Below are 98,903 nucleotides of genomic sequence, written 5' to 3' on the forward strand. Positions count from 1 at the left end.
CTCACGTGGGTACTTGGTACCTAGCTCTGTACCAGTGAAACCAGCTTCTGCCATTTCACTTAGACACGTTTCCAATGGGATATCGCCGCCTAATTCAGGCATGTCATCGTTGGTCCAAGTCAGTGGGCTAATTCCATATTGCACGTTGCTCATTTTTATTCTCCGACAATGTTTGCGTTATTTAATAAATGTCGTGAAGTAAAAGCGTGGTTTTTATTGATGCTTTTCTTTCACCGATTTCGTTTCACTGGAAATTACATTAGCGAAAAAAAATTTAAATGAAAAATATTTTTCACCAGATGAAATCGATGTCATCAAATTGTTAAATCATGAAAAACCTCAGCAACCACGTGCCTTACAAGTAAGTTTGAGCTAGATCTCATTTTATTTTTATCCTTATATTTCAATAAGTTAAATACGAAAACTAAAATGAAAAATGTTTTTCATTTTTTGATTTGGGTAACACTTTAGGATAAAAAACGAACAGACAACTAGTCGAATGACAAAAGACTAAATATGATAAATGCAACCGACAAATGAAAAATAATTTTCATTCATCTAATAAACATTAAAAGTCGGCAATATAGATACCCAATACTCGTACCCTACAAAACAGAGTATTGGCCGCTACCCAACTTGATCTTATTCGATGGTTAAAGGAAAGCTTGGGGATCTAATAAAGGAAAAAACAATGGAAGCTACATCCAAGGCCGAAGCTCGAAAGCACAATCTTGCCTACATCGTTAGGATTTGTTGTATCGCTGCGCTCGGAGGCATCTTATTAGGTTACGACACTGCTGTTATCTCTGGCGCAATTGGTCCAATCCGCGAATACTTTGGATTGTCACCAGCTCAAACTGGCTGGGCTGTATCCAGCGTAGTATTAGGTAGTATCATCGGTGCGGTCAGCGCAGGCTGGGCTGCCCTAAAATACGGCCGACGCAACACCCTCTTTATCGCCGCCATCCTCTTCATTATTTCCGCTATCGGCTCCGCCCTCGCAACCGACTTCACCTTCTACACTGTTCTACGCATCGTCGGCGGGGTCGCCGTTGGCCTTGCTTGTGTGGTATCGCCAATGTACATGTCAGAAGTAGCGCCAAAAGATTATCGAGGTCGCGCGGTGAGCATGTTCCAGCAATCGGCAGTTATTGGCCAGACTGGTGTGTTCTACGTTAACTACCTCATCGCAAAAGGCATGTCAGAAGCTTGGCTAGTAGACATGGGCTGGCGTTGGATGCTCGGCTCAGAAGTGATTCCTGCCGCGCTTTTCGCAATGTTGTTGTTCCTCATCCCAGAATCCCCACGTTGGCTGGTATTAAAAGGCAAAGTCGCCGAAGCAAAAGCGACGCTCTCTCGAATTTCTAACCCGAAACACGCGGATCGTTTGATCAAAGAGATCCAAGAATCGTTAGTGGAAAGTCATGGTGCGAAGAAGAACAAGGTCAGCCTGCGCTCGCCATTGCTGTTCGCAATTTTGGTTATCGGTACGTTTGTCGCGGCAGCCCAGCAGCTAACCGGTATCAACGTGATCATGTACTACACTCCGGAGATCTTAAAACCAATCACAGGCTCTACTGAAAACGCGCTATTCCAAACGACATTCGTGGGTATCGTATTTATTGGTGGTAACGCCTTGGGTATGTACCTGATCGATAAAGTTGGCCGCTTGCCACTGATGAAATACGGCACCATTGGCTGTGCATTCGGTATGTTCATCGTTGGCTACGTGCTTTACCAGCAAACGGAAGGTTACGCGGCACTATTCGCACTGTGTCTGTACGTGGTGTCTTACGCAACATCTTGGGGCTGTGCATGTTGGACGATGATTTCAGAAATCTTCCCGAACAGTATCCGCTCTCGTGCCATGGCTATCGCAGTCGGTGCACAATGGTTTACTGGCTTTATCGTGACGCAGTCTTTCCCAATGCTCAATGAAAACGCCTACCTACAAGAGAACTTCAACGGTGCCTTTGCCTTCTGGTTGTTCGGTGTGTTGTCGCTGATTTGTATGTTCGTAGTCGTCAAGTATGTGCCTGAAACCAAAGGCGTCAGCTTGGAGAAAATGGAAGAAGCAATGGCGAAAAAACTGGGTAAAAAAGTATCTGGAACTGCGACTGAAGCACGTGCATAAGATAACTTAATGTTTTACAAAGGGAACAGGTGTTAGCACTTGTTCCCTTTTGCTTTTGGAGGCAAACCTCATGCTCGATAAAATGGCGTTCTTTGTCTACGTGATCCGCTCTGGGTCTATCTCCTCCGCCGCGCGTAAATTCAATATTTCGGTCTCCGCCGGAAGCCGCTGGCTGCAAGAACTGGAACAACACTTCGGTACTACACTATGCCGCCGCTCGAACCGATTATTGGAGGCCACTCAAGCAGGCCAAACCTTATATGAAGAGTTCTCTCCTCTTGTTGACAGTGCCGAGCGTATCAGCCGCAAATTAGAAGACTTCCAAGACAGCGAAAAAGGTCATATCAACATCGCGTGTACGCCCGTGTATGCCAATCACTACCTGATGGACAAAATCGCCGAGTATTCCAAGCTAAACCCAAAGGTGACCTTCAACATCAACGTCACTCCTTGGGCATTGGATCATGCCAGTACTTGTGACCTGATGATCAGCGCTAATGCTAGCTTTCAAGGCTACCGTGAAAAAGATTTATTACTGGTGAAACGCGAACTCATGCAGTGCCCGTTTATCGTCGTGGCTTCGCCGCAATACTTAGAAAAGCATGGCTTGCCTACGCATCCAGAAGCACTACGAGACCACGCTTGCTTGATTGCAACCACACTGACAGGCAGCAATGATTGGATCTTCCGCCAAGGAATGGAAAACATGGTGCTGAAAGTGCCAAAAACTATTGAAGTGAATGACAGTGACCTTTTACTAAGTGGCACCTTAAAGGGGGCAGGCGTCGCGTACTTACCACAATTTGTCACTACAGAAGCAGTAGATAAAGGCGAGTTAGTACCGCTATTGGAAGAGTATGAGACCAGTATTTGGAGTTTGAATCTGTATTACCATTCACCCAAAACTGCATCTCCAGTGGCAATAAAATTCAAAGAGTTTTTATTAGAAAAGCCTTGTTAGGACGGATTGGATCTAAAACCATAAAGTGCTAACGCCATCGAAAGTCAGCTTGGCGCCTGAAAGAAACAAGAACAGATAACAAAGCTGATAAATTCTTTCCTGACTGACGCGATGCAAAAGATACACACCCATCTTAACGCCAACAGGCGCGAGTGGAATCAACACTAGCGCAGTCATTAAGTTAGTCGAATCAAACTCACCAAGCCAAATGTAAGGCACGAGTTTCGCTACATTCACTATGCCGAACAATACCGCCATGGTCGCTATCAGGGTGATTTTAGGCAGCTTCAATGGGAGTAAATAAATACTCGCGGGACCACCACCAGCATGAATTGCTGTACTGGAAAAACCGCTCAGAGTGCTCCAAATCCAAGCACCTAACTTCCCTGATTGAGAGGGGGTTTCACCACTTAGCCAATACTGAAAACAGAACAGCAAAGACAGCACGCCAACGGTGATCTTCAACCCTGATTCTGGCGTGATACTCAGAAATAAGCCCGCTAATACCACGCCAAGCAAAGCCCCAGGCAACATGGTTTTAAGCACTCGAACATCGACATTTCGATAATGATGACGCACTGCAAAGGCATCCATTACCAGCAGAATGGGCAATAAAATCGCGGCGGCTTGTGTTGGCGGCACCACCAGCACCATCATAGGAACGGCCAAAATGCCCAGCGCCCCACCGAGCCCACCTTTACCAATGCCATAGATTAACACCGCAGGAATCGCCAAAAGATAGAACCAAGGATCGCTGAGCATCATCGTCACCTTTTTAGAATCGAATATCGAACTACGCCACAATCTGAGCGAGATAATCGCGACTGCGTTTTAAATCACGCGAAACCTGACTCACGTCTGCCGTACCGTGTTCATGCTCGACTACGATCCAACCTTGATAGTCGGCCGCTTTAAGTGCACTCATCACTTGTTGTAGCTTGATATCGCCATCCCCTAGTGGCGTAATCAGCCCTTTGCTGTAAGCATCGACCCACTCCAACTTATCGCGAATAGCTAACCTCAATTTATCCGTCGAGACATCTTTGACATGAATATGCTCGATGCGCGTTCCGTACTGACGGATAAGCCCCAGCGGATCCATTCCATCTAAAAACGCATGCCCGATATCGATGCAAAGTCCAAGCTTGTTCGCTGGAATCTGGCTCATGACAAAATCGATCTCGTCTTTATAACTGATGTAACCGCCGATGCCCGGATGAAGTAAACAGCGCAAACCATATTGGCTAGCTACGCTAATGATGCGTTCAAGGTTGCCAATCATGGTTCGTTTACTTTCCATTTTCAAACGCGGCGCAGTGACGCTTTGTCCGATATAGCCATAACGCTCTGCATGAATGCCTTCCATCACCAGCAAGTTCTTTACACCCAATGCATCCAAACGCTGACAAACGGTGTCGACTTCTTCCAAAATGGCTGGCATGTTTGCAGAATCGCAAAATGGCACTTGTACCTTGCCTGCGCACACCTGCAATCCACGTACGCGAAACGCACTTTTCAGCAGTTCAGGATCTTCAGGGAAGAAGCCATCCGGCCCCAATTCGATACCACGAAAGCCACTGTCACTCGCATCCATTAACACCTTTCCCCAGCTTGGGTTGGTCGCATGAGATGCCTCTTCCACTCCCCAGCAACATGGGGCGCAAGCAATACGATCAAGCATGTGTTTTTCTCCTAAGTTGATTTCCTTTCACCTTAAGATTGGTAAGGGTAAAAGTTCGTGATTTGCGCCTCGTTTGTACTTTGCATTTTCGCAAAGCGGCTTTGAATTCCTGGCTATATCGCGAGCACATCGCACTCCCTACACTGGTTGTGACAGAACGATTACGGAGTAAACAGCGGTATGGAACGAATCTTTATTGTGGCGGCAAAGCGCACCCCAATTGGCAGCTTTAATGGCTCGTTAGCGTCATTGTCCGGTGTGGAATTAGGCGCTCATGCCATCAAGGCAGCCTTGGAGCAAGTGGACATCGCCCCAGAACAGATCGACGAGGTGATTGTGGGCAACGTACTGACTGGAGGCGCAGGCATGGGACCGGGTCGCCAAGCCGCAATGAAGGCAGGCATTCCAGAATCCGTTCCGGCTTACACCCTCAATATGATTTGTGGCAGTGGTATGAAGGTCATCATGGACGGTGCAAGCCATATCAGAGCGGGCGATGCTGAGTTAGTGCTTACTTGCGGCATGGAGAGTATGTCTAACGCACCTTATGTCTCTTCTGGCCAGATTCGTCGCGGCTACCGCATGGGTCATCAACTCCAAGAAGACAGCATCATCAAAGATGGTTTGACGGATGCCTTCCACAACTACCACATGGGTGTTACGGCAGAAAACATCGCTAAGCAATTCCAAATCAGCCGAGAAGACCAAGATGCCTTTGCCTTACAAAGCCAACGTAAAGCCGTCAGCGCGATAGAAAATGGTCATTTTGAAGCGGAAATTGCGCCAATTACGATAGTGGATCGCAAACGCCAATTCGAAGTGAAGAACGACGAATATCCGAAAGCCGACAGCACCTTTGAGGGTCTACAAGCGCTGCGCCCTGCATTCGATAAAGAGGGCAGCGTTACCGCAGGCAATGCATCCGGTATTAACGATGGTGCATCCGCAATTTTGCTCGCTTCCGAAAGTGCAGTGAAACGCCATAACCTCAAGCCACTGGCGGAGCTCGTCGAATACGGACAAGGTGCTATCGCCCCAGAGGTGATGGGCTTAGGTCCGGTGTCTGCGATTGCCAATACCTTAGCCAAAGCCGAAATGGCGATTGAAGATATCGACGTGTTTGAGCTTAACGAAGCCTTTGCAGCGCAAGCGCTTGGCGTGGTTCGCTCCCTTACCGAGCAACACAATATCGATGAAGCATGGCTGCTAGAACGCAGTAACTTAAGTGGCGGTGCCATTGCACTGGGTCACCCAATCGGCGCATCCGGTAACCGCATTGTGACCACGTTGGTTTACCAACTGCAACGCACTCGCCGCGATTACGGTTTGGCATCACTTTGCATCGGCGGCGGCATGGGCACGGCGTTGATTTTAAAACGTTGCTAGAAGGAATCTCTCATGAACACGAAAAACATGAAAAAAGCAGCCACTACAGAGCAAATTGAAGACCTACTACACGATGGCATGACCATCATGATTGGTGGCTTTATGGCGACGGGAGCCCCAGAGCGTTTAATTGACTTGCTGATCAAAAAAGACATCAAAGACATTACCTTAATCAGTACCGACACAGGCTCACCCGGTCGTGGTTCTAGCCGACTTATCGCGGAAAAACGGGTGAAGAAACTGTATGCCTCACACATCGGCACCAACCCCGAGACTGGCAAGCAGATGAACGAAGGCACACTTGAAGTGGAGCTTGTTCCTCAAGGCACATTGGCAGAGCGCATTCGCAGTGCGGGCGCGGGTTTGGGTGGCGTACTAACACCAACCGGGCTTGGCACCATAGTCGCAGAAAACAAACGCGTGATTGAAGTCGATGGCAAACAATATCTCTTGGAAATGCCACTGAAAGCCGACTTAGCGCTGATTCGTGGCTCTAAAGTTGACCGTCGTGGCAACGTTTTCTACAGCAAAACCACCCAGAATTTTAACCCTTTAATGGCAACTGCGGCAGAAACCGTAGTGGTGGAGCCAGAGCAGATTGTGGAACTGGGCGACATTGAACCCGAAGCCGTGCATACCCCAAGTTTGTACGTCGATTACATCTTAGTGGAGGACAACTAATGACTGCACAATTAGATAAAGAAGTCGTTCGCCGCCGCATTGCATGGCGCGTTGCTCAAGAGATGCAAGATGGCGACATCGTTAACCTAGGGATCGGCCTACCAACGCTGGTTGCCAATGAAGTAGACAAAGACGTCGAGCTATTACTGCAAGCGGAAAATGGCTTAATTGGTATTGATAAACTCGCTTCTGAGGCAGAGGTCGACCCTGATCTGGTCAATGCCGGCGGACAGAACATCACAGCAATCGCGGGATCATGTTACTTTAACAGCGCCGACTCTTTTGCCATCATTCGCGGTGGCCACGTAGATTCAACCGTACTTGGTGCGCTGCAAGTGGATGAACGTGGCAATCTTGCCAACTGGATCATTCCGGGCAAAATGGTACCAGGAATGGGTGGTGCGATGGATCTTGTGGTCGGCGCAAAGAAAGTGATTGTTGCCATGGAACACACAGTGAAAGGCAACCCTAAACTGCTCAAGCATTGCACTTTACCGCTGACCGCCGTGGGTCAGGTGGATTTGATTGTTACCGAGATGGGCGTAATCGAAATTACCGAAAAAGGCATGATGCTAACCGAACTCGCACCGGAGTTTTCCGTTGAAGAGGTACAAGCAGCGACGGAAGCTCAACTGATTGTATCGCCTAACCTTATTCCAATGCCGACACCAAATTAACTCTAAATGCAAGAGGAGCAATATGCTCCTCTATTCATACTTTGATCATACTTCAAGTTTTTGTCAGGATTTTCTGAAACACATAATTTGCCCTTAAATTTTCGAAAATCGATGCGTAGAATCCCGCCCTGTTATGCGTATGGTTGAGTTGTACATAGGGTAAAAACCAATGAGATTGTTGTCTGGATTCTCGTCAAAAGAGTGGCTATTAACGGCTGTAATGCTCGGAGGCTTAACCGCGTATGCTGTTTATCACTCCAACCAACGAACTTCTGATGCCCGCACAGCCGCCATTCAAGTGATCTTCGCCGACATGCAGTATCACGTTTCTATTCTCAATCAGAATGCGAAAGCCTTTAAGCAAGACCACGGGGCCGACCAGTGCGTCTTAACCGCCGCTGGGTATCAAGAGTTTTACAATGGCTACCCAGAAACCCAAAGTGAATGCGGTGAGCAGGTCAGCTTCTTCGATAACCTAACCATTACCGATGAGATGAAACAGACAGATTTGGTCTTCATCGAGAACGACCAATACTCCATGGTTGGGTATGGCAACGACGAATCACCAGAAGCGCTGATGGCAGGCAAATGCTACGCCTACTACCGCATGGATGGCAAAGGCGCTGATGGACACAGCTTTAAGGTTGATACCTCTCGCTGTTAAGGCAGACTTAACGCTGTGTAGAACAGGTTATGGATATCAAAAAGGGAGCTAAGTGCTCCCTTTTTACGGCTTACAGCCTGAATTTACGCTTGGCTGAGTGTTACTTCTTCCAATGGGAAGTGCGCGCTAGGTTCAACGAACTCTTGCTGTGCTGCGATGGTTTGCAGTTCCCATTCGCCCGCTTGGTAAGTCGCGTTAAGTACGCCATAGCAAGCGTCGTGGCAGTGTTGGAACGCTTGTTTTGGCGTCCAACCTTTCAATAGACCAGCGGTAAAAATCGCCGAAATCAAATCGCCAGCGCCTACGGGTGCTTTAGCAAACTCAAAATGTGGACGCTTCGCTAGGTAAGTGCCTTCTGACGTCGCAAGTAGCATGTTGAAGCTGTCATCTGACAGGCAGTAAAGGTGCTTCACTAACACCACTTTAGGGCCTTTTGCTAGCGCACGCTGACAAGCGTTGATTGCGTCATCCAACGTGTGAATTTCCATCTCTGCAAATTGGCTTAGTTCGAACTGGTTAGGCACGATCACATCCGCCATTGGCATTAGACGATTCAACAAGTTTTCTGCGATACCCGGCGCAACAATACAGCCTTTGTCTGGCGCGCCCATCACTGGGTCACACACGTAAAGCGCTTCTGGATTCGCTTGTTTAACTTTAGTGACGGTATCTTCTACTGCCAGACATTGCTCAGCACTGCCTTGGTAGCCAGTCAGAACGGCTTGGCACTTCTCTAGCGCGCCAATATTGCCAAGACCACGAACTAATTCGCTGATGTCATCAGCCGAAAACGCACGACCCGTCCAGCCTTCTTGATACTGGGTGTGGTTAGAAAATTGAACCGTGTGAATAGGCCACACTTCGAAACCCATGCGTTGCATTGGGAAAACGGCACTGCTGTTACCAGCGTGACCAAAAGAAACATGAGATTGTATAGAGAGGATACCTTGCATAGTACCAGACCTCTTCTTGTTGTTATCAATAGTTCAAAGACAGCGGCGAGCGCCAGATTTGCGAAACCAGTAGTGTATCCGACAAACCAAGATTCTCTAACTCAATTCTAGCCTTCTTCACTGGAATCGCTTGGAGAGCTGGTTTTCAGTACCATTTTCTTAATTTCCATTTTGTCTTTATTGAGCGCAATTTCGAGGGTGTCCCCTTCCCTTATCCCGAGCTCGCTCAGGATCACGCTTGGAATGACTACGACGGTATCGTCACCGATCTTAACAGGTTGGCTAATCATCTTTCGTCCCCCAATTGTCGAAAATGAGTTTTCACGTTGTGAGTGGTGTTGTTTCCTTAACTTACTGAATGGATAAAAAGCAAAAGAGCCTTCCACACCGCGTATGGGAAGGCTCGATTGAAAAAACTAGTTCACGAGAGGTTCATGCTTAGAAGCAATCAGACCGTACGCACTCCAACCTAGGAAGGTAACGATTGAACCCCACATCATGGCTTCGTAGCCAGAGCCGTACAACGCATAGAAGCTGTAAAGAGAACCGACTAGCGCAATGATATTCGTTGTCTTCATTTCGCGCTCAGGCACGTGCGCCACTTGCTGCATGATGAAGATTGCGCCCATACATAGAATGTAAGGAATAACGTTCGTCACTACCGCAAGGTTAACCAGCGCTTCAAATTGCTCGTTCAATGTTGGCGAGATGGTCATCAAAGACAACACCGATTGGATAACCGTGATAGCCACCATACCTTTGATTGGTGTGCCGCGTTTATCAACTTGTGAGAACAGTTTCGGGAAGAAGCCTGCATCTGAAGATGATTTGAATACGGACGCGATAGTGAACTGCCAACCTAGTAATGAACCTGCACAAGCGAGAACGGCCATACCCGCAACCACTTTACCCGCCGTAGAACCTAGCATCACTGTCCATACTGTTGAGAATGGCGCTGTAGAAGCAGCAAGTTCAGAGTTCGCCACGATACCAGAACAGATGTTGGTTGAAACGATGTAAACCACTGCTGCAATCAGCGTACCGCCCAATACTGCGATTGGTACGTTCTTCTCTGGGTTTTCTACCGCTTCTGAGTTCGCACAAGCCGATTCAAGACCAAGGAACGCCCAAAGTGTCATTGCGATTGACGCACTTACTGCTTCACCAAATGGTAAGTGGTGTGGGTTCCACGCTTCTACGTACATAGTTGGGCTGAAGTAGAACCAACCAACAATACCCAAAGAACACACAGGAAGGATAACGCCCCAAACCGTAAACGAGCCGATTTGACCGGTGATCTTCGCACCACCAAAGTTAGCGAAGGTACAGATCCAAAGGATAGCGATGGTGTACAGACAGGTTTCGACTGGCGACAAGGTCACTTCGAAGAAAGCCGAGCCATAACCGACACAGGTAATCGCAATCGCAATGTTGGCAATCAACAATGACAAGCCGTAGGTCCAACCCGCCATAAACGCACCCGATTTACCAAACGCGTACGACGCATAACCGTTCATACCACCGTCACGTTTACTAAAGCGACCACATTTTGCGAACACATAAGCCAATGCCAATGAACCCGCCGCAGTAATCAGCCAAGATAGAATCGAAATCGTGCCCACTTGCGCCAGCTTACTTGGCAGCATAATGATGCCCGAGCCAGCCATGTTAATGAATGTCAGAATGGTGAGCTGCACCACCGACATTTTTTTGGTTTCAGTACTCATAAATTATTCTCCACGAATAAACGGTTCGCACCGCGACAACCAAGTCACGATGCGAACGGGGTAGATTAATCTTTAAGGGCGTAGCAATGGGCGGTAGTGCGGCCATTGACGTCTTCTAGGTACACACCTTGAATCTCTGGTGCGAAGCCTGGGAATCGGTTGATGCCTTCTTCTAGAGATAAGAAGTAATCGACCACTTGTTGAGTCCAGATTTCGCCCGTGATCACACAGATAATGCCTGGAGGGTAAGGAAGCGCACCTTCTGCTGCGACACGACCTACCGCTTCTTTCAGAGGTAAGTAATCACACTCGCCACGGAAGTATTTGCGTGTTGCCACATCTGGTTTGTGCACCATAGTTGGGAAGTATTCGCTACGGAACATCGCTTTTTGTAGCTGTTTCACATTCAGCTCTTTGTACATGTCATGCATTTCCTGACATAGCTGACGGATGGTGTAGCCGCGGTAGCGCTCTTTATTCGCCTCGTAAACGCGAGGAAGCACAATGTTTAGCGGCGCGTCATCACGAATGAATTTTTCGAAGCGGTTAATTTGCGCCACAAGATGACGGATCTTACCCATGTCCTCTGCTGGAGTGAGAAGGAACAAGATAGAGTTCAAGTCACACTTCTCAGGGATGATGCCGTTCTCACGTAGGAAGTTAGCCAATAACGTTGCAGGAATACCAAAGTCTGCGTAGCTACCATCTTCAGCAATTCCTGCTGTGGTGAGTAGCAATTTACATGGATCAACGAAGTACTGACCTTCGCCGTAACCTTCAAATTTATGCCAGCTTGCGTCTGGCTCGAACATGAAGAACTTCTTATTGGTTGCGATAAGATCGGTGTCGTAACTGCCCCATGGTTGACCATCCACTTGGTCAGGAATGAACGGACGAATCAACTCACAGCTTTTCAGGATTTCTTTACGTGCTTCGATACCCGTCTTAACCGCATCACGCCATAGGCGCAGACCCGCTTCACCATCGTGGATCTTCGCGTTCACATCCAATGCTGAGAACAGCGCGTAGAATGGCGAAGTGGACGCGTGCATCATAAACGCGTTGTTGAAGCGTTTATGGTTACAGTAACGAGCCTGACCTTTGATGTGGTGGTCTTTCTTGTGGATTTGCGAGGTTTGAGAGAAGCCAGCTTGTTGCTTGTGAACAGACTGAGTCACGATCACACCCGCATCTTCTGGTTTCAGATCCAGTAGCAGTGGAGAACAATCTTTCATCATAGGAATGAACTGCTCGTAACCCACCCATGCCGAGTCAAATAGGATGTAGTCACAAAGATGACCAATCTTATCCATCACGTAACGTGCGTTGTAGATGGTACCGTCGTAAGTACCCAATTGGATGATCGCAAGACGGAATGGACGTTCATCACGAGCACGCTCTGGTGACACTTTCGCGATTTGAGCACGGATGTATTCTTCATCAAAACAGTGCTCGTCCATACCACCGATAAAGCCCCAAGGGTTACGTGCCGTTTCTAGGTAAACTGGCATACCGCCCGCTTGGATCAATGCTCCGTGGTGGTTTGATTTGTGGTTGTTACGGTCAAACATCACCAAGTCACCTTCGGTCACTAACGCGTTACAAACCACTTTGTTTGAAGCCGAAGTACCGTTAAGTACGAAGTAGGTTTTGTCTGAGTTGAACACTTTTGCTGCGTGTGCTTGAGCTTGGTGAGCAGAACCTTCGTGGATCAGCAAGTCACCTAAATCAACGTCCGCGTTACACAAGTCACTACGGAATAGGTTTTCACCGAAGAAATCGTAGAACTGTTTACCTGCTGGGTGTTTTTTGAAGAACTGACCGCCTTGGTGTCCTGGACAGTCGAATGCAGAGTTGCCCATTTCCACGTAGTGAGTCAATTGTTTGAAGAAAGGTGGAAGTAGGCGACATTCGTATTTGGTGACAGCCTCATTGATTTGGCGACCGTAGTATTCGATTGACTGTCTTTCCAAATCGATAACGCCGGTTAACCATACGTAATCTTCTGCTGAAACTGGGTTTTCATCTGTGACTAAGAAAACCGGAATGCCATAACCCGTTTCAGAAATAATTTTGTGTAGACCAGCCTTAATATCTGCAGAAGTAATAATTGCAGCGCCAACGTCAGTTAATTCGACGTGCTCAAGTGGTTTTAAAGTTCGGTTAAATTGCTCATCCAAAGATTCAGACAATAAACTGAAGTCTTCTGGCATGTAATTACTAACACCGATAATTAAACGTTTCATTTGAAATATCTCTTATTTTTTCTGTAAAGACGACAAGCACAGATATTACAAGTGAAATTAATATTTAAAATTCAAAAAACAAATTTCGTGATTATTCGTTCATAATTAAAATTCTTATTTTCTCGAAATAAAATTTCGCGATCTTTATCACTTTCCTTTCGATAAGCCAATGATATTGAATTTTGGTTTAAATTGAATTCAGGTGAAGAATTATGTGACCTCACCAGTTATTATTAAAAAAGGAATCAAAAGAAAATAAAATTTTGCGATTTTCATCACTCTATATTTAATCACTTTGATTTAATAGATTAAATACAAACAATAACTACGCTTATATTTAACAATTTATAAACCATAAACAAAAAGCCATCAACATTTCTGCTAATGGCTTTTCACGTTATTGTTTTTTCTTTGGTGCTTTCTTCGATAAACGTAGAGAACCAATCTAATCAAACAAATGGCTATCGAGTTTAACGCCGTTATTTGACCACAATTGATACCGTTTCACCGCGTTACCTGACGAATACATGGTGTGCTTGCAGTCCATACATTCGACAAAATACAGGCCACTCATGCCAGCCATCACATGTAGCCTTCGGCTGTCACAGCGCTTACACGACAAGCGTTGCACCTTACTGTTTACATCGACACGGCGAGCAAAGTTAAGCGTTTCATGGGAACACAAGGCATCCATCGCACTGTCTTTAAACGGGTGCTCACTGAGCAAGTGATTGATGGCGTAATCGTACACCGGGGGAATCGATGTTTTGCCGTTCTCTATATTGGTTATCTTAGCAACGGAAACACCCAACAAAGATGCAAATTCCACTTTGCTGTATTCCAAGATAAACCTAGAAGAGATGAACTTATCTGCACTAATGATTCTCAACATACACAAATCTCTAATGGACATAAAAAGAGCATGACGTTGCCCCTTTATGTTGAAAAGGATAATAACAGGTTGCTTCTTACTGTATTTATACGCAGAGTGTGCGCTATTTTTATTTTTGGGTATATTGCGCTTAATTTAGTTAAAGATCAACAGACACTAATTGAAACCAAAAATAGAAATTAAGATTTAGTAATATAAAACTTAATACCAAATATTAGTTAAAGTAATGAGTATCATTATAAAAACAAAATTTAAGCTAACAAATTATTTTCATAGCTATAGTACGAGCTAATCAATAATAACGGATTGGAGCCTAATTCATGTATTAGCAGCAAGGGGGGATTTCCCTCTATTTATCGATTTATATAAGAATAGATTGGTGGCAAGTAAAATTCTGTTGAAGCTTTGCATAAAGATCACTCAACAATTATGCAAACGATAGAATAAATAAAAATTTGAGTGATAAAAAAGCCTCACGAATGAGGCTTGTTGAGATTCTGTGGCTGTAAAAAGTTTTGCGTAAAATCGAGCACTTCTTTGGAAGGTTGTTTCGGTGGAGGAGCAAACTCTTGTTGAACAGGCATCTCCGTTTCAAAGTTCAACTCTGGCGTATCACCGAGGAGGCTTGCTTCGTCATGATCTTCCTCACTGAGCAGCTCGTTTAGCTCCTCTTCACCAGGGAAGTAAACTTCACGCTTGTAGACCTTGTTCAATGCACGAATGATGGAATGCTTCTTCACAACACCAGACGCTAACTTTCTTTGTAGCGGCTTAGCAATTGATTGTAAGCCAACCACCACATCTACACCGATGTTGCTGGCAACCTCATCACGTACAACTCGCGCAGGCTCATAACCCATGTTCGCAGACAAGAACAACCAAACGTAAGCAATCGCGTTACCTGTTTTACCAGTGTCTTTCCAAGCTTCACCGGCATGATACATGGCCTCTGCACTGCCACATTCTGCTGCTCGTTCTAACCAGTAGCAGCCTTTTACCATGCTCTTTTCAGTACCAATGCCATTGAGGTAACAAAGGCCGACTTGGATTTTACCATCCGCACTGTCTTGTTCTGCGGCTTTCATAAACCAAAATAAGGCGTCTGCTCGCTGACCTGATGTATTTTCTGGTGATAACTGCCACTCACCCATATACAGCATGGCTGGAATGCAGCCTTCATCAGCAGCTTCTTCGATTAATTGGTGACCTTTGGGAATGTTTTTCTCTGTACCACGCCCAAATACGAGCGCTTTACCAGTGGCAAACTTTGCCTCAACATCCCCTTCTAAGCCCGCAATCGCCGTGCGCCAAAAGTTGGCTTGCTCTCTTAAGATCACGTCTTCACGCATGCGCTCTGCCAAACGAACGACACCGTACATGCCGGTAACGTTATCCAGTTTGGCGGCTTTGTCGTACCAATACAGAGCTTGCTTGATGTTTTCTCGTTCCGCTTCTTTTGCTAAATAAAGAATGGTCGGCACATGACCCGTTTCCGCCTTAAACGCACGTTCTTTACGTTCTTGCTCTCGCGCTTTTTGCATCGCCTTGCGATACGCCGCCTCGCGCGCTTTCCTCTCTGCCTCGAGACGTTGCTTTCGCATCGACAACGAGATCATCCAAACAAATATCAGGATGAGTGAAAGGCCAGTTGCTGCAATAGCAATGCCCATACTACTCATAAACCGCCTCTTTTAAATCGGGCCCATAAGGATTTCTCCTTCGACAGGAAAATCTTGTAAATTCGAATTTGGGTGTCAATACGTTCACGCAATGAAGCGCACACCGCCTCTATTATATAACGACCGTGTAAGTAAAATCTGAAGTTTACAAGTCATGAATGACGTCTTTTTATTCAATATCAACCAAACTTATTTTTAGTCGATAAATATCCCCCTTGTTTTTATAGAAATAAGTCACAGTTTTGGGGCTTAGACATTCTCATCCCCTATCATCCCCCCTTTCTCCTCCTATAAAAATTTACATCATTAGGCTGTGCTCGACATCTCACTATGCGACCGATTTATTATTTAATTTGTGAACAAAATCTACTGTGATAGAAAATTTTCACTTGTAAAAAACTTAACGGCCTGCTCTCACATTTTGCTGATAGTTCAGTGTATTAGCATCTAGTTGAACATTTCCTTTTCGGCATTTTGCCAATCTATTATCAATTCAATAACAATGGATTTGTAAACGTGGACAATAAAACATTTAAATTATCAGCGATCGCCAAAACCGTTCTGCCTTTGATTTCCGTAGCGGTTATCAGCGGTTGTGGCAGTGATAGCTCTAGCGATGACACAACGAACCCGGGCTCTGGCCTACACCCTGCGGGAGAGAACGAAGTTGTCATCTATTACAAACGTGACGTAGCATCAGCTTCAACAGCAAGCGACTACGAAGGTTGGGGTCTGCACCTTTGGAATGGTGAAGGCTGTACCAGTACTGACCTAGAAGCAATGGGTATTGCTGACGGTGGTACAGACTGGGCATCACCACTTCCATTCGATGGCATCAGCGACACTTACGGTGCGTACTACGTGCTTAAAGTCGATCCAGATGCGTCTGACCCACACAACTGTATGAACTTCATCCTGCACAAAGGTGACGAAAAAGCCTTCGGCAGCGCAAACTCTAAAGTGGAACTGACCAAGCTAGGTGAATCACAAGGTCTATTCGGCTTCCACGGCAGCAGCGAGCTTTACTACGAGCCAATCGAAGAACGTCCAGTAGACATCGATGGCCAAAAAGCCCATTGGTTAGACGCTGAAACCATCGCTTGGGAAGCGGCAGGTAGTGCTGACTCAATGAAGCTTTACTACAGCTTGACCAATGACATCAAGATGGATGAAGACAAGCAAATCACTGGCGGTACAGCGGTTGAGCTGACAAAAGCTGGCGACTTGTCTGATGAACTAAAAGAGCGTTTCCGTCACCTTGCTAGCCTTCAAGCTGCGGGTATCGACGTGAATGCAGAGACACTACGTACGATTTTGAAATCACAAATCGTAATGGTCGCTTACAATGCCGATGGCGATGTGACTTCAGCTACTGAAGTACAAAAACCAGGCGTGCTTGATGCCGTATTTGCAGATGAAGATGCAGGTAATGCAATCAGTGAAGAATTGGGCGCAATTGTTGAAGGTAGCGCGGCAACATTCAAACTTTGGGCACCAACAGCGCAAGACGTTGACCTAATCATCTACGATGCGAACTTTGCGGAAGAAGCGACAGTTGCAATGACTGAGAACCCAGAAACAGGTATCTGGGAATCGGAAGCGCAAGGCAACGTACTGAACAAGTTCTACCGTTACCAAGTGAAGGTTTACCACCCGACGACTGGTGTTGTTGAAACTCGCCTAGTGACTGACCCTTACTCGCTAAGTTTGTCGCAAAACTCAATATACTCACAAGTTGTCGATCTAGACAGCGCTGCGTTGAAACCAGCAGAGTGGGATAACTACGACCGCCCAACGGTTGCAAAAGATGAAGACCACGTTCTTTACGAATCACATCTTCGTGACTTCAGCTTTAGCGATACTAAAGGCACGCAATCTCTAAACGGTAAGTACCTTGCACTGACAGAGCCTGAGCGTGAGTCGGTTACTCACCTTCAAGCTCTGAAAGACGCAGGTCTAACGACACTTCACATTCTGCCAGCGTTCGATATTGCAACGGTTGACGAAAACGCAGCAAACCGCGTTGATATCACAGATACCGTAGGCAAGCTATGTGGCATCAAACCAGCGGCTTCAATCTGTGAAACAGAAGACGACGCTAAAATCATTGAAGATGTACTAAACAGCTACGATCCAGCAACGGGTGCTGCACAAGCACTGATGAACGATCTACGCATGCTAGACAGCTTCAACTGGGGTTACGACCCATTCCACTACACTGTGCCAGAAGGCAGCTACGCGACCGATCCAAACGGTTCTAAACGTATCCTTGAATTCCGTGAAATGGTTCAAGCGACACACAAAATGGATCTGAAGCTGGTTATGGACGTGGTGTACAACCACACTAACGCATCGGGCGTAAACGAAAAATCTGTCCTAGATAAGATCGTCCCAGGATACTACCACCGTCTGAATGTGAACACGGGTGGCGTTGAGAACTCAACTTGTTGTGACAACACAGCAACTGAGAACTTGATGATGGGTAAACTGATGGTTGACTCATTGCTTGTGTGGGCGGACGACTACAAAGTTGACGGCTTCCGTTTTGACTTGATGGCACACCAACCAAAAGACTTGATGGAATACGCTCTGAAGCGCGTTAAAGCAGTCGATGAAAACACGCTATTCTACGGTGAAGGTTGGGACTTCGGTGAAGTAGCAAACAACGCTCGCTTCGACCAAGCTACACAAATCAACATGGCGGGCACTGGCATCGGTACCTTCTCTGACCGTCTACGTGACGCGGTTCGTGGTGGTAGCCCATTCGATGGCGGTGTGGACTCTGAAGGTAAGCACCCACTTCGCTTTAACCAAGGTTTTGGTAACGCAGGTTACCCGAACGAAGAAACGAAGACAGACGCAGAAGCGGTAAACGGTCGTCTACACAACCAAGACTTAGTACGTCTAGGTATGGCAGGTAACCTAGCAGAATTCGTTCTTCTAGACTTCGAAGGTGAGACTAAACTTGGTAAGAACGTAGACTACAACGGTGCGCCAGCGGGTTACACTAAGATCCCTTCTGAGAACATCTCTTACGTATCTAAGCACGATAACCAAACGCTATGGGACAACAACGCGTACAAGATCGCGACTGGCACTTCATCTGCTGACCGCGCACGTATGCAAACTGTGTCTCTATCTACGGTAATGCTTGGTCAAGGTATCCCATTCATTCACATGGGTTCTGAGCTACTGCGTTCGAAATCAATGCAGCGTGACTCTTACGATTCAGGTGACTGGTTCAACCGCGTTTACTTCGACGGTAGCGACAACAACTGGAACGTCGGTCTACCTCGTGAAGACAAAGACGGCGCAAACTGGGAGTTGATCAAAACTATCGTTGCTGACAGCACTGCGATGCCAAACACTGACGATATCGAGCTAACTAAGCAACAATTCCTAGAACTACTGACTATTCGTAGCTCAAGCGAACTGTTCCGTTTAGATACTGCTCAAGAAGTCATGAACCGCGTTGACTTCCGCAACGTAGGCAAAGACCAAGTAGAAGGCTTGATCGTCATGTCTATTGATGACGGTGTATCAGCAGGTAAAGATCTCGACGCGAACTACGATGCAATCGTGGCTGTAGTGAACTCAACATCAGAAACGAAATCGTTCAAAGTTGAAGGTGCGACTGGCTTCGAACTGCATGAAGTTCAAAAAGACTCTGCAGATAGCCGTGTGAAAGGCGCAAGCTTCTCAGGCGAAACCTTTACGGTTCCAGCATTAACAACAGCTGTATTTGTTCAACCACAAAACGGCGCTCAAGGTGCAGGTCTACCAGTAAACACTGACAACAAAGACGTATCGAGCATTCCTCCTTACGGTGAAACCAAAGTTTATGTTCGTGGTGACATGAACGGTTGGAATCCATCAGAAGAATGGGAAATGTCATTCCTTGGCAACGGTATGTACTCGGTAACGGGTGTACTTGAAGCAGGTGATTACGGCTTTAAGTTTGCTGATGATAGCTGGGGTACACCAAACTTTGGCTGTGATTACGTAGAACAAGCTTCTGGATCTCTAGACTTGGGTACTGAGGGTAACTGTGCATTGTCCGTTACTGAAACAGGCAAATACACTTTCGTTCTAAATGCAATTCATGAGCAAAGCGATTCAGCTGACAAACCAGTTGTTTCTGTAACGAAAGCAGCAGACGCTCCAACGTTCGGTGAAACTTCACTGTTCCTACGCGGCACAATCACGACTTGGGATACTCCAGCTGAGACCTCAAGTGCGAAATTCACTTACGTAGCAGCAGATGTTTACTCGCTAGATATTGACCTAGCAGCAGGCAGCTACGAAATGAAGATCGCAAGTGCAGATTGGGCTGATGCAACCAACTTTGGTGGCGAAGGCAGTGTTGAGCTAGACACAGCCGTTACTATGGATGCAGGTGGTTCAAGTGCGAACCTTAAGATCACGATTGCAGAAGCAGGAAACTACAACTTCCACTTCAACGCAGCAGATAAAGCAGCGCCAATCGTGACAGTGACTAAGAACTAAAAACAGTAGGCGCAATCATGTGCTAGCTTGGGGAGGGTAAAACCTCCCCTTTTTTTTGTGCCTGTAAAACGGTATTAAAAAGCCGCTCGAACAGTGACGATGGCGGCTTTGTTGTTTCTAACGATTTGCTTTAGCTATGGGGTTAGTTGCCCCAAATGATCTCTACAAACTCAGGGTGATCCACAAACGGGTTGCGGTTACCTTGGAATTCAAACACCGCTTGGTTACGGCTGATCTCTTTCGCGCTGACAGGATCGTTTTTGTGCCAACGTTTCAACATGTTCAGCATCCATGGTTCAAAGACGGTCGTTTTCGTGCCGTTCAATACCGCGTCAGAGTTGCTAGAGTTGCTTTCCCAGTTGCCAATGACGTTTTCATAGCGCGTCGCCATGTAGAAATACGCACGAGCAAAATCACCTTTGAACTCATCAATAGGCTCAAATACCGTTCCTGAATAGCCCAAAGTAGAGCTTGCTGAACCAACTTTTGAGCCATTGCTAGATACGTAAGTGCTGTGACCCACTTCACCAAATGGCCAGTTGCTGCGCTTCGCATTCACATAGCCATCGGTTGCAAATAGGTGGTGACCATCCGAGTTCATCGGTTCAACCTTGCCACCAAACCAGCTCTTAGGGAATGAGTGTTCACGGTTGTAGCAATCGCCTTCCGTTTTGTATTGGCCACATTGGTCAGTGACCTTGGTAAAGCTCACCGTATCGCTGCCAGATGGTTTTTCAGAATACATATCGAGAATGGAGCCATCTTTCTCGTAGTAGTTATCTAAATCTGCGTCTTTCACTAAGGTCCAAATCGCTGAGTAGCCGCGTCCTGTGTGATCCTTGATGATGTTAAACAGCGCTGTTTTCAACTCAAAACCTGTTTTGCCTTCTGCGGCTTTATAGTACTCACCCACAACAGGCGGAGGCGTCGTTGAACCGCCAAGAGTAAAGCTTGTGGTTTGAGATTTCGTGAATTCACCACCAGACGCTAATGTGGTTTGGCCAAACATTAAGGCGTATGAGCCACTGCCGTTGCCGCAACAAATGCCATCACCATAACTGTCACTGATCGTAAACTGGTAATCGCCGTTCGCTAAGCACATGGTTTTCTCGTAAGTTTTCGAAGATTCAAAACCTTGGCCAGAAAACAACACTTGCGATTGGCTATCCTTCAGTTCCCAGCTGGTTTCTGAGCCATAGCTATCGGTGTTCAATGTCAGTAACACTTCGTTGTCATTACAGCTTTCTACCGGTGGCTGAGTACCACCATTTTGGTTTGGCTGAAAGTTATCGACATAAACGACTTCAGAGCCGTCAAAGCCCGATTCATCATAAAAGCGTAACCCGACATTGATCGTTTTGTTTGATGATGCAGTGTAACTGTGCGTGAGTTGTTGCCACTGATTGGTTTGCTGAGGGCTAGAGTAGCTGTGGTATCCATCAACCACCAAACGCGCTTTAACATTACCTTCTGTATGATAAACCGCGACAGAAAATGGGTAGGTTTTCCCTTGCTCCACATTAATGGTTTGCAAAAAGTCGGTGTTGCTTTGGGTACCTGTATTTAAGATAACTTGAGCCGCAAGACCACCAGATTGGTGCGGGTCACTGGTCGGTGAAACAGCAATACCGGAATCAATCACAGACCACTGCGTTGGTGCATTACCATTCCACTGTTCAAAGTCTCCATTCAAGACCTCAGCATAGGCGATCGGAGAGCAAATGAGAGGTAAGAGACAGAGGGGTTTCGTTATGGATTTCATTATAATTTTCCATTAGTTATATAAATCCCCAAAAAGATAAACATAACAATTACACATGAGTAAGTCATAAATCACAGTTTGACGTTGCATGAATGTGAATATTCTCATTATCGTGCAGCACATCTCACAAACTGCATACTGTTTCTTTCACCTGTTCAACGTCGGTTGTGCGATAAAAAACAAAGAGATGCAAAGAAACAAGGCGGGAGCTCAAAGTGGAATATCGCTACCTATGACTAAAAAGAGCGGCATCTTAGACAAAGCGATAAAAAAAGCCAAGTGCGTTTCTATTGGGGTAGAGAACAACACTTGGCTTGGTATGGGTTATCTTGATTGAGAATGACTTATTGAGTGTTTGCCGTCACTTTGAAGAAGCGCCCTTGTAATGATGACATCGGGATCTGGTATTGCCCGTTACTTGGTGTGATTTGTTGGTTAGTGATTAAATCCACCAGCGCTTGATTGCTGCCGAGTTGCGCTTCTGTCAGCACAATATTGCGGGCACTCTCAAGGGTATTCAAAGCAAATAAGACTTGGTCATCGCCAGATACTTTCAAGTCCACATAACTGCCATTGCTTGCTACCAAGTTAGTGCGACTGCCTTGATACAAAGCAGGATGATCAGCGCGCATCGTCATCAATGACTTAACATAGTTTTTAAGGTCAACTTGGTTAGCATCTAGGGTTGCCGTTACGCCTTCGATCTTGGCGCTGCTGCGAGCGACATGGTCATCACACACGCCACGAACCGCACACGTATTGTTGTCTTCTTTTGCGTCAAAACCATCAACTTGGTCACCGATTTCATCTCCATAATAGAGAGTGATTGGTCCGGTGTAAGCCGCTTGGAATGCAAACGCGGCTTTGTGACGTTGCCAGTATTCAGCATCGTTCACATCCGCTAATCCGCCTCGTTGCAACAAGTCACCAAAGCGAACTAAATCGTGATTGCCAATCATCAAGTTTGGCTGAGCATGAGATGGATATTGGTCGTGTGTTTGGTAGCCATTGTCTAACCAATCCACACCACGACCGCCGACACCGCTCTCATTGACAGCCAGTGTTTCCACCACGCGATAGCGCATTGGGAAATCGAATGCCGAGCACAGCGCAGGATCGTCAGCCGCGCCGTATGCGTCACTCGCGATTTCTGACTCGCCTTTCCAAATCTCAGCCACCATGTAACCCAGAGGATTCACTTGATCACCTTCTGCGTTGGTGTAAGTCACACTCTGTGAGGCTTCATCCACCGCTTTGCGGATTTGTGTCCATGCGTCGGTAGGAACTTGGTACGCTTGGTCTAAACGCCAACCATCAATTTTTAGCTCTTTGACCCAGTAAGTCGCGACTTCTTTATAGAAATCCAAGCTTGCTGGGTAGTCAACCGGATTGCTCGAACCAGAAGGTAATAAACCCGATGGAGACGGCTTAATCAGCCCTTCTTTGTGATGACCAAACACGCCATCAAAGAAAACATACAAGCCGCGTTTGTGTGCTTCATCAACTAAGGTTCTCGCCGTTTCTAAATCGCCAAAGCGAGGATCAATCTTAAAATAGTCCGTAGCAAAGTAGCCCGTTGCATCCAAACGGTCGGCCCAATGATCTTGTCCATCAATGGCTTCCGATTCAAAAACTGGCGTCAACCAAATCGCATTCATGCCCAAGTCTTGGATGTAATCGAGCGAATCAATAATCCCTTGAAGATCACCGTTATGATGGCTGGTGCCGTAACCTGTGCCATGGCCAATATTCGAATCGCCATCAACAAAGCTCTCAACCATGATTTGATAGGTGCGAAGTTGGTTGCTTTGCTCCATTACATTCGCTTGGCAAGCATAACTTGCATCAGGAAGTGGCGTGCTGCCATTATCGCTTCCACCAGAGGAATTACACGCGGATAAAACACCAACCACACTCAAGGCTAAAAGCGATTGGCCAAATAGTTTTTTATATCGTACGTTGCGCATTAAACTCTCCCAAATAAAATTAACCCCAACATGTTTCCCATGCAGGGGTTAATAAATAAAAAATAAATTTTAAATAACTGAATGGAATATTATTGGCACTTATTAACCATTATGTGAAGTGGCTTACCTTTTCCTTCAAATTGAAGGCTCCAAACGTATTTTCCATCTTCTTTAATATCAACCGCAGTATCTGTGCCGTAACCACCAAATGTTAATGGTGTTAATTCACCGACATTCATTCGATTACCTTTCGCGGTAAATTGTGGGAACCACAACTCAGTCGCGTACTGCATTTTGAAAGAGCCTGCTTTTTCTTGCGTCACAACTTGATAGAAGTTATTGCCTTTGTAAGTGTATTTACGTTGAGGTACATGTTTCCAATCTGAATCAGCAAACGTACCGACAACAAACAGAGGTTTAGAAATTGGGCCTTTCGCCGTGCTATCTGGGTTGTCACAAGCCGCCATGAAAGCAACGACTTCGTCTTGAGACAGATTAACAATAGGTTCAGCAGCACCTTCTGGTTCTGCTGTCGATTGACAACCAGCAAGAGCAACAAGTAAGGCAGCAGCAAGTGAAGTTTTCATCATGTTCATTTTCACGTTAATTCCTTTTTAATATTCCAAAGTAAATACAAACTCACCAATCTGGATAAAGTTAATATTTAAAAAGAACAAAATACCAAACTAGTGATAAAGAATATTATTCTCTATCTTGCTGAGCCAGATTACTTTGAGAGGTTTAATTATTTCCTAATCGATGACGAGTAAGGTTAGGAACACACTTTAATTATTGATCTGTTAAATATGAAAAACAAAGTAAAACAAATAAATTTGTGAATAAGCTAACTATATGTAGGGGTGAGTTTTATCGTTCTAAATGCAATTAAAAAGGCCAGCAAGTTGCTGGCCTTTTTTATTCGTTTATTTGGTATTTACTGCTTTAACAAATACTTCTTGTGCACCTTCGATGCCCAATTCTTTTGCTTCATCAAGCAGTGTTAGCGCTTTAGGAATATCGTCCGCGGCAACCGCTGCCTTGATAGAGCTGTGGTAGTAGCTGGTTAAATCCGTACCTTGAGGAATGTTGTCGTTTTTCGCAACAATCTTAGTATTCACGATGTCGTTCGCGGATACTGAAAAGCGGAACTGGCCAAGCGGGCTGTGTTTCGCTTGAGGGTCTGCAATATCTGGCGGCTGAGTGTGATTTGCCAGTGCGAAGGCTTTTGCAGGGTGAAGAACTTCAGAACTTCCTTTTAGATCAGCTGAAGTTGTGTAAACCAGTACATGCAAGTCATTACCTGTCATGTCTGGAATCACGTTCATTTCAAGTACGAATTTATCGTTGTCCAACAGTTTTGCTGGCTCGTACTTAAACTTTGAGAAATCTGCTTGGTAAATAGTTTCACCTGCCGTGTTCATGACAACGACGTTAGGTGCGTAAAACTCTAGATTTTTGTTTACGAAGGTCTCTAGTTTGATATCGAGACTGCCACGATTGCCTGGTAATGCGAACGCTGCAATTGCACCTGCACTATTACCATCTAGCAGCATCTGGCTTTTATCAGTCAAAGCGAACTCAGTAACCACAGGTACATCAACTGGTACCCATTGAATATCACCCGATTGCGTGATCACTTGTTGTTGACCTTTCGGGCTCATATCGACTTGTTCTACAGAAGTACATCCTGTAGCCAACATTCCCAACAGCACGGGAGCAAGCCATTTTTTCATTACCGTCTACCTCGACTCATTATTGTTTTTTGAAATAAATACAGCCAGATAAGTTTCTGGCTGTATCATTCTAGGACAATTTAGGACTTAGTGGCTAGATGATTACCACCAAGCTTCAGCTTGTACACCGAATTGGAATGTATCGTCTGAACGACCGCCGTCAAATGCGTTAGAGTTGTCGTCTTTATCTGCAGTTAGGTACGACGCGTAAACGCGGATTTCAGGACGAGCCCAGAAGCTAGAGCCAGCAGACCATGCTTGAGCAACAGTTAGTTTACCGAACTTGTTCTCTGCACCGTCGTTATCATCGATAGCGTAACCAGCTTCGAAGATAGTTTTGTGGTTGTCATCCCATTTGTACATTGGACGTACAACTACAGACATTGCTTCCCACTTGTCTTGGCCAGCCCACATGTCTTCACCAACACCGTATACTAACTGGTGACCCATTTCCCAGTTTTCGCCCATGCCGATTACACCCCAGTTGATTAGGCGGTAACCAGATGCGCCACTGTCAGCTTCTGCACCGTACCAGCTACCGTCGCCGTAGAATGCCATTGTTTTAGAGTAGCCTTCTGTACCGTACTGGAATACTGTTTTGTTGAAGCCTGAATCTAGACCTTGAGTCAATTCAGCAGTGAACATTACACCGTCTTCTGCATCTTTAGTGCTGTTTGGTGCGTCGTCAGTTTCGTTAACTAGAGCGTAGTTTAGACCTAGTTCTAGAGAGCCGTTTTCCCATACTGGAAGACCAGCGTAACGTACGTCTAGAGTGTTAACGTTTGCATCGCCGCCATCGTTACCTGGGTCAGCGATATCACCACGGTCGTTACGAACCCATGCAAAAGATACTTTACCTGGACCAGCTTCGATGCCTTCAACACCAGCGCCCGCGCCAGAGATGTTCCAGTAGTAGAAGTCAGAGATATGGATGTCGTGACGTTGGTAGTAACGCTTACCTGCCCATAGAGTTGCTTCTGGAGCAAAACCTAGAACGCCTTTAGCTTGAACGTTGAACTGACGTAGAGCGAATTGAGCGTCGTCAGTACAGCTTACTGCATCACCAGCGTCGTTTAGGCCACAGTTAGTTGCAGTGCTTTCCCAGTCGTTAGAACCGTTAGAAGTCATTGCAATCATAGAGTCTACGTAGAACGTTTTACCGTTGTTGTTGTAAACTTCTTTACCTAATTGGATTTCCCCGTAGATGTCGCCTTCGTTACCTAGACGACCAATTTTGTTCTTTTCGAACGTTAGTTGTTGGCCACCGTCAGCGCTTACGCCAACACCAGCACGCATGTAACCATGAAAGTCCACTGCGAAAGCAGAACCAGCAGCTAAAGTTGCAGCAACAGCAGCAGCAATTACACTTACTTTTTTCATTCTTAACTCCATTAAGGGTATTTATAATTCTGTCTTCCCTGCTCACTCTTTTAGATACATATAGGCAGTAAAAATGCACCTAAAGAAAGAGAGGTAAGATGGGAACAAGTCCCCGTTTGTTTCAACAGTCTGCAGATTACCCAAGGAGTACAAGGATGACTTCCTCCGCCCCAAACTAATTTAGGGGGGATGAGAAGGGATGAGAAAATATACCGAATGGTGTTTTTTCGAGTTAGATCACCAATCTAGGGAGGAATTAGTAAGTTTCTTCAGTTTATGGCCGCTACAAAGTGATAGCCATTTCATATTTTTGTCAAAAATAGGTCGTAGAAAGTAATTTAATTACAGTGATAATTTTCGATATAAGGTGGTTGACCTTAGTAAGACAAAGTTTTTTACTTATAGTTTCTTAAAGGTAGCAATAAAATTAAAAAAAGATTCGCTGATGACACAACTTCACTCTCGCCCATACCCACTCGGCGCAACTGTAAATAAAGAAGGTTGTAACTTCTCTATTCATGCTCCGAGTAGTAAAGACATTCAACTTGCGCTATTTGCGGAAGACGGTAGCTACAAGCTGCACGACTTACCAGGCGAATATGCAGGCATTCGCCATACTTTTATCCCTGACATCAAACCGGGGCAAAAGTATGGCTATGTAGTGACGCATAAAGACGAACCTTTGCTGATCTCCGATCCCTATGCAAAGTCGATTGATAAAGCCCTTCACTACCAGCCTCCATTTTCTCCTGCAAAAAGCTTCGATATGCCAAAGTGTGTCGTCATAGAAGACAACTTTGATTGGCAAGACACAGATCATCCTCGCATACCACGGGAAGAGATGGTGTTGTTTGAAACTCATGTTAAAGGGCTCACTCAGCAGAACCCTGAAGTTCCAAGCGATACAAAAGGCCGTTATTTAGGTTTGTCTTCACCTGAAATGTTGGCATTCTACAAACAGCAAAACATTAATACGTTGCAATTGCTACCTGTCGCAGCGTGTATGCATGAACCGCATTTGCTTAAGATGGATAAAGTGAACTACTGGGGTTACAACCCATACTTGTTCATGGTGCCGGACCCTCGCTATGCAGAAAAAGACGCGGTGACGGAACTCAAAACCACAATCCGCGAGCTGCATAAACACGGCATCGAAGTGATCCTTGATGTGGTGTATAACCACACGGCGGAAGGCGGCGAAGGCTCAACGATCTTCAACCTAAAAGCGCTCGACTCACGTTTCTACATCAAACACGGTCAGAACTTCGCGAACTTTACTGGTTGTGGCAACACAGTCGACTTAACTTACCAGCCAGCACTGAATCTCGTTATGGATACGCTGCGATACTGGGTGAGCGAATTTAAAGTCGATGGCTTCCGTTTTGACTTGGCAGCAACACTCGGTCGCCAAGGCGATGATTACAATCCAGAAGCAGCGTTCTTTAAAGCCGTCGCGCAAGACCCTATTCTTCGCGAAACCAAATTGATCGCTGAACCTTGGGATATCGGCCCTAACGGTTACCAAGTGGGTAACTTCCCATTTGGTTGGAACGAGTGTAACGATAAACTTCGCGACATCTCCCGCAGCTTCTGGCGCGGTGACCAAGGCTACCTAAAAGAATTTGCGACTCGTTTGATGGGCTCTCGTGATATCTACAGCGCAGCAAACTGGCCTTACAAACTCACGGTCAACTACATCACGTATCACGATGGTTTCACCTTGCAAGATTTGGTGTCTTACAAACAGAAGCACAATGAAGCGAACGGTGAAGAAAACCGCGACGGCCACGGCGATAACCGCTCTGAAAACTATGGCGTAGAAGGCGAAACCGAAAACCTGATGATCATCGCCACGCGTGAAAAACAAAAGCGCAACTTAATGGCGAGCTTGTTGTTTGCATTTGGTATCCCTCATATCCTAACCGCGGATGTGTTGTCGCACACGCAAGGCGGTAACAACAATGCTTACTGTCAGGATAACGAAACCAGCTGGCTAGATTGGTCGAGCACAGAACGCAAACAGCACTTCAAAGTGTGGATGTCACAAATGGTTGCTAATCGTAATCAGTATATGGTGCCATTCATTCGAGCGTTCAGTGGTGAGAATCGCAATAACAACCGTATCTTCTGGCGTCGTATTGATGGCAGCTTGATGGAGCACGATGATTGGAACCGTTTAAGCTCTGTAGCGCTACATTTAGGCATCGGCAAGGAAGGACAAGAGTTGGTGTACCTGATCAACCAAACCAACGCACCTGCGCGATTTAAGCTACCAAATGAGCGTGGTCAAGAGTGGGTGACCGTGTGTGATACCAATGTGCGTAATCTCAATCCTGGTCATGCGGAAGGCGAAGTGTTGCTTTCTCCTACGTCGATGGCAATTTTGCATTATCAACCAGAGTAAGAACCTTACCTGACAAAAGCGAAGCGTATTCCTACAAGAACTGACAACCCCAGCCATGCGCTGGGTTTGTTTTTCAACGTTTCGAATACATAAACAGCAATCAGCTCAAATAGCACACCATACGCATTGATGCACAGGTGAAACTAATCTAATATTGCTAGCCAAATCACATTTATAATATATACAACGTTATTTGGCATATGGCTTTACCTAAATTCTTAATCCGCATTCTGCGGCCTTACCTGCTTTTACTCGCAGGTTTCATGGTCTACCTGGCTTATGCTCAGTTAGTCGATTCCGAGTCGATGGTCTATCGGCAATCACAGACCAATATCATCACTGCAGAACGGTTGATCCACTCCCAAATCGAAGCGGCTTTCAGCAAATTCTATCTTCTAGAGACCGCATTAAAAGCAAGCAAACAAGACCTCAATGATCCTGACTTCCGTGAACTAAGCCAAGGCATCATCGACTATTCCCCGCAATACTCCAATATCCTCTATACCACATCCAACAACAGCGTCGCTTATGGCCTATCTGGTCAAATCAAACAAGCAGACACCAGCGCAATTCAATGGCATAAACTGGATACTGTCAGCGATAAATTCTCTATCTCTTCGCTGTACCAAAACCCGCAACAACGCTGGGTATTCGCCATCAAACACGTCAATCCAAATCTAAAATACCAACTTTGGCTTGAGTTCGATCTTCTTCATACCACTCAACAATTGCGTGGTCTGAAAACATTGAATAAAGGTTATGTGTTTGTCGTAGACAGAGATACAGAACGCTTGGTATTCCATCCAGATCCAAGCCGCATCGGTGACTCTTCAGTGAGTTATCATGGCGGTATCAGCGATAAAGTTGCATCGGGCTTACTGTTCGGTAAACACGAATACTATTACCAAGATAACTTTAAGATTTCAGTCTTCGATGCAGACAACGGCTTAAACTGGGTGTTTGTCGCAGGAACAGACCGTGCCGATATCCTCAACAGCAGTTATCCGTTCACGCTAACGGCCGGTGTCATCGCCTCTCTACTCGCACTCGCCATCGGAATCAATTACCTCACTTACCAACTGCATTTGTCTTTAGCACGCCTAAATGGCACGGAGAGCGTTGGTGAGTTCAAAACCCAACTCAAGCATGTCTTGGATCGCTTTTGCTACCACAGAGGCATACAGTTCTGTTTATACGACAGCTTGAATTACAGCTTTTACACCCTCGATTATCACGGCAATAAAAAGCTGGTGTTAACTGACGCGGAACTCGCGGCGCGTTTTTCTCATAGCGCTTTAACTTACAGAACGAAGAAGTACGGCGACGAGCTGACGAAAAAGCTCAAGATCAACAGTAACCACTACTGCATTCCATTGTTTGATGGACGGGAGCTGCTTGGAGTGACTTACGTCAGTTGCCGATTCCCAACCTACAAATGCGTGCTGAGCTTGATTCAGAACTACGCCCAAGTGGCGTTGTCAAACCTCAAATTGCATGACCGCTTGCGCCATCAAGATCCAATGACGCAACTCGAAAACAAAGCGTGTTTAGCAGCAAAAGTGTCGAGAGAGCTTCATTCTGAGAACCGTTTTATCGCGATGGTCGACATTGATAACTTCAAATACATCAACGATAAATACGGCCACCCAGTCGGTGATTTAGTCATCCAAAAAACCGCAGAAGTGATGCGAGATTACTTCCCTAAACCAAAAGGGATTTGTTTAGCACGTTATGGTGGTGAAGAGTTTGCCATCATGTTCCAAGCCAATGACGAGTTTGATGCTAAACATCAGCTTGATAACTTCCTAACCGCGCTGCAAAGAAGCCATCTCACGTTGGGTTGTGGCGATGTGCGATTTACGGCAAGTGTTGGGTTTACGCCATTAGAAACCAGCTATCACCATGTAGTGGAGCAAGCTGACAAAGCACTTTATCAAGCAAAAAGATTGGGCAAGAATCGCGTCTGCCACCTCAAAGCGGCATAGCGAATTTCTTACGAAAGAAGACAAAGCCAGAGCAGATATCACTCTGGCTTTTTTTATTTCTATTACAGTCAGTTAAGTCACAAGATCTGACACGACACTTCCCTCTTTCCCCGTCTTTTAAGCGACTCAAATTCTGCCCCCCACACCCTCTCGTTAATCAGTTCTGAACAGGTGTTTATTTTTCTTTGATTTAACTTAACGGCTCTCATCAATAACCTTAAATGCATCAGGGGATTGCACGAAGCCAATTGAAAATGAAAGAACTGGACGATTACGTAGAGCAGATAAATTTAGACCTGACTAGCGAGATGTTAGAAGAGCTAGGTTGGGTCAGCGATAACGTCCATCAGGTTCTTTATTGGGTTATTGCCGCCATCCTATTCGTTGTATTGATTTGGGGTATTTTCTCATGAAGGCATCCAATCCATCTTATGGTCAGGTTTATTTGGTTGGAGCAGGCACAGGCGATGCGTCGCTGCTTACCATTAAAGCATTTCGTCTGCTTAATCGCGTTGATGTCGTGCTTTATGACCATCTGGTTTCGGAAGAAGTCTTGGACGTCATCCCACGAAAAACCCTAAAAATCTGCGTGGGTAAACACTACGGTAAGTGTTCGCAAACGCAGGCAGAAATCAACGAAATGATGAAGGGCTACGCAATCACAGGTCTTACGGTATGTCGCTTAAAAGCGGGCGACCCGTTTGTATTTGGTCGAGGCGGTGAGGAAGCGACCTATTTAACACAGCAAGGCATCAACTATGAGGTTGTACCGGGTGTAACTGCGGCACTTGGATGCTGCGCTTACGCGGGGATACCGGTCACTCATAGACAAGTTTCGAGGGGTGTAACCTTGGTAACGGGACGAAACTGTAATGATGCTAGCGAACCGAATTGGAGCGCACTTGCCGCCATCGACCACACCCTAATTTTCTACATGGGGCTACACAAAGCAGAAGCGATCGCAGACAACCTCATTGCTCACGGTCTCGCGCCAGATGCACCTTGCGCCATCGTCAGCAATGGGACAAGAGAGAATCAAAACAAGATCGTCACTACCTTAGCCGGACTGTATGAAACCTGCAAAACGCAAAAACCACCACTGCCAGCAATCATAGTGGTTGGAGACGTGGTTTCCCTCTCGCAGTCACTGGAATGGTTTGAGTCCACCGCCGAGCCCTGTTTAGAACGCACGATTCATTAGTTTTTGAAAATAACGAGATAGAACAATGCCTAAGTTTTTAACTACTCAGCAAATGGGTTCGGCGATCGAAGCGTTACGTCAGAGCTATAAGGTGATGGCGCCCGTCTATGAAGAATACGCAGGTCGTTTTGCCCATACCCCAAATTTGGATTACCAAGAATTAGAACGTTACGACCAACTGGAGTGGAAAGAGAAAAGCCATTTCTCACCCAAAGAAATCGTCTTCCCAATTACCGAAACCCTGTTTTGGTTTAACGCCGACGAGTTGCGAGAATCCAGCGTCGATGCGCGTCCTGTGTTTCTGTTTCTCAGAGCTTGTGACATCAATGCGCTCAAAAGCCTTGATTACATGTTTTTAGAAAACGGCGGTCACGAAGACTTCTACTACAAACGTCTGCGCCAGAAACTCAAACTCGTACTGATTGAATGCAGCGAAAGTTTCGAAAACTGCTTTTGTGTCTCTATGGGGACCAACAAAACCGATAACTTCGCCGCTTCAGTGCAATTTAGTGATCACGGCGCCATTGTCACTATTAAAGATCCAGAGCTGACACCGTACTTTTCACAAGGCAAAGACGTTGAACACAGCGTCAGCTTCGTCAAGTCCAATCCAGTCAAAGTGCGTACGCCAGATTCAGTTTGCGATGACCCAACGAAAATACGTGAAGTGTTACTCGGTCATCCAGTGTGGTCAGAATACGATTCACGCTGCATTGGTTGCGGTCGCTGCACTTCCTCATGCCCGACTTGCGCCTGCTTCAACGTGTTTGATGTGGTTTATAACCAAGAAGCCAAAGTGGGTGAACGTCGCCGCCAACACGCCAGTTGCATGATTGATGGCTTCTCGGATATGGCTGGCGGTCACAGCTTTCGCCATAAAACCGGAGAGCGCTTACGTTATCGCGCCTTGCATAAGGTCAACGATTTTAAGTCTCGCCAAGGCGAACACCATATGTGTGTTGGATGCGGACGCTGCGACGACCGATGCCCTCACTACATCTCATTTAGCAACATCATCAACAAGATGACATCGATTGTAGAGGAGGCGCTCTAATGTGCGATTGTGAAAACAAAATGCTGCCGCAAAGCTACCCGATTATTCATATCGAAAAGCACACAGAACTGGAATGGAATTTTCGCGTTGCGTGTGACTTTCCAGTGCATTACGGACAATTTGTCGAAGTGGGTTTATCCCTTGTGGGCGAAGCACCTATTTCAGTCTCCGATTACGGCTTAGGTTACGTCGACTTGCTGATACGTAATGTAGGCAAGGTAACCAGCGAGCTGTTCCAATTAAACGCCAGTGATCGCGTGATGATGCGCGGCGCAATGGGCAATGGCTACCCGATGGAAGCATACCAAGATAAACACCTCATCGTGGTCGCGGGCGGCACTGGCGTTGCTCCGGTTAAAGGGCTGATTAACTACTTTCACAACAACCCAAGTGATGTGAAGAAGATGTCTTTGATCCTCGGATTCAAAAACCAAGATGCCGTGTTGTACAAAAACGACTTGCTGAATTGGTCTTACTCCAATCACGTCATCACCACCTTGGATGACGGTGGCGACGAACACTTCTATGAGAGCGGCTTAGTCACCGAGCACATCAGCAAGCTTGACCTCTCTGACAAAGAGAACATCCGCGTCATCGTTGTGGGCCCACCGATCATGATTAAGTTCGTCGTGCAGGACTTCTTATCCAGAGGCATTCAAGAAGATCAGATTTGGGTCGACTACGAACGCAGAATGGCCTGCTCAGTGGGTAAATGCGGTCACTGCCGAATTGGTGACAAATACGTGTGCTTGGATGGTCCGGTTTTCCGTTATGACCACGCCAGAACCATGATCGATTAGGAGGGAATCACAATGACGATGGACGTAGATATCATCAAAATGCGCGCCAATGGCGATTACCGCCTATCGAAAGTTCGCGGCGAGTGCATGATCAGCGTGCGCATTCCAGGTGGCATTATGCCCGCATACTTACTCGGTGCTGCGCAAGAGATCGCCGAAAAATGGGGCAATAGTGTCATTCACCTCACCACACGACAAAAACTGGCGATGCCCGGCATTCGTTATGAAGACATTCCAGAGGTCAACAAAGCACTTGAGCCTTTCATCAAAGACATCACCGTCGATACGTGCGGCATTGATGTCGAAGACACTCAAGCAGGTTATCAGTCAATTGGTGGACGTAATATCGTCGCGTGTCAGGGCAGTCGAATCTGCCAGAAAGCCAATACTGATACCACCGGCTTGGCACAACGAATGGAGCGTCACGTTTACCCAAGTAAATACCATTTAAAAATGGTCATGGCAGGCTGTCCGAACGATTGTGCCAAAGCCAATATGGCGGATTTCGGCATCTTAGGTATCGCCAAGATTAATTTCGAAAGCCATCGCTGTATTGGTTGTGGCGCCTGTGTCAAAGCTTGTGCGCACCACGCAGTAGATTGCTTGTCACTCAAAGACGGTAAAGCGGTGAAGGAAGAAAGCAAATGCATTGGCTGCGGTGAATGTGTGCTTGCTTGTCCGACACTTGCTTGGCGTCGAGATCCAAAACAATTCTATATGGTCAAACTGGGCGGTCGAACTTCGAAGAAGACCCCTCGCGTTGGCAAGATGTTCCTCAATTGGGTAACGGAAGACGTCCTACACCCTGTCATCGACAATCTGTTCGAATTTGAAAAAGAGATGTTGGGCGGTAAGCCGATTTACCTCCACATGGGACATCTGATTGATAAAGGCGGCTACTTGCGTTTTAGAGAGCGCGTCTTAGATGGCGTTAGCCTGAATCCGGAAGCCAAAGTCGCCGAACGTATGTATTGGGCAGAAGATGAATACGTAGCGAACATGCACGTGAAATAGGCATAGTATGAACAAACTAGAAGAAATGTTTAAAGAGGCGTTAGCCCCAGCAGGTATCACCATCAATGGTTCTAAACCGTGGGATATCCAAGTGTTTAACCCAAAAGTGTATGAGCTTGTGATGCAGTCAGGCTCCTTGGGTTTAGGGGAAGCGTACATGTCCAAGATGTGGGATTGCAGCCGCTTGGATCAGTTCTTTGAACGCGTACTTTTAAACGATATTGAAGGCAAACTAGGACTGGCTGAAAAGCTCAAGTTCGCCTCTTCCGCTGCGAAGTTAAAACTGAAAAGCTGGGTTAACCCACAAAGCATTGAGCGTTGTAAATTCGATGTACCGCACCATTACGACATCGGCAATAAGCTTTACCAAAAGATGCTCGATTCACGCATGACCTACACCTGCGGATATTGGAACCGAGCTGCGACGTTAGACGAAGCGCAAGAACATAAAATGGATTTGATTTGTCGTAAGCTCGACCTACAACCGGGAATGCGTATCCTCGATATTGGCTGTGGTTGGGGCAGCTTTATGATTTACGCAGCGAAGAAGTATGGCGTAATTTGCGATGGTCTGACTCTATCCAAAGAACAGAAGAAGCTCGGCAGCAAACTGGCAATAGAAAATGGCGTAGTCGCAAACTTCATTTTGAAGGACTACCGCGAGTTCAAGCCCACCGTGCAATACGATCGCCTAGTGTCGATTGGTATGATTGAACACGTGGGACCGAAGAACTACGCAGAATACTTCGAGTGCGCAGAGCGCTTCATGAAAGACGATGGCGTGTTCTTGCTACACACCATTGGTTCACACCACAGCACTACCGCATCGGACCCGTGGATCTCGAAATACATCTTCCCAAATGGCGTTATTCCATCGATGAAGAACCTCGCAGAGGCGATGGAAGATCGATTCAACATCGAAGATGTGCACAACTTCGGTGAAGACTACGACAAAACCCTGATGTGCTGGTTCTCCAACTTCCAAAACTCGTGGAATCAAATCAAAGGCGATTACAGTGAAGATTTCTACCGTATGTGGAAATACTACTTACTCAGCTGTGCTGGCGCCTTTCGCTCACGAGATTTGAGTTTATGGCAGCTCGCCCTAACTAAGATTGGCCGCCGCCGACCACTGACCGTACGTTCCATGTAAGCAATCTGCCTCCAGATTGTGTTTTGAGCACCTTCGTTTGGCTCCTAGCCAGAATGGGCGGTTTCATTCTGGCTTTTTTTATACCCAAGTGACTTCAATGTGAAAGATTCAAAACTTTGTCATTAGCGAGAGGTTACTTGGGTATATACCCAAGTGACTTCAAGATGCAGGATTCAGAGCGTTGTCATTGATTCGAGAACAAGGAAAACAACGCAGCGTAATAGCCAGCTCTTTCCAAGTTGTTTGACGCAGCAATCGAGTCAATGACACGCTCCCAAAGGGCGAGCTGCCTTGGCTTGTATACTTTGTTGCCGATTCTTGATTTAGACCCACTAGACCTTTAAATCGCCGCCGCGTCTACAAACCAAGTCATTCTCGCTGAACCTAGCATCTCGAGGTTACTTGGGTATATTACAAGAGTTTACGCTTTCATTCGTAAATACAATTCAATGTTTACTTAATTACACTTAATTTAACGAAAATATATTTTCTAGAAAGAAACAAAGAAAATAATTTTAGTTAACTTTTAATTTCTATTTTATTTAGGTCTTAAATAGATAATAAAAAAGCCGCTTACGCGACTTTTCGTAAAACAGAGTTTTGCTGATTAACCGCCTCGGCGACCACCCATGGCATAACACATATTGGGTTGCATCATGACAACCTTGCCATCAATCAGGCACGCCTCATACCTTGAAGAATCAGGCATATTGCGTTCACTGCTCGCAATAGACAAAGGCGCGATGAGCATAATCAGTACAGCCAATACAAACTTCTTCATATTACTCTCCTTCTATAATTACTCTAAAAACGTACTACTTGATATGTAAAATCCGCACGCAGTTATGATTTATTAGATATTGAATCTGAGACTATTAAAAAGTAATTTAATCCAACTCTCAATAGTTATTTTTATTTTAGATGCAATAAATCAAACTTGGTAATTTATTTTTGTCTTTATAATAAACCTCAATAATATGAGTATCTAAGCTAACTCGATTTATTTGTATAACATTCGATTTCTCATAACAATTCAAAGCAGCTCTGAATCACCACTTCGCTCTCCTACCCCATCGAGAGCTTCTAACTTATCGTTTTACTTATTTAAGTCTCAAAAGGCATGACTAAAGCATCAGGTTTAATGACTTTCATCGCAATTACTCATACTTAGTAACGCCTACTGTTACTTTCAGTCTTCTTAACTGTGACTTGTTCAGCATTGATGGCCGTACTGTGCACGCTCAGGCAATCTTCGTCTCAAGCAAGGCTCATACAGAAAGCCAAAACCAGAGCCAAAATAAAAACTTTGAGAGTAACCATTATGAAAGCCATCAAATCAATCATCATCGCACTGCTATTCACGTCAACACTTTCTGGTTGCGTGTCTACACCAGGTCATTATCGCCTCGCCCCCAATGTTCGCCCAACGTTGATGAACGCGAACATCAATGTTCAACCACTGGTTAACACGGCGGTTTCTGTTGGCAAGGTGGTATTGCCTTACGCGATTTCCGCAGGGCATGCTTACGTAAATACGCCTTATTTCTTGCTGCGATAAGCCTAAACGCTCGCCTGTCGCTCTTCGAAAGAAACCCAAAAATAAAGCCGATGCGTCTTCTCCACATCGGCTTTACGTTCAATTTCAATACATTTTCGGGAACGTTCTCTAAAGTATTCTTACGTTAGCAGCTTTCACGCTCAATGTTTTGGAAAGTCAGCACAACTTTACTCATCTCTTTTCCTCGACCTTCGATTCGTTCAATCAACATTTTCGCTGCGTTTTCGCCCGCTTTATCAAACGCATAGTTGAAGGTAGATAGGCTTGGAATACTAATGCTTGCCAGTTCATCGTTACCCACACCGAGTACGCGAACTTGCTCTCCCACTTTTACCCCCATCTCACGAAGTGCTTTAACCGCGCCTACGGCAATACGGTCGGTAGCACAGAAAAGTCCGTCCAAATGAGGATACGCTTCCATCTGTTCTTTCGCTTGCTGATAACCGGATTCAATCGAAAAATCACCGCGCGCGTGGAACAATAAAGCTTGCTGATGAAAGTCCAAAGATTGCTTTAACCCTTGCGAGCGCTGTACATCAACAGCGATGTCTTCACCTTGCACACCAATAAAACCAATCTGCTTGCAACCCGCGGCGACTAAGCGATTACCAGCTTCAAAGCCCACTCGAACGTCATCGTGCACCACGCTTGGTACGTTATGCAGTGACCCATCTTGCCCTACCAATACGACAGGAACATTGGATTGTTGAATGGCCTTGTTCAGCGCGGCATCAAAATGCGTGGCGTAAAGAATAATGCCCTCTACACGCTTTTGATTGAAGATCTGAATGTACTCGATTTCTTTTTCGTACACTTGGTGAGTATTCGCTAGCAGGACGTGTTTGCCTGCTTGCTCAATGATCGCGGTTAAACCATCCACACCCTGAGAAATCGCATGGGATGAAACACGAGGCACAATCACACCAATCAAATTGGTCTTTTGCGATTTTAGGTCTTTGGCGACTTGGTTGACGACATAGCCACACTCTTCCACCGCTTTGCGCACCTTGATTTTCGTCGCTTCTTTTACCCCGTATTCATTATTGATCACACGGGATACTGTAGATTTGGATACGCCAGCCAAACGCGCCACATCGTGCAAACTCGCCATATTGTCCCTATTCCATCTTTGCCATTGTTGATTATTGGGATTGTTTGCAGAAATCTGCCACTTCCCATGAAGGATTAACGTGATTTTACCCTCGTTAAGCGGATCATTGTCACCCAATATAACGATCATTCTCACATAATTCGGCCTTATCTTTTGACCCGTTGCCATTAATCATCAAAAATCCGCTTTGCAAACGTTCCCAAAAATAACCAAAACAATATTTATTTCAATTAAAGACAAGTAATACCAACCGGGGTGTGCAATGAACTATCCAGTCATAGCAAAACAACTACTTGAGCATTTAGGCGGTAAAGAAAACATTCAAGCCCTTGCTCACTGCGCAACACGTTTACGTTTAGCGCTAAAAGACGAAGAAAAGGTCAACGAAGAAGCGATCGGCAACCTTGATGGCGTAAAAGGCCAATTCAAAGTTGCAGGTCAATACCAAATCATTTTCGGCTCTGGCATCGTAAACCAAGTTTACGCAGAGATGGCGAAACAAACTGGATTGGCAGAGATGTCGACCAACGATGTTGCTTCTGCCGGAGCGGATAAACAAAACCTAATTCAACGCGCAGTTAAAGGGTTGTCGGATATTTTCGTTCCGATCATTCCAGCCATCGTTGCAGGTGGTTTGTTGATGGGTCTGTTCAATGTCTTAACGGCGCAAGGCCTATTCATTGAGGGTAAATCGATCATTGATGCCTACCCAGGGCTTACCGATTTAGCCAATATGATCAACACCTTCGCGAACGCACCATTTGTGTACCTTCCTGTTTTATTGGCGTTCTCAGCTTCGAAGAAGTTTGGCGGTAACCCATTCTTAGGAGCAGCGCTGGGTATGTTAATGGTTCATCCCGATCTGCTTAACGGTTGGGGTTTTGGTAGCGCTTCTGTATCCGGCACGGTACCGACTTGGAACATCATGGGTTTGGAAATCCAAAAGGTTGGCTACCAAGGTTCGGTGCTGCCTGTTCTGGTTTCTGCCTTCATTTTGGCTAAGGTTGAACTTGGTTTACGTAAAGTCATCCCATCCGTATTGGATAACTTGCTCACACCAATGCTGGCGATCTTCATTACGGGTTTCGTAACGTTTACTTTGGTTGGTCCGTTTACGCGTGACCTTGGCTTTATGCTGGGTGATGGCCTTAACTGGCTTTACGATTCAGCCGGCTTTGTGGGTGGCGCGCTGTTTGGCTTTATCTACGCACCGTTCGTTATCACTGGCATGCATCACAGCTTTATCGCGATTGAAACCCAACTATTGGCTGATATCGCAACCACAGGCGGCACATTCATCTTCCCTATCGCGGCAATGTCGAACGTTGCACAAGGTGCCGCAGCACTGGCGGTTGGTTTTACTACTAAAGATACCAAGATGAAAGGCATCGCGGTGCCATCGGGTGTGACTGGTCTACTTGGGATCACGGAACCAGCCATGTTTGGTGTGAACTTGAAGCTACGCTACCCATTTATCGCTGCGATCATCGGTTCAGCTGTCGCGAGTGCATTCATCACGCTATTTAACGTTAAAGCGCAAGCACTCGGAGCTGCAGGTCTGCCGGGCATTATTTCTATCGCACCAGATAAGATTGGCTACTACATTGTCGGCATGGTTATCGCGTTCGCAACCGCGTTTGTTCTGACCGTCGTATTGGGCATGCGTGATAAAGCAAAACAAGCAAAGACAGCGACAGCATAAGAAGTTTTAACTCCTTGCCCATTCAACACAGTCTCATCTTGCTTGTTCGATATCGGGGGCTCAGTAGTATCGAGCAGTAAGGTGGGGTTGTGGGGCATAATCCCCCTGCCACTCGCTTTGAGTAGCAAGCCAGCCAGAAGGTTTCTGACTGGCTTTTTTTGTGCTTATTCGCAAGGCGGCGCTAGGTGGATCAAAGCCAATCCACCCAGTGACGTCTCGCGGTATTTCTTGTTCATGTCTTTGCCCGTTTGGTACATGGTTTCAATCACCTTATCTAACGAGATCAAACATTTACTATTACGCTTTAATGCCATGCGAGAAGCATTGATCGCTTTCATTGCACCCATCGCATTACGCTCAATACACGGCACTTGCACTAAGCCACCAATCGGGTCACAAGTCATGCCTAGTGAGTGCTCCATGGCAATCTCAGCCGCAATGCAAATTTGCTCATTGCTGCCACCACGTAGCGCGGTCAAGCCAGCTGCCGCCATGGAAGAAGACACGCCAACTTCGCCCTGACAACCCACTTCGGCACCCGAAATAGACGCATTGGTTTTGTACAAAATGCCAATCGCACCGGACACAGCAAGGAAGTCTTTAAGCTGTTTAGTATCAAGCTCTTTGATGAAGCGATGGTAGTACATCAATACCGCCGGAATCACACCCGCCGCACCATTAGTTGGCGACGTTACGACTTGTCCACCAGCCGCGTTTTCTTCACTCACAGCAAAAGCAAACAGGTTAATCCAATCCATGATTTCCATTGGATCGTTTTCGATTGCTGCATTTGCTTCAAGCTTTTTCAGCAAGTTTGGCGCACGGCGGTTCACGTTCAAGCCGCCATCCAAGATGCCCTCTGTTTCGAAACCACGCTCCATGCAACGCGTCATCACACGCCAGATCTGTTCTGCGCGTTGATTGATGGCTTCCATTTCCTGAAACGCTTGTTCGTTTTTCAGAATCATGCCGCCGAGGCTCATGCCGTTCTTCTCAGCCTGTGCCAACATTTCGTCCGCGCTGGAGAATGGGAACTCAACTTCTACGGGTGCAGTCGCACTGCCATTTTGCAGTTCATCCGCCGTTGCGATGAAACCACCACCGATAGAGTAGTAAGTTTCAAACCCAACCTGATTGCCATGCGCATCTAACGCAGTAATCGTCATGCCATTTTCATGCAGAGGAAGATTCTCTTCATGGAACAACATGTCCGTTTTGTAGTTGAATTCGATTTCATGACGGCCATCGACAGACATCATGCCCTCTTCAATCGCCTTGCGCATCGCTTTGTTTGCAGAAGCGATTTTGATGGTATCTGGTTTGTTACCCAACAGACCCAAAATCGTTGCACGGTCTGTATGGTGACCAATCCCTGTTAACGAAAGTGAACCGTATAAATCGACTTGAATACGAACCACTTTTGCCAAGTTCGATTCAATCAAACGAGTGAAGTGGTAACCCGCGATCATTGGACCATTGGTGTGAGAGCTAGAAGGGCCCACACCAATCTTGTAAATATCAAAGATGGACAGCATAAACTTACCTATTACGACAATGCAGCATAAAGCCAATCAGGGAGAACCATACAAGCAGCGATGGTCGCCACAGCGAACACCAACAGCCCGTAATGGCTTGCGGTTGGCTTTGCAAAAAGATGTTTTTGATTATTGATAAAGATTTGTTGCTCGGCCGTCACAGCGCCCCAACGACGACTCACTAACACACCAAACAAAAGGAAGACAAACGTACCAATTGGCGCGAACCACGGCCAAGCCACGTCGAGATACATTGCAGTAAACACCGCAATCACACTCATGATACTGCCAACGATCACGCCTTTTTCGTTGGCTTTCGACCAGAATAAACCAAGCACGAATGAACCAAGACGGATACCAACGAAGATAGAAGTCAGACTAGCGATGGTTTTGAGTACCGATTCATTCGATACCGCCAGTAGAGCTGGCACTACCACCATAGCCGCAGCAAGCAAACTCATCTTTCTTGCGACTTTTTCGTAGTGCCCATCATCGGCACTCTTGCGAACGAAACGCTTGTAGATATCGAACGTCGCGACGGTCGCCATCGAGTTGTAGGTCGAGTCCAGCGTCGACATTGCGGCCGCTGCCAATGCGGAAATGATCAAACCAACGACGATTGGGTTAGTGTGGTTGAAGACGAAATCCAAAATCACTTCGTTGCTGTTTTCAAACGATTGATCTTGATAGAAAACACTCAGAAGAACACCGAGTACCGCGAAGAACAAATACACGAAAAACGCACCGTAACCACACAACAGCATCGACTTCTGCGCCGTCTTTTCACATCTCGTCGCTAACGTGCGTTGGATGATCAATTGGTTGGTGCCGTACACACTCAAATGCAAAAAGCTCACGGCAACCACGCCAGCCCAGAGTGTGGTATCCACGCCCAAATCAAAGTCTAAGTTGATGATATTCAGGTGATCACGAGAAAGGTAATCTGCCGCATTAATCTCTGTCATTAGAATGGCAAAGATAGCGATGCTGCCCGCAACCAATACTGCAGATTGCAACATATCGGTCCAGATAACCGTGGAAATCCCGCCCGCATAGGTATAGCAAGCGGTGAAAATACTGATGTAGATAATGGCTTCAGAAATACTGATAGGCAGAACTTGCACTAAGATCAGCGCCACGGCATACAAAATCACACCCGCAGAGATACATTGAACCACAATGAACACAATCGAGTTGATAGTTCTTGCATACACCCCAAAGCGGTGCTCAAGGTATTCATAAATCGAAGTCAGACCCAGCTTATAGAAGACAGGTACAAAGAAAATGACGGTGAAAAAGATAACGATGGGATAGTTAAGGTGAATACTCATCGCTTCCATGCCAGAGCTATAAACCCAACCAGGCATCCCTACAAACGTCATCGCACTAATGTAAGTCGCAAGTATCGAAACACCCGCCGTAAACCAGCCAAATTGCTTTCCACCCGTGGAAAAGTCGCCACCATTGCTGTAGCGCTTATTCACTAAATAGCTGATTAGTATGGTAATTGCTACATATAACGCAATCACCACAAAACTTGAGTACGTAACCATTTTAAGGTTTTCCTAATTCTGGGTAGCTAATTATTATGCCCAGATATTACTGTAAAAAGGCATTTTTAAACGACAATCCCACTGTAAGTGTGATTATTATCACCAATATAGGCGAAAATGTATTCAAAATCGCCAAAAACGCCGATTAGTGAGATCCTTGTCACTAAAACCCACAAAATGGGTACGCATTCATTTTAAAATTGATTTTGATCACGGTTCTAATAACCTTAAAAAAACTATGATTCACCCCGACACGAAATCGAAGATGATCCAAATAAGATCGTGTTCATTAAGTTTGAATAGCAACAAATCCTAAGTGAAATAGAGGTTTATCGGTCATGAATGCCAAAAGACACATGAGCGAAGTTCCTATGATTCAAAGGGTAGCTGCCTATCTAGCGATACTGGTTGGTTACTTTTTCTATTGTTATAACTTTGTAATTATTGACTACGTACGCCCATACATCGTTGAAGCGTATGATGGTATTAGCCTGTCAGACACTGCCCAGTTCTATACGTGGCAGTCGGTTGGTGCACTTATCGGTGCATTGAGCTGTGCTTGGTTCGCAACAAAATTTGGTAAGAAATCCACTCTTATTACCATCACAGCCCTAAACGGTGGCGCAACGATCATCAATATGATGTTCACCGACTACGCAACATGGGCAGCAATGCGTTTCATCATTGGTTTGTCACTGGGTGGTTACTTCACCGTAGCAGTAAGCCTAATGATCGGCCTATTTACGCCAACGGTACGTGGTAAGTTGACGGCATTCGCGTCTTCTATGTTCTCTGTAGCACTGATGGTAATGGGTGCGTATGCAGCATTTATTGCAAGCATTGATGCACCATGGGAAAGCCTAATGCTTGTAGGTGGTATCCCACCATTGGCAGCCGCTGTGGTCATGATCTTTGTACTACCTAGCGACAGCAAAGTGATCGCTTACGGTGAAGAAGAGCAAGCAAAAGTAGAAGAATCAAATGCACCAGCGAAAAAAGGCTCTTGGGGCGAAATGCTAAGCAAGCCTTACCGTAAGATCACACTAACGTGTCTATTACTGGCTGGCCTTAACTTCTACGGTTTCCAATTCTTTGGTGGCTTCGTAACCACATACCTACGTGATGTACGTATGTTCGACGGTGCAACCATCGGTCTCATCTTCTCTATCTCAGCATTTGGTTCACTGTTTGGTGCGTGGTTCTGGGGTTGGGTAGCTGACAAATTCGGTCGTAAGGTGAACGCGTTTGGCTTCATCCTAGCGGGCATCATGGTTTCAATCTTCTTTGTTGCACCTGGCGACATGGTGATTGGCGGCCTAAACATGTTGGCTCTACTTGGTCTGATTTACAACTTCGGCCTGTCTTCTTCAGCGGTATGGGGTGGTTACTTCTCAGAACTGTTCCCAGCACACCTACGTAGCTACGGCGCGGCGCTATTCCACGGTGGTCGTATCCTCGGTATGTGGGCACCAATGGTACTTATCTTCATCCAAGAGCGTACCGACCTACAAACCGCAATGTGGGGTTCACCAATCGTATGGATCCTTGCTGGTCTTCTATGGCTATCACTGCCAGAGACACTAAAAGGCGGCGTGTTCGATAAGAGCAAAAAAGCCGAAGCAGTAAAAGCGTAACTGAATTTCAAAAACTCCGGCTGGCTCCCCGGCCGGATGAAAAAACTTAATTTCGAGTCCTGTTCCCAAAGCCGACTCGACAGCAAATAAGAGAGTTTATTATGTCTAAATATCAAGAAGCGAAACGCGTTGTACGTGAATACTTCAGCGCAATGGAAAACGCAACTCACGAGAACGTGGCAGAAGTACTAAAAGCACACACTTCAGAAGATTACCTATGGCGTGGTGTTTACCCATTCCGTGAGCAACAAGGCGCTCAAGCAGCGGCTGACGTTTTCTGGGCTCCTTTGATGAAATCAATGACTCGCATGCAGCGTCGTCAAGACATCTTCATCGGTGGTGAGAACGAAGTAACATCAGGTGAAATCTGGGTAATGAGCATGGGTCACTTCATGGGTCTATTCGACGCTGAATACCTAGGCATGCGCCCAACTGGCAAAATCATGAACATCCGTTACGCAGAATTTAACTGTGTTGAAAACGGCAAGATCACTAAGACTGGTCTATTCCTAGACCTTCTAGGCGCGATGGACCAAGCGGGTTGTTACCCACTACCACCATCAACAGGTAAGCACTTCGTATACCCTGGTCCTCGTAACCACGACGGTCTACTGTTCGAAGACGCAGCACCAGAAGAAGGCGTAGCAACACTAGCACTAGTGAACAAGATGGTTGATGACCTATCTGCACTAAACGACAGTGGCGCTATGGGTTGCCCACCAGAAGTTCTTGAGAAGAGCTGGTCTAAAGACATGATCTGGTACGGTCCATGTGGTATCGGTGCGTCTTACACAATTCCTCGTTACCAACAGCAGCACCAATTGCCGTTCCGTAACAACCTAAAAGACAAGAAGTTTAACGGCCACGTATGTCGTTTCGCAGAAGGTAACTTCTCTTGTTTCTTCGGCTGGCCAAACCTATCTAACACGCCTATCGGTGGTTTCCTAGGTATGACAGGCGGTGAAGTACGTGCAGACATGCAAGTGGTTGACGTTTACTACCGTGACGGCGACAAGCTATCTGAGAACTGGGTACTGATCGACCTTCCTTACTGGCTAAAACAGCAAGGTCTAGACGTGTTCGAGCGTACTCAACAGATCCTAAACCCTTCTCTATAAGAAGTCCTAGGGGCGGATTGTCAACCCGCCTTTATGTTGCCTGAATCCCCTCTCGGTTCAGGTGACATGCTCCCAACTCGTGCCTCAAGGATGGGGCACAACCTCAAGATAGAACCCTTATTCAAAACGGGCATGAACGCACGGTGGCTTTCTGCGCCCTGAATAATGAGATTGATGATGAAAAAGTCGACCCTTTCTGCAGTGATTTTAGCAGCGCTTACTTCTAGCTCAGCCTTTGCTGCACACACTTTTGTTAATGACGCTGGCGACAGCCTAACCATCGATGGCCGTTTCGACCTTCGCTACCAAGACCGTGGCGGTGATGACAACGGCGAATGGAACAGCGGCAGCTCACGTTTCGGTTTGAAAGGCCAAATGGGTCTGGATAACGGCTGGACTGGTTTCGGTCACGCGGAATGGGGCTACAACTCTGGCGCGAACGGCGACAACATTTACGACCGCTTGCTATACGCAGGTGTTGATCACGAAAAATACGGCAAGATTGCTGCGGGTACTAAGCAGTGGTCTACCTTCTACGACGTAGCATGGTACACCGATTTAGGTCGTGTATTCGGTACTCGTGGCTCAGGTGTTTACAACCTAGCTGACTGGGGTATCGCATCCGGTGCTGGTCGTGCAGAAAACTCAATTACGTACCGTAATTCAATCAATGAAAAAGTGAGCTACGGCTTTACTTACCAAACCACGCGTGAAGATGTTGCTCTAGCAGGCAATGCGACAGCCTCACTGAAAAACGGCATGGGTGCGTCGATCACTTACAAACCGGTTGATGGCGTAACACTTGGTGCGGCTTACCATCAGAATGAAGTTGCGGATCTAGACGCAAGCGTGGTTGGCGTAGAAAACGGCGACAACATGCGCATCATGCTATTGGGCGCGAACTACAGCAACGGTGGCTTCTACGCGGGTGCGACTTTCCACGTTGGCGAAAACTGGGAAGCAGTGAGCCAAGGCGGTACGGACGTAATGTTCGATACCCTAGGTGGCGAAATCTACACTTACTACCACTTCGACAACGGCCTACGCCCAACGTTGAACTACAACTACATGGAAGATCGTGGTGACGAGACACAAGGTTACGAGCGTAACTTGCTGATTCCTGGTCTTGAATACCACTTCCAGAAGAACAAATTCCTAGTTTGGACTGAATACCAGTTCGACCTAGGTAAAGATCAGTACGATGGCAGCAAATTCGAAAACCGTGATGATCAATTCGCGGCAGGTATTCGCTACTACTTCTGATAACCACGAGATAAGTTATTCCGGTTACGTAACTTATTCGATTTAGTGGAAATGGGAAATAAGAGCAAGCCTTACCTTTTTTGGGTAAGGCTTTTTTCGTATGCAAAACATGAAATGTAACTTGGGTACTACCCAAATTGCGCCACCAAAGACAATCTAACCCTTTATTTACCTAAATCTTGCTTATTTCTCTTTATGACTACGTACCTATTTGTGTTAACCTAGTCACAGTTAAACTGACTTATGAATCAACTCACATGAATCCTGCAAAACAAACCGTAACATCGAAGGACGTTGCCAAACTGGCTGGCGTTTCTCAATCTACTGTATCGCGTGTGTTTGTTCCGGGCAGCTCAGTATCTGAAAAGACCAAGCAAAAGGTCTTCGAAGCCGCGAAAGCCCTAAACTACCGTCCAAATGCTTTTGCACGTAGCTTGACCACCAACGAATCTAAGTTGATCGGTTTGGTATTCCCTGATGCGGACTACCCTATCCACATGAAAACACTTCAATTGATTTCAAGTGAATTGCAGAAGCAAGGCTACTCAGCGGTGTTGATTCCATGGCAAGTGGATGATGAAGACAACCACTCGATCCCGAACATCTTCCAATACCGTGTAGATGGTGTCATTGCCGCTTCCGCTACCTTCAACAAATCACTGTATGAAGAGTGTGAAGAGTTCAATATCCCTATCGTTCAGTACGCGCGCGTCGTAGAAGGCACTAAGAGCAGTTACGTTATCAGTGACAACTACGAAGCTGGTCAACAAGCGGCACAACTGCTGCACGAAAGTGGGGTGAAAAACGCGGTTTACCTGACGGGTGAAGTGCCAACCTTTACTAACGACGAGCGTCAAAGTGGCTTCAGCGCTGAGTTTGAGGACTTAACGGGCAAGACGCCGCGAATTATTGAAGCGAGCTACGACTACGCAAGTTCGCTGGATAAAGTACGTGCCATGCTAGCCGATAAGAATCGTCCAGAAGCCGTGTTCTGTGCAACCGACAACCTTGCAATGGCAGTAATGGATATTGCACGTATTGAGTGTGGTATTCGCATCCCTCAAGATCTGAAAGTCATCGGCTTCGACAACATTCCACAAACGGAATGGTTGAGCTACCAACTGACCACTTTCCGCCAAGACTTCCGTCGCCTGGCGCGTGAGTGTGTGAAAATCATCGTTGATCAAATCAACAATAAAAACAGCAGCTTGGTGAAGATGATGGTGCCAGTCAAATTGATAGAGCGCAGCACCACCAAAGCCTAATCCCAGAGAAGCCAACCCAAGCGGTTGGCTTTTTTATTCCCTCATTTCTTCTTTCTCTTGCCTCTCATCTTTTACTTCTACTTCTAAGATTTCGAGCCAATGGTTCATTTGGTGTTGTGGTTACTAATGAACCTCTGTATATTTATGGACCATTACAGTATATGAACCAATTTCAAGAGACGCATTGCACCCATGGCTACCTTTCTCTATACGCGGCACTCCCCTAAAAACCGGGCTTACCCTGAGCAGCTCAACGCTTTGAAAGCCTTTGCTCCAGAAGCAGTTCACCTTGAAGACAAGGTACGCGGCTGCACGCCACCAGCCGAGCGACAAGCCTTTCAACAACTCTTAACTACCGTGCAAACTGGCGACACCGTTGTACTTTGGTGGTTAACCGCCTTTGGCCGAGACTTCAGCCAAGCCCTAAGCACGATTCAAACTCTGCTTAACAAAGGCGTCACCCTAAAAACCGTTTGTGAACCACTGACCTTTGAACCCGGTTCCGTACAAACGCAAACCTTGCTTTCGCTGCTTTCTGGCTACGGACAAGTGCAAACGCAACATCGCTTGTTCGCCGCAGAACAAGGCCGCAAAGCACTAAAAGACGACCCACAGATGTGGAAGCAGAAATTCCGAGGTCGCCCTGCAGACAAAGCGAAACATCAACACATTGCAACTTTGCTTCTGGAAGGCAATACGCTACAAAGCGTCGCAGAACAATGCGAAGTCAGCCTATCGACGGTCAAACGAGTGAAAGCCAAATTGAATGAGTTTGATGAGGAAGGAAGCCTGCGCCGCCGTGGCGATGGTGAAAAATCATGAGTCGACCGATTGAATTTAAAACCATATTGCTGGCGTGTCTCATCATCAGTGTTGGTCAGCTCAGTATGGGCTTGGTGTTTCCATCTCTTCCTTGGATCGCGAAAGATTTCGATATTTCCCTCGACCAAGCTCAGCTGTTAGTCAGTGTTTACTTACTTGGTTTTGGCCCGTCTCAGTTTATCTATGGCCCGGTATCCGATGCGTTAGGCCGCAAAAAGGTGCTATTAGCCGGCTTGTTGATTGCCATGCTCGGACTATTGATGATCATCTTCCTAAGCCACACTTTCACTGGCATGGTCGCAGGCCGTTTTCTGCAAGGTTTAGGTACAGGCTGTTGTGCGGTGTTAGCCCGAGCGTCTACTCGTGATCGCTTTAATGGTCCTGAGCTCCCTGTCGCTTTGTCCTACATTGCGATGGCGGCCTCTATCACACCGTTAGTTGCTCCTGTTATTGGTGGTTTCATTAACGCCCACTTCGGCTGGACTATGGTATTTATCTCGTTGTTGGGTTACGTATTGTTGGCTTGGACTGTGATCGTATTTCGCTTCCAAGAAACCATCACACAAACCTCAGCCTTGCCATCACCGAAAAAGATGCTGCTGCAATATCGTGACCTACTGACTTCTCGTTACTTTATGAGCTTTGCCAGTATCGGTTGGCTTAACTTCAGCTTGATGATCACAACCGTTTCGGTAATGCCTTTTATCATGCAAAACCAAATCGGCATGACATCCGATCAATACGCGATGTGGGCACTGATTCCGGCGTTCGGCATGATTTGCGGCACCAGTATCTGTAACCGTGTGCGACCAATCATCGGCACAAAGAAGATGCTATTAGTCACGCCAATCCTGCATGTCAGTTCCGCAGCGTGGCTGTTCTTCTGTCCTGTTGAGCCGCTGTACTTAATGCTAGGCCAACTGCTGATGATTTTAGGCAATGCTATCGCTCTACCTTGTGCTCAAGCCATGGTAATGCAACCCTATAAGAAACAAGCAGGTGCAGCTGCGGCGATGTCGGGCGGTGGCCAAATGGTGGTGTCATCGATTGTGAGTATGGCATTGGTGCAACTCGGATTAAGCCAAGCGTGGCATCTATCATTGGTGATTGTGGTCTTCGCGACCATTACACTAACCAACGTTCTGCGAGGTTTTGCCACTGAGCAACCTTCCGAGCAATAGAGTCCGGGCAATAGAAAGTAACAAGGAAGACAAATAACGACATGAAATCACTCAATCTTGCTCAAGCACAAAAATTGGCTTTGCTCTCTCAAGGGTTGCCGCTAGCAAGCAACAAAGGTAGCGCCAAAGCGAAGACCTTAGCCGTCTTTGAACAACTGGGCTATGTGCAGATTGATACGATTTCTGTCGTTCAGCGCGCCCACCATCATACTTTGTGGAGCCGAAACCCAAGCTACCAACTTGAGCACCTAGACCAACTGGTGGCAGAAAAGAAAGTCTTCGAATATTGGTCTCATGCGGCGGCGTATTTACCTATGTCGCAATACCGTCATAGCTTACCTCGCAAAGCGGCGATCAAATCCGATCAGCAAAAGCATTGGTACAAAAAAGACCACGACTTGATGGCGTCTATCTTGAAGAGAATTGAGCAAGAAGGCCCATTGATGGCAAAGGACTTCGAATCTGCCAACCATAAGACCGATGGCTGGAATACTAAGCCAACCAAACGCGCCCTAGAGAACTTATACATGCAGGGCGATTTGATGATAAGCGAACGTCGTGGTTTCCAGAAAGTGTATGACCTGACCTCACATGTTCTGCCTCGAGACGTTGATATATCGATGCCAACCGAGCAAGAACACGCGCGATTCTTAGTCCTCAACTATCTTAAATCTCATGGGTTCGGTACTTTGCCTGAAATGGTTTACCTACTGAAAGGAGTTAAGAAGCCAGTACAACAAGCTCTGTCCGAATTGGTCGATTTGGGTGAGATTGAAGCCATTAGCATCAACAATTCAGCTTACTATACCTGTAGCGATGCACTGAACTTGCTCGACAAACGGCTCAACCGCAAACGCGCTAAAATCCTTTCCCCATTTGATAACCTGCTTATCCAACGAAAACGCGCCAGCACAATTTTCAACTTTGATTACTTGTTAGAGTGTTATGTTCCAGAGCCAAAACGCCAGTTCGGTTACTTTTGTCTGCCAATATTGTGGGATGGGAAACTGATCGCGCGCGCCGACTGCAAAGTGGATAAAACCAGTTCAACGCTGAACGTTCTTAACCTAGTCACCGAGCCTTCGCTTAAAGACAGAGAGGCGTTTTTCGTCGCCTTAGAAGAGGAACTACAAGCTTTCGCGCAGTTTAATCAGTGCCAAGCGTTTGTGATTCAGAAAGTTGCGCAAAGGGCGTAATGAAAAGAACAGTGCTCGAAGAATCAAAGAGCAAAGTGCTGAGAAACCAAACTGTTCTCATGAAGCCCATGCTCTCTGCATATCGATTCTGAATGACATCCGTCTCTCGATATTCAGAGAGACGAGATACTTAGGTGATAGTGACCTTTAAGAACTTTGTAGGCTCACCAAAATCACGCCAACGGTGATCAAGCCAATCCCCATCCAGTTGACCATGCTGAGCTTTTCTCCCAGTAAAACCACACTGAATATTGCCACCAGCACCACGCTTAGTTTGTCGATCGGCGCAACTTGAGAAGCTTGCCCCAATGACATGGCGCGGAAGTAACACAGCCACGATGCACCTGTTGCCAAACCCGATAGCACCAAGAACACCATGCCTTTGGTCGAGAGCTCTCCAATGGCACTGAACTGCTTAGTCGCGTAAGCAATCAAACCAACCAAAACAAGAATCACGCAGGTACGAATAAAGGTCGCCAAGTCAGAGTTGATGTTCGCCACACCAAGTTTGGTCAACACTGCGGTCATCGCCGCAAATACCGCCGACATAAGCGCCCAAAATAACCAAGAAGTTTGAAGCATTGTCTTTTCCTATTCATCCCTAAAAGCAAAAAAGGCGTTACAGAGTGTACTGCAACGCCATGTCTTGCTTCGATTAAATTCGACTTAAATCCAATCGAATCAGTCTCTAACTAGAGCTTAAAAGTCTGCTGTCATACCAACATAGTAAGTACGCGGTGCTTCAACATAACCGATGTTTTCTAGCTCTCTTGATACGCTTTCATCGGTTAGATTGGTGATACCCGCACGAATACGTAGTGCATCATTCACATGGTAAACCGTTCCTAAATCCATCGTGGTATAAGCGTCTTGCGTTAGCTGAGAGTCAATCTTACGGTCGCCACGGTAGCGTGCGCTCGCAAACAGGTTCAAATCTTGAGTTGGGTACCAGTTTAGGCGAGCAAATGCAGAGTGCTTGTAACGCTCGTTCAGCTCTTCACCGGTCGACTTATCTTCGGTGTCTAAGTAAGTGTAGTTACCAGACATCGCCCATTGATCATTGAACTGAATGCTACCCGTTAGCTCCACACCTTGGATAACGGCTTTCGATACGTTTTGGTAAGACTTGTACGGGTTAGACACTTCACGATCGATAGGGTCGCCATTGTCATCAATACAGCTCATCACTGCACTCGACCACGTACCGACTTCACAGAAGATGTCTGTCTGTTCGATTAGGTTTTCGATTTCGTTACGGAATACCGCGCCTTCTAAGTTCCAGTTACGACCGCTGTATAGCGCCGAGAACTCGTAGTTCACGCTGGTTTCTGCTTCCAGATCTTCGTTACCTACGATGTTACAGTTACCTTTACAGCTGCTCATCGAGAAATCTGGGTGGTTTTGCGTCATGGTTGGTGCCTTAAACGCTTTACCAACACCACCTTTCAGTACCAAGTCGTCCGTTGTTTGGTGTACTAGGTACACACGCGGGCTGAACTCTTCGCCGTAGTGCTCGTGCTTATCCAAACGACCACCAATTGTCGCCATTAGCGTATCGGTCATTTCCCATTGGTCTTGGATAAATACCGCACCTTGGTAAGCTTCTGCTTTGTTACCCACGATGTGCTCTGGGTTGGTTAGCTTACTAGTTTGGTAGTCCACGCCAAACGTCACAGTGTGGCTTTCACCTAGGTAAGTGGTTGCTGACGCTTCAAAAATTTGTGTTAGTTCTTCAATTGAATCAGCACCATCGTTTGCCGCTTCAATGTTCTCTACGTTTTCACGTGAGTAACGAACTTGCGTATCACCCCAAGACCAAAAACCGGTATGCGATAGCGCTTGGCTGTTACGTTTGACGCGAGACTCCGAGAACAGAACCGTAGTGCCACTTTCTGCTGCGGTATCACGCTCATCGTCACTGTAACCAAGGTCAAGATCGATAAATTGATTGTCCACCAAATGCCATGAAAGTGTACCGAACATCGCTAAACTATCGCGATCTTCAAGTGCAGTAACCTCTTCGCGATCGATGCCGCCTTTCTCGCCAGAGTATGGCTGCCACGCGTTGCGACTCGTTTGAGAAACAGAGAAACGAGCGAATAGAGTGTCTTCAATCAGAGCGCCAGACGTGGTTAGACCCACTGTGTACTCTTGACCACCATTGCCATCGTTTGGCGTGGTGTTGTCTAAGCTAAGTTGCGAGCTCCAATCGTTGCTTGGTGACTTAGTGATGATGTTGATCGTACCACCCATACCGTCAGAGCCGTAAAGCGCCGACATAGGACCACGGATGATCTCTACTCGCTCAATTGAATCCATTGGGATCGCAGAAAGATCAAAGTCGTTACCACGTACGATCGCACTTGCCGAACTCATGCGACGCCCATTTACCATGATCAGTGTGTATTTCGAATCCATACCACGAATCGAGATTTGCTGACGACCTGCACGTGTGCTGTCGAAGTCTGACTCCACGCTGGTTGCGTTAGACACGATGTCCGCCAGCGTGATGCCTGGATCGTTTTCGATGTCTTCAGCGGTGATCACCGACATAGAAGCTGGAGCATCTTTCAGCTCCATCTGGGTACGAGTTGCTGTTACAACAAGCTGCTCATCGGTTTCGATTGGCGTTGTATCAGCAAAGACGGAAAAAGAGGTACATAGCGCACCGATCACCACTGCTAATGGTTTTGGCGCAAACGGAGTCGTCTTCGACATGGTAAAAACCTATAAATTTTAATGGAACTTATAATGATAATGGTTCGCATTAAATAGCCTTTATTTGACGAAGACAAGCAACCGAGCATTTGTAGGATTAATTACCAGTATGTCGAAAATGAATAATAATATTCTTTACCATTCAGCTTCAGTTGAGCCATATATTTCCTTGAACAATGACTTAACCCAATTACACATCGGGTCGTTATGATAGCGCTTATGCCAGTATAAATAGACCGATTCACTGTCCATTCGAATCGCTTTTGGTACGGTTTTGGTGATCAATTTTCTGCCCTGACAAGCGTCTTGTGCAAACGGTGTTGGCAAGTGGAAAATCACGTCCGTTTGCTCGGCAATCGCTGGCGCGGCGTTGAAGTTTGAAAGCTGAACAGGAATCGATAATTGGCGTTTTTTATCCACCACACCTAGCTCAACAAAACGGTGATAAATCGACAGGGTTTTGCCACCTTGAAGTGAGATTTGACCGAAGTTGCAATCGAGCAGCATCTCCACCGTCAGTTCCTCAACATGGGCAAGTGGATGAGTTTCGCTCATCAAGAATCGGTAGTCGCGATTGGCAATTTTCATGCGATACAAATTCTGCTCAGAGCTAGGTGGCTCAGCGGTTGAAAGCACAAAATGCACATCCCCTGCGATCAGCGCATCGAAATGGCGCTTCGGGATAGAATCGATATCGACAATCATGTTCGGCGCTTCTTCACGGATGCGCGAAACAATCGGTGGCAGTAAGAAAATCACCTGCGGAACCAAGCCGTAAAAACGGATCGTACCGTTGCTCTTTTCTGGCACAAATGACTGGCCGTACATCAGCTTTTCTAGCCCGGTTAGAACGGTGTTCAAATCTTGCTTGATCACTTCGGCTTTTGGGGTCAATTCGTAGCCGTGTGCAGTACGTACTAACAGCTCATCGTTGAACAAGTTTCTGAGTTTCTGTAAAGAGCGGCTCACCGATGGTTGGCTCATATTGAGCGATACCGCGGTGTTGGAAACATGCTTCTCTTCAAGTAGGTGTTTGAGAATAAACAATAAGTTCAAGTCGACTTGAGCTAAATTCATTTTTTGAATACTCACTATTCTGCTAATTCTGTTGCTGCATATAGACTATCTGCTAATGTGCCTGCAATCAATAATCATTCTTATTTGATTTTAATCAAATAAGTTATACCGCTTTACGACTAATCTCGCGCTCTATTTTTTTAAAGCACTCTTTGTTTTTAAGGCACTATTTGTTTTTAAAGCACTAATGCGAGATTGCATCGCACCTTTTGGAAATCATTATGTTTGGTAAAACTTCTCTTCGCGTAGCAACGGGAGCTTTGCTGCTTGCATTGGCTCCTATGGGGGCAATGGCTAAAACCTACCAACACAGCTTGGGAACAGTAGACATTGATGGCGTACCACAACGCGTCGTTGTATTGGGCTACGGCAGTTTAGACTACATTGATGCTTTGGGCGTAACGCCCGTCGGCATGCCAAAGACGCTACTGCCAAAGTCTCTAGAAAAATTCCAAATCGACTCGTTCGCAAACACGGGCAGCGTGAAAGAAGTGAACTTCGAGACACTGTTTATGCTCAAGCCAGACTTAATCATCGCAGAAGGTCGCATGGCAGACATCTACAAAGATCTGAGCGACATCGCGCCAACTTACATGTTCCGTATCGACACCACCGACTACTGGAAAACAACCCAAGAACACTGGCGCACGCTGGGTGACATCTTCGACAAAGAAGAGCAAGCAGAGCAGTTGATTGAAGGCGTTCAAGAACAAATTAATCACCTGCACGCAAAAGTAGAAGCTCAGCCACCACGCACACTGACCGTCTCAAACAGCGGTAACAGCTTGGCGATGTTTGGCACTAACAGCCGTTTCTCATTTGTGTATGAAGAAGCGGGTTTTGCAACGTCGACTTCTGAGAACGTGAAATCTGTACCACGCACTCACGGTAACCTGATTTCATTCGAATACATTGCTGATGCGCAACCTGAGGTACTGCTTATCCTTGACCGCGAACAAGCCATCGGTCAGAGCAGTGGTAAAGCAAAACAGCTATTCGACAACGATCTTGTGAAGTCCACGCCAGCGGCGAAAAACAACCGCGTGCTGTTTATGGACCCAGCGGCTTGGTACTTAACCGCAGGTGGCTACCAATCGACGCAAACCATGATTAAAGAGCTGAACCAAGTCATTGCTAACTAACAGATTCGGTTCAATCTCACTCTAATCGATGACCTTTCCCGCTTCACGGTGCGAAAGGTCATTGTTGTTTTTATCACCCTATAAATACACCATGAAATTACATCATATCTTGGCTTTTTTATTGCTCGTCGTACTCGCCTGCGCCTCTCTGCTGGTTGGGGTGGCGAACGTTTCTCTCTCGCAGATTTTGGCCGGTGACAGCCACAGTTTGAACATCTTGCTGGTTAGCCGATTACCCCGCTTGTTGGCCATCGTCCTCGCTGGTGCAGGCTTAAGTATTGCAGGTTTGATCATGCAGCAGATCGTGCAAAACCGCTTTGCTGCCCCATCTACTACAGGTACGGTCGATTGGGCGATGTTCGGCTATATCGTCGCGCTGATTCTGTTTGCAGACATGAGCAGTTGGGTACACCTGATCACCATCTTCGCGTTCTCTGTAATTGGTACGGTGATCTTCGTGCGCTTCTTACAACGCTTGAAGTTTAAGAACACCGTGCTCGTTCCGCTGATAGGCATCATGTACGGCAACGTGGTTTCTTCCATGACCACCTTTATTGCCTACAAATACGACCTAGTACAGACCCTTGGTTCATGGACGGTGGCTAACTTCGCCTCAGTATTGCGTGGTAACTACGAGTTCTTGTACCTCGCGCTCCCTGTCTCGATTCTGGCTTACGCTTACGCCAACCGCTTTAGTGCGGCGAGTGTGGGCGAGAGCTTCGCAAAAAACATTGGTTTGAACTACCAGCGCATTGTTTTGGTCGGTGTCATTCTTGTGGCTGTGCTGTCGTCATCGGTGGTGATGATCGTTGGTATGATTCCGTTTCTCGGGCTTATCGTGCCAAACCTAGTGTCGCTGTTCATTGGTGACAACATGCGTCGTAACTTGCCTTGGACCGCATACGCAGGCGTGATTTTGGTGCTTACTTGCGACATCCTCGGTCGTCTTATCATTTTCCCTTACGAGATTCCAATTTCGATGATCATCAGCATCTTGGGTGGCTCAATCTTCATTTACCTAGTTCTGAGAGACAAATCGAATGCGTGATTCTATGAAAGTAACGCTGCTGGCAATCGCGGCAGTTTTGATTTGTGCGGTGTTCATCGGTAAAGGCTTAACGCCAGATAACTACCAGTTCTTCTTGTCACGTCGCATCCCGAAAGTACTGGCGATTGTCTTGGCAGCAATGGCGATTGCGTCGTCGTCACTGATTTTCCAGACCATCACCAACAACCGAATCCTCACCCCTTCGATTCTGGGTTTTGATTCCATGTACGTGATGATTCAAGTGCTGCTCGTAGTAATGTTTGGTGGCTTGAGTGCTTTGGTTATCAACAGCAAGCTCAACTTCGTGTTGTCGACTGGCATCATGATTGTTTGTGCAATGACCTTGTTCAGCTTCTACTTCCGTGGTCGTCAGCGCAATATCTTCACCTTGTTGTTGATTGGTATCGTACTAAGCAGCTTGTTCAATAGCGTCACCGGCTTCTTCACCATGATCACCGACCCAGATGAGTTCACCTTCATCCAAAGTTCTATGTTCGCGAGCTTTAACAACATCAACAGTGAGTTAGTGTACTGGTGTGTGGTTCCGATGCTGCTGTGTGGAGCATACCTAATGCGTATTGCCCACAAATTGGACGTAATGTGGCTTGGCGTCGACAACGCGAAAAGCCTAGGTGTGGATACCCATAAACTGACCATGCAAGTCATGTTCATCATCACTTTGATGGTGTCTATCTCGACCGCTTTGATTGGTCCAATCTTGTTCTTTGGCTTGATTGTTGTAGCTCTGGCTCGCCAAATCTTCACTGGTTACCAACATCGCTTATTGATTGTTGCGAGCTCAGTACTGTCGGTTGTGCTGCTGTCAGGCGGTCAATGGGTGGTTGAAAACCTGTTCGATTTTGACACCACCATCAGCGTTATCATCAACTTTATCGGCGGCGGCTACTTCTTGCTTCTGCTTATGAAAAACAAATTCGATTAAGGGTTTATCACATGATCCGTATTCAAGGTCTTAGCAAAAAATACAACGAAAAATACGTGGTAAAAAACGCCGATGCCCTTTTTCCACTTGGCAAAGTAACCAGCATTATTGGTCCTAACGGCGCGGGTAAAAGTACCTTGCTGTCGATGGCGAGTCGCCTAACAGAAAGCGATGCTGGTAGCGTCGTGATTGGTGATAAGCCGCTTGACCAATGGAACACCGAAGACTTAGCAAAGCGCCTATCAGTGCTGCGCCAGTCAAACAACATCAACATGCGCTTTACGGTGCGTGATTTGGTGGCGTTTGGTCGCTTCCCATACTCGCAAGGTCGCCTGACAGAAGACGATCACCGCATCATTGATGAATCGATGCAACATCTGGAAATCGACCATTTGAAAGATCGCTTTATCGACCAACTGTCGGGCGGCCAACGTCAAATGGCGTTTATTGCTATGGTGGTGGCGCAAGATACCGACTACATCTTCTTGGATGAGCCGCTAAATAACCTCGACATCAAGCACTCAGTCGACATCATGAGTACGCTACGTAAGCTTGCGGAAATGAAGAACAAAGCTGTAGTAATCGTAATTCACGACATCAACTTTGCGTCTTGTTACTCTGACCACATCGTGGCGATGAAACTTGGTGAAGTCATCAAAGCGGGCTTGGTTGAAGAAGTGATTGATGCCGAAGTGCTGAGCGATATTTACGAGATTCCATTTATTGTGCAAGAGATTAACGGCAACCGTATTTCGTTGTACTACCGACGTTAACGTAACCCAATCTGATCCCAAAGGCGGCCTCGTGTCGCCTTTTTTAATTTTGGTCAATGAAGAAGCCTTAAACGCGGAAAAGCGGTGTGTCTCGGCGGCAATAATGATACTGTACTGAACAGTTTTATTTAGGTTGATTTAGTTATGCGCGCATCTACTGAAAAGAAAAGAACTCGAATCATCGAAGTGGCAACCGAGCTGTTTATTGAACAGGGTTACAAGGACACATCACTCGATCAAATCGTTGCTATTTGTGGTGGTTCAAAACAGACCCTTTATCGTTACTTTTCCAACAAAGAAGGGTTGTTTGTTGAAGTGCTCGCGCATAACACCAAGATCAGCCTAGAGTCCGTTTTCCAACTTGCCGATAAACAGAATGAACCACTCAGAGAAACCTTAGAAGACTTCGCGAAGAAGTATCTACGCGGCATTTGCTCTAACCCAATCCTATCGCTTTATCGCATCATCTCTGCTGATTTTAATAAACATGACTCGGTTCCAAATCAGTTTTGGCAAACCGGGCCGCAGCGTATTCACCAATACTTAATTGAGTTTCTAAAAACCGACACCATCAGCCAGCAGCTTAACATCGACGATGCCGATTTAGCTTGTGGGCAACTACTCGCGCTGATCAAAATGGATTACCAGAATATGGCACTGATGGGCTTTGATTTCTTAAGCGATGAGGAATTGGATTCGCACACCCAAAAAGCCGTGGCGGCATTCCTTAAACTTTATCAGCGATAAGAACCTCAAAACTAAAAAACAAAGGGAGCACATTGGCTCCCTTTGTTTTTTTACGGCTTAGCTACCGAGTTGCTTGGCTGGCAATTTGCTCTGTTTACATAACCTCAGTGCGCTTCTTGTTTTGCGGCTAGCTTCTTACCAACCAACAAGATTGGCGCAAGAGCAAAAATAGAGACAATAAACATCACCAACGAATTGCTCAGTGCTAATGTCGTAGCTTGCTCTTTCACAACCGCACTAATTTGGCTCATCCCAAGTGCCGGATTAGGTAAGCGACCATGAGTCAGAATCGCACTGCTCAATGCCTGTTCGTAGGCCGCAAACACATGGTTTGAACCGTCCAGAGTGCGACCGATTTCGCCCGATGCTTGCGCGCTGTGGCTTTGAATCACACGAGAGAAAAACGCTCCGCCAATCACTCCGCCCATGGTTCGGAACAGATAGAAGTTAGCAATGCCTTCTAATCGCTGTCCTACTTGGAAGTACATCAACACCGCAATCGTCACCGACACATTCAACAAGCCAACACCAAAACCACGTAACAACATTGGGATGGGTAGTGACTCTGTGCCAACAAAACTTGGTAATTGGCTGAACTCATGCACCGACAGTAGAATCATTAGCACACCAAAAGGCACTACTGCATCCGCTAAAGGGCGGCGGAAGTAATACACCAATACACTTACCAGCATGCCGACCAACATGGCGTAAAACGACGGTAATTGTGCATAACCCGCATTGAGGCTGTTGTAGTGCATCGCCATTTTTAGGAAGTTGGCAAACAGCACTGTACTTGCCATCACGGCAAAGCCCGCAAGAAAGGCGTTATACATAAACACGTTGGTCTTTAACTTACCGTGCAATTGCATCGACGCAGTATCCAATTGGCGCGTTTTCACCAACTGATATACCGCCAACAAAGCTAGTGCCGCAGCCACTGAAGAAGCCTGTACAAACCAGTCTGAATCCAACCAGTTGTAGTAGCTGCTACGCATCAGTAGGAACACCACCAAACTCATCGTTAACGCGAGTACAAGGTACACCGAGCCTGAAGACTTTGGCTTAGTTTCAATCTCAATCGCCTGAGGCTTATACACGCCGATCATCACTAGAGCTGAAAAGTACAACCAAGCCGAGGCAACGTTCAAAAACGACCAATCAAACTCTTCAACAATCTCAGCCACCAACCACGGATAAGCGCCCATTGGTAACAGTGTTGAGAAGATCAGTGTCAGCGCAATAATCGCAGGCAACCAACGCTGCTCAAAAGTATTGAGTAGATAAAGGTTCACCACCACCAATAACATGCTCATGAAAAAGCCGCTTACGAACCAAGTTAGCGTGAACAACAACGCATGCTGACCAGTCCAATAGAGCGTAAGGTTTGTTCCTAAACCCACCAGCAATGCAGAGTGTAATGGCAATGACGTACCAAGCTTACGCACCAAGATAGGGGTAAACATAAACCCCAACACTTGAGTGATCATAAAGCCGATTTTCACTAACTCGACTTCATCTGCGGACAAACCGGATGTGGCTGCCATCTCGTGGGACAACTCGGTAAACATCACCGAATTGATTCCAAAAGCCGCAATGGCGAACAGCGCAAAAATCAGCAATGGTGAACGTGTTTTCATGGCGATTAACCTTGCTTTGCGGTCTCAATCGACACTTCAGCCGACAAGCCAGGGTAGATGCGCTGTTTAAGCTCTTGTGGGATATCCAACTCAATACGCACTGGCACACGCTGTACTACTTTCACAAAATTACCCGTCGCATTTTGCGGTGGCAACAAACTAAACTGCGCGCCTGTTGCAGGGGTAATAGAAGATACACGACCATGCAACGGATGATCGGGGAACATGTCTAACACCACTTCTACATCTTGCCCTTGTGCAACGTTTTCCAATTGAGTCTCTTTGAAGTTTGCCTCAATCCAAACGTAATCCGGTACCATCACGATCAAACCCATGCCCGGTTGAACAAACTTACCCACTTGCACTTGTCTGTCTGCCACGTAACCATCAAAAGGCGCTCGAACGATGGTTCGCTCAAGGGCGATATTCACCAATCTCAAGTTCGCTTCTGCTTGCTTGCGTTGCGCGGTTAGCTGCATTTTTTCTGTTACTAGCGCATCAAGTTGCTTCTGTTCAGCGGCTAGCGCTAGCTTGGCAGTTTCAAGATTGCTGCTCGCTTCAATAGAACGCGTTCTTTGCGCTTCAAATTGGTTCTTGCTCACCGACTGCTTTTGTACCAAGCGTGAAAGACGTTTGAACTCCGCCGCTTGATGTTCCGCGTTGGCACTTGCACTGTGAATGCCCTGCTTCGCCTGTTCAATCTTTACCAGCTGCATTTCAGTTTTGGTTTGGTTTGCGGTCAGCGCAGCTTTTGCGACATCTAACACTGACTTCGCGATTTCTTGGTTGGCAATGAAATCTTCATCATCAATCGAAAACAGTGGCGCACCTTTGCTGACCCACTGGTTATCTTCGACAAAAAGTTGGCTTACCTGCCCACCGACTTCCGGAGAAATCGCCGTCACATCCGAGTGAACATAAGCGTTATCAGTGGTCACTGTATTCGGTTGGTATAACGCACAACCTGCAGCGACTAACGAACCAATAACAAGCGACAACACAATGACTTTCTTCTTCATTTTTGAAACCCAACTTAATGATTTTTACAAACTGTACTGTACAGTACAGTTTTAGTAAAGATACATTTGATCATTGATAAGAAGAAAAGATCCATCCCACTGATTTTTATCGATCTTATTTGGTGGTTACTTTTGAATAAAAGAGAAGGAATTGAAGGGCTGTCGCGAGAAAAACAAAAAAGGCGACACCGAGGTCGCCTTTTGATTATGAAAAAATGCTTCGAGATTGAAGCCGGTGAGTCACGCTTATTGCTGCGCTACCTTCACTTGTGGTTTGGTTGAGCTTGTGTAATCGAAGTCAAACACAATGCCATCTTTGGTTACGTCCAAAGCCATACCACCGATAAGTTCACCTTGTAGGCTCATCTTCACGTCTTCCGGTACTGGCTCGCCAGACACTTCCGATGCTGTTTCAATCACTTCTAGTACGCGGTCTGAGTCCATAGTGAAGCTCAATAGACCATTCGCCGTTAGCGGTTGAGCCATGACTTTCTCACTTGCTGCCGCTGCTGCCTCACCACTGTAAAGCGTTAGGTGGCTGCCGTTTAGACGAGCAAATACATCCATTGGTTTACCTGCGTATGGTTCAAGCAGACCACCGATGTTCACTGGTTGGTTATCCGGTTGGATTTGAATCTGTGCCAGCTCAGGCATGAACATTTGTGCCGTTTGCAGCAGCATGTTTGGATCGTCCGCTGAGATAGAGAAGATCGCATCCAGCTGACCTAGCTCAGGGCCGTATTGGCCATTCATGTTCACATCAAGACCGAACATTTCCATGCTCAAACCTTTCAGGCCATTTGCCATACCCGCGCCCATGCTGATCGCCGGAGCTGGGTTTTGGCCACGCATGTCATTTTGCGCTTGAGCTAGGATTGAACACTGGTACTCAGGGGTTGTTAAATCTGTCCAGATCTTACCAATCGCCGGAGCCAACGTTGCAACGTCTAGGCCTAATGCCACGCTAAACATGCTCTGCTCACCATTCGATTCCGCCAAGACACCGCGCACTGATTGCAATGCTTCAAGAATCACTTGGTTTTTCGATTCAACAACAAAGCCGCCGTTGATGCGAGCCTTATCGTCACCCGCGCTGTACTCGGCAAACGCGACCATTTGCGGCCAGTTTTCAGCGATTTGAGTGAACTCAGTGTGACACGCAGGAGAACGCAGTTGCTCTAGCGTTGGGTCAGAGTCGGCCATCTTCAGTTGGCGCGCCATTCTGTTGCCATCAAGTGTCGTTAGACCTTTAATGATTTCGCGGATGTCGAAAATACCGAATGAGTTGTTGCTCGCACCGTATTTAGTTTGCACCGCTTCAAGACGGCCAGAATCGACAATACTGCTCTTCGGAGATTCAAGACCAAAAGCCAGCTTAAGTGGATTCTCAACACCAAGTTCAGGAATGTCGAAAGTTACGGTCAGCACGTTGTTAACCACTGCCACTGCCAGACCAATACCCAATTGTGGGTCTTGCGAATCCGTTAGCTCGTAGCGGCGGAACTCAACCGTATCTAGCTTCACAAGTTCGTGTTGAATGCCAGCAAGTTGCTCTTGCTCATCCAAGGTTTTCCATAGTGCTGCTGGGTTCTCTAGCTGTACCTTGTAAACAGGAACAAGGCCCAGGGTGTACATGATTGGGCTCACCATATCGCCCGTACCTAAGAAGGCTTTCAAGCTCTCAGGAGAAGACGCCGCTGCCATGTACGCATCCAAGAAGTTAACCGCAAACTCTAAACCAGGAGTCAGATCTTCTTCTGCAAACAGTTCTCCCATTGGTGGCTGTTGCGACGTACCGAATGCGTTCATGTATTCGTAGTGATTAAAAGGTTCCGTTTGGTAGGTAATCAACAAGGTATCCGCTGGAACTTGGGAAAGTAGCGAGGTTGAAGATTCACCTTGGGCAAGGTTATTTTGGTACACATACGCGGCACCGCCTGCTGCTGCGACCACTGCAGTAGCTAATAATAGTTTTTTCACGACCAACTCCGTTGTCTTAGTTTTATTTCCTCAAACCAACAGATTGGTTTGAGTGAGCATTAAGCCCCGAATAAATGCTTGGGAAGGATGACAATTTTCGGCATTTATTCATCTGCAATGCCATGATAAACGGCCTAACAGAGTTATCAATTTGCTGAATGCCAATTTCTTAAGATATCCAACATTTATAAGATGAACCGTGAAGTGGGTTAAATTGCGCGACCGCACTATTAGCAACTCACTCAATAAAATTTCATAAATGCTATACCCTATCGGCCAAAATCCACGCAATATTAAATCCAATTACCGATTTTTCTCTATTGTCTGAAAACAGCTCACGACCTGACATTTTCGTCGATTCCTCCTCTAGAAGACGGTCGTACTTTTACTTAGAGTCAGAGCTATCAATAACGAATGTTGAACGTCTATCGCGCCATTAATCACCATGAAAGATCAGCTGACTATCTCTATTTCCAACATCAATGGCTCTAAGCATTGGTACTTCAGCAAAGCCATGCAGCGCAACTTTAAAACGGGCTTGGTGGCATTTATTTTGGGATTAACCGCAACCGCTATCTTGATCAATCATCTTTATTCTCAGGTCGATGACGCCGTACTTGAGCAAGCAAAGTTAACCGAGCAATCGCGCAGTATGGGTCAGGAGTTAAGTGAGCTAAAGGCTCTGAAATCAGAGCTTGAGAATGACCTCTCGGAGCGAGAAGAACGCGTTCAATTGGTCTCGGAGCGTTTGGGGGAATTGGAGAAAGTGCTTGGTGTCGCCAACGAATCCAACACTGAGAGTTTGGATGCGCGCTTTGATACTGCCGCTATCACGTCTAATGTTCGAATGGTGATGCTCAACCAGATCCCTAACGGCTCTCCTGTCGGTAAAGCACGGCTTTCATCGGGGTTTGGCAAGCGCGTTCACCCGGTTACCAAAAAAACAAAAATGCACCGAGGATTAGATTTTGCGGTTAACACGGGCACCAAAGTGTATGCCTCTGCTGATGGCGTAATAGAGACCACACGCCGAAGTAGCAAAGGGTATGGAAACTTACTGCATATACAGCATTCCTTTGGCTTTTCGAGCGCTTATGCCCACTTGAAAGAGTTCAAAGTCAAAACCGGTGAGTTCGTCAAAAAAGGCCAGCTCATCGCCATTTCTGGTAACACCGGGCTCTCTTCTGGTCCTCACCTTCATTATGAAGTGAGATTTATTGGAAGAGCCGTAAACCCAAGGCCATTCGTGGATTGGAACCTCAATAATTTTGAAGACATTTTTACCAAGGAGCGAAGAATACGATGGGAATCTTTAATCAAAACCGTGGAACAACGAGTGGCTCATCAGCTTCAACTCTCATCGCCAAAGGCTGTTCTGTTAGCGGAGAACTCAAAGTAGAAAGCGATATTCAGGTTGATGGCATCATCGAAGGCCAATTGCACGTCGAAGGCACATTGGTCGTCGCAGAGAGTGGCCGTGTTAAAGGCGACATCTACGCGAAACAACTGATCGTCAATGGCCTGCTTGATGGTAACTGCCATGCTGAACACATCCAAGTGCTAGCAAAAGGCCGTGTCAGTGGGAAAATTTGGAGTAACAACCTGAGTATCGAAGCTGGCGGCAAGTTCTTTGGAGAGGCCGCAGAACTACCAGAAAAAGAAGTGGTGACGCTGAAAGATAAGTCCACTGAAACCAATAAAACGGATAAGTCACAAGCTCGCAAAAGCGCGTAATTACGAATATCAAAAAGGGCACTGACTGTGCCCTTTTGAGTTGTTGCTATGCTTGCGTTAGACCAAATTAGAATTCGTAAAACAGGCGAACACGTGCGCCGAAATCGTCTTCTTCTTTAAACGCTTCGCTTGGTGAGTTCGCGCTAAGATCGTTGGTAACGGTTGTGAAGTAAGAACCCAGTAACACTGAGAAGTTCTCTACCTCTAGCACGTCCGTGAACTCGTAAGAAGCATAAAGTGTCGATACCTTCACATCGCCTTCTGCCCAACCTTTGATCTCTTTGTTTTCGTATTCGTTCAGCGCGTAAACGTAACCAATACCTAGCCCTTTCCACAGTGCGTTAACCCCTGTCGAGAAGTTGTTTTCGTCAACCGCATCTAAGTAAGCCACGTTTGCATTCACCGACCAATCACCGCTGGTCCAGTTACCTGTTAAGCCGTAACCAGTACGGTCAGAAATATCAACACCTTGGTCGGTCACCACCGCATCAGAAACGAGGTTGGTTTCCATCGAGGCTGCTAGGCTGAAATCACCCATTTGATAAGCAACAACAGGGCGTACTAAGAAGGAGTCTTTGCTGCTTGTAATGGCTTGACCGTGGTATTTGCCGCCATCGGTACCTTCATGGAAAAGATCCGAACGGTCACCAATCATGGTGCTCAGTTCCAGATAAAGATTGCCGAAGCTTTGGCTGTACATCAGCTGACCATCAGATCCGCGGCCGCGCGCTTCTTTCATCTGATAGGTGTAAGCCGAGCCATCGGTGTAAAGCTCGTTAGAGGTATCACCTGAGTACTCTAGGAACACATCCAGACCAACAGGGAACATGTCATACGCTTCGAAACGACCCGCTTTGATTGCCCAACTGTCTTTCTTACCAAACTCGAAATAAGCATCATCAAGGTTTACGTCACCTGTGCTTTCAAACAAAGGCTGGGCTTTCACGCCGACATAGTGACCGTTGCTTGTGAATTTCTCACCTGCAAACTCGATCAGTACGCGACCATCTTGGTTGAATTCTTGATCACCAGAATCGTTCGACTCACGATCTTGGTAGTTGAAGTTCAATTCAACGTCGCCGCCGATAGAAAAGTTCCCTTCTTCGTTGTCGATAATGCTGATGCCCGCATTTGCCGATAGTGCCGTGCATACACCGATGGCGCTCAGAGATAATTTCAGTGCTTTGTTCATGTTAAACCCTATATGTATTAGATTTTATTGTGTAAAAGTGCTGATTTTAGAGACAGCAAGTCCCGCCCCTTCTTATTGAAAAAGAAAGGCTTACTAAGATTTATTGTTGTTATTTGAGTATCCCCTAACCGCCGTAAATCTCGCGGTTAGGGAAATTTGGAATATCGAGAATTAAGCAGATTGCTTCGCGACTAGCTCGACCGCTTCACGCGTTAACTGAGCCAATTCTTCCCACTTGCCCGCTTCAATAAGCTTTTTATCGACCATCCAAGTACCGCCACATGCCAGCACTCGCGGTACGGCTAGGTAGTCTTTGATGTTCGAAGGGCTGATACCGCCAGTTGGCATGATTTCCACATCACCATAAGGGGCCAACAGGGCTTTCACCATGTTGACGCCACCAGATGCTTCTGCCGGGAAGAACTTCAATGTGGTCAATCCCATTTCTAACGCCGCTTCGACTGCACTTGGGTTGTTCACACCAGGTACGATATCAATACCAATCTCTTGGCAAGCTTTAACGGTGTTAGGGTTAAATCCCGGAGAAACCACAAAGGTTGCCCCCGCTTCTTTAGCTGCAATAGCTTGCTCACGATTGAGCACTGTGCCTGCCCCAATCAGCATGTCTGGCTGCGCTTCACGCAATAGACGAATAGCTTCAACAGCGGCATCAGAGCGAAACGTAATTTCGGCTGCTGGCAGACCGTTTTCTGCCAACACTTTACCCAGTGGGATGATGTCTTCTGCGCGATCAATGGCGATCACTGGGATCACTTTTAACGCTTTCAATTGAGCTTTTAAATTCGACATGTTGTTTCCTGTAAATCTATTTCTTGAACCGGGCAATAGCCGCATCGGTTGCCGCTTGTGGGATGATGGCGCCTTTGTGTTGAATAACGGTACCGGCGAGTGTATTACCATTCATACACGCTTGTTTGATGTTGCCGCCCGATAAGTAAGTCGCGAGGAAGCCACCGTTAAATGAATCGCCTGCTGAAGTGGTATCGATGACATTGTCTATGGGCGTTGTTGCCACCGAGTAAGGCTCAAATGTATTTGAATCCGCGACTAAACAGCCTTCTGCACCGAGCTTGACCACCACATTTTTCACTCCTTGCTTCTGCAAGCGCGTGATTGTGTCGTGCGCTGTTACATCACCCCAAATAAGCTGCTCATCATCGAAAGTGACCAAAGCCAAATCAGTGGTTTTATACATGGCTTGATAGCATGTTTGAACTGTCTTCATTTGGTCTTGCGGCCAAAGTGCCGGGCGGAAGTTACTATCAAAAGCAACCTCTACGCCTGTAGCTCGCAAGCAACTCAAAAGCTCAAGCAGTTGGATACGGTCTTGCTCAGGCAGAATCGCTAAGCTAATACCGCTGACAAACACCATATCAACTTGCTTGAGTGATTCCGCTACACGTTGAAACTCAGCGTGTTGGAGCAAGTAGCGCGCTGCCGATTGATTGCGCCAGTAAAGGAAAGTGCGCTCGCCTTGGTCATCTAACTGAATCAGATATAGGCCCGGCGTACGCGTTTCGTCTCTCAAGACTAATTCCGTGGCCACACCTTCTTGTTGCCAACGCGCCACCATGCCGTCACTCAGTGGATCTGTCCCCATGGCGGTGACGTATTGCACCTGCACTTGCGGTGATGCGTTTAAGGCTTGGCTGCAACGGCTGAGGTAAACCGCCGTATTAAGGGTGTCGCCACCAAACGTCTGCTGCATGTCGCCAAACGGCTTGCCGTTCAACTCGATCATGCACTCGCCAAGTATTGCGATTGTCTTCATAACAGTTCTTTTAAGCGTGCTGAAGAGACCTGTCGCAAATGGACACGACAGGTCTACATAGAGAGAAGAGAGGATTATTTATTATCGATGCGTACAAACATCATGGTCATTGCGAATGACAGCGTGAACACGCCAATCACACCCAATACCGCTTGAACAAAGTTCTGAGTCCCACTTGCCAAGTAAGCTGGCAGGCTGAATACCGAAGATAGGATGTAGCTTGTTAGGTGAGTATCGATAGTCACTGAAATCGCGCCTACGATACCCGTTGCCAAGCTCGCCATGAATAGTGCTTTAGTGTACTTAGTCAGTACGCCGAATAGTGCTGGCTCTGTGATGCCAAGGATTGCGGTCACACCCGAGCTTACGGTTACTGAAGATTGCTCTTTGCTTGCGTATTTACGTTGCTTGTACCAAATCGCCATCGTCGCGCCTGCAATACCTAGGTTACCCAGACACATAATCGGCATCAGCAAATCTTTTCCGTACAGCGCGAAGTTGTTCAAGCTGATTGGCGTCATGCTGTGGTGAATACCGAACACAATGGTAATTGGACGAGTTAGACCAAACACAAAGCCCGTCAGCGTTGGTGAGATCTCTAATAATGAGCTCACTACCCAACCTGCGCCGTTACTTAGCCACATCCCCGCAGGGGCAACAACAGAGAGCACAAGAGTCGATGTCACAGTGAAAGCAAGTAGCGGCGTGAATACTGGTTTGGCAGAAGCAGGAACTAACTTATCTACCATAGGGGTGATTTTAGACAGTACCCAAACCGCTAGAATCGCAGGTACGATCGCGCCGCCGTAGTTAAGCAGCTCAATTGGAATCACGCCAAATACGTTCAATTCCGGTGCATTACCAGCTTCAGAAAGAATGGTCGCTTTTTCCAATAGTTTTGGCGACATCATCGCTGCAGCCACTGCTAACGCAATGTATTCGTTCACTTTAAACACTTTCGCCGCAGAGAAAGAGACCAACATAGGTAAGAAGAAGAACACCGCGAGAGAAATCGAACGGAAGAAGAAAACGGTATCTGAGCTTTCCGAAATCACGTTGGTCGCAATTAAGCCCGATAGCAAACCCATCAACATGCCCGAACCCGCAATCGCAGGTACGACAGGACCAAAAATGCCCGCCACCACGCGCATCGCGTTTTGGAATAGCTTGCCTTTCTCTTGCTCGATTTCTGCATCTTCTGGTGCAGCACTCGCGCCAGACAGCGCTAAGTACCATTTTTCAACATCGACACCGATGATCACCTGCGTCTGACCTTGTCCAAGCACCACGCCTTTTACGCCTTGAATTGCTTCAAGTTTTGTTTTGTCGGCTTTCGATTCGTCCACCAGTTTGAAGCGCAAGCGGGTCATGCAGTGGGTAATGTTAGCAATGTTCTCGTTGCCGCCAAGTGCCGCGACCAATTCTTGTAGTTTCATGCTAAAGCTGTCTGCCTTACCTGACGACGCATCGCCAGTTGCCATGTTTGTTTGTGTCAATTGCATCATACTTTCCTATGTGCTTTGTCTGCTCATTCACTGCGCTCATCTTAGCTACTGGAGGTATTTATCCAATCGACAAATTAGTGATTAAACTCACATTAAAACGGCTAAAAATTAAATTTTCGGCTTTTTTCGCCAATTGGTTCGTTTTTCTTGCCGAATTCAAAACAGGAACGAACCAGTTAAATTTAAGCATAATTTACCGCTTGTAATTTGTATTTTTTCACGCTTATATAAAATAAATCCTGTTAACTAGAGATAGTTTGAAGTGAACAAAAATACCATATCAAATATTGAGTGCGTGATTACCAAGCCAGACAGACATAACCTGATTACTGTTATTGTAGAAACAGAATCTGGTGTAACGGGGTACGGTTGTGCGACATTCCAACAACGACCATTGGCAGTAAAAACCATGGTTGATGAATATCTTAGGCCATTATTAATTGGTAAAGATGCAAATAATATTGAAGATCTGTGGCAAATGATGATGGTCAATGCATATTGGCGCAATGGCCCAGTGATCAACAATGCTATTTCTGGTGTTGATATGGCACTTTGGGATATTAAGGCAAAAATAGCCAACATGCCGCTTCATCAATTATTTGGTGGTAAGTCTCGTGATGCTATTCAAGTATATACGCATGCCACCAGCGATACGATGGAAGGCTTGTATGAGCAAGTCGATAAATACTTAGAACAGGGTTATCAACATATTCGTTGTCAGTTAGGCTTTTATGGTGGTGTGCCAGAAAATATTCAAACGGCGCAAAACCCAACCCAAGGTTCTTACTACGACCAAGACCAATATATTGAAAACACGGTAGAAATGTTCAAAAACCTACGTGAAAAATATGGCAAGCAATTCCATATTCTTCACGATGTACACGAGCGTTTGTTCCCGAACCAAGCGATTCAATTCGCGAAGCAAGTCGAGCAGTATAACCCGTTCTTTATTGAAGATATTTTGCCGCCAAGTCAAACAGAATGGTTGGATAATATTCGCAACCAATCGAGCGTATCTTTGGCTTTGGGTGAGTTGTTTAACAACCCTGAAGAGTGGAAAGCGTTGATCATCAATCGCCGTGTCGACTTCATCCGTTGCCACGTGTCGCAAATCGGTGGTATCACACCAGCACTGAAACTCGGTCACTTCTGTGAGAGCTTTGGCGTTCGTATTGCTTGGCACTGCCCACCAGATATGACACCGATTGGCGCCGCAGTGAATACTCACTTAAATGTGCATCTGCATAACGCTGCGATTCAAGAACATGTAGAGTACAAAACCAATACACAGCGCGTCTTCCCGAACGCAGCAGAGCCAATCAACGGTTATCTATACGCATCTGAAATTGCAGGTATCGGTGTGGAGATGGATCGCGAAGCGGCGCAAGACTTCCCTGTTGAATACCGCCCACACGAATGGACACAAAGCCGTTTACCAGACGGCAGTATTCACACGCCTTAATGCCTCGTTTGTCCTAGCGACGGCGTTAAATGCAGACCTAAAAAAACGACCGCTATTCGCGGTCGTTTTGATCTCGGTAGTTAAGACTCTCGGGATTAAACTTGGTGTGATAAGTACACTGGTAATTAATATCAATAATATCGCTCACCACGAAGACTTCACCTGTTTTTAAGAATCCTCGATTAGTAATATTCATCGCGGAACTATTACGTTTACAACCCAATAAATCCGCATCTTCTTTAGAAACATTAATTGCTTGATAAGTGGTTAAATAACTGTCGATTTCTAAACCTAAAGACAACACGTGTTTCTGTAATGAACTCTCAATAATCTCTTCGGTAATTTTAGGAAACATACTTACGGGTAATTTTGTTTCCTCAATCTGTGTCACTTTACCCTGAATTAATCGCAGACGTTTAATATTCCACAGGTATTCATCTTCCTCGATAGAAAACATCTGCATTTCATGCGTAGTGGGTAGACGTTTATTCAGTTTTATTTTCTTGTATGAAATCTCACCAAATTTATTTTCAGTGACCGAATTATAGATGAGTGGCGAACCAATAATTGAGGTATTAACGAAATAACCCGAACCTACTTTGGATTTCACAATACCAATCGCTTCAAGTTTGGACAGCGCCTTTCGTACCGAAAAACGAGAAATATCATACTTTTCCGCCAATTCACGCTCAGATGGCAACTTCACATCGATGACGTTTTGACAAATTTTACTGATGATATCTTGAACTAATTCTTCGTATTTCTTCATAAGCATTCAATTATTATCGACAATGGGTGATTTATACCATCTTTTACTTATCAATATAATCTAAATACCGAAACTTAGAAGTAAAATAGAGAATGCGCGCACCTTATTTTATTTCCGAGTGATTATTTACTTAGCATTCACTATAAGAGTGAAGATTACTTTGGCTCAAAAACGACAAAAGGGCACATTCCGTGCCCTTTTTTTGGGGTGATAAACCGTCGAAGTTACTTGGCTTTCAGCCAGACGACGTCGTATGCGCCCATGACCAGTTCATCGCCAGTTTTCTCGTCTCCCGTTAGGATATCTGCGACTTGGCGTGAGCCTAGAACGTCACAAATCGACATTGGGATACGTTGTTCATGCTCGCTGAAGTTGCACACTGCCAGCAGTTTATCGCCATTGTCATGTTGTCGGCAGTAAGCAAACAGGTGTGAGCGATAAGTTTCTAAGATCTCGGTTTTCGCCGCGCCAAAGACTTGGCTTTGACGGCGCAAACTGACCATTTGCAGCAAGTCACTGTGAATACGATGCTGATAACTGCCTTTGGTTTCTGCCAATGCGACCGCTTCTGCGCTAATTTGAGGACGGTTAACCCAGCGCGCATCTTCGCGTTTAAACTCATCATTTAAGTAGCTGTGATCGTTCAAGATACCTAGCTCATCACCTTGATAAATCAGCGGAATACCACCGATGCTTAAGTTGATGCTGTTAAGCAGACGAATACGCTTCAATGCGTGCTCAATCGCTTGTGAGTCATCTGCTTCTATCGCTTTTTCTAGCCCAGCAAGAGAGGCCAAAGAGCCACATACTCGGCAATCACCCGTAGTTGGGTTTTCTTGGAATGGCACACCCTGAGAGAATGAACCGTCGAATTTGCCAGTGTAGAACTGGTTTAGGAAGCGGCGATGCTCATAGCCATTAATGCCAAGCTGCTCAGCCACTGCATCATCAAACGTCCAGCCAATATCGTCGTGACAACGAATGTAGTTCACCCATGAACACTGGTCTGAAATCTCAAAGCTTTTCTTTAAAGATGCCGTCAGAAGCTTGGTTTCACGTGTTGCCAAACTTTCCCACATCAGCGCCATCATCAGTGGGTTGTAGGACAACTGACACTCTTCTTTGTCGATGTACTGTGCCACCTCATCTGGATGCACAATCGCTTCAGATTTGAATAACACGGCAGGCGCTGCAATCTGCAAACAGGTGTTGAAACACTGAATCAGAGTATGAGCCTTCGGCAAGCTTTCACATTGGGTCCATTTCTCTTTCCAGATGAACGCCAGTGCATCCAAACGTAATCCTTCACAGCCAATATTGGCAAGGAACAACATCTCATCGGTAATCGCATTGAACACCGCTGGGTTTGAGTAATTAAGATCCCATTGGAAGCTGTTGAATGTCGTCCAAACGTACTTCTCTACATCTTCTAAGAAAGTGAAGCTGCCACGACGAACGGTTGGGAAGATCTCGCGGCAAGTTTGGTTGTACTCATCCACTTCTTGCTTATCGCTGAAGAAGTAATAAAAGTCTTCAAACTCAGGGTCGCCTTTACGTGCTTGCTCTGCCCAGTAGTGTTCATCTGAGGTGTGGTTGAACACGAAGTCCAGCACTAGGCTGATGCCCTCGTCTGATAGTGCTTCTGCCAGCTGTGCTAGATCTTTCTCTGTACCTAACTTTGGATCAACCTTGCGGTAATCCGACACGGCATAACCGCCATCGCTGTCACCTTCTGGCGCTTTGTAAAGCGGCATCAGATGAAGATAATTGATACCCAGAGACTTGAGGTACGGGATCTTCAATTGTAGCTTTTTCAAATCACCCGCAAACAAGTCCACATACACCGCCATACCGAGCATCTTTTCACTGCGGTACCAACTTGGATTGCTCAATCGCTTCTCATCCAAGTTCTTCCATTTGCGTTTGCGACCTGCAAAGGCTTTGGCAAGCACAACCACCAGCTTTTGTAGATGCAAGAAGAAGTCATAACGCTCACCATAAAGCGTGTGCAGTTGCCCAACTAAAGATGGAAAGTGCTGCACCAGACGTTCAAGAAACACCTTCTCATCTTTCTTGGTTAGCTTTGGCAATTCAACCGAATCAAGAACTTGCTGCAGTGCTTGCTGAGTTTGTCGTTCGTTTAACATGTTTTCTCTCCTGCCAAGCTAGATACTTGAACGTTGCGCAGTGCCAGCGAGCCGCTATCCACATTCAAGGCGACACTTGCTTGCGTTTCTTTGGCGTAAACAAGGTTGGTAAAGCTGAATTGACCAGCATTGATCAACAACTCGACTGAGCCTTTGTCGATCAACACTTCGACTTGGAATTCATTCTCAATCGGTAAGGTCACGCGATAGTCGTGTGGAAAGTGTTCATCAATGCGTTCCGAGCCAAACTGACCACGACGTACAGAGCGCACTTCTATGCCTTGCTCGACACCAACAAACTCAAAGTAAGCTGGATTGTCTTGGTACACATTTAGGTGCAACGTTTGGCTATCTTGCAGCGTCACATCAGCGCTGAACTTCATGACTTCTTGTAGGCTGTAAAGACTAATCGCTTGTTCGTCACTTGGCTCTGGCGTTTGCACATCAAGACTTAACGCCTGATTAAGCTCTCTCACAAAGCGTTGTCCAACACGTAACCCTGCTTTACCTTCAAACAGGAACAGCTCACGAGGCATGGCCATCGAACTGCGAAACTCTTGGGTTGGTAACTCAAGCGAGTACTGATGATTGCTCATCCATGTACTGACGATACGGCGACCGTCTTCAACAGGGATATCAGAGAAAGACTGAGTCGCGTAGTAATCACGACCGAAATCGAGCCACAATACGGTCTCTGGATGATTGTGATTGACAAAGGTTTCGCCATCAAAGTCACCGATAAAATACTGCGTACCTGCTCCGCCACAATGAGCGCCCTCACCGATGCCAACCACCAAGACCCAACGTGTTTCTTGCGAGCCCTCGATAGTCAGTTCAAACAAGTCTGGACATTCCCACGGGCCTTTACTGTGCGCACCATGACGGTAGCCAAACTCGCTCACTAAACGCCAATCCAATAGGTTGGTCGAACGGTAGAACTCGATATGTTGACCGCAAGACACCACCATCACCCACGCTTGGCTTTGCTCATGCCAAATCACCTTAGGATCACGGAAATCCGGATTGCCCCGTGCAGTAATGATCGGTGCGCCGTTGGCGAACTTCTTCCACGTCATGCCATCCTGGCTATAAGCGAGAGACTGCTGCTGAATTGGATCTTCAACTTCAGTGCCATCAGCCAATGTCACTTTAGGTTGAATGAACGACGTGTAGAACGCCAATAAGCCTGGTTTGCCGGCCTCAAATAAACCTGAGGTGTTGTGCCAATCGACAATCGCACTGCCCGAGAAGCACATGCCAGATTCATCTGGATACAGTGCAGGCTCAAGCTCTTGCCAATCTATCAGGTTGGTGCTGATTTTGTGTCCCCAGTGCATTGGCCCCCAAACTGTATCGCTTGGGTAATACTGGTAGAACTGGTGATAATGACCGTTGAAGAACACCAATCCGTTTGGATCGTTCATCCAACCCGAATCCGGCGTCATGTGAAGGTATGGGCGGTATTTTTCTGTCATAGCAAATCTGATCGTTGTAAGTAAAACTTGGTTTGAGCGAACCAGCAGGAAGAAAAAAGGAGTCCCATAGAACTCCCGGACAAAGTCGTTGCTGCCAAAGCGCGTCCAAAACAAGGCTTACTCTAAGTACCCTTCATATAACTTTGCCTCGCGGAACAAGTTAGCCCGCCAGAGGACAAGCTGAATGGGCACTTCATAAGCAAATAGCTTTCTCCTCTCCCCCAGAGGAGAAAGCTATTGGGGTTTAGAAGCTGTAGTTCACACCTAGGATGAACAGCGGGATGTAGCCATCGAACGCATCACGCTCTGGGCCGCTTTCTAGGTCAAGTTTCTTGTAGCTTGCCTCACCGAACATGCGCCAACTCTTAGACAGTGGGTAGTTCGCTGAGATACCGATTTTTGAGTAATCTTCAGTCCATAGGTGTGCGCTGTCTGAATTGCGCTCTTTCTCGAATGAACCAAATTCACCCCATAGAGACGCCGACAGTTTGCCCCAGCTGTACCAGATACCCGGTTTGATGATCCACTCGGTTTCCGTTTCTGCGTAACCGTCTTTTGCGTTCCACTCACCGACTTGGTAACGGAAGTTTAGCCATGCGCCTGAGTTGTCAGAGATTTTGTAGCCAAAGCCCGGCTCCACTTCCCAGTATGGGAACTCACCTGTACCGCGTTTGTATTCCACGTGGTAAAGCGCGTAACCGTGCATTTCTAAATTGTTGGTCAGTTGGTAAGAGCCGAATACTTTCGCTTCTGGCGTCGTACGTTTATCAATACTTTCACCCGCCAGTTTTACACCCCAACCGATGTGACCTTTGTCGTGACCGTAGCTGCGGTTCACAAAGATCTCTTGAATTGCGTTCACACCTTTGTCGTATTTCGCGTGTTTTAGGTTGCCGTTGAACAGTTCTTCACGGCCAGAGTAGAAACCGAAGTCCCAACCCGGTAAATCATCATGGCGGAAGTTACCTTGCAGCAAAGTGTATTTCACTTTACCTTCGTTCACGCCGTCATCGCGGATCACACGTTCCACTTCCACGTTGGTGCCCAGTGTGCCGTGGAACTTCGCTTCTTCCTGCTTTGGCACGTCCAATGCGGTGAGCAATTCAGCGGTTGAGTAATCCGCTTTCAGTTGTTCCACTTTTACAGCAAGCTCAGCGTCCTGCGTTTCTTTCTTCTCTTCTTCGGCAAAAGCGTATCCTGAAAGGGTCAAGCTAAAGAGGATGGAAGAAGCCACTACTGTTTTTTTCATGATGTTTACCTTATTATTTCGTCGTTACTGTCTGTCCCGCGCCAACGGGATAGTTTTTTTGATGCCTGCGCCAACAGGCATTAAGGTCACATTCAAAATTCATCCAGAACCCGAATTTTGAATGCAGTAATCCTAAGCCCGCCGCTGTAGCGGGCTTTTTTATTATTTTTAGAATGGTGTCGGCGTACGCCGAATTAGATAGCTTGTTTGACTTGCGGCGGAGGCGTAATCAAATCGTTCAACGTCATACCTCGTTGGAACGCGTGCCCCTTGCTATCGAATAAGTGACATTTCTCAGCCGGAATGCGGATGTTCAAACGCTGGCCGATTTCTACATGCACTGTACCTGGCACGCGAACCAATACTTCCTGACCACCGCGTACTAGCGTGGTGTAAAGCAGTGATTCTGTCCCTAGGCGTTCGAAGCCTTCAACAATCACACCCACACCTTCTTCATCGAGGTGGATGTCTTCAGGACGAATACCAAGCGTCATCAATGCGCCTTGTGTTGCGCCTTCTGCGTTTACGTCCGCTTGGAAGGTGTAGTCGCCCACTTCTACCGTTGCTTTTTCATCACAAGCAGAAACCAGAGTCGCTGGCAGCAGGTTCATTTTTGGAGAGCCGATAAAGCCTGCTACGAACAGTGTTTGAGGGAAGTAGTACAGCTCCAGAGGCGAGCCAACTTGCTCTACAACACCTGCGCGAAGTACCACGATTTTGTCGGCTAGGGTCATGGCTTCAACCTGATCGTGGGTTACGTAAATCACGGTAGATTTGAGTTTTTTGTGGTATTCCGCTAACTGCAAACGCATACGAACACGTAGTGATGCGTCTAGGTTAGATAGCGGCTCATCAAGTAGGAACAACTTCGGATTGCGAACAATCGCTCGACCAATCGCCACACGCTGACGCTGGCCACCCGATAGTTGACTTGGTTTTTGTTTCAGAAGGTTTGTCAGCTCTAGCATTTCCGCTACCTGACGCACTGCTGAATCAATATCGTCTTTGCTTTTCTTCGCCAGTTTTAGGCCAAAAGCGATGTTTTCGTAGACCGTCATGTGCGGGTAAAGCGCATAAGATTGGAACACCATGCCAATCCCACGATCGGTTGGTGAAAGGTTGTTAACCACCTCACCGTCTAAGCACATGTCCCCTGATGAAATCTCTTCCAAACCTGCGACCATACGCAGCATGGTTGACTTACCACAGCCTGATGGCCCAACGAATACCGTGAATTCACCGTCTTCAATGGTCAGGTTGGCATCCTTGATGATGTGTGCACCATCAGGATAAATTTTGTTGATGTTCTTCAGTTCTAAACGTGCCATTGTTCTACCTATAATTCTTTAAGAGTCTGGGCTTTAGGTGATTCGGGGGCAGCACGCCGATATCAACGACTGCCCCACCACACTTCTTATTTTGGATTAACCTAGGATCTCGCCCAAGTTGATGCCTTTGGTGTCATCGAAGCGCCAAGTCGCGTGACCAACACGGTCGTTAGGACCAATGCCCACTACGCGCATGCCTGCTTCTTTTGCTGCGTCTACACCCGCTTCTGCATCTTCAACTACGATGCACTCGTCAGCGTTTACGCCCACTTGGCCTGCTGCGTGGATGAACACGTCCGGCGCTGGCTTAGAGCGGTTAACTGACCAACCATCACCGATAGCATCAAACAGTGGTGTTAGGCCAAGACGGTGCAGGATAGGACGAGCATTCTTACTTGCTGACGCCAGTGCCACTTTGATGCCACGTGCGTTTAGCTCAAGTAGGAATTGCTCAATACCCGGTAGAACGTCTTTCGCAGAAATCGTGTTCAGCAGATCCACGTAGTAATCGTTCTTACGCTTCATTAGCTCAGCAAACTTCTCTTCGCTGATCTCTTTGCCGTTCAAGATAATGTTCAGCGACGCTTGACGAGATACGCCACGTAGCTGCTCATTGATTTCACGGTCAAAGTAGTAACCTTCTTCGTTCGCCATACGTTGCCACGCTTGGTAGTGCAGCTCAGCCGTATCCGTGATAACGCCATCTAGGTCGAAAATGAATGCTTTACACATTGAACGTCACCTCTGTTGAATCGATAACACGTGGCTCACCTGCAACTTCGATGTTTAGCACTTGGCCATTGAACTCTGGACGCTCGATGCGAACTTGCTCTTGGTCAACGGTCACTTCTAGACGCTCACCTTTCCAGTAGATTGGGAAGTTCAGGCTTTCCCATTGCTTAGGAAGGTTAGGGTTGATACGCAGGTTGCCACCTAGCATACGAACACCGCCGAAGCCGTAAACCACACACTGCCACATGCCGCCGATAGACGCCGCGTGAATGCCGTGATCTGAGCTCTTCATGTTCTGACCGATATCGATAGACGCGGCTTGTTGGAACAGGTCGTAAGACAGCTCTGGGTTACCAACATCTGATGCCAATACCGAGTGCGTAGACAGACTTAGCGACGAATCGTGTAGCGTCTTCGGCTCGTAGTAGTTCCAGTTAGCCAGCTTGGTTTCTAGGTCGAACTTATCTTCCTGCTGTAGGAACAGCACCATGATGTCCGCCTGCTTAGAAACCTGCATGTCGTTAACCTGTTCTAGGTTGTAGTCTTGGAACAGGCCACCAACGAATGGCTGCTCTTTGTACTTAGTCAGGTCGATGATTTCTTTCTGTAGGTAAGTGTCATCCTGTGGGATTACCTTATCTTCAGCACGTGGCTTAGGTAGGTAGATGTTGTCTACGCGGTCTAGCCACATTTGACGAGCTTCCACTAGGTTTAGCTTGTCAGACAGCTTAGCCAGTAGCTCTGGGTTCGACGCTTCTAGATCCTCGTAGTAACGAATCGCTAGTTTGATGTTCTCTACCGCCATGTAGTTAGTGAACGCGTTGTTGTCGATGTGCTCTTTGTACTCATCAGGACCGATTACGTCACAGATACCCCACATGTTGCGGTCTTCTAGCCAATCTAGGCGGCTTGTCCAGAACGTTGCTGTGTCGAACATGATCTCGTAGCCCATGTCATCCATGAACTTCTGGTCGCCAGTGATTTGGTAGTACTGCCACAATGCGTAAGTGATGTCACACGTGATGTGCTGCTCGATAAAGCCAGACCAAATCTTCGTCGACTTACCCGTGATGATGTCTACTGCGCCCCATACAGGCGTTACTTCTTCACCCGTTAGTGCCGATTCCCATGGGAACTGTGCACCAATGTAGCCGTTGTCTTTCGCTTTCTTACGAGCACCATCTAGCGTCTTAAAGCGGTACTCAAGTAGGCTGCGCGCCACTTCAGGCATGGTGTAGATGAAGAACGGAAGCATGAATACTTCTGTATCCCAGAACGAGTGACCTTTGTAGCCTTCGCCAGATAGACCTTTCGCACCGATACCGAAGCGAGAGTCGTGCATTGGCGTGAAGATGTTCAACTGGTATTGAGCAAAGCGAATTGCAAGTTGGTCGAAATCGCTACCACCGATAGTGATGTTCATGCCTGCCCAACGCTTATCCCACTCTGCTGCACTCTCTTCTAGAAGTTCATCAAAGCTGCGGTCAGCATTGTTTTTTAGGTTCGTCAGAGCGTGGTCACGAAGAGCTTGAAGCTTGTAACCTTCCACATCGAACTGCTTGTCGCGAGACGTATGAACCACACCGACTTTTTCTGTGCCGAACGTTTCGCCCGCTTTCAGATCATAGTTGATGTTTACCCATACTTTACGACGGTCCATCGCAAGTGATGGGTCGATTTCTGTCTCTTGGCCGTCAACTAGGTAGCGGTGAGACGTTAGGAAAACAAAGTCTACTTTGCTCTCTGTTGTGTGTTGTAGAAGCTCGATAAAACGCTTGTCGTAGATACGCTTTTCGCCTTCGTGGAAGTGCTGAGCACCTGAGTTAGAAAGCTGCGCATCCACACCAGAGCGGATTTCGATTTTCGCATCGCTGTTCAGTGCTTTTACTTGAACATCGAATGCCATTAGGTGAAGGTTTGCTTGCGAGAAGAAGCGACGGAAACGCATCTCAAAACTCTTACCTTCATTGTTTGTCCATGTGAATTCACGGATTAGCTCACCGTTTTTCACGTTTAGGCGACGAGAGTAGTTGCTCACTTCACCTGTTTCTAGGTGGAAACGGCGACCATCGATGAAGATTTCAATCGAGCTCATGTCTGCAGAGTTTGGCAGCTCGGTTACTTCGTCTGCATCAAACTTGTTGTAAGTACCAGCAACGAAAAGGTTGCGAACTTGGCCCACGTATTTTTCTTCCGTTGCACTACGCGCACCCATGTAGCCATTACCTTGGCTCATTACCACTTCACATTTGCCTTGGAAAGCTGAGTCAAACGCCGTCTCTTCAACGATCCAGTTTTTTAGTTCGCCTTGACCAGCGTTGTAGTTCATAAACATCTTAAATATCCCCGAAATTTAACCTTTAACAGCGGAAGAAATGTCGTTACCCACGAAGTAACGTTGGAAAACCATAAATACAATCAGTACTGGGATTGTTGACAGGAAAGCCCCCGCCAAGATCAGGTTCCAGTCACCTGCTACGCCATAGGCGTTACGTAAACTCAATAGACCAACAGGAAGCGTGAACGCGTCAGCTGGGCTGTTAATCACCACAAGCGGCCAGAAGAAGTCGTTCCAAGCACCTTGGAAACCAAGGATGGTGACCGACAAGATGGCTGGCTTCGCCAATGGCATAAATACCTTCCAAAGAATCACAGCCGGGCTTGCGCCATCTACGATTGCTGCTTCTTCCAGTTCTTTCGGAATGTTCTCGAAGAACTGTTTCATGATCAGAACCTGACCCGAAGCAACGACCGCGGTGATGACCGCCCATGGTGTATTCAATAAGCCGATATCTTTATAAATTAAGTAGTTAGATATGAACGTTACTTGGCCCGGAATCATCATGCTGAACAACATGAAAGCGAACACAGCACGCGCACCAGTGAACTTCAATCGAGCTAAGGCATAACCCGCAGTACATGCAAAGAACAGAGTCAGAATCACCTTACCAATCGCAATGAAGAACGAGTTGATGGTCCAGCTCATAAATAAGCTCTTACCTGTATCTAGGCTTACCGACTCGGTGTACACGCGAACGTAAGACTTAAATACATAACCAATCAAACCCGGCGCTGCGTTATCCCATGCCGCGACACGGCCACGACGTTCCATCTTGCTTGGCGCTAGCGTGCTATCAATCAGCACTTGGCCGCGCGGCGCTTCTATCGTTAGTGGTAGCGTTGCGATCTCAGGACCTTGCCCTTGATACTTGATGGAAAATGCCCACGTTTGGCTATGACCTTGCTTAGTAAGTTCACGACGACCACGCTTCTCTACAAACGTCACGTTATCGTTAGTGTCTACTAGCACAGGCTCGCTGACTTGCGCGTAATCGGCAGCAAAGTCGGTCACGATAGCCGCAGCCATACCTGTACCTGGACGACGGCGTGGCACTTCAATCTCTGGCGTTGCCAGCTCTTTGCCGTCTTCCACCGCGTAAGTCACGGTGAAGTTCACTTCTGCGCCCGGAGCAAAACCACCGAACATTGGCGCATCGTTACCTTCTTTACCGAGTTGGTAAGCCGCACCCCAGTTGCTTGGTTGAACCTGTGCAAAGTTGAACTTAAATGGCTGCTCTAGTGGGTCATCTTTCAAACTCGCCAAGAAAGCCACCACGAACGTACCTAGCATGACAGTTGCAACCAGTAGCAAAGCACTGTAAACCCACGCCACTTTTGCCCAGCGACGGCGCGCTTGGAACTTGGAAATCTCTTCCATTGATGCCATAGGTTTCGCATCTTCGTGATTCATGGTCGAAACGGGATTAGTCATCTGCTTTCTCCTTCACACCAAAGATTTTCTGCAGATAAACCACTGCCAACGTGATGAATGCCAATACCAATGCTGCTGCGCTTGCCATGCCGATTTGTGGCGTGCCACCCGGTGGGAAGGCGTTGTGGTAAACGTAGTAAGCCAGCGTAATACGTGATTCCAACGGTGCTGCCGAGCCAAGTAGTGCTACTTGGTCAAACATTTGTAGCGTACCGATAATCGAGAAAGTCACGACCACGAATGTCACCGGTGCTAACTGAGGAATCGTAATGTTCCAGTGTTGCTGCCACTTGTTCGCACCATCAATGTGCGCCGCTTCGTAAAGCTCACCCGGAATGCCTTGCAAGCCCGCTAGGAACAGCAGCATGAAGGTCGGGATAGTGGTGTAAATGTTCTGAATCACGATTGCCCAAAGGGTTAAAGGCATTGGCCCCACATTGTCTCGCGTGTTCAACCAGTTCACTTCCACGATTTGGTCTGTCACTTCTACCCAGCCCATTGCGCTGGCTACGAAAGTCGCCACACCCGCAACGATGAAAGAGAGAATGCCCCATGCTGGATCCAACCAACCTACCGGTAAGCCTTTCAAACGGTCTTTGGTTACCAACACAAACTGAGTAGCGATAGCGACAAGCACAAAGCAACTCAAGTGCGGGTAATGGTTCACCACATCGGTGACAAAGCCATTGAGATAACCGTTCTTTTGGTAGAACCAAATGAAGATCAGTGTCACTGCGGCACTCGACAAAATACTTGGTAAGTAAAATGCGGTTCTAAAGAAGCTTTTGGCGCGAATTTTAGAGTTCACTAAAATCGCTAAGCCAAGTGCTAACACGGTTTGCACACAGGTCACGATCAACGAGAACCAAATGGTGTTTGCCAGTGAAAGCAGGAATAAATCGTCAGTAAGCAGAGCTTTAAAGTTCGCTAAACCAACCCAGATTGCATCGCTGAACAAGTCGTACTCGGTAAAGCTGAAGTAAACCGTTCTGATCAATGCGTATAGAAAGAACACCACCAAAGTCAGTACAAATGGCCCAGCTAGGAGCCATCCGTAAACTTGTTGGCGTAAACGTAAAGAGTTCATCCCTCGCCCCGTTATTTCGCCATCAGTGCATCGTATTTAGCTTGCGCCATCTTGATCGCTTCTTTCTGCGTCATCTGACCAAGCAACACTGAATTCAATGCTTCATTAATCGGAGTCATCCATGCTGTACCGTAGTTACCAAATGCGAATGGCTCTACATTTCCTTCAAGAGCACCTTCAAACACTTGTTTTGCCAGTTCGTTTTCTGCTTTTTGCTGCGCAAAGAACTCTGACTTACCAAGCGCTTCACGGCTTGGCAGAGCAAGACCTGAATCCAACACCCATTCTTGTGCTTTTTGGCTAGTTAAGATCTCTACCGCTTTTTGCGTCGCTTCGATGTTCTTACCATCTGCATTTACGCCCCAAGCAACAGTAAACAGTAGATTGCCACGTTCACCGCTTACTGGATCTTTTGGCATCAACGTTGTGCCATAAGGCAGGTTTGGCGCTTTATCGCGTAAGTAACCACTGATCCAGTTACCTTCTAGAGCGATTGCCGTTTCTTCCGTACCGAAACAGCCGCCACCCCAGCCTTGACCAAGGTCAGTCGCCAAGATTCCCACTTTGTCTTCGGTAACTAAGCCAGTGTAGAAGTTAAATGCACGCTCGAAGTTCTCATCCAGAACGGTTTTGCCTTCAGCGTTGAATGGCGTCCAACCTGTTGCGAGCGCAAAGGGTGCAAAACGCGCGTAATCAGGCATAACGCAGATACCAGACACTTCATCTGCTAGCGCATCTTTCACATCCAGTAGTTTTTTACGTAAATCTTCCCAAGAATCTTGATTCGTTGGGTAAGCGACTTCAGCATCATCAAAAATGTCTTTGTTGTACTGCAGTGCAATCGTGTTGAAATCCTTAGCTACGCCGTACTGTTTACCTTCTAACGTAAACGCCGAGTTCAAGCTTGGGATCATGTTGGTCGCGACTTTTTCTAAGCTGCTGTTATTTGGAGAAACTTTGCCAGAGTTAACTAACGTGTTAGCGAATACAACGTCGATGTAGAAGGCGTCTGGTGCAGTGCCAGCTGAAAGAGAGTTAGTAATAAATTGAGAAAAATCGCCTTCAACTGCTTGATATTTAACAGTAAGACCTGCTTTATCAAAATCGTCAACAAGTACCTCGTTCACCAATTTGTTCAGAACCACAACATCATTACCGCCCCAGCCGGCAATCGTGACTTCTGTATTTGCAACTGCGTTTGCAGATAGGCCAGCAGCTAGTAGGGATACTGCCAATATTGTTTTTTTCATCTCGCCCTCAAATCCCATTTCTTTCAAAATCTGAGGGTATTATGCGAAATTAACGTAAGCGCTTACGTTAAGATGATCACAAAAAACTCAGTTACGTATCAGAACGCACAAGAATGGTGATCTCGCTTACAAAAATGGTGCATTTTTCGCTCGTAAATTCAGAAAAACGCCATAAAAGGCCGTTATGTAACGAAATATGATTCGTAAGACCATCTCATTCTTACGAAAAATTTACGTAAAACAGATACAGAGATAACGATTAATAAAACTCGGTTGAAGATAGGAAACGGAAAAACTAAGAAATGGGTAAGAAGAGGATGAAAGCCGTAAACAAAAAGAGCATGGACTCAGCCATGCTCTTTGCTTTGGATTACCAATATGAGGAATGAGAGTTAGCTGGTTTTACCTAACTTCAGAGACACAGGAACAACGGAGCCAACAGGCTGTTCACGTAGCATGGCTTGCTCTAGCATGCTCGCAACACGCGCCGCGATCTTGTCCGTGTCTTGCTCAATAGTCGTGAGTTCACGTGAAATACCAGGTAAACCATCATAACCCACCACAGAGAAGTCATCCGGCAGCGTGTAACCTCGATCTTTTAGTGCCGCGATAACACCAAGTGCCGTTTCGTCACACTCACAAACAAAGCCTTGATAGCCCTCAAGCTGTTTTTTATCAATGTTCATGAAGTAACGATAAGCTGCGATTTCACCCAGTGGATCAGCACCCGTTCTAAGCTCTCGAACAGGAAGTGCGTTGCTTGCCATCACGGACATGTAACCTTGATGACGGAACTGATAACCGTCGCCATAAGTCGTTGGCGTCACGAAGCAAATGTCTGTTAGCCCTTTATCTACAAGGTGTTGCGTGGCTTCACGGCCGCCATTGAAATCATCTGGAGCCACCCAAAAAGAGCCTTCACTCATGCCGATACAAACGTAAGGCAAGTCCATCTCTTTACAGGTTTCAATGCGTGGGTCGTTGTGGGTAATACCAAGCAAAATAGCGCCGCCAACCTGTTCTAAATCTACTTCTCCAAAGCTTACTGGCAACAAATTGCGTCCAGAATTACGGATGGAAGCAGACAAAGAAGGCCATAGCATACCGAGGTAACGAGAAGCGTAAAAATCGTGCGGACCAAGCGAAATTGCGATGGTATTTTTGTGACTACCAGTCAATTCACGTGCAGACGTGCTTGGTACATAACCCAACTCTTTGCATATATCGAGAATCTTTTTACGCGTTTTTTCGCTGATCCCCGGTTTATTATTTAGAGCTCGACTAACAGAAGCGATTGATACACCTGCAATTTTTGCAGCTTCGTGTATGGTCGCTTTCTTCAGTTCCGCATCAGTTTTTGGTGCACTCACGGCGCTCTCCTACGGCAAAACGTAAAATTTACGTTCATTATGTGAGTAAACAGAGAAAAAGCAAGCGAGAAATACGTAAAACGATAGCAAAGCGTAAACTTATGACTCATATGTCACATTTTGTATAAAACCAATAAGCGCAAGCACAGACAAGGCCTGTTCTTTTATAAAAACATCGAATAATCTGACAGTTAGAATAGAAACAAGATGAATATCAGCACAACAGACTGATAACGAACGTCGAGAAAGCACTCAGAAACTGGATATTTTTCTCGCACTGTCAGCTCAGAAATTACGTAAATCGATTTACGTAAACCTTCTTGGACTATCTGCGGGCGATGAAAACCGCTAAATACCAGTCTCAGCCCCTTCCCTAATACAACTGATGCTTTCTTCGCCTAAAGTCAGCGAATTGTGAAACTTCATCCACATCAGAAAATATTGCTAGCTGTTTTTCATTCCTCTCGACTATGATTCGCGCTCCTGTGTTTTGGTGATTTTTTAAATGAGAATTTATACCGCTATTATCACGGCAGCATTGGCTGCAACAACACTTATCGCTCCTGCACACGCAGACGATAAATTCACTTTAGGTCGTACTATCTTGCTTGAGCACGGTAACCTAGCTGCAAAAATCCCAATGGTGATTTGCCGCAACACCAACGCGATCAAAGTGAAAGCAGAGAAAGACCTAGAACTAAGAAAGGTCGTTGTGCGATTCCAAAACGGTGACGAGAAAACAATTCGCTTCCACCGTGATCTAAAGAAAGACAAGATGACCGACTGGCGTTACTTCGGTTACCGTCGCTGTGTGAAAAACATCGAAGTGTACGGTAACTCAGAAGGCTCTAAAGCGGGCGTACGCGTTTACGGTAAAGAGAAGAACGATTAATCGTTATTGATCTCGACATTCAAAAGGGATGAGAATTAACCTCCTCTCTACGAATACAAAAATCCCTCGTCGATTGGCGAGGGATTTTTATTTTTGGTCAGAAACGAAGAAAGCTCTTATTCTGGCTCCACCAATTCGGTTCCATTGACCGTAATTTCCACTTTACGCGCGGCTTGCTCGCGATGCTCTTGTTCAATGACTGACGTCTCAAGACGAATGTTGTCCGCTTTCACGCCATGCAAAATCAAGAAATCCGCCACGACTTTTGCTCGCTCTCTCGCTAAGTGATTGTTGTACTCCAGATAAGCAGGCTTACTATCTGCCCCTCCTGTCACCACCACTTCATAGCTTTCCAACTCAGTTATTCGACTGGCTAACTTCATCAACTGAGCTTCCATCTGTGGGTTGAGCGCGGCATCGTCGTAGCTATAAACCGGACTGTTCTCCGCTAGAATCACGGTTTGCTCTTCTGGCGCATCTTCTATGTACTCAATAGGTTGCGGATTGTAGCTGCTGCTCGACCACGGATGAAGCACCAGAGATAAGTTCACCTGACGCAACTGCTTTGTGTCTTTTTTGTCGTAGTACTGATCGAGCACACTGACATTGAACAGATTGTCGAATTGCAACGAGACGTCGATATACTCACTCAAGGCATAGTAGCCGCCCAACGACAGGTAAGGTGCCACGCCGCTGGTTTCCGTCGGTGAATCCAACTGCGGCTTGTCCATATCGGCGTTGTAGATGTAGCCACCCACACCAGCAAACAAACCACCATCGCGCCACAGTGACCATTTGTGTTTGGCGAGAATGTCCAAACCTTTCATGTCAAAACCATTGCCGTCCGATAAGCTGCGATAGCCTAACTCATAATCAAAAGGCTGCGTCGAGATACCTAAGCTGTACTTCAAACTGGTGATGTCATTGTCGTGCTTGTAAGGATCGTCTTTAAATTGAGCGAGTCCCCCTCCCACTTGAAAATACAATCCATTGGATACCAAAGTATCGATAACGCCTTTCTCGGGTTCGTCGGCTTGCTGGGCCTCTTGTGCCAAAACTGGGGAGAGTGCAAAAACAGAAATCGCGAAAAAAATCATTTGTTTGTAATTCACAAGCCTTCCCCTATAAGTAAGAAACGGTGTACACCACCATTCCCTCGAACTTCCCTTTCTTAATGTTGGCAGGGTCGAAAGGCACCAGTTTGGCGAAGTAACGGTCATAGCCGACTTGCTCTACTTCGTAACCATCACCGACAGGCTCATTAAGTTGCACTTCTTCACCACTCGGAGTGTAAAGTTTGATGCCGTAGGATTTGATTTCCGTGCCGCTTTCGTCAAAAACAGGGACGTAAGATCGGTTGTTCAGGTCTCGAACATTATCAAAATAGCCACGTAGCTTAACGGATGGACAATCGGCACCGTACTTTAAGTTGCGAACGATAATAGTGAGAGGTCGAGGCTCGGTTTGTACAATATCGTCTACACCAATGCGCCCGTAGTCGATGTTATTGTTCTTGATCTCCAGCTCAACCAAACATTTAGAAGGCTTAAGAATGTCCATGTTCTGAATCACGCTGCGGTAGTTTGCATACGCTCCGTTGTAACCCAACTCCCCATCTAACTGGAAAATGTTGACCGGCGCGCTATATCCAGAGAAATCCCCCGGCCCCGTAACAATGATGGGCTGGTATGTAATGGTTTTGGATGTTTTAGTGCGTGATTCACAAGCGTTGTTGTCTTCACTAGCACTACACTGAGGAACCCTGAAGCCATCAACTGCGGTTTTTACGCCATAAATATCTCGGCCTTCATATCGAAACCCCACCTTAATACCGGGAATATTCGGGACGACGGTATCACCCGTTTTACCGGGCCAAAAGAACACTTGTTCGGGGAAATCCTTCAAGTGAGGGAAATTCGTCGCATCTTTATAGCAAGTAACATTCACCGTTTGAGAGGGGCCACGCCATACCACTTGCCCATCAGGCGCATCAATGGGTACCGATGCAGAAGGGTCAATGTAGAAACTGCTTACACCGCCAGGACCACTACCACCAAAACTGCCACCGGCTTCTGTGCTGTAGCAGGCTAACGCCCACGCATTGGGAGCAACTGAAAGCCCCGTAACGAGCAAACAAAGTGTTAGAAATAACGCTCTCATCATTACCCCTCACTTTCGTCTTTGGCAGTGCAAATGTTTTTTGAATTGCAGAAATAGGTGTTGCTCACCGTGGCACCATAATCATTGATGTGGCTTAACGTGTATCGGTCGCTTTTTTCTACTTTCAAGGTTCTGCTGGTGAACGGCGCAAGCATCACAGGGGTGAAACCTGTCGCGTCTTTCTCCGCTTTCCCCACCATCAACTCAGAGTAAGTCACGTAAAATGGCGAACCGTTTTCTACCAAGATCTTATTGCTGCCTGTGCGCTTAATTTTGGTCGCGCTGGCCACTGCTTTATCGACGCGCTTAATCTTGTCCAGACTGGAAGGTCGATAGAAAAATTTGATCACCGATTCAATTGCGATTTGGATAGAACCACTGGCGGTCTCTGCGACAGCATCATCGTGCTTGTCATGCTCCGAAGGCGGCACTTCGCGAACATGTAAGAAGTAAGCTGTTTCCCTGTCTTGCGGAAGCTGGGAAGCGGTTGGCAAAGATTTGATGCGCAGCATGGCGTAATCTTTACTCTCGATTCTCAACACGGGTGGAACAACGATGAATTTGTCTTCTACATCCTTTCCGTCCATGTCCGTCAACCAAGATTGCGCTAAGAATGGAATGTCAGCGGGGTTCTTTATTTTGACGGTCTCCACCTTTGAGTTACCTTCATAAACCACACGAGTTCGGTCTAAAGCCAATGCCGCATTCGCCGATGCCGAGACCATCAAACAACACATGACGGCTAGAATTGATTTTTTCATAACTTCTCAACTACTGATTAATTATCACAATGAACGGAACGGATGACTTCTTTACTGTTTAGAACTGAGTCATCAATGATTAAGTGGCAGCTTTGGTTATCCCCCCAGCTCACACTGATTTTTGAATCGAGATTGACGCCGACCAGATAAGCCGTCGAGTCTTGCCCAACAATGCCAATCTCTTGATTGAGTTCGTCGTCAAACACCAATGCACCAAACGGAATGTCTTGTTCGCCTTGCAAGCGCGCCATGAAGTTGCTGCCTTGGCGGGCCTTGATTTTTTGATAGCCGATCGCACCTTCGGTCAGCACCATGCTCTTAACGCTGCCGAGCACCTCAACATCATCAGGTAGTGATTTGTAATCGATGGTGTTGTAGCTCTTTTGATAAGGCGTCACGCCATTGATCAGCGCCAAGCCAAACGCATTGGTCTCTTCGTTGTTGCTACCGTTAATGGTGACGTCCGGTACATTCGAATCGATAAGAATGCGCGACGTACCCGAGTTAAGTGCGCTGTAAGCCAAGCCATGTTTTGAAAGCAGCACTGTGCCCATCGCATTGGCGTTTACTTGGCTGTACGAGTTGGTTTTGTAGCTGCCACCCACAGACGTCGACATGAACGAGAAATCGCGATTGTAGTTGCCACTTACGCCGTTGGATTCACCCTCGTAAACATCGTAAGCAACGCGATAGTTAGAACCGTCATCGTTGTTGTATCCCGAGTAGGCAAGGTTTTGAGAGTAGTCGCCACTGCTTGAATTGGTTTGAACTGAGACAGTGTTGCTGCCACCAATAGGAATAGAGACCCCCAATGACCAACCTTTTTCGTCAATGCTTGGCGAGTATTCATTAATGCCCGACTCGTAGTCGTAACTGATGTATGAATCGTTCGACTTGTACAGGTTCATCGTTAAGTAAAGATCGATCCCGTTGATCTTCAACGGATGCGAAATATTAACGTCGTAACGAGAACTGTCGCGGCGATTGTCCCAATAGTTGTTTGAGGTGTAAGACAAATACGCACTGGTCGAGCCAAAGCTCTGGGTTAGTGCAATGTACTTTTCATCTTTACGGTTGTTGTTCGCGGCATAGACGATGGAAGAAGTGCGGTCATCATAAGACTTCAAATACTCATCAAATTCGTAGTATTGCTCTTCCGAAAAGCGATAGCCTGCCACACGTAAACCCAAGCCAAAGTCGGTCAGCGTGTTGTTGTAAGTAAAGCCATAGGACAAACCAGAGGCATCCGTGTCGTCGCCTAATTTCGCCTGCGCAGAAGAAATATCGAATGAAGCCGCCCCGAAGTAATTCAGGTTGATACCACTACCGAAAGTGTAAGATTGGTAATCTTCAGAAAGCAGCGTTGCAGAGAACAACGACAGGTAGTTGTTGACACCATAGGACGCTTCGGCGGAAAAAAACTCGGGCGTGTGCTCATAAGCATCACTGTCCGGCACACCCGCAGATACGCTATAGCGCACGTGATTAGGTCGCGTTAGGTACAACACATCTGCACCGTTCACTTGGTAACGTTGAATCGTCCCGTCAGCTTGTTTGACCTCAACATCCAACGTACCTTGAGACGCTTGTGATAGGTCATCAATCAGATACGGCCCCGCATTCACATTCACTACTTTAAGTACGTTGCCTTGCTGGCGAATGGTGATCACCGCATTGGTATTGACCGTGCCAGAGACCACTGGAGAGTAACCACGCAAGTTAGATGGCAACATTTGGTCATCGCTTTGCAGACGAACCCCCGTCATTTGGAACGAGTCGTACACGTCCGAGCCAAACTGGGTATTACCGAACGTCAGTTTCGATTTAATGCTGCGGATCGGCGCATAGCCATACAATGAAGTAAAGTCACCCGAGTAGTTGTTGGATGCTTGGTAATTTGCTCGAAAACGAAACGCTCCGGCATTTAACCCAACAATGCCGTAGGTGGATAGATCGTCATTCCAACCGTTTTCATCGTCTTGTTGGCTGGAAAAGTAATTAACGTTGTAATCCAGATAGAGCGCGGCGATGCCATCGTCCCATAAACGATCAGGCACAAAACCATATTTGTACTCATTGGCGATGTATTCTTGAGGCGTCGTGATGTCTAAACGTGCTTTACCGAGATCGGACGTGACTTTGGTGTAGCCGACATCTTCAAACTGATAACACACACCATCATCAACTGAGATCGCGTTTTCTTTGTAGACTTTATAACCACGCTCGCTAAGAGGAAGGCTGTCCATTAATGCATCAGAAATGCAGGGTTTATTGTTATTAAATACAATATTTTCTTTGGTTAAGAACTCCCCATTAATATAAACCTCTAGCTCATATTTACCGTCTTCCACAAAGTTCGCATTCGAGAATTTGCTTAAATCGACACTATTTTTACTTCTTATAAAATAATCATTGAAGCTGGTCGCGTAAGAAAAAGAAGGAAAGGAAAGTACAATTATTAAACCGAGTAAATGACGACGCATTTTATCAACCAGTGTTTTTTATTAGAACGAGAGCTTTGGCTAAACAGCCAAAGCTCTCTCGGCAACTGCTTAAGGGTACGTTACGCGTAGTAGCGCCCAAGATTCTGCAACACCCGCTGTAACAGGCGTTGCTGTTACGTCTACGTTTGCTTCATACGCTGCAGAGAAAGACGCGATGTTTGTGCCGTCTACGATTACGTTGCTTGCTGCTACGTCACCGTTGTCGATTGGGTTACCATCGTGAAGGATACGTACGCCAACGCCCGTTGCACCGCCTTCAACGCTGAATAGGTCGCCAGTGGTGTCTGGGTTAGAGTCGAATGTGAATTCCGCTTTTGTTGCTACAGTCGTATCACAATCTGTCAGCTTCACTTGGAAAGGCACTGGTGTAGAGCGGTCACCTTTTGCTTTAAAGATATGCGTTGGCTGTTGACCAAGTTGGATTGTCTGATCGATGCTGTCTGGTGATAGACCACATGCTGATTCTACGATTTCACCTTTGAAGTAAACGTTGGTCGTGTTTTCTGCCAAAGCAGGGGTTGCAGACATCAGTCCAAAAAGAAAAGTAGCTGCGATTGATGAGCGAATGAATTTAGCTTTCATTTTTAAATCCCGTGTATTTTTAGCGAATAAATGCAGACAAGAAGTGATGACTTCTTATCGTTGCAATTCAGTTTTTAATAAATGTGTGGATGGAATAGTTTTACTTCCAACTCGATGTGTTTGTATCGTTTAACAAACGTTATGATTTTTGGTTAGCGTGAATGTTATTAAGTTCTAAACCATTAATTCTCCCTAAATTATTCGCTCCTTTTCATCAAGAAATACTGCATTCTTGTTATGAGCCTATATTTTTAATTACCTGTTCCTAATAAGATTTATCCAATTAAACGTTGACCCGAACTATAAAGTTATTATTGGGTGTACGATCCGTGAACATTACGCGCGATTTGAGTGGCTCCACGAACGAATCGTAAGTAGCTCACCCAATACATAATCGGCCCCCGCGGAATAAACACCGGTACTCGCTCCGACTTCTTCAAGTTGGAACACTCGTACTTGCTTAACGGTTTTCTTTTCTGGCGCAACCATTAAGAAAAGCCTTGCCCGACTGGCGTACAACAACTCAATCAATCGCTCAATGCTAGACAGCAAAGCCGAATAACTGAGACTCTCGGTATGCATGAGAATGAACGCGTCACCTTCGACTCGGTAAGTCAAAGAAGCTAAGGCACTCCCACCAACGGACCATTGCTCCGTCGACTCTTTGCCATTGAGAAAGCGTTCATACTCTGTCAGTGAACAAAGCTGTCTTAAAAACTGACGACCACTGCCCTTTTCGTTCAAACGTCGCCACTTCCCCTTTCCTTCAGGAAGTGGGACAAGGCCAAAGTTGCCATGACGATAACGCTCGAACCTTTTGATCAATTGAGGCTTAGTCGGAAAGCAGCATGTCTTGAGTTCATCTACACTGTTTTCAAGCACTCTGAGAATCTGAACCATCCGCTCTGCTGTGGGTTGGACTTTCTCACTTTCCCACCGAGAGAGCGCATTAACATCGAGCCCAACAAACAAAGAGAAAGGGAAATGGCGTAAGCGATCCACCAGCTCTCTTTGCGACCAACCTCTTCTCTTTCGTGCCTTTCGAAGGTGTTGAGAAAAGTTCGACTCCACCTTTACCTCCACATGCCTTAATTGACTTATGAATCAAACAGTTAAATAGGCATAACAAAGTTAAGCAATATGGGCATGCTCTGTCGGTTTGAATTTGAACAAGGGTAGAATATGCCCCGAATTGAGCGAGGTTATATTCCTGAAAAATAAAGGGAAACGCTTAAAATCGGCATTTTGATTCAATGGTAAAGAACAATTGCTCAATTTCAGAAAAAGGTGTGTAGCACGTAGTACTATTCCTACAGGAGTGAGGGCAAAAGCGTGCAATCGACCTACTAACAGACGTCAAAAATTGCCTCTCATTGCGAGAGTTTAGGGCTTGAGATACAGAGGTGCCTGAGGTCGCGCTGGCTTCCTCAACCTATAAACGAAAAGGTCGTTGTGTTATTCGCTACGCGAAGAAATAGTCAAACAGCCGCAATTGCGCCCGCTTAGTATCTTCATCTGAAATACCGATATACCTTAGTGTTGTCGAAACAGACTGATGGCCGATAATGGTCGCTACTAGGCCAATGTCCATATCGCTTGAGTGATAAAGGTGACGTGCGAATATTTTCCTCAGGCTGTGACAGCCGATTTTGTACTGTCGTAGCTCATCAATACATCGAGATAAGCACGAGAAGACACTCCAACAAGCCTGACGCGAGATAACGCCTCGCTGTCTTTTTGCTCGATTACTGGCTAGGGTAGAGCGCGAAAAAATCAGACCGTTATCCTTGTCTTGCCACATTCTTCGACGTTTCTTCAATGCGGTTAAAGTACGCGGACTAAGATAAGCGATACGCTTTTTCACCGGCGCGTTTTTCGTTGCTTCTTCCAAGCGTGCTTGGACGCTTTTCTTCCAACTACGAGGCACTAACCCCGCTACGTTTCGGTAATCACACACGTACACTGAGAGCAACTTGGTATGATCTCGTTTGTAGTAGTTGAGCAGTTCATTTTTGATGCTTTTTAATACTTTATGTCGCGCTCTTGCTTGTCGCGCCAGTGTTCCTTTACTCTCAATCACCACCACTTCACCCGATTCAAAATTAATGTTGTCGTAGCCCAGTTTGGTGATGTCGGTAATTCGTAATCCCGTTTCAATGCCTATTCGCCAAATTAGCCAATAGACTTCATCGTGGTGTCGCTTCAGGTATTTTTCTGCTTTCTTTAAAATACGCTTGTCGCTAATTGCCTGCACGGTACTCATGAACATACCTTCCATTACGTTATAATTATTAATATTAAATATAGCTCAAGCGGTAATAAGCATTTGAGTTAATATTACTTACTGTTATTAATCTCAATTGCCACGGTTATATTTTTTTCTATACCATTAATTTAATTGATGTATTAATTGAATAATTCCAATCAAGTGATTTATCAGTCGCTTTCACTATATCAATTTGATTCAAGTCCCTCACAGTGATGATTTGATAAGTAAATTCATGTATTAACTCGATAATTTATCTGGATTCATAACTATATTGATTTTTTACTCAGAAAGATGGCGGTTTATTTGGTGATATGAACGGTGTGAAATCGTTTTGTAGCGCATTTTTTGTGATCTACTTCTCATGACAGTTTTATTGAACCGACATCACACACGCTCTCGAAGTGTCGTTGAGTAAGTATTCGGCAATGGAAAGCCAAACCTTTATGCGCAAACCAATGCAAACCAAACAAAAAAGGCTCCCAATTGGGAGCCTTGAACATTCTATAGGGGAGTAAAAGTGGTTTCGATTACTGCGCTTGTTGCTGCTTCATCGCTTCTAACTTTTTAAGCTGCTCTTGTTGACGCTTCTCTAGCGTCGACTTTTGCTCTGCGGTTAGAACATTGTAGATATCGTGCTGCGCTTTAAGTTGAGCCAGCTGCGTGTCTAGCTGTTTTGCATGCGCTTGTTGGATAAGTTGCTTGGCTTTTGCTTCATCAAAAGAAGACGCTTTCACTAACTTCTCGAACTGCTTCGCGCTTTCTTGTACTGCTTTAGGATCCTGCTGACCCGCTAGTTTGCTGCTTAAATTGATTTGAATTTCTTCAATCTTCGCTTGTTGATCAGCCGTAATGCTCTCTAAACCGAATGGTTTTGGCGCTGCAGGTTGAGTTGGTGCTGCTTCTGCAAATACATTTGCGCTGCTTAGTAGTAGAATCGTCGACAATAGGTAGCGTTTCATTGGGGGAACCTTCATTAACTTCAGTTTGGAGTTAGGTGAGACTCAATCGATACCACATGGTTTCCTGTACCTGACAAATATGAGACTTTCCGTCACAAAAATAAGCAAAGACTGATATGGCAAAAACGACAAATAATTTCCAATTTCCTTCGTCTTTTTCTTTTGTCCGTCGTCTTAGTCGTTATTTATACCCAAGTAACCTCGAGATGCTAGGTTCAGCGAGAATGACTTGGTTTGTAGACGCGGCGGC

General features: G+C 46.3%; 80 protein-coding genes (1 of these 80 cut by a window edge). 33 read left to right on the forward strand and 47 right to left on the reverse strand.

The window, feature by feature from the left end; all coding sequences use genetic code 11:
* Positions 1 to 153, reverse strand: the start of a protein-coding gene (iolE, locus tag VCHENC03_RS10300) for a myo-inosose-2 dehydratase (RefSeq protein WP_005437833.1). 741 nt of this gene lie to the left of the window's left edge; the window shows 153 of its 894 coding nt (coding positions 1-153); the start codon lies at positions 151 to 153; its stop codon lies off the left edge, out of view.
* A 538-nt stretch (positions 154 to 691) separates the two neighbouring features.
* On the opposite strand from iolE, the gene VCHENC03_RS10295 reads away from it, so the two are divergent.
* Together VCHENC03_RS10295 and VCHENC03_RS10290 are read left to right on the forward strand one after the other, a co-directional pair.
* The gene (locus VCHENC03_RS10295; RefSeq protein ID WP_005437831.1) at positions 692 to 2,134 is read left to right on the forward strand and encodes a sugar porter family MFS transporter; all 1,443 of its coding nucleotides are present in this window, start codon (positions 692 to 694) and stop codon (positions 2,132 to 2,134) included.
* Positions 2,135 to 2,204: 70 nt separating this feature from the next.
* The gene (locus tag VCHENC03_RS10290) at positions 2,205 to 3,095 is read left to right on the forward strand and encodes a LysR family transcriptional regulator (RefSeq protein ID WP_009706518.1); all 891 of its coding nucleotides are present in this window, start codon (positions 2,205 to 2,207) and stop codon (positions 3,093 to 3,095) included.
* Positions 3,096 to 3,107: 12 nt separating this feature from the next.
* On the opposite strand, the gene VCHENC03_RS10285 is transcribed toward VCHENC03_RS10290, so the two are convergent.
* Positions 3,108 to 3,857 (reverse strand): sulfite exporter TauE/SafE family protein, encoded by a 750-nt coding sequence (locus tag VCHENC03_RS10285; protein ID WP_009706519.1) that lies wholly within the window; start codon positions 3,855 to 3,857, stop codon positions 3,108 to 3,110.
* A gap of 31 nt (positions 3,858 to 3,888) precedes the next feature.
* Positions 3,889 to 4,776 carry a TIM barrel protein gene (locus tag VCHENC03_RS10280; RefSeq protein WP_009706520.1) on the reverse strand — a complete coding sequence of 296 codons (888 nt, stop codon included), beginning with the start codon at positions 4,774 to 4,776 and terminating at the stop codon, positions 3,889 to 3,891.
* A gap of 180 nt (positions 4,777 to 4,956) precedes the next feature.
* Here VCHENC03_RS10280 and VCHENC03_RS10275 point away from each other — a divergent pair, with 180 nt between their 5' ends.
* The 4 genes from VCHENC03_RS10275 (at position 4,957) to VCHENC03_RS10260 (ending at position 8,184) form a co-directional block, all read left to right on the forward strand.
* On the forward strand, positions 4,957 to 6,162 hold the full coding sequence (locus tag VCHENC03_RS10275) for an acetyl-CoA C-acetyltransferase (protein ID WP_009706521.1): 1,206 nt from the start codon (positions 4,957 to 4,959) through the stop codon (positions 6,160 to 6,162).
* A 27-nt stretch (positions 6,163 to 6,189) separates the two neighbouring features.
* Entirely contained in the window at positions 6,190 to 6,843 is a 654-nt protein-coding gene (locus VCHENC03_RS10270; protein ID WP_009706522.1) for a CoA transferase subunit A, read from the forward strand.
* Entirely contained in the window at positions 6,843 to 7,520 is a 678-nt protein-coding gene (locus VCHENC03_RS10265; protein WP_009706523.1) for a 3-oxoacid CoA-transferase subunit B, read from the forward strand. Before VCHENC03_RS10270 ends, VCHENC03_RS10265 begins: the two co-directional genes overlap by 1 nt.
* A 169-nt stretch (positions 7,521 to 7,689) precedes the next feature.
* Positions 7,690 to 8,184 carry a hypothetical protein gene (locus VCHENC03_RS10260; protein WP_009706524.1) on the forward strand — a complete coding sequence of 165 codons (495 nt, stop codon included), beginning with the start codon at positions 7,690 to 7,692 and terminating at the stop codon, positions 8,182 to 8,184.
* Positions 8,185 to 8,267: 83 nt separating this feature from the next.
* Here VCHENC03_RS10260 and pdxY read toward each other — a convergent pair whose 3' ends face one another.
* From pdxY to VCHENC03_RS10230, 6 genes are all read right to left on the reverse strand, one after another.
* Positions 8,268 to 9,137, reverse strand: coding sequence for a pyridoxal kinase PdxY (gene pdxY / locus VCHENC03_RS10255; protein WP_009706525.1), 870 nt, complete (start codon positions 9,135 to 9,137; stop codon positions 8,268 to 8,270).
* A 107-nt stretch (positions 9,138 to 9,244) separates the two neighbouring features.
* On the reverse strand, positions 9,245 to 9,427 hold the full coding sequence (locus tag VCHENC03_RS10250) for an AbrB/MazE/SpoVT family DNA-binding domain-containing protein (RefSeq protein ID WP_009706526.1): 183 nt from the start codon (positions 9,425 to 9,427) through the stop codon (positions 9,245 to 9,247).
* Positions 9,428 to 9,553: 126 nt separating this feature from the next.
* Positions 9,554 to 10,864 carry a putrescine-ornithine antiporter gene (potE, locus tag VCHENC03_RS10245; protein WP_005437812.1) on the reverse strand — a complete coding sequence of 437 codons (1,311 nt, stop codon included), beginning with the start codon at positions 10,862 to 10,864 and terminating at the stop codon, positions 9,554 to 9,556.
* A gap of 65 nt (positions 10,865 to 10,929) precedes the next feature.
* On the reverse strand, positions 10,930 to 13,110 hold the full coding sequence (gene speF / locus VCHENC03_RS10240) for an ornithine decarboxylase SpeF (protein ID WP_005429232.1): 2,181 nt from the start codon (positions 13,108 to 13,110) through the stop codon (positions 10,930 to 10,932).
* Positions 13,111 to 13,555: 445 nt separating this feature from the next.
* Complete coding sequence (locus VCHENC03_RS10235) at positions 13,556 to 14,002, reverse strand: helix-turn-helix domain-containing protein (RefSeq protein ID WP_009706527.1); 447 nt, start codon at positions 14,000 to 14,002, stop codon at positions 13,556 to 13,558.
* Positions 14,003 to 14,475: 473 nt separating this feature from the next.
* Complete coding sequence (locus VCHENC03_RS10230; RefSeq protein ID WP_032802802.1) at positions 14,476 to 15,681, reverse strand: tetratricopeptide repeat protein; 1,206 nt, start codon at positions 15,679 to 15,681, stop codon at positions 14,476 to 14,478.
* 516 nt (positions 15,682 to 16,197) lie between these two features.
* On the opposite strand from VCHENC03_RS10230, the gene pulA reads away from it, so the two are divergent.
* Positions 16,198 to 20,187: a pullulanase-type alpha-1,6-glucosidase gene (gene pulA, locus VCHENC03_RS10225; protein WP_009706529.1), complete on the forward strand. Its 3,990-nt coding sequence runs from the start codon at positions 16,198 to 16,200 to the stop codon at positions 20,185 to 20,187.
* A gap of 142 nt (positions 20,188 to 20,329) precedes the next feature.
* Here pulA and VCHENC03_RS10220 read toward each other — a convergent pair whose 3' ends face one another.
* From VCHENC03_RS10220 to VCHENC03_RS10195, 5 genes are all read right to left on the reverse strand, one after another.
* Complete coding sequence (locus VCHENC03_RS10220) at positions 20,330 to 21,949, reverse strand: endonuclease (RefSeq protein ID WP_032802803.1); 1,620 nt, start codon at positions 21,947 to 21,949, stop codon at positions 20,330 to 20,332.
* 344 nt (positions 21,950 to 22,293) lie between these two features.
* A complete protein-coding gene (locus VCHENC03_RS10210; RefSeq protein ID WP_009706532.1) occupies positions 22,294 to 23,916 on the reverse strand; it encodes an alpha-amylase family glycosyl hydrolase in 1,623 nt (540 codons plus the stop codon).
* Between the two features lie 89 nt (positions 23,917 to 24,005).
* Complete coding sequence (locus VCHENC03_RS10205) at positions 24,006 to 24,512, reverse strand: hypothetical protein (RefSeq protein WP_009706533.1); 507 nt, start codon at positions 24,510 to 24,512, stop codon at positions 24,006 to 24,008.
* Positions 24,513 to 24,839: 327 nt separating this feature from the next.
* Positions 24,840 to 25,649, reverse strand: coding sequence for a MalM family protein (locus tag VCHENC03_RS10200; RefSeq protein WP_009706534.1), 810 nt, complete (start codon positions 25,647 to 25,649; stop codon positions 24,840 to 24,842).
* 102 nt (positions 25,650 to 25,751) lie between these two features.
* Positions 25,752 to 27,029, reverse strand: coding sequence for a maltoporin (locus tag VCHENC03_RS10195; RefSeq protein WP_009706535.1), 1,278 nt, complete (start codon positions 27,027 to 27,029; stop codon positions 25,752 to 25,754).
* A 445-nt stretch (positions 27,030 to 27,474) separates the two neighbouring features.
* Here VCHENC03_RS10195 and glgX point away from each other — a divergent pair, with 445 nt between their 5' ends.
* The 8 genes from glgX to cfa all read left to right on the forward strand — a co-directional run bounded on the left by glgX (position 27,475) and on the right by cfa (position 36,640).
* Positions 27,475 to 29,433, forward strand: coding sequence for a glycogen debranching protein GlgX (gene glgX, locus VCHENC03_RS10190; protein WP_009706536.1), 1,959 nt, complete (start codon positions 27,475 to 27,477; stop codon positions 29,431 to 29,433).
* 263 nt (positions 29,434 to 29,696) lie between these two features.
* Entirely contained in the window at positions 29,697 to 31,418 is a 1,722-nt protein-coding gene (locus VCHENC03_RS10185; RefSeq protein WP_083481849.1) for a sensor domain-containing diguanylate cyclase, read from the forward strand.
* Between the two features lie 254 nt (positions 31,419 to 31,672).
* Positions 31,673 to 31,831: a hypothetical protein gene (locus VCHENC03_RS27830; protein WP_009706538.1), complete on the forward strand. Its 159-nt coding sequence runs from the start codon at positions 31,673 to 31,675 to the stop codon at positions 31,829 to 31,831.
* On the forward strand, positions 31,828 to 32,619 hold the full coding sequence (gene cobA, locus VCHENC03_RS10175) for a uroporphyrinogen-III C-methyltransferase (protein WP_009706539.1): 792 nt from the start codon (positions 31,828 to 31,830) through the stop codon (positions 32,617 to 32,619). Before VCHENC03_RS27830 ends, cobA begins: the two co-directional genes overlap by 4 nt.
* 25 nt (positions 32,620 to 32,644) lie before the next feature.
* Positions 32,645 to 33,673, forward strand: coding sequence for an anaerobic sulfite reductase subunit AsrA (gene asrA / locus VCHENC03_RS10170; protein WP_009706540.1), 1,029 nt, complete (start codon positions 32,645 to 32,647; stop codon positions 33,671 to 33,673).
* The gene (asrB, locus tag VCHENC03_RS10165) at positions 33,673 to 34,473 is read left to right on the forward strand and encodes an anaerobic sulfite reductase subunit AsrB (RefSeq protein ID WP_009706541.1); all 801 of its coding nucleotides are present in this window, start codon (positions 33,673 to 33,675) and stop codon (positions 34,471 to 34,473) included. The genes asrA and asrB overlap by 1 nt, the downstream gene beginning before the upstream one ends.
* Positions 34,474 to 34,485: 12 nt before the next feature.
* Positions 34,486 to 35,487, forward strand: coding sequence for a sulfite reductase subunit C (asrC, locus tag VCHENC03_RS10160; protein WP_009706542.1), 1,002 nt, complete (start codon positions 34,486 to 34,488; stop codon positions 35,485 to 35,487).
* A gap of 7 nt (positions 35,488 to 35,494) precedes the next feature.
* A complete protein-coding gene (gene cfa, locus VCHENC03_RS10155; RefSeq protein ID WP_009706543.1) occupies positions 35,495 to 36,640 on the forward strand; it encodes a cyclopropane fatty acyl phospholipid synthase in 1,146 nt (381 codons plus the stop codon).
* A gap of 607 nt (positions 36,641 to 37,247) precedes the next feature.
* Here cfa and VCHENC03_RS27835 read toward each other — a convergent pair.
* The gene (locus tag VCHENC03_RS27835; protein ID WP_009706544.1) at positions 37,248 to 37,421 is read right to left on the reverse strand and encodes a hypothetical protein; all 174 of its coding nucleotides are present in this window, start codon (positions 37,419 to 37,421) and stop codon (positions 37,248 to 37,250) included.
* A 540-nt stretch (positions 37,422 to 37,961) separates the two neighbouring features.
* On the opposite strand from VCHENC03_RS27835, the gene VCHENC03_RS10150 reads away from it, so the two are divergent.
* Positions 37,962 to 38,198, forward strand: coding sequence for a hypothetical protein (locus tag VCHENC03_RS10150; RefSeq protein ID WP_005449600.1), 237 nt, complete (start codon positions 37,962 to 37,964; stop codon positions 38,196 to 38,198).
* A gap of 124 nt (positions 38,199 to 38,322) precedes the next feature.
* Here the strand turns inward: VCHENC03_RS10150 and VCHENC03_RS10145 are convergent, their stop codons facing one another.
* Positions 38,323 to 39,309 (reverse strand): LacI family DNA-binding transcriptional regulator, encoded by a 987-nt coding sequence (locus tag VCHENC03_RS10145; RefSeq protein ID WP_009706545.1) that lies wholly within the window; start codon positions 39,307 to 39,309, stop codon positions 38,323 to 38,325.
* Positions 39,310 to 39,571: 262 nt separating this feature from the next.
* Between VCHENC03_RS10145 and VCHENC03_RS10140 the strand changes: the two genes are divergently transcribed.
* The gene (locus tag VCHENC03_RS10140) at positions 39,572 to 41,011 is read left to right on the forward strand and encodes a sucrose-specific PTS transporter subunit IIBC (protein ID WP_009706546.1); all 1,440 of its coding nucleotides are present in this window, start codon (positions 39,572 to 39,574) and stop codon (positions 41,009 to 41,011) included.
* 164 nt (positions 41,012 to 41,175) lie between these two features.
* Here the strand turns inward: VCHENC03_RS10140 and VCHENC03_RS10135 are convergent, their stop codons facing one another.
* Together VCHENC03_RS10135 and VCHENC03_RS10130 are read right to left on the reverse strand one after the other, a co-directional pair.
* A complete protein-coding gene (locus tag VCHENC03_RS10135; RefSeq protein WP_009706547.1) occupies positions 41,176 to 42,546 on the reverse strand; it encodes an L-serine ammonia-lyase in 1,371 nt (456 codons plus the stop codon).
* Positions 42,547 to 42,557: 11 nt separating this feature from the next.
* Positions 42,558 to 44,099 (reverse strand): sodium:solute symporter, encoded by a 1,542-nt coding sequence (locus VCHENC03_RS10130; RefSeq protein ID WP_009706548.1) that lies wholly within the window; start codon positions 44,097 to 44,099, stop codon positions 42,558 to 42,560.
* Between the two features lie 338 nt (positions 44,100 to 44,437).
* On the opposite strand from VCHENC03_RS10130, the gene VCHENC03_RS10125 reads away from it, so the two are divergent.
* The 7 genes from VCHENC03_RS10125 (at position 44,438) to VCHENC03_RS10095 (ending at position 52,578) form a co-directional block, all read left to right on the forward strand.
* Entirely contained in the window at positions 44,438 to 45,733 is a 1,296-nt protein-coding gene (locus VCHENC03_RS10125; RefSeq protein WP_009706549.1) for an MFS transporter, read from the forward strand.
* 101 nt (positions 45,734 to 45,834) lie between these two features.
* Positions 45,835 to 46,851 carry a nuclear transport factor 2 family protein gene (locus tag VCHENC03_RS10120; RefSeq protein ID WP_005374772.1) on the forward strand — a complete coding sequence of 339 codons (1,017 nt, stop codon included), beginning with the start codon at positions 45,835 to 45,837 and terminating at the stop codon, positions 46,849 to 46,851.
* Positions 46,852 to 47,028: 177 nt separating this feature from the next.
* Positions 47,029 to 48,114: a porin gene (locus tag VCHENC03_RS10115; RefSeq protein WP_009706550.1), complete on the forward strand. Its 1,086-nt coding sequence runs from the start codon at positions 47,029 to 47,031 to the stop codon at positions 48,112 to 48,114.
* A 257-nt stretch (positions 48,115 to 48,371) separates the two neighbouring features.
* The gene (locus VCHENC03_RS10110; protein WP_009701770.1) at positions 48,372 to 49,379 is read left to right on the forward strand and encodes a LacI family DNA-binding transcriptional regulator; all 1,008 of its coding nucleotides are present in this window, start codon (positions 48,372 to 48,374) and stop codon (positions 49,377 to 49,379) included.
* A gap of 192 nt (positions 49,380 to 49,571) precedes the next feature.
* Positions 49,572 to 50,201, forward strand: coding sequence for a recombinase family protein (locus VCHENC03_RS10105; RefSeq protein ID WP_020195591.1), 630 nt, complete (start codon positions 49,572 to 49,574; stop codon positions 50,199 to 50,201).
* The gene (locus tag VCHENC03_RS10100) at positions 50,198 to 51,382 is read left to right on the forward strand and encodes a multidrug effflux MFS transporter (RefSeq protein ID WP_009706552.1); all 1,185 of its coding nucleotides are present in this window, start codon (positions 50,198 to 50,200) and stop codon (positions 51,380 to 51,382) included. The genes VCHENC03_RS10105 and VCHENC03_RS10100 overlap by 4 nt, the downstream gene beginning before the upstream one ends.
* Before the next feature lie 41 nt (positions 51,383 to 51,423).
* Entirely contained in the window at positions 51,424 to 52,578 is a 1,155-nt protein-coding gene (locus VCHENC03_RS10095) for a winged helix-turn-helix domain-containing protein (RefSeq protein WP_009706553.1), read from the forward strand.
* 147 nt (positions 52,579 to 52,725) lie between these two features.
* On the opposite strand, the gene VCHENC03_RS10090 is transcribed toward VCHENC03_RS10095, so the two are convergent.
* The 3 genes from VCHENC03_RS10090 to VCHENC03_RS10080 form a co-directional block, all read right to left on the reverse strand.
* Complete coding sequence (locus tag VCHENC03_RS10090) at positions 52,726 to 53,160, reverse strand: EamA family transporter (protein WP_009706554.1); 435 nt, start codon at positions 53,158 to 53,160, stop codon at positions 52,726 to 52,728.
* A 117-nt stretch (positions 53,161 to 53,277) separates the two neighbouring features.
* Positions 53,278 to 55,296: a TonB-dependent receptor domain-containing protein gene (locus tag VCHENC03_RS10085; protein ID WP_009706555.1), complete on the reverse strand. Its 2,019-nt coding sequence runs from the start codon at positions 55,294 to 55,296 to the stop codon at positions 53,278 to 53,280.
* A 135-nt stretch (positions 55,297 to 55,431) separates the two neighbouring features.
* Positions 55,432 to 56,373 carry a LysR family transcriptional regulator gene (locus tag VCHENC03_RS10080; RefSeq protein WP_005434330.1) on the reverse strand — a complete coding sequence of 314 codons (942 nt, stop codon included), beginning with the start codon at positions 56,371 to 56,373 and terminating at the stop codon, positions 55,432 to 55,434.
* A 221-nt stretch (positions 56,374 to 56,594) separates the two neighbouring features.
* On the opposite strand from VCHENC03_RS10080, the gene VCHENC03_RS10075 reads away from it, so the two are divergent.
* From VCHENC03_RS10075 to VCHENC03_RS10055, 5 genes are all read left to right on the forward strand, one after another.
* The gene (locus VCHENC03_RS10075) at positions 56,595 to 57,515 is read left to right on the forward strand and encodes a siderophore ABC transporter substrate-binding protein (protein WP_005434328.1); all 921 of its coding nucleotides are present in this window, start codon (positions 56,595 to 56,597) and stop codon (positions 57,513 to 57,515) included.
* A gap of 91 nt (positions 57,516 to 57,606) precedes the next feature.
* Entirely contained in the window at positions 57,607 to 58,563 is a 957-nt protein-coding gene (locus VCHENC03_RS10070; RefSeq protein WP_032802805.1) for an ABC transporter permease, read from the forward strand.
* The gene (locus tag VCHENC03_RS10065) at positions 58,556 to 59,506 is read left to right on the forward strand and encodes an iron chelate uptake ABC transporter family permease subunit (protein ID WP_005429177.1); all 951 of its coding nucleotides are present in this window, start codon (positions 58,556 to 58,558) and stop codon (positions 59,504 to 59,506) included. Before VCHENC03_RS10070 ends, VCHENC03_RS10065 begins: the two co-directional genes overlap by 8 nt.
* 11 nt (positions 59,507 to 59,517) lie before the next feature.
* Entirely contained in the window at positions 59,518 to 60,279 is a 762-nt protein-coding gene (locus tag VCHENC03_RS10060; protein ID WP_009706558.1) for an iron ABC transporter ATP-binding protein, read from the forward strand.
* 144 nt (positions 60,280 to 60,423) lie between these two features.
* Positions 60,424 to 61,026 carry a TetR/AcrR family transcriptional regulator gene (locus VCHENC03_RS10055; RefSeq protein WP_009706559.1) on the forward strand — a complete coding sequence of 201 codons (603 nt, stop codon included), beginning with the start codon at positions 60,424 to 60,426 and terminating at the stop codon, positions 61,024 to 61,026.
* Positions 61,027 to 61,130: 104 nt separating this feature from the next.
* On the opposite strand, the gene VCHENC03_RS10050 is transcribed toward VCHENC03_RS10055, so the two are convergent.
* From VCHENC03_RS10050 to VCHENC03_RS10040, 3 genes are all read right to left on the reverse strand, one after another.
* Positions 61,131 to 62,663 (reverse strand): MFS transporter permease, encoded by a 1,533-nt coding sequence (locus VCHENC03_RS10050; RefSeq protein WP_009706560.1) that lies wholly within the window; start codon positions 62,661 to 62,663, stop codon positions 61,131 to 61,133.
* Positions 62,664 to 62,668: 5 nt separating this feature from the next.
* Positions 62,669 to 63,682 (reverse strand): HlyD family secretion protein, encoded by a 1,014-nt coding sequence (locus VCHENC03_RS10045; protein ID WP_009706561.1) that lies wholly within the window; start codon positions 63,680 to 63,682, stop codon positions 62,669 to 62,671.
* A 246-nt stretch (positions 63,683 to 63,928) separates the two neighbouring features.
* Positions 63,929 to 65,662 carry a hypothetical protein gene (locus VCHENC03_RS10040; protein WP_009706562.1) on the reverse strand — a complete coding sequence of 578 codons (1,734 nt, stop codon included), beginning with the start codon at positions 65,660 to 65,662 and terminating at the stop codon, positions 63,929 to 63,931.
* A gap of 445 nt (positions 65,663 to 66,107) precedes the next feature.
* Between VCHENC03_RS10040 and VCHENC03_RS10035 the strand changes: the two genes are divergently transcribed.
* Together VCHENC03_RS10035 and VCHENC03_RS26960 are read left to right on the forward strand one after the other, a co-directional pair.
* On the forward strand, positions 66,108 to 67,061 hold the full coding sequence (locus VCHENC03_RS10035) for a M23 family metallopeptidase (protein WP_009706563.1): 954 nt from the start codon (positions 66,108 to 66,110) through the stop codon (positions 67,059 to 67,061).
* Positions 66,965 to 67,396 carry a bactofilin family protein gene (locus VCHENC03_RS26960; RefSeq protein ID WP_080642206.1) on the forward strand — a complete coding sequence of 144 codons (432 nt, stop codon included), beginning with the start codon at positions 66,965 to 66,967 and terminating at the stop codon, positions 67,394 to 67,396. The genes VCHENC03_RS10035 and VCHENC03_RS26960 overlap by 97 nt, the downstream gene beginning before the upstream one ends.
* 67 nt (positions 67,397 to 67,463) lie before the next feature.
* On the opposite strand, the gene VCHENC03_RS10025 is transcribed toward VCHENC03_RS26960, so the two are convergent.
* From VCHENC03_RS10025 to VCHENC03_RS10010, 4 genes are all read right to left on the reverse strand, one after another.
* On the reverse strand, positions 67,464 to 68,588 hold the full coding sequence (locus VCHENC03_RS10025; protein WP_009706565.1) for a carbohydrate porin: 1,125 nt from the start codon (positions 68,586 to 68,588) through the stop codon (positions 67,464 to 67,466).
* A gap of 171 nt (positions 68,589 to 68,759) precedes the next feature.
* A complete protein-coding gene (locus tag VCHENC03_RS10020) occupies positions 68,760 to 69,398 on the reverse strand; it encodes a bifunctional 4-hydroxy-2-oxoglutarate aldolase/2-dehydro-3-deoxy-phosphogluconate aldolase (protein ID WP_009706566.1) in 639 nt (212 codons plus the stop codon).
* Between the two features lie 16 nt (positions 69,399 to 69,414).
* Complete coding sequence (locus tag VCHENC03_RS10015) at positions 69,415 to 70,380, reverse strand: sugar kinase (protein WP_009706567.1); 966 nt, start codon at positions 70,378 to 70,380, stop codon at positions 69,415 to 69,417.
* 74 nt (positions 70,381 to 70,454) lie between these two features.
* Positions 70,455 to 71,861 carry a PTS transporter subunit EIIC gene (locus VCHENC03_RS10010; RefSeq protein WP_232310356.1) on the reverse strand — a complete coding sequence of 469 codons (1,407 nt, stop codon included), beginning with the start codon at positions 71,859 to 71,861 and terminating at the stop codon, positions 70,455 to 70,457.
* A gap of 286 nt (positions 71,862 to 72,147) precedes the next feature.
* On the opposite strand from VCHENC03_RS10010, the gene VCHENC03_RS10005 reads away from it, so the two are divergent.
* Positions 72,148 to 73,347: a D-galactonate dehydratase gene (locus tag VCHENC03_RS10005; protein WP_009706570.1), complete on the forward strand. Its 1,200-nt coding sequence runs from the start codon at positions 72,148 to 72,150 to the stop codon at positions 73,345 to 73,347.
* 52 nt (positions 73,348 to 73,399) lie between these two features.
* Here VCHENC03_RS10005 and VCHENC03_RS10000 read toward each other — a convergent pair whose 3' ends face one another.
* The 11 genes from VCHENC03_RS10000 to VCHENC03_RS09950 form a co-directional block, all read right to left on the reverse strand.
* Complete coding sequence (locus VCHENC03_RS10000; RefSeq protein WP_009706571.1) at positions 73,400 to 74,116, reverse strand: GntR family transcriptional regulator; 717 nt, start codon at positions 74,114 to 74,116, stop codon at positions 73,400 to 73,402.
* A 224-nt stretch (positions 74,117 to 74,340) separates the two neighbouring features.
* Positions 74,341 to 76,263, reverse strand: a complete 1,923-nt coding sequence (locus VCHENC03_RS09995) for an alpha-amylase family protein (protein ID WP_009706572.1) — start codon at positions 76,261 to 76,263, stop codon at positions 74,341 to 74,343.
* On the reverse strand, positions 76,257 to 77,738 hold the full coding sequence (locus VCHENC03_RS09990) for a glycoside hydrolase family 32 protein (protein ID WP_009706573.1): 1,482 nt from the start codon (positions 77,736 to 77,738) through the stop codon (positions 76,257 to 76,259). The genes VCHENC03_RS09995 and VCHENC03_RS09990 overlap by 7 nt, the downstream gene beginning before the upstream one ends.
* A 244-nt stretch (positions 77,739 to 77,982) precedes the next feature.
* On the reverse strand, positions 77,983 to 78,987 hold the full coding sequence (locus tag VCHENC03_RS09985) for an OmpG porin family protein (protein ID WP_005434293.1): 1,005 nt from the start codon (positions 78,985 to 78,987) through the stop codon (positions 77,983 to 77,985).
* 194 nt (positions 78,988 to 79,181) lie between these two features.
* Positions 79,182 to 80,315, reverse strand: a complete 1,134-nt coding sequence (locus VCHENC03_RS09980; RefSeq protein ID WP_009706574.1) for an ABC transporter ATP-binding protein — start codon at positions 80,313 to 80,315, stop codon at positions 79,182 to 79,184.
* A gap of 96 nt (positions 80,316 to 80,411) precedes the next feature.
* A complete protein-coding gene (gene pgmB / locus VCHENC03_RS09975) occupies positions 80,412 to 81,047 on the reverse strand; it encodes a beta-phosphoglucomutase (protein WP_005434287.1) in 636 nt (211 codons plus the stop codon).
* Positions 81,040 to 83,382, reverse strand: coding sequence for a glycoside hydrolase family 65 protein (locus VCHENC03_RS09970; RefSeq protein WP_009706575.1), 2,343 nt, complete (start codon positions 83,380 to 83,382; stop codon positions 81,040 to 81,042). Before VCHENC03_RS09970 ends, pgmB begins: the two co-directional genes overlap by 8 nt.
* Before the next feature lie 18 nt (positions 83,383 to 83,400).
* Positions 83,401 to 84,819, reverse strand: a complete 1,419-nt coding sequence (locus VCHENC03_RS09965; protein ID WP_009706576.1) for a carbohydrate ABC transporter permease — start codon at positions 84,817 to 84,819, stop codon at positions 83,401 to 83,403.
* Complete coding sequence (locus VCHENC03_RS09960; RefSeq protein WP_005434283.1) at positions 84,812 to 85,906, reverse strand: carbohydrate ABC transporter permease; 1,095 nt, start codon at positions 85,904 to 85,906, stop codon at positions 84,812 to 84,814. The genes VCHENC03_RS09965 and VCHENC03_RS09960 overlap by 8 nt, the downstream gene beginning before the upstream one ends.
* 11 nt (positions 85,907 to 85,917) lie before the next feature.
* Complete coding sequence (locus VCHENC03_RS09955) at positions 85,918 to 87,156, reverse strand: extracellular solute-binding protein (RefSeq protein WP_009706577.1); 1,239 nt, start codon at positions 87,154 to 87,156, stop codon at positions 85,918 to 85,920.
* Between the two features lie 392 nt (positions 87,157 to 87,548).
* Positions 87,549 to 88,526: a LacI family DNA-binding transcriptional regulator gene (locus VCHENC03_RS09950; protein WP_005434280.1), complete on the reverse strand. Its 978-nt coding sequence runs from the start codon at positions 88,524 to 88,526 to the stop codon at positions 87,549 to 87,551.
* Between the two features lie 505 nt (positions 88,527 to 89,031).
* Between VCHENC03_RS09950 and VCHENC03_RS09945 the strand changes: the two genes are divergently transcribed.
* On the forward strand, positions 89,032 to 89,418 hold the full coding sequence (locus VCHENC03_RS09945; protein ID WP_005434277.1) for a DUF2541 family protein: 387 nt from the start codon (positions 89,032 to 89,034) through the stop codon (positions 89,416 to 89,418).
* Positions 89,419 to 89,534: 116 nt separating this feature from the next.
* Here the strand turns inward: VCHENC03_RS09945 and VCHENC03_RS09940 are convergent, their stop codons facing one another.
* From VCHENC03_RS09940 to VCHENC03_RS09905, 8 genes are all read right to left on the reverse strand, one after another.
* The gene (locus tag VCHENC03_RS09940; RefSeq protein WP_009706578.1) at positions 89,535 to 90,530 is read right to left on the reverse strand and encodes an OmpA family protein; all 996 of its coding nucleotides are present in this window, start codon (positions 90,528 to 90,530) and stop codon (positions 89,535 to 89,537) included.
* Between the two features lie 10 nt (positions 90,531 to 90,540).
* Entirely contained in the window at positions 90,541 to 91,581 is a 1,041-nt protein-coding gene (locus VCHENC03_RS09935) for an adhesin (RefSeq protein WP_032802806.1), read from the reverse strand.
* Complete coding sequence (locus tag VCHENC03_RS09930) at positions 91,581 to 92,339, reverse strand: fimbrial biogenesis chaperone (RefSeq protein ID WP_009706580.1); 759 nt, start codon at positions 92,337 to 92,339, stop codon at positions 91,581 to 91,583. Before VCHENC03_RS09930 ends, VCHENC03_RS09935 begins: the two co-directional genes overlap by 1 nt.
* Positions 92,340 to 92,356: 17 nt before the next feature.
* Positions 92,357 to 94,822, reverse strand: a complete 2,466-nt coding sequence (locus VCHENC03_RS09925) for a fimbria/pilus outer membrane usher protein (protein ID WP_009706581.1) — start codon at positions 94,820 to 94,822, stop codon at positions 92,357 to 92,359.
* Positions 94,823 to 94,891: 69 nt separating this feature from the next.
* On the reverse strand, positions 94,892 to 95,425 hold the full coding sequence (locus tag VCHENC03_RS09920) for a fimbrial protein (RefSeq protein WP_009706582.1): 534 nt from the start codon (positions 95,423 to 95,425) through the stop codon (positions 94,892 to 94,894).
* 336 nt (positions 95,426 to 95,761) lie between these two features.
* Positions 95,762 to 96,508 carry a helix-turn-helix domain-containing protein gene (locus VCHENC03_RS09915; RefSeq protein WP_306301440.1) on the reverse strand — a complete coding sequence of 249 codons (747 nt, stop codon included), beginning with the start codon at positions 96,506 to 96,508 and terminating at the stop codon, positions 95,762 to 95,764.
* A 379-nt stretch (positions 96,509 to 96,887) separates the two neighbouring features.
* Complete coding sequence (locus VCHENC03_RS09910; RefSeq protein ID WP_009706584.1) at positions 96,888 to 97,688, reverse strand: tyrosine-type recombinase/integrase; 801 nt, start codon at positions 97,686 to 97,688, stop codon at positions 96,888 to 96,890.
* A 533-nt stretch (positions 97,689 to 98,221) separates the two neighbouring features.
* Positions 98,222 to 98,653 (reverse strand): Spy/CpxP family protein refolding chaperone, encoded by a 432-nt coding sequence (locus VCHENC03_RS09905; RefSeq protein WP_009706585.1) that lies wholly within the window; start codon positions 98,651 to 98,653, stop codon positions 98,222 to 98,224.
* Positions 98,654 to 98,903: the final 250 nt, after the last annotated feature.

This window comes from Vibrio sp. HENC-03 (assembly GCF_000305755.2).
Taxonomy (GTDB): domain Bacteria; phylum Pseudomonadota; class Gammaproteobacteria; order Enterobacterales; family Vibrionaceae; genus Vibrio; species Vibrio owensii.

Excerpts from the sequence above, each read along its gene's own strand:
- VCHENC03_RS10250 (WP_009706526.1), bottom strand. The coding sequence starts at position 9,427 with ATGATTAGCCAACCTGTTAAGATCGGTGACGATACCGTCGTAGTCATT.
- VCHENC03_RS10130 (WP_009706548.1), bottom strand. The coding sequence starts at position 44,099 with ATGGTTACGTACTCAAGTTTTGTGGTGATTGCGTTATATGTAGCAATT.
- VCHENC03_RS10125 (WP_009706549.1), top strand. The coding sequence starts at position 44,438 with ATGAATGCCAAAAGACACATGAGCGAAGTTCCTATGATTCAAAGGGTA.
- cobA (WP_009706539.1), top strand. The coding sequence starts at position 31,828 with ATGAAGGCATCCAATCCATCTTATGGTCAGGTTTATTTGGTTGGAGCA.
- VCHENC03_RS10120 (WP_005374772.1), top strand. The coding sequence starts at position 45,835 with ATGTCTAAATATCAAGAAGCGAAACGCGTTGTACGTGAATACTTCAGC.
- VCHENC03_RS10140 (WP_009706546.1), top strand. The coding sequence starts at position 39,572 with ATGAACTATCCAGTCATAGCAAAACAACTACTTGAGCATTTAGGCGGT.
- VCHENC03_RS10280 (WP_009706520.1), bottom strand. The coding sequence starts at position 4,776 with ATGCTTGATCGTATTGCTTGCGCCCCATGTTGCTGGGGAGTGGAAGAG.
- VCHENC03_RS10095 (WP_009706553.1), top strand. The coding sequence starts at position 51,424 with ATGAAATCACTCAATCTTGCTCAAGCACAAAAATTGGCTTTGCTCTCT.
- glgX (WP_009706536.1), top strand. The coding sequence starts at position 27,475 with ATGACACAACTTCACTCTCGCCCATACCCACTCGGCGCAACTGTAAAT.
- VCHENC03_RS10020 (WP_009706566.1), bottom strand. The coding sequence starts at position 69,398 with ATGTCGAATTTAAAAGCTCAATTGAAAGCGTTAAAAGTGATCCCAGTG.
- pgmB (WP_005434287.1), bottom strand. The coding sequence starts at position 81,047 with ATGTGTAAAGCATTCATTTTCGACCTAGATGGCGTTATCACGGATACG.
- VCHENC03_RS10265 (WP_009706523.1), top strand. The coding sequence starts at position 6,843 with ATGACTGCACAATTAGATAAAGAAGTCGTTCGCCGCCGCATTGCATGG.
- VCHENC03_RS10275 (WP_009706521.1), top strand. The coding sequence starts at position 4,957 with ATGGAACGAATCTTTATTGTGGCGGCAAAGCGCACCCCAATTGGCAGC.
- VCHENC03_RS09945 (WP_005434277.1), top strand. The coding sequence starts at position 89,032 with ATGAGAATTTATACCGCTATTATCACGGCAGCATTGGCTGCAACAACA.
- VCHENC03_RS09920 (WP_009706582.1), bottom strand. The coding sequence starts at position 95,425 with ATGAAAGCTAAATTCATTCGCTCATCAATCGCAGCTACTTTTCTTTTT.
- VCHENC03_RS09965 (WP_009706576.1), bottom strand. The coding sequence starts at position 84,819 with ATGACTAATCCCGTTTCGACCATGAATCACGAAGATGCGAAACCTATG.
- VCHENC03_RS10210 (WP_009706532.1), bottom strand. The coding sequence starts at position 23,916 with ATGCGCAACGTACGATATAAAAAACTATTTGGCCAATCGCTTTTAGCC.
- VCHENC03_RS10200 (WP_009706534.1), bottom strand. The coding sequence starts at position 25,649 with ATGAAAAAATGGCTTGCTCCCGTGCTGTTGGGAATGTTGGCTACAGGA.
- VCHENC03_RS10025 (WP_009706565.1), bottom strand. The coding sequence starts at position 68,588 with ATGAACAAAGCACTGAAATTATCTCTGAGCGCCATCGGTGTATGCACG.
- asrA (WP_009706540.1), top strand. The coding sequence starts at position 32,645 with ATGCCTAAGTTTTTAACTACTCAGCAAATGGGTTCGGCGATCGAAGCG.
- VCHENC03_RS09905 (WP_009706585.1), bottom strand. The coding sequence starts at position 98,653 with ATGAAACGCTACCTATTGTCGACGATTCTACTACTAAGCAGCGCAAAT.
- VCHENC03_RS10185 (WP_083481849.1), top strand. The coding sequence starts at position 29,697 with ATGGTCTACCTGGCTTATGCTCAGTTAGTCGATTCCGAGTCGATGGTC.
- VCHENC03_RS10080 (WP_005434330.1), bottom strand. The coding sequence starts at position 56,373 with ATGAATTTAGCTCAAGTCGACTTGAACTTATTGTTTATTCTCAAACAC.
- VCHENC03_RS09970 (WP_009706575.1), bottom strand. The coding sequence starts at position 83,382 with ATGTTTATGAACTACAACGCTGGTCAAGGCGAACTAAAAAACTGGATC.
- VCHENC03_RS10065 (WP_005429177.1), top strand. The coding sequence starts at position 58,556 with ATGCGTGATTCTATGAAAGTAACGCTGCTGGCAATCGCGGCAGTTTTG.
- VCHENC03_RS10150 (WP_005449600.1), top strand. The coding sequence starts at position 37,962 with ATGAAAGCCATCAAATCAATCATCATCGCACTGCTATTCACGTCAACA.
- VCHENC03_RS10145 (WP_009706545.1), bottom strand. The coding sequence starts at position 39,309 with ATGGCGAGTTTGCACGATGTGGCGCGTTTGGCTGGCGTATCCAAATCT.
- VCHENC03_RS10285 (WP_009706519.1), bottom strand. The coding sequence starts at position 3,857 with ATGCTCAGCGATCCTTGGTTCTATCTTTTGGCGATTCCTGCGGTGTTA.
- VCHENC03_RS27835 (WP_009706544.1), bottom strand. The coding sequence starts at position 37,421 with ATGAAGAAGTTTGTATTGGCTGTACTGATTATGCTCATCGCGCCTTTG.
- pdxY (WP_009706525.1), bottom strand. The coding sequence starts at position 9,137 with ATGCAAGGTATCCTCTCTATACAATCTCATGTTTCTTTTGGTCACGCT.
- VCHENC03_RS10085 (WP_009706555.1), bottom strand. The coding sequence starts at position 55,296 with ATGTCGAAGACGACTCCGTTTGCGCCAAAACCATTAGCAGTGGTGATC.
- VCHENC03_RS10270 (WP_009706522.1), top strand. The coding sequence starts at position 6,190 with ATGAAAAAAGCAGCCACTACAGAGCAAATTGAAGACCTACTACACGAT.
- VCHENC03_RS10035 (WP_009706563.1), top strand. The coding sequence starts at position 66,108 with ATGAAAGATCAGCTGACTATCTCTATTTCCAACATCAATGGCTCTAAG.
- VCHENC03_RS10070 (WP_032802805.1), top strand. The coding sequence starts at position 57,607 with ATGAAATTACATCATATCTTGGCTTTTTTATTGCTCGTCGTACTCGCC.
- VCHENC03_RS09925 (WP_009706581.1), bottom strand. The coding sequence starts at position 94,822 with ATGCGTCGTCATTTACTCGGTTTAATAATTGTACTTTCCTTTCCTTCT.
- VCHENC03_RS09990 (WP_009706573.1), bottom strand. The coding sequence starts at position 77,738 with ATGACAGAAAAATACCGCCCATACCTTCACATGACGCCGGATTCGGGT.
- VCHENC03_RS09995 (WP_009706572.1), bottom strand. The coding sequence starts at position 76,263 with ATGTTAAACGAACGACAAACTCAGCAAGCACTGCAGCAAGTTCTTGAT.
- potE (WP_005437812.1), bottom strand. The coding sequence starts at position 10,864 with ATGAGTACTGAAACCAAAAAAATGTCGGTGGTGCAGCTCACCATTCTG.
- VCHENC03_RS09960 (WP_005434283.1), bottom strand. The coding sequence starts at position 85,906 with ATGAACTCTTTACGTTTACGCCAACAAGTTTACGGATGGCTCCTAGCT.
- VCHENC03_RS10010 (WP_232310356.1), bottom strand. The coding sequence starts at position 71,861 with ATGGCAACTGGCGATGCGTCGTCAGGTAAGGCAGACAGCTTTAGCATG.
- asrC (WP_009706542.1), top strand. The coding sequence starts at position 34,486 with ATGACGATGGACGTAGATATCATCAAAATGCGCGCCAATGGCGATTAC.
- VCHENC03_RS10075 (WP_005434328.1), top strand. The coding sequence starts at position 56,595 with ATGTTTGGTAAAACTTCTCTTCGCGTAGCAACGGGAGCTTTGCTGCTT.
- VCHENC03_RS10205 (WP_009706533.1), bottom strand. The coding sequence starts at position 24,512 with ATGAACATGATGAAAACTTCACTTGCTGCTGCCTTACTTGTTGCTCTT.
- VCHENC03_RS10230 (WP_032802802.1), bottom strand. The coding sequence starts at position 15,681 with ATGAGTAGTATGGGCATTGCTATTGCAGCAACTGGCCTTTCACTCATC.
- VCHENC03_RS26960 (WP_080642206.1), top strand. The coding sequence starts at position 66,965 with ATGGGAATCTTTAATCAAAACCGTGGAACAACGAGTGGCTCATCAGCT.
- VCHENC03_RS10135 (WP_009706547.1), bottom strand. The coding sequence starts at position 42,546 with ATGCTGTCCATCTTTGATATTTACAAGATTGGTGTGGGCCCTTCTAGC.
- VCHENC03_RS10235 (WP_009706527.1), bottom strand. The coding sequence starts at position 14,002 with ATGTTGAGAATCATTAGTGCAGATAAGTTCATCTCTTCTAGGTTTATC.
- VCHENC03_RS10105 (WP_020195591.1), top strand. The coding sequence starts at position 49,572 with ATGGCTACCTTTCTCTATACGCGGCACTCCCCTAAAAACCGGGCTTAC.
- VCHENC03_RS10055 (WP_009706559.1), top strand. The coding sequence starts at position 60,424 with ATGCGCGCATCTACTGAAAAGAAAAGAACTCGAATCATCGAAGTGGCA.
- VCHENC03_RS10050 (WP_009706560.1), bottom strand. The coding sequence starts at position 62,663 with ATGAAAACACGTTCACCATTGCTGATTTTTGCGCTGTTCGCCATTGCG.
- asrB (WP_009706541.1), top strand. The coding sequence starts at position 33,673 with ATGTGCGATTGTGAAAACAAAATGCTGCCGCAAAGCTACCCGATTATT.
- VCHENC03_RS09930 (WP_009706580.1), bottom strand. The coding sequence starts at position 92,339 with ATGAAAAAATCAATTCTAGCCGTCATGTGTTGTTTGATGGTCTCGGCA.
- VCHENC03_RS10100 (WP_009706552.1), top strand. The coding sequence starts at position 50,198 with ATGAGTCGACCGATTGAATTTAAAACCATATTGCTGGCGTGTCTCATC.
- VCHENC03_RS10110 (WP_009701770.1), top strand. The coding sequence starts at position 48,372 with ATGAATCCTGCAAAACAAACCGTAACATCGAAGGACGTTGCCAAACTG.
- VCHENC03_RS09935 (WP_032802806.1), bottom strand. The coding sequence starts at position 91,581 with ATGATGAGAGCGTTATTTCTAACACTTTGTTTGCTCGTTACGGGGCTT.
- VCHENC03_RS09985 (WP_005434293.1), bottom strand. The coding sequence starts at position 78,987 with ATGAAAAAAACAGTAGTGGCTTCTTCCATCCTCTTTAGCTTGACCCTT.
- VCHENC03_RS10290 (WP_009706518.1), top strand. The coding sequence starts at position 2,205 with ATGCTCGATAAAATGGCGTTCTTTGTCTACGTGATCCGCTCTGGGTCT.
- VCHENC03_RS09980 (WP_009706574.1), bottom strand. The coding sequence starts at position 80,315 with ATGGCACGTTTAGAACTGAAGAACATCAACAAAATTTATCCTGATGGT.
- VCHENC03_RS10045 (WP_009706561.1), bottom strand. The coding sequence starts at position 63,682 with ATGAAGAAGAAAGTCATTGTGTTGTCGCTTGTTATTGGTTCGTTAGTC.
- VCHENC03_RS09910 (WP_009706584.1), bottom strand. The coding sequence starts at position 97,688 with ATGAGTACCGTGCAGGCAATTAGCGACAAGCGTATTTTAAAGAAAGCA.
- VCHENC03_RS10295 (WP_005437831.1), top strand. The coding sequence starts at position 692 with ATGGAAGCTACATCCAAGGCCGAAGCTCGAAAGCACAATCTTGCCTAC.
- VCHENC03_RS10060 (WP_009706558.1), top strand. The coding sequence starts at position 59,518 with ATGATCCGTATTCAAGGTCTTAGCAAAAAATACAACGAAAAATACGTG.
- VCHENC03_RS10015 (WP_009706567.1), bottom strand. The coding sequence starts at position 70,380 with ATGAAGACAATCGCAATACTTGGCGAGTGCATGATCGAGTTGAACGGC.
- VCHENC03_RS09955 (WP_009706577.1), bottom strand. The coding sequence starts at position 87,156 with ATGAAAAAAACAATATTGGCAGTATCCCTACTAGCTGCTGGCCTATCT.
- VCHENC03_RS10000 (WP_009706571.1), bottom strand. The coding sequence starts at position 74,116 with ATGAAGAAATACGAAGAATTAGTTCAAGATATCATCAGTAAAATTTGT.
- cfa (WP_009706543.1), top strand. The coding sequence starts at position 35,495 with ATGAACAAACTAGAAGAAATGTTTAAAGAGGCGTTAGCCCCAGCAGGT.
- VCHENC03_RS10195 (WP_009706535.1), bottom strand. The coding sequence starts at position 27,029 with ATGAAAAAAGTAAGTGTAATTGCTGCTGCTGTTGCTGCAACTTTAGCT.
- VCHENC03_RS10115 (WP_009706550.1), top strand. The coding sequence starts at position 47,029 with ATGAAAAAGTCGACCCTTTCTGCAGTGATTTTAGCAGCGCTTACTTCT.
- speF (WP_005429232.1), bottom strand. The coding sequence starts at position 13,110 with ATGAAACGTTTAATTATCGGTGTTAGTAATTACATGCCAGAAGACTTC.
- VCHENC03_RS10220 (WP_032802803.1), bottom strand. The coding sequence starts at position 21,949 with ATGAAATCCATAACGAAACCCCTCTGTCTCTTACCTCTCATTTGCTCT.
- VCHENC03_RS27830 (WP_009706538.1), top strand. The coding sequence starts at position 31,673 with ATGAAAGAACTGGACGATTACGTAGAGCAGATAAATTTAGACCTGACT.
- VCHENC03_RS10090 (WP_009706554.1), bottom strand. The coding sequence starts at position 53,160 with ATGCTTCAAACTTCTTGGTTATTTTGGGCGCTTATGTCGGCGGTATTT.
- VCHENC03_RS10260 (WP_009706524.1), top strand. The coding sequence starts at position 7,690 with ATGAGATTGTTGTCTGGATTCTCGTCAAAAGAGTGGCTATTAACGGCT.